111 protein-coding genes (2 of these 111 only partly in view) are annotated in these 111846 nt (G+C 70.4%); 60 read left to right on the top strand and 51 right to left on the bottom strand.

Translation table 11 applies throughout. From position 1 onward, the window contains the following. The 3 genes from ACQGNW_RS10520 to ACQGNW_RS10510 all read right to left on the bottom strand — a co-directional run. Positions 1-82, bottom strand: the beginning of a protein-coding gene (locus tag ACQGNW_RS10520) for a histidine kinase dimerization/phospho-acceptor domain-containing protein (RefSeq protein ID WP_426663108.1). 899 nt of this gene lie to the left of the window's left edge; only the first 82 of its 981 coding nucleotides appear in the window; its start codon is at positions 80-82; its stop codon lies beyond the left edge, outside the window. A gap of 13 nt (positions 83-95) precedes the next feature. Then, positions 96-827 (bottom strand): response regulator transcription factor, encoded by a 732-nt coding sequence (locus ACQGNW_RS10515; RefSeq protein WP_426663107.1) that lies wholly within the window; start codon positions 825-827, stop codon positions 96-98. An 88-nt stretch (positions 828-915) separates the two neighbouring features. Then, a complete protein-coding gene (locus ACQGNW_RS10510) occupies positions 916-1533 on the bottom strand; it encodes an arylesterase (RefSeq protein ID WP_426663106.1) in 618 nt (205 codons plus the stop codon). Here ACQGNW_RS10510 and ACQGNW_RS10505 point away from each other — a divergent pair. From ACQGNW_RS10505 to ACQGNW_RS10485, 5 genes are all read left to right on the top strand, one after another. Next, complete coding sequence (locus tag ACQGNW_RS10505; protein WP_426663105.1) at positions 1532-2233, top strand: ABC transporter ATP-binding protein; 702 nt, start codon at positions 1532-1534, stop codon at positions 2231-2233. The genes ACQGNW_RS10510 and ACQGNW_RS10505 overlap by 2 nt on opposite strands. Positions 2234-2522: 289 nt before the next feature. Further along, on the top strand, positions 2523-5006 hold the full coding sequence (locus ACQGNW_RS10500) for an ABC transporter permease (RefSeq protein ID WP_426663104.1): 2484 nt from the start codon (positions 2523-2525) through the stop codon (positions 5004-5006). A 46-nt stretch (positions 5007-5052) separates the two neighbouring features. Then, positions 5053-5682 (top strand): glutathione S-transferase family protein, encoded by a 630-nt coding sequence (locus ACQGNW_RS10495; RefSeq protein ID WP_426663103.1) that lies wholly within the window; start codon positions 5053-5055, stop codon positions 5680-5682. Between the two features lie 51 nt (positions 5683-5733). Next, the gene (locus ACQGNW_RS10490) at positions 5734-5934 is read left to right on the top strand and encodes a glycine zipper domain-containing protein (protein ID WP_426663102.1); all 201 of its coding nucleotides are present in this window, start codon (positions 5734-5736) and stop codon (positions 5932-5934) included. Next, on the top strand, positions 5931-7061 hold the full coding sequence (locus ACQGNW_RS10485; RefSeq protein ID WP_426663101.1) for an SLC13 family permease: 1131 nt from the start codon (positions 5931-5933) through the stop codon (positions 7059-7061). Before ACQGNW_RS10490 ends, ACQGNW_RS10485 begins: the two co-directional genes overlap by 4 nt. Before the next feature lie 805 nt (positions 7062-7866). Here the strand turns inward: ACQGNW_RS10485 and ACQGNW_RS10480 are convergent. The 6 genes from ACQGNW_RS10480 to ACQGNW_RS10455 form a co-directional block, all read right to left on the bottom strand. After that, positions 7867-8646: a DUF4097 family beta strand repeat-containing protein gene (locus ACQGNW_RS10480; protein ID WP_426663100.1), complete on the bottom strand. Its 780-nt coding sequence runs from the start codon at positions 8644-8646 to the stop codon at positions 7867-7869. Between the two features lie 198 nt (positions 8647-8844). Continuing rightward, the gene (gene mazG, locus ACQGNW_RS10475) at positions 8845-9645 is read right to left on the bottom strand and encodes a nucleoside triphosphate pyrophosphohydrolase (protein ID WP_426663099.1); all 801 of its coding nucleotides are present in this window, start codon (positions 9643-9645) and stop codon (positions 8845-8847) included. Next, a complete protein-coding gene (cysQ, locus tag ACQGNW_RS10470) occupies positions 9642-10463 on the bottom strand; it encodes a 3'(2'),5'-bisphosphate nucleotidase CysQ (protein WP_426663098.1) in 822 nt (273 codons plus the stop codon). The genes mazG and cysQ overlap by 4 nt, the downstream gene beginning before the upstream one ends. Continuing rightward, a complete protein-coding gene (nudE, locus tag ACQGNW_RS10465) occupies positions 10460-11014 on the bottom strand; it encodes an ADP compounds hydrolase NudE (RefSeq protein WP_426663097.1) in 555 nt (184 codons plus the stop codon). The genes cysQ and nudE overlap by 4 nt, the downstream gene beginning before the upstream one ends. Before the next feature lie 18 nt (positions 11015-11032). Continuing rightward, the gene (locus ACQGNW_RS10460; RefSeq protein ID WP_426663096.1) at positions 11033-11809 is read right to left on the bottom strand and encodes an inositol monophosphatase family protein; all 777 of its coding nucleotides are present in this window, start codon (positions 11807-11809) and stop codon (positions 11033-11035) included. Further along, complete coding sequence (locus tag ACQGNW_RS10455) at positions 11806-12597, bottom strand: type II secretion system protein N (protein ID WP_426663095.1); 792 nt, start codon at positions 12595-12597, stop codon at positions 11806-11808. Before ACQGNW_RS10455 ends, ACQGNW_RS10460 begins: the two co-directional genes overlap by 4 nt. Before the next feature lie 65 nt (positions 12598-12662). Between ACQGNW_RS10455 and ACQGNW_RS10450 the strand changes: the two genes are divergently transcribed. Beyond that, a complete protein-coding gene (locus ACQGNW_RS10450; protein ID WP_426663094.1) occupies positions 12663-14027 on the top strand; it encodes an adenosylmethionine--8-amino-7-oxononanoate transaminase in 1365 nt (454 codons plus the stop codon). 13 nt (positions 14028-14040) lie between these two features. Here the strand turns inward: ACQGNW_RS10450 and ACQGNW_RS10445 are convergent, their stop codons facing one another. Then, complete coding sequence (locus tag ACQGNW_RS10445; RefSeq protein WP_426663093.1) at positions 14041-14355, bottom strand: hypothetical protein; 315 nt, start codon at positions 14353-14355, stop codon at positions 14041-14043. Between the two features lie 139 nt (positions 14356-14494). Here ACQGNW_RS10445 and ACQGNW_RS10440 point away from each other — a divergent pair, with 139 nt between their 5' ends. Next, a complete protein-coding gene (locus ACQGNW_RS10440; RefSeq protein ID WP_426663092.1) occupies positions 14495-15229 on the top strand; it encodes a 16S rRNA (uracil(1498)-N(3))-methyltransferase in 735 nt (244 codons plus the stop codon). Between the two features lie 174 nt (positions 15230-15403). On the opposite strand, the gene ACQGNW_RS10435 is transcribed toward ACQGNW_RS10440, so the two are convergent. From ACQGNW_RS10435 to ACQGNW_RS10405, 7 genes are all read right to left on the bottom strand, one after another. After that, a complete protein-coding gene (locus ACQGNW_RS10435) occupies positions 15404-15901 on the bottom strand; it encodes a chemotaxis protein CheW (protein WP_426663091.1) in 498 nt (165 codons plus the stop codon). Then, positions 15898-17454, bottom strand: coding sequence for a chemotaxis protein CheB (locus tag ACQGNW_RS10430; RefSeq protein WP_426663090.1), 1557 nt, complete (start codon positions 17452-17454; stop codon positions 15898-15900). Before ACQGNW_RS10430 ends, ACQGNW_RS10435 begins: the two co-directional genes overlap by 4 nt. After that, positions 17447-23374, bottom strand: coding sequence for an Hpt domain-containing protein (locus ACQGNW_RS10425; RefSeq protein WP_426663089.1), 5928 nt, complete (start codon positions 23372-23374; stop codon positions 17447-17449). The genes ACQGNW_RS10430 and ACQGNW_RS10425 overlap by 8 nt, the downstream gene beginning before the upstream one ends. Positions 23375-23465: 91 nt before the next feature. Then, positions 23466-25496, bottom strand: a complete 2031-nt coding sequence (locus ACQGNW_RS10420; RefSeq protein ID WP_426663088.1) for a methyl-accepting chemotaxis protein — start codon at positions 25494-25496, stop codon at positions 23466-23468. 128 nt (positions 25497-25624) lie between these two features. Further along, complete coding sequence (locus ACQGNW_RS10415) at positions 25625-26170, bottom strand: chemotaxis protein CheW (protein ID WP_426663085.1); 546 nt, start codon at positions 26168-26170, stop codon at positions 25625-25627. Beyond that, positions 26167-26538 (bottom strand): response regulator, encoded by a 372-nt coding sequence (locus ACQGNW_RS10410; RefSeq protein WP_426663084.1) that lies wholly within the window; start codon positions 26536-26538, stop codon positions 26167-26169. Before ACQGNW_RS10410 ends, ACQGNW_RS10415 begins: the two co-directional genes overlap by 4 nt. A 25-nt stretch (positions 26539-26563) precedes the next feature. Beyond that, positions 26564-26974, bottom strand: coding sequence for a response regulator (locus ACQGNW_RS10405; RefSeq protein ID WP_367855777.1), 411 nt, complete (start codon positions 26972-26974; stop codon positions 26564-26566). A 343-nt stretch (positions 26975-27317) separates the two neighbouring features. Here ACQGNW_RS10405 and gshB point away from each other — a divergent pair, with 343 nt between their 5' ends. From gshB to ACQGNW_RS10375, 6 genes are all read left to right on the top strand, one after another. After that, positions 27318-28295 (top strand): glutathione synthase, encoded by a 978-nt coding sequence (gshB, locus tag ACQGNW_RS10400; protein WP_426663083.1) that lies wholly within the window; start codon positions 27318-27320, stop codon positions 28293-28295. After that, positions 28292-29152, top strand: a complete 861-nt coding sequence (locus ACQGNW_RS10395; protein ID WP_426663082.1) for an energy transducer TonB — start codon at positions 28292-28294, stop codon at positions 29150-29152. The genes gshB and ACQGNW_RS10395 overlap by 4 nt, the downstream gene beginning before the upstream one ends. A gap of 25 nt (positions 29153-29177) precedes the next feature. Beyond that, positions 29178-29747 (top strand): YqgE/AlgH family protein, encoded by a 570-nt coding sequence (locus ACQGNW_RS10390; protein WP_426663081.1) that lies wholly within the window; start codon positions 29178-29180, stop codon positions 29745-29747. Further along, positions 29744-30202, top strand: coding sequence for a Holliday junction resolvase RuvX (ruvX, locus tag ACQGNW_RS10385; RefSeq protein ID WP_426663080.1), 459 nt, complete (start codon positions 29744-29746; stop codon positions 30200-30202). The genes ACQGNW_RS10390 and ruvX overlap by 4 nt, the downstream gene beginning before the upstream one ends. Next, complete coding sequence (locus tag ACQGNW_RS10380; protein WP_426663079.1) at positions 30199-31125, top strand: aspartate carbamoyltransferase catalytic subunit; 927 nt, start codon at positions 30199-30201, stop codon at positions 31123-31125. Before ruvX ends, ACQGNW_RS10380 begins: the two co-directional genes overlap by 4 nt. 109 nt (positions 31126-31234) lie before the next feature. Continuing rightward, positions 31235-33031 carry a hypothetical protein gene (locus ACQGNW_RS10375; RefSeq protein ID WP_426663078.1) on the top strand — a complete coding sequence of 599 codons (1797 nt, stop codon included), beginning with the start codon at positions 31235-31237 and terminating at the stop codon, positions 33029-33031. Positions 33032-33130: 99 nt separating this feature from the next. Here the strand turns inward: ACQGNW_RS10375 and ACQGNW_RS10370 are convergent, their stop codons facing one another. Beyond that, a complete protein-coding gene (locus tag ACQGNW_RS10370) occupies positions 33131-34297 on the bottom strand; it encodes a PilT/PilU family type 4a pilus ATPase (protein ID WP_426663077.1) in 1167 nt (388 codons plus the stop codon). Positions 34298-34427: 130 nt separating this feature from the next. Continuing rightward, a complete protein-coding gene (locus ACQGNW_RS10365) occupies positions 34428-35465 on the bottom strand; it encodes a type IV pilus twitching motility protein PilT (protein WP_426663076.1) in 1038 nt (345 codons plus the stop codon). Positions 35466-35783: 318 nt separating this feature from the next. On the opposite strand from ACQGNW_RS10365, the gene proC reads away from it, so the two are divergent. Both proC and ACQGNW_RS10355 read left to right on the top strand, forming a co-directional pair. Further along, positions 35784-36611 carry a pyrroline-5-carboxylate reductase gene (gene proC, locus ACQGNW_RS10360; protein WP_426663075.1) on the top strand — a complete coding sequence of 276 codons (828 nt, stop codon included), beginning with the start codon at positions 35784-35786 and terminating at the stop codon, positions 36609-36611. After that, the gene (locus ACQGNW_RS10355; protein ID WP_426663074.1) at positions 36608-37183 is read left to right on the top strand and encodes a YggT family protein; all 576 of its coding nucleotides are present in this window, start codon (positions 36608-36610) and stop codon (positions 37181-37183) included. The genes proC and ACQGNW_RS10355 overlap by 4 nt, the downstream gene beginning before the upstream one ends. A 1450-nt stretch (positions 37184-38633) precedes the next feature. Here ACQGNW_RS10355 and ACQGNW_RS10350 read toward each other — a convergent pair. After that, positions 38634-39074 (bottom strand): secondary thiamine-phosphate synthase enzyme YjbQ, encoded by a 441-nt coding sequence (locus tag ACQGNW_RS10350; RefSeq protein ID WP_426663073.1) that lies wholly within the window; start codon positions 39072-39074, stop codon positions 38634-38636. 282 nt (positions 39075-39356) lie between these two features. Further along, on the bottom strand, positions 39357-39944 hold the full coding sequence (gene pdxH, locus ACQGNW_RS10345; protein ID WP_426663072.1) for a pyridoxamine 5'-phosphate oxidase: 588 nt from the start codon (positions 39942-39944) through the stop codon (positions 39357-39359). Positions 39945-40080: 136 nt separating this feature from the next. Between pdxH and ACQGNW_RS10340 the strand changes: the two genes are divergently transcribed. After that, the gene (locus tag ACQGNW_RS10340) at positions 40081-40920 is read left to right on the top strand and encodes a kinase (RefSeq protein WP_426663071.1); all 840 of its coding nucleotides are present in this window, start codon (positions 40081-40083) and stop codon (positions 40918-40920) included. 19 nt (positions 40921-40939) lie between these two features. Here the strand turns inward: ACQGNW_RS10340 and ACQGNW_RS10335 are convergent, their stop codons facing one another. Next, on the bottom strand, positions 40940-41287 hold the full coding sequence (locus ACQGNW_RS10335) for a YbjQ family protein (protein ID WP_426663070.1): 348 nt from the start codon (positions 41285-41287) through the stop codon (positions 40940-40942). A gap of 188 nt (positions 41288-41475) precedes the next feature. Beyond that, the gene (locus ACQGNW_RS10330; protein ID WP_426663069.1) at positions 41476-42309 is read right to left on the bottom strand and encodes an NAD-dependent epimerase/dehydratase family protein; all 834 of its coding nucleotides are present in this window, start codon (positions 42307-42309) and stop codon (positions 41476-41478) included. A 23-nt stretch (positions 42310-42332) separates the two neighbouring features. Here ACQGNW_RS10330 and ACQGNW_RS10325 point away from each other — a divergent pair, with 23 nt between their 5' ends. The 5 genes from ACQGNW_RS10325 (at position 42333) to ACQGNW_RS10305 (ending at position 46188) form a co-directional block, all read left to right on the top strand. After that, positions 42333-42893, top strand: a complete 561-nt coding sequence (locus ACQGNW_RS10325) for a shikimate kinase (protein WP_426663068.1) — start codon at positions 42333-42335, stop codon at positions 42891-42893. Continuing rightward, the gene (aroB, locus tag ACQGNW_RS10320) at positions 42890-43990 is read left to right on the top strand and encodes a 3-dehydroquinate synthase (RefSeq protein WP_426663067.1); all 1101 of its coding nucleotides are present in this window, start codon (positions 42890-42892) and stop codon (positions 43988-43990) included. Before ACQGNW_RS10325 ends, aroB begins: the two co-directional genes overlap by 4 nt. 123 nt (positions 43991-44113) lie before the next feature. After that, positions 44114-44374, top strand: coding sequence for a WGR domain-containing protein (locus ACQGNW_RS10315; RefSeq protein ID WP_426663066.1), 261 nt, complete (start codon positions 44114-44116; stop codon positions 44372-44374). 1 nt (position 44375) lies between these two features. Further along, positions 44376-45452: a uroporphyrinogen decarboxylase gene (hemE, locus tag ACQGNW_RS10310; protein WP_426663065.1), complete on the top strand. Its 1077-nt coding sequence runs from the start codon at positions 44376-44378 to the stop codon at positions 45450-45452. Positions 45453-45492: 40 nt separating this feature from the next. Then, positions 45493-46188 (top strand): hypothetical protein, encoded by a 696-nt coding sequence (locus tag ACQGNW_RS10305; RefSeq protein ID WP_426663064.1) that lies wholly within the window; start codon positions 45493-45495, stop codon positions 46186-46188. Positions 46189-46348: 160 nt separating this feature from the next. On the opposite strand, the gene ACQGNW_RS10300 is transcribed toward ACQGNW_RS10305, so the two are convergent. From ACQGNW_RS10300 to ACQGNW_RS10285, 4 genes are all read right to left on the bottom strand, one after another. Beyond that, positions 46349-46588, bottom strand: coding sequence for a hypothetical protein (locus ACQGNW_RS10300; RefSeq protein WP_426663063.1), 240 nt, complete (start codon positions 46586-46588; stop codon positions 46349-46351). A gap of 215 nt (positions 46589-46803) precedes the next feature. After that, positions 46804-47178 (bottom strand): hypothetical protein, encoded by a 375-nt coding sequence (locus ACQGNW_RS10295; RefSeq protein ID WP_426663062.1) that lies wholly within the window; start codon positions 47176-47178, stop codon positions 46804-46806. A 172-nt stretch (positions 47179-47350) separates the two neighbouring features. After that, positions 47351-48556 carry an acyltransferase family protein gene (locus ACQGNW_RS10290; protein WP_426663061.1) on the bottom strand — a complete coding sequence of 402 codons (1206 nt, stop codon included), beginning with the start codon at positions 48554-48556 and terminating at the stop codon, positions 47351-47353. 99 nt (positions 48557-48655) lie between these two features. Next, positions 48656-49552 (bottom strand): LysR family transcriptional regulator, encoded by an 897-nt coding sequence (locus tag ACQGNW_RS10285; RefSeq protein WP_426663060.1) that lies wholly within the window; start codon positions 49550-49552, stop codon positions 48656-48658. 111 nt (positions 49553-49663) lie between these two features. Here ACQGNW_RS10285 and ACQGNW_RS10280 point away from each other — a divergent pair, with 111 nt between their 5' ends. Both ACQGNW_RS10280 and ACQGNW_RS10275 read left to right on the top strand, forming a co-directional pair. Continuing rightward, complete coding sequence (locus tag ACQGNW_RS10280) at positions 49664-50125, top strand: YybH family protein (protein ID WP_426663059.1); 462 nt, start codon at positions 49664-49666, stop codon at positions 50123-50125. After that, positions 50122-51378 carry an MFS transporter gene (locus ACQGNW_RS10275; RefSeq protein ID WP_426663058.1) on the top strand — a complete coding sequence of 419 codons (1257 nt, stop codon included), beginning with the start codon at positions 50122-50124 and terminating at the stop codon, positions 51376-51378. The genes ACQGNW_RS10280 and ACQGNW_RS10275 overlap by 4 nt, the downstream gene beginning before the upstream one ends. On the opposite strand, the gene def is transcribed toward ACQGNW_RS10275, so the two are convergent. Then, positions 51320-51856, bottom strand: a complete 537-nt coding sequence (def, locus tag ACQGNW_RS10270) for a peptide deformylase (protein ID WP_426663057.1) — start codon at positions 51854-51856, stop codon at positions 51320-51322. The genes ACQGNW_RS10275 and def overlap by 59 nt on opposite strands. A gap of 183 nt (positions 51857-52039) precedes the next feature. On the opposite strand from def, the gene ACQGNW_RS10265 reads away from it, so the two are divergent. The 3 genes from ACQGNW_RS10265 (at position 52040) to ACQGNW_RS10255 (ending at position 55000) form a co-directional block, all read left to right on the top strand. Next, positions 52040-54115, top strand: a complete 2076-nt coding sequence (locus ACQGNW_RS10265) for a carbon starvation CstA family protein (protein WP_426663056.1) — start codon at positions 52040-52042, stop codon at positions 54113-54115. Between the two features lie 3 nt (positions 54116-54118). After that, positions 54119-54319, top strand: coding sequence for a YbdD/YjiX family protein (locus tag ACQGNW_RS10260; protein ID WP_426663055.1), 201 nt, complete (start codon positions 54119-54121; stop codon positions 54317-54319). A gap of 144 nt (positions 54320-54463) precedes the next feature. Then, positions 54464-55000: a DUF2127 domain-containing protein gene (locus tag ACQGNW_RS10255; RefSeq protein ID WP_426663054.1), complete on the top strand. Its 537-nt coding sequence runs from the start codon at positions 54464-54466 to the stop codon at positions 54998-55000. Between the two features lie 908 nt (positions 55001-55908). Here ACQGNW_RS10255 and ACQGNW_RS10250 read toward each other — a convergent pair. From ACQGNW_RS10250 to xerD, 6 genes are all read right to left on the bottom strand, one after another. After that, positions 55909-56805, bottom strand: a complete 897-nt coding sequence (locus tag ACQGNW_RS10250; RefSeq protein ID WP_426663053.1) for a DMT family transporter — start codon at positions 56803-56805, stop codon at positions 55909-55911. A 64-nt stretch (positions 56806-56869) separates the two neighbouring features. Further along, on the bottom strand, positions 56870-57766 hold the full coding sequence (locus tag ACQGNW_RS10245) for a glycosyltransferase family 2 protein (RefSeq protein WP_426663052.1): 897 nt from the start codon (positions 57764-57766) through the stop codon (positions 56870-56872). Between the two features lie 71 nt (positions 57767-57837). Beyond that, a complete protein-coding gene (locus tag ACQGNW_RS10240; RefSeq protein WP_426663051.1) occupies positions 57838-58617 on the bottom strand; it encodes a hypothetical protein in 780 nt (259 codons plus the stop codon). Beyond that, positions 58575-62447, bottom strand: a complete 3873-nt coding sequence (purL, locus tag ACQGNW_RS10235) for a phosphoribosylformylglycinamidine synthase (RefSeq protein WP_426663049.1) — start codon at positions 62445-62447, stop codon at positions 58575-58577. Before purL ends, ACQGNW_RS10240 begins: the two co-directional genes overlap by 43 nt. Positions 62448-62563: 116 nt before the next feature. After that, the gene (locus tag ACQGNW_RS10230) at positions 62564-63358 is read right to left on the bottom strand and encodes a DsbC family protein (protein ID WP_426663645.1); all 795 of its coding nucleotides are present in this window, start codon (positions 63356-63358) and stop codon (positions 62564-62566) included. A gap of 82 nt (positions 63359-63440) precedes the next feature. Next, complete coding sequence (gene xerD, locus ACQGNW_RS10225) at positions 63441-64355, bottom strand: site-specific tyrosine recombinase XerD (protein WP_426663048.1); 915 nt, start codon at positions 64353-64355, stop codon at positions 63441-63443. A gap of 200 nt (positions 64356-64555) precedes the next feature. Between xerD and ACQGNW_RS10220 the strand changes: the two genes are divergently transcribed. The 3 genes from ACQGNW_RS10220 (at position 64556) to ACQGNW_RS10210 (ending at position 67361) form a co-directional block, all read left to right on the top strand. After that, a complete protein-coding gene (locus ACQGNW_RS10220; protein ID WP_426663047.1) occupies positions 64556-65047 on the top strand; it encodes an RDD family protein in 492 nt (163 codons plus the stop codon). Positions 65048-65228: 181 nt separating this feature from the next. Continuing rightward, the gene (locus tag ACQGNW_RS10215) at positions 65229-66008 is read left to right on the top strand and encodes a hypothetical protein (protein ID WP_426663046.1); all 780 of its coding nucleotides are present in this window, start codon (positions 65229-65231) and stop codon (positions 66006-66008) included. A 99-nt stretch (positions 66009-66107) separates the two neighbouring features. Continuing rightward, positions 66108-67361, top strand: a complete 1254-nt coding sequence (locus ACQGNW_RS10210; RefSeq protein WP_426663045.1) for a polyhydroxyalkanoate depolymerase — start codon at positions 66108-66110, stop codon at positions 67359-67361. A gap of 678 nt (positions 67362-68039) precedes the next feature. Here ACQGNW_RS10210 and ACQGNW_RS10205 read toward each other — a convergent pair. Further along, on the bottom strand, positions 68040-68372 hold the full coding sequence (locus ACQGNW_RS10205) for an MGMT family protein (RefSeq protein ID WP_426663044.1): 333 nt from the start codon (positions 68370-68372) through the stop codon (positions 68040-68042). A gap of 80 nt (positions 68373-68452) precedes the next feature. Between ACQGNW_RS10205 and ACQGNW_RS10200 the strand changes: the two genes are divergently transcribed. Then, a complete protein-coding gene (locus ACQGNW_RS10200; protein WP_426663043.1) occupies positions 68453-68857 on the top strand; it encodes a hypothetical protein in 405 nt (134 codons plus the stop codon). 25 nt (positions 68858-68882) lie between these two features. On the opposite strand, the gene ACQGNW_RS10195 is transcribed toward ACQGNW_RS10200, so the two are convergent. Together ACQGNW_RS10195 and ACQGNW_RS10190 are read right to left on the bottom strand one after the other, a co-directional pair. Next, entirely contained in the window at positions 68883-70007 is a 1125-nt protein-coding gene (locus tag ACQGNW_RS10195; protein WP_426663042.1) for an inorganic phosphate transporter, read from the bottom strand. Positions 70008-70017: 10 nt separating this feature from the next. Beyond that, a complete protein-coding gene (locus ACQGNW_RS10190; protein ID WP_426663041.1) occupies positions 70018-70647 on the bottom strand; it encodes a DUF47 domain-containing protein in 630 nt (209 codons plus the stop codon). 240 nt (positions 70648-70887) lie between these two features. Here ACQGNW_RS10190 and ACQGNW_RS10185 point away from each other — a divergent pair, with 240 nt between their 5' ends. Further along, entirely contained in the window at positions 70888-72225 is a 1338-nt protein-coding gene (locus ACQGNW_RS10185; RefSeq protein ID WP_426663040.1) for a hemolysin family protein, read from the top strand. Positions 72226-72328: 103 nt separating this feature from the next. On the opposite strand, the gene ACQGNW_RS10180 is transcribed toward ACQGNW_RS10185, so the two are convergent. Next, positions 72329-73138: an RNA methyltransferase gene (locus ACQGNW_RS10180; RefSeq protein ID WP_426663039.1), complete on the bottom strand. Its 810-nt coding sequence runs from the start codon at positions 73136-73138 to the stop codon at positions 72329-72331. A 110-nt stretch (positions 73139-73248) separates the two neighbouring features. Here ACQGNW_RS10180 and ACQGNW_RS10175 point away from each other — a divergent pair, with 110 nt between their 5' ends. Beyond that, entirely contained in the window at positions 73249-74052 is an 804-nt protein-coding gene (locus ACQGNW_RS10175; RefSeq protein WP_426663038.1) for an inositol monophosphatase family protein, read from the top strand. Between the two features lie 86 nt (positions 74053-74138). Here ACQGNW_RS10175 and ACQGNW_RS10170 read toward each other — a convergent pair whose 3' ends face one another. From ACQGNW_RS10170 to ACQGNW_RS10155, 4 genes are all read right to left on the bottom strand, one after another. Then, a complete protein-coding gene (locus ACQGNW_RS10170) occupies positions 74139-74627 on the bottom strand; it encodes a CYTH domain-containing protein (protein WP_426663037.1) in 489 nt (162 codons plus the stop codon). A gap of 46 nt (positions 74628-74673) precedes the next feature. Beyond that, on the bottom strand, positions 74674-75381 hold the full coding sequence (gene hda, locus ACQGNW_RS10165) for a DnaA regulatory inactivator Hda (protein WP_426663036.1): 708 nt from the start codon (positions 75379-75381) through the stop codon (positions 74674-74676). Continuing rightward, a complete protein-coding gene (locus ACQGNW_RS10160; RefSeq protein ID WP_426663035.1) occupies positions 75378-76568 on the bottom strand; it encodes an AI-2E family transporter in 1191 nt (396 codons plus the stop codon). The genes hda and ACQGNW_RS10160 overlap by 4 nt, the downstream gene beginning before the upstream one ends. A gap of 85 nt (positions 76569-76653) precedes the next feature. Beyond that, positions 76654-77649: a DUF2066 domain-containing protein gene (locus tag ACQGNW_RS10155; RefSeq protein ID WP_426663034.1), complete on the bottom strand. Its 996-nt coding sequence runs from the start codon at positions 77647-77649 to the stop codon at positions 76654-76656. A 160-nt stretch (positions 77650-77809) separates the two neighbouring features. On the opposite strand from ACQGNW_RS10155, the gene purM reads away from it, so the two are divergent. From purM to ACQGNW_RS10140, 3 genes are read left to right on the top strand one after another with little or no spacing between them, the layout of a single operon-like run. Then, positions 77810-78844 (top strand): phosphoribosylformylglycinamidine cyclo-ligase, encoded by a 1035-nt coding sequence (purM, locus tag ACQGNW_RS10150; RefSeq protein WP_426663033.1) that lies wholly within the window; start codon positions 77810-77812, stop codon positions 78842-78844. A gap of 7 nt (positions 78845-78851) precedes the next feature. Beyond that, the gene (purN, locus tag ACQGNW_RS10145) at positions 78852-79514 is read left to right on the top strand and encodes a phosphoribosylglycinamide formyltransferase (protein WP_426663032.1); all 663 of its coding nucleotides are present in this window, start codon (positions 78852-78854) and stop codon (positions 79512-79514) included. Between the two features lie 37 nt (positions 79515-79551). Beyond that, complete coding sequence (locus ACQGNW_RS10140; RefSeq protein WP_426663031.1) at positions 79552-80256, top strand: DUF3108 domain-containing protein; 705 nt, start codon at positions 79552-79554, stop codon at positions 80254-80256. A gap of 18 nt (positions 80257-80274) precedes the next feature. Here the strand turns inward: ACQGNW_RS10140 and ACQGNW_RS10135 are convergent, their stop codons facing one another. The 3 genes from ACQGNW_RS10135 to ACQGNW_RS10125 form a co-directional block, all read right to left on the bottom strand. Further along, positions 80275-80613 (bottom strand): hypothetical protein, encoded by a 339-nt coding sequence (locus ACQGNW_RS10135; protein WP_426663030.1) that lies wholly within the window; start codon positions 80611-80613, stop codon positions 80275-80277. 46 nt (positions 80614-80659) lie between these two features. Next, positions 80660-81919: a UDP-N-acetylglucosamine 1-carboxyvinyltransferase gene (gene murA / locus ACQGNW_RS10130; RefSeq protein WP_426663029.1), complete on the bottom strand. Its 1260-nt coding sequence runs from the start codon at positions 81917-81919 to the stop codon at positions 80660-80662. A 75-nt stretch (positions 81920-81994) separates the two neighbouring features. Beyond that, positions 81995-82237, bottom strand: a complete 243-nt coding sequence (locus tag ACQGNW_RS10125; RefSeq protein WP_426663028.1) for a BolA family protein — start codon at positions 82235-82237, stop codon at positions 81995-81997. Positions 82238-82392: 155 nt separating this feature from the next. Here ACQGNW_RS10125 and ACQGNW_RS10120 point away from each other — a divergent pair, with 155 nt between their 5' ends. The 12 genes from ACQGNW_RS10120 to ptsP all read left to right on the top strand — a co-directional run bounded on the left by ACQGNW_RS10120 (position 82393) and on the right by ptsP (position 92494). After that, complete coding sequence (locus ACQGNW_RS10120) at positions 82393-83403, top strand: KpsF/GutQ family sugar-phosphate isomerase (protein ID WP_426663027.1); 1011 nt, start codon at positions 82393-82395, stop codon at positions 83401-83403. Between the two features lie 80 nt (positions 83404-83483). After that, the gene (locus ACQGNW_RS10115) at positions 83484-84032 is read left to right on the top strand and encodes a KdsC family phosphatase (protein ID WP_426663026.1); all 549 of its coding nucleotides are present in this window, start codon (positions 83484-83486) and stop codon (positions 84030-84032) included. Further along, positions 84029-84637 (top strand): LPS export ABC transporter periplasmic protein LptC, encoded by a 609-nt coding sequence (lptC, locus tag ACQGNW_RS10110; protein WP_426663025.1) that lies wholly within the window; start codon positions 84029-84031, stop codon positions 84635-84637. Before ACQGNW_RS10115 ends, lptC begins: the two co-directional genes overlap by 4 nt. Beyond that, positions 84597-85187 carry a lipopolysaccharide transport periplasmic protein LptA gene (gene lptA / locus ACQGNW_RS10105; protein WP_426663024.1) on the top strand — a complete coding sequence of 197 codons (591 nt, stop codon included), beginning with the start codon at positions 84597-84599 and terminating at the stop codon, positions 85185-85187. The genes lptC and lptA overlap by 41 nt, the downstream gene beginning before the upstream one ends. Before the next feature lie 2 nt (positions 85188-85189). Further along, positions 85190-85909, top strand: a complete 720-nt coding sequence (lptB, locus tag ACQGNW_RS10100) for an LPS export ABC transporter ATP-binding protein (RefSeq protein WP_426663023.1) — start codon at positions 85190-85192, stop codon at positions 85907-85909. A gap of 82 nt (positions 85910-85991) precedes the next feature. Next, positions 85992-87461, top strand: a complete 1470-nt coding sequence (locus tag ACQGNW_RS10095; protein ID WP_426663022.1) for an RNA polymerase factor sigma-54 — start codon at positions 85992-85994, stop codon at positions 87459-87461. 133 nt (positions 87462-87594) lie between these two features. Beyond that, complete coding sequence (gene hpf, locus ACQGNW_RS10090; RefSeq protein WP_426663021.1) at positions 87595-87918, top strand: ribosome hibernation-promoting factor, HPF/YfiA family; 324 nt, start codon at positions 87595-87597, stop codon at positions 87916-87918. A gap of 134 nt (positions 87919-88052) precedes the next feature. Then, entirely contained in the window at positions 88053-89003 is a 951-nt protein-coding gene (gene hprK / locus ACQGNW_RS10085; protein ID WP_426663020.1) for an HPr(Ser) kinase/phosphatase, read from the top strand. Between the two features lie 4 nt (positions 89004-89007). Continuing rightward, positions 89008-89910, top strand: a complete 903-nt coding sequence (rapZ, locus tag ACQGNW_RS10080; RefSeq protein WP_426663019.1) for an RNase adapter RapZ — start codon at positions 89008-89010, stop codon at positions 89908-89910. A gap of 39 nt (positions 89911-89949) precedes the next feature. After that, the gene (locus tag ACQGNW_RS10075) at positions 89950-90342 is read left to right on the top strand and encodes a PTS sugar transporter subunit IIA (RefSeq protein ID WP_426663018.1); all 393 of its coding nucleotides are present in this window, start codon (positions 89950-89952) and stop codon (positions 90340-90342) included. A gap of 8 nt (positions 90343-90350) precedes the next feature. After that, positions 90351-90620 (top strand): HPr family phosphocarrier protein, encoded by a 270-nt coding sequence (locus tag ACQGNW_RS10070; RefSeq protein WP_426663017.1) that lies wholly within the window; start codon positions 90351-90353, stop codon positions 90618-90620. Between the two features lie 143 nt (positions 90621-90763). Beyond that, positions 90764-92494, top strand: coding sequence for a phosphoenolpyruvate--protein phosphotransferase (ptsP, locus tag ACQGNW_RS10065; protein ID WP_426663016.1), 1731 nt, complete (start codon positions 90764-90766; stop codon positions 92492-92494). Between the two features lie 49 nt (positions 92495-92543). Here the strand turns inward: ptsP and ACQGNW_RS10060 are convergent, their stop codons facing one another. Continuing rightward, on the bottom strand, positions 92544-93251 hold the full coding sequence (locus ACQGNW_RS10060; protein WP_426663015.1) for an AraC family transcriptional regulator: 708 nt from the start codon (positions 93249-93251) through the stop codon (positions 92544-92546). A gap of 132 nt (positions 93252-93383) precedes the next feature. Here ACQGNW_RS10060 and ACQGNW_RS10055 point away from each other — a divergent pair, with 132 nt between their 5' ends. The 10 genes from ACQGNW_RS10055 to ACQGNW_RS10010 all read left to right on the top strand — a co-directional run bounded on the left by ACQGNW_RS10055 (position 93384) and on the right by ACQGNW_RS10010 (position 104495). After that, positions 93384-94325: a proline racemase family protein gene (locus tag ACQGNW_RS10055; RefSeq protein WP_426663014.1), complete on the top strand. Its 942-nt coding sequence runs from the start codon at positions 93384-93386 to the stop codon at positions 94323-94325. Then, entirely contained in the window at positions 94322-95434 is a 1113-nt protein-coding gene (locus tag ACQGNW_RS10050) for an NAD(P)/FAD-dependent oxidoreductase (RefSeq protein WP_426663013.1), read from the top strand. The genes ACQGNW_RS10055 and ACQGNW_RS10050 overlap by 4 nt, the downstream gene beginning before the upstream one ends. Next, positions 95431-95676, top strand: coding sequence for a 2Fe-2S iron-sulfur cluster-binding protein (locus ACQGNW_RS10045; protein WP_426663012.1), 246 nt, complete (start codon positions 95431-95433; stop codon positions 95674-95676). Before ACQGNW_RS10050 ends, ACQGNW_RS10045 begins: the two co-directional genes overlap by 4 nt. Next, positions 95669-96943 (top strand): FAD-dependent oxidoreductase, encoded by a 1275-nt coding sequence (locus ACQGNW_RS10040; RefSeq protein WP_426663011.1) that lies wholly within the window; start codon positions 95669-95671, stop codon positions 96941-96943. The genes ACQGNW_RS10045 and ACQGNW_RS10040 overlap by 8 nt, the downstream gene beginning before the upstream one ends. Positions 96944-96957: 14 nt before the next feature. Next, entirely contained in the window at positions 96958-97863 is a 906-nt protein-coding gene (locus ACQGNW_RS10035; protein ID WP_426663010.1) for a dihydrodipicolinate synthase family protein, read from the top strand. A 1-nt stretch (position 97864) separates the two neighbouring features. Further along, the gene (locus ACQGNW_RS10030; protein ID WP_426663009.1) at positions 97865-99463 is read left to right on the top strand and encodes an aldehyde dehydrogenase family protein; all 1599 of its coding nucleotides are present in this window, start codon (positions 97865-97867) and stop codon (positions 99461-99463) included. Further along, a complete protein-coding gene (locus tag ACQGNW_RS10025) occupies positions 99460-100668 on the top strand; it encodes a M24 family metallopeptidase (protein ID WP_426663008.1) in 1209 nt (402 codons plus the stop codon). Before ACQGNW_RS10030 ends, ACQGNW_RS10025 begins: the two co-directional genes overlap by 4 nt. 55 nt (positions 100669-100723) lie before the next feature. Beyond that, on the top strand, positions 100724-102499 hold the full coding sequence (locus ACQGNW_RS10020) for a DUF885 domain-containing protein (RefSeq protein WP_426663007.1): 1776 nt from the start codon (positions 100724-100726) through the stop codon (positions 102497-102499). Positions 102500-102579: 80 nt separating this feature from the next. Next, positions 102580-104148: an APC family permease gene (locus tag ACQGNW_RS10015; RefSeq protein WP_426663006.1), complete on the top strand. Its 1569-nt coding sequence runs from the start codon at positions 102580-102582 to the stop codon at positions 104146-104148. A gap of 107 nt (positions 104149-104255) precedes the next feature. After that, positions 104256-104495 (top strand): hypothetical protein, encoded by a 240-nt coding sequence (locus ACQGNW_RS10010; protein WP_426663005.1) that lies wholly within the window; start codon positions 104256-104258, stop codon positions 104493-104495. A 12-nt stretch (positions 104496-104507) separates the two neighbouring features. On the opposite strand, the gene ACQGNW_RS10005 is transcribed toward ACQGNW_RS10010, so the two are convergent. Further along, positions 104508-105395 carry a LysR family transcriptional regulator gene (locus ACQGNW_RS10005; RefSeq protein WP_426663004.1) on the bottom strand — a complete coding sequence of 296 codons (888 nt, stop codon included), beginning with the start codon at positions 105393-105395 and terminating at the stop codon, positions 104508-104510. A gap of 92 nt (positions 105396-105487) precedes the next feature. Between ACQGNW_RS10005 and ACQGNW_RS10000 the strand changes: the two genes are divergently transcribed. From ACQGNW_RS10000 to ACQGNW_RS09990, 3 genes are all read left to right on the top strand, one after another. After that, positions 105488-106513, top strand: a complete 1026-nt coding sequence (locus ACQGNW_RS10000) for a YeiH family protein (RefSeq protein ID WP_426663003.1) — start codon at positions 105488-105490, stop codon at positions 106511-106513. A 236-nt stretch (positions 106514-106749) separates the two neighbouring features. After that, a complete protein-coding gene (locus tag ACQGNW_RS09995; RefSeq protein ID WP_426663002.1) occupies positions 106750-107505 on the top strand; it encodes a helix-turn-helix domain-containing protein in 756 nt (251 codons plus the stop codon). A gap of 155 nt (positions 107506-107660) precedes the next feature. Next, on the top strand, positions 107661-108734 hold the full coding sequence (locus ACQGNW_RS09990; RefSeq protein WP_426663001.1) for an alpha/beta hydrolase family protein: 1074 nt from the start codon (positions 107661-107663) through the stop codon (positions 108732-108734). 67 nt (positions 108735-108801) lie between these two features. Here ACQGNW_RS09990 and tsaB read toward each other — a convergent pair whose 3' ends face one another. From tsaB to ACQGNW_RS09970, 4 genes are all read right to left on the bottom strand, one after another. Then, positions 108802-109500, bottom strand: a complete 699-nt coding sequence (gene tsaB / locus ACQGNW_RS09985; protein ID WP_426663000.1) for a tRNA (adenosine(37)-N6)-threonylcarbamoyltransferase complex dimerization subunit type 1 TsaB — start codon at positions 109498-109500, stop codon at positions 108802-108804. 111 nt (positions 109501-109611) lie between these two features. Then, positions 109612-110751, bottom strand: coding sequence for an FMN-dependent L-lactate dehydrogenase LldD (gene lldD / locus ACQGNW_RS09980; RefSeq protein ID WP_426662999.1), 1140 nt, complete (start codon positions 110749-110751; stop codon positions 109612-109614). 45 nt (positions 110752-110796) lie between these two features. Beyond that, positions 110797-111564 carry an ABC transporter substrate-binding protein gene (locus ACQGNW_RS09975; RefSeq protein ID WP_426662998.1) on the bottom strand — a complete coding sequence of 256 codons (768 nt, stop codon included), beginning with the start codon at positions 111562-111564 and terminating at the stop codon, positions 110797-110799. Positions 111565-111589: 25 nt separating this feature from the next. Then, positions 111590-111846 carry the 3' portion of a nuclear transport factor 2 family protein gene (locus tag ACQGNW_RS09970; RefSeq protein ID WP_426662997.1) on the bottom strand. Its footprint extends 142 nt past the window's final position, so the window shows 257 of its 399 coding nt (coding positions 143-399); the start codon falls outside the window, past its right edge; its stop codon occupies positions 111590-111592.

The following is a 111846-nucleotide window of genomic DNA, read 5'->3' as shown; positions in this document are numbered from 1 at the left end:
GCAGCGCAAACACCCAGGCGATGCGGCGCCGGAAGGCGCCGGCGCGGAAGATCACCGCGCCCTGCACTTCTTTCGCTTTCATCAACGTCCGCGCATCACGCCATGTGGGCGGCCGAGGCCACTTCCGCGTCGAGGTCCGCGAGCCGGTAGCCGGCCGAATGGATGGTGTGTAGCAGAGGCCGCGGGAAGGGTTTGTCAATGACGCGCCGCAGGTTGTACAGGTGCGAGCGCAGCGTGTCGGAGTCGGGCAGCATGTCGCCCCAGATCTCTCGTTCGATGTCGCGCCGGCTCACCACGCGCGGAGATTCGCGCATCAGGATCGCCAGCAGCTTCAGGCCGATCGGCGACACGGTGAGCTCCTGCCCCGCACGGGTCAGCCGCAGCGTGGCGGTGTCCAGCGTCATGTCGCCCACGTTGAGCACCTCGGCGGAGACCTGGCGGCGGTCGCGACGGATCAACGCGCGCAGCCGCGCCTCCAGCTCGCGCACCTCGAACGGCTTCACCAGGTAGTCGTCGGCGCCGGCCTCCAGGCCGGTCAGCTTGTCCTCCAGCGTGTCGCGCGCGGTGAGCATCAGCACCGGGGTGGCCTTCTTCGCCTCGCGGCGCAGCTTGCGGCAGACCTCGAGGCCGTCCAGGCCGGGCAGCATCAGGTCCAGCACGATCACGTCGTAGCTGCTGGTCACCGCGAGATGCAGCCCGCTGGCGCCGTCGGCGGCGTAGTCCACGGAATAGCCGCGGCGTTCGAGGAACTCGCCCACCGTCTCGGCGATCTGGCGGTTGTCCTCCACCAGCAGAATCAGGCCGGCCTGCTCGTCGTGTCCGCTCATGTCGCTTCTCCCGAATGGCTTCACAAATGTGAAGAGCTAACCGGGCACGGGGTGATGGCGGCGTGAAAACCGCAGGAAGACGTTCAGCTCACGGCTGCAGCAGGGGCTGCAGCACGCGCCACACGTTCTCCAGCACCCTCGGCTCGCCGGCGGCCAGCGGATGCAGCCCGTCGGCCTGCATCAAGGCGGGATCGAGCGCCACGCCGTCGAGCAGGAACGGCAGCAGGGCCACGTGCTTCTGTTTCGCCAGGCCGGCATAGACCGCGCGCAGGCCGTCGCGGTACTGCGGGCCGTAGTTCACCGGCAGCTCGATGCCGAGCAGCAGCACTTTCGCGTGGGTCGCCTGGGCCGCGGAGATCATCGCCGCAAGGTTGTCCCGCAACCGGGTCAGCGGCAGGCCCTGCAGGCCGTCGTTCGCCCCCAGCTCGATCACCACGACGCCGGGCCGGTAGGTTGCCAGCAACGCCGGCAGGCGGTTGCGCCCGGAGAGCGAGGTCTCGCCGCTGACGCTGGCATTGACCACGGTCCACGGCGGCGCCATCTTGCCCAGACGGACTTCCAGCAGATGCACCCAGCCCTGCTCCGTCGCAATGTTGTGCGCGGCGGACAGCGAATCGCCCAGCACCAGCACGGTCCGCGCAGGCATGGCCTGCGCCGTGACGGCAGCGCCGGCCAGCCACAGCAGCAAACACAGGAAACGACGCATGAGCGACACGCCCCACCTTGTCCTGGAAGCGCACGATGTTAGCAAGTCCGTGGATGGCCCCGAGGGGCGGCTGCAGATTCTCGACCGTGTGAGTCTCGCCGTCGGCGCGGGCGAGAGCTTCGCCATCGTCGGCGCCTCCGGTTCGGGCAAGACCACCCTGCTCGGCCTGCTCGCCGGACTGGACACGCCTAGCGCGGGCAGCATCCGCCTCGATGGCCATGCGCTGGAAACCCTGGGCGAGGAAGCCCGCGCCGACCTGCGCCGACGCCTGGTGGGCTTCGTGTTCCAGTCCTTCCACCTGTTGCCCGCACTCAGCGCCGAGGAAAACGTGATGCTGCCGCTGGAGCTGGAAGGGGACGCTCAGGCCCGTGCCAGGGCACGCGCGGCGCTGGAGGCGGTGGGTCTCGCGGCGCGGCGCCGGCATTATCCGGCGCAGCTCTCCGGCGGCGAGCAGCAGCGCGTGGCGATCGCCCGCGCCTTCGTGCACGGTCCGCGTCTGCTGTTCGCCGACGAACCCACCGGCAACCTCGACCAGCGCACCGGGCATCACGTCGCCGACCTCTTGTTCGCACTCAATCGCGACCACCGCACCACCCTGGTGCTGGTGACCCACGACGCGCAGCTCGCCGCGCGCTGCCAGCGGCGCATCGAGCTGGAGGAGGGGCGCGTGGTGGCGCCGGTTGCGGCGGTGGGCGCATGAGCGCGCGCATTTCTCCCATCGCCCGCTTGCGGGCGCGCGGGAAAGCGCCATGGATGGCGCCGGCTTTGAGGGGCGAGGAGAAGGGTTGGGGGAGAGGGGCTTTTGCTTCTGCGCTGTTGCAAGCAACACAGCAGTTTCGTGCGCCTGCCTCGGCACGAAACCGCTCTGAAACTTGCCGAAGCCCAAAAGCCAAAGCGCCCCTCACCCCAACCCTCTCCCCCAACGCTGTCGGGGGAGAAGGAGACAGCGCGCGCCAGCACGTCGCGCGCACGCCGACCGGAGCACAGCCATGAAGCTGCTGCGCCTCGCCCTGCGCAACCTGCGCCGCGAGTGGCGCCTGCCCGAGCTGCGCACGCTGGCCGGCTCCCTGCTGCTGGCGGTGCTGGCACTGGGCGTGGTGGCGACACTGGCCTCGCGGGTGGAACGCGGCATCCTCGCCAGTGCGGCGGAGCTGATCGGCGGCGACGTCGGCGTGTCGGCGCCGCAGGCCGTGCCGGACGCCTTTGCCGAACAGGCGCGCCGCGACGGCCTCGCCATCAGCCATGCCGCCGGCTTCCCCAGCGTGGCGTTCGCCAACGGCCGCAGCCAACTGCTCGACGTGCAGGCCACCGACGGCGCGTATCCGCTGCGCGGCAAGCTGGTGCTGGCCGATGCCGACGGGCGGCAACGCAGCGGCCACGGCCCGGCCGCCGGTACGGTGTACCTCGACCACCGCGCGCTGGTGGCGCTTGCGCTCAAGGTAGGCGACACGCTGCAACTGGGCGGCAGGCCGTTGCGCGTCGGCGCGCAACTGGTGCAGCAGCCCGACGGCGGCGCGCTGGTGGCACTGGCACCGCGCGCGCTGATGAGCCTGCAAGACGCCGAACAGGCCGGCCTGCTGGGCACGGGTAGCCGCGCGCATCACCGCCTGCTCCTCGCCGGCGCACCGCAGGCCGTCATCCGCTGGCGCGCCTGGGCGCAACGGCAACGCCTGCCGCAGGGCACGGAATTGATCACGCCGGAACAAACCCAGGAGCGCATGCGCACGGCCTTCGACCGCGCCGGCGCCTTCCTGCACCTCACCGCCCTGCTCGCCGCGCTGCTGGCCGGCGTGGCGATCGCGCTCTCCGCGCAGCGCTATGCGCGGCGCAAGACGCCCGAGGTGGCTCTGCTGCGCGCGCTGGGCACGCCGCGCCGGCGCGTGCTCGGCCTGCTGCTGCTCATGCTCGCCGCGCTGGCCCTGCCGGTGGCGCTGGCCGGCGTGCTGCTCACGTTGGGCGCGGCGCAACTGGCCTGGCAGTTCGCCAGCACGCTGTTCGGCGGCATTCCCACCGAACTGCCGCTGCTGCCCTCGCTCGGCGCCGCGGCGATGGGCCTGGCGGTGCTGGCCGGCTTCGCGCTGCCGCCACTGCTGCGGCTGGCCGAAGTGCCACCCGCGGCGGTGTTCCGCCAGAGCCTGGCGCGCCGGGTGCGCCGCTTCTACGCCTTGTACCTCGTGCCGGCGCTGGTGGCGCTGGCGTTGATCCGCAGCCAGAGCGGCTCGCTGAAACTCGCGCTCATCCTCGCCGCCAGCCTCGCCGGCGTGGCACTGGTGGCTGCGCTCGCCGCCGCGCTGCTGCTGTGGGCGGCGCGACGGGTGGCGCCGGGCGCGCATCCCGCCCTGCGCCTCGGCCTCGCCGCGCTGGCGCGACGGCGGGGCTTGAGCGTGGTGCAGGCCACCGCGCTGAGCCTGGGTCTCACGGCACTCTTGCTGTTGTCGGTGGTGGCACCGGCGCTGCTCGACGGCTGGCGCAGGGAGCTGCCCGCCGACACCCCGAACTGGTTCGCGCTGAACCTGCAGGACGACCAGCGCGCAGGCTTTGCGCAGGCGCTGGCGCGCATCGGCGCCGACCGGCTCAACATGATGCCGCTGGCGGTGGGCAAGCTCACCGCGATCAACGGCCGGCCCGTCGACAGCCAGCGCTTCGCCGACCCGCGCGCGAAGGACTGGGCCGACCGCCAGCTGCGGCTGTCCTGGGCCGCCACGCTGCCGCCCGCGAATCAGGTGATCGCCGGCCGCTGGTTCGTGGCACGACCGGTGCAGGCCGAGGTGTCGGTGGACCGCATGTGGCGCGACATGTTCGCGCTGAAGCTCGGTGACACGATGACCTTCGACGTGGGCGAGGGGCGCATCGACGCAAAGGTGGCGAGCTTCCGCCAAGTGGACTGGAGCTCGTTCCGGGTGAACTTCTTCCTGCTGCTCGATCCCGCGCACGCCGACGCGCTGCCGCACACCTGGCTGGCCAGCTTCCACCTGCCGCGCGGCCATGCGCAGGCGATGGCGCAGCTGTCGCGCGATTACTCCAACCTCAGCCTGGTGGACGTGGACGACCTGCTGGACCGCATCCGCCAGATCGTCGATCGCGTGGGCGGCGCGGTGCGCTGGATCCTCGGCTTCAGCCTGCTCGCCGGCGCGCTGGTACTGGCCGCCTCGCTGGCCGCCAGCGCCGCCGAGCGCCGCCACGAGGCGGCCCTGCTGCGTACGCTGGGCGCCCGCCGCGCGCAGCTGCGCGTGGCCGCCGCCTGCGAGTTCGCCCTGCTCGGCCTGATCGCCGGACTCACCGCCGCTTCGGGCGCCGCCGGCGCGGGCCTGTGGCTGGGCCGCACCGTGTTCCACATCGACGGTTTCTTGCCGCCGTCCTGGCCGCTGGCCCTGGGCGCGCTGGGCTGCGCCATCGTGGTAATGCTGCTCGGCCTCACGGGCACGCGCAAGGTGACGCACACCTCGCCGATGCGGCTGTTGCGGGAGGGGTGAGCGAACCGTCACCATCGGCGGAATCACTCGGCGGCCCGGAGGCCTCGTGTACATCCTCTACTACTCGCCCGGCACGGCCAGCATGGTCGTGCACCTTGCGCTGCTGGAAACCGGCGCACCGTACGAGCTGCGGCTGGTCGATTTCGACAAGGACGCGCAGCACGACACGGAATACCTCAAGCTCAACCCGCGCGGCGTGGTGCCCACCCTGGTGATCGACGGACGGCCGCGCGCCGAGTCGGCGGCGCTGCTGCAGATGCTGGCCGAGCGGCACCCGGAGGCGAAGCTGATTCCGCCCGCCGGCACGCCCGAGCGCGAGGCCTGGCTGCAGTGGACGGTGTATCTCAGCAACACGCTGATGTCGTCGTACCGCTTCTGGTTCTATCCCGCCGAGCTCGGCGGGGCGGAGCACACGCCGGAAGTCCGCGCCGCACTGCAGGCGAAGATCGCCGCGGTGTGGGACCTGCTCGACGCCCAGCTCGCGTCGCAGGGGCCGTACCTGCTGGGCAGCGACTTCTCCGGCGCCGACCTGCTGCTGACGATGCTGATGCGCTGGTCGCGCAACATGCCGCGCCCCGCCACTGGATGGCCTGCGCTGAAGCGGCTGGCCGACCTGGTGCGCGCACGGCCGAGCTGGAAAAAGCTGTACGAGCTGGAAGGCCTGAGCGAATGGTGATGCGCGCCACCCGCCGTCATCCCGGATAATCCGCACTCCCGAGGGTGCACCATGACCGACCGGAATCCACCCGGCAAACCCGACCCCGAACGCCAGCGCAGGCTGGGCATCGGCATCGCCATCGGCGTGGCCCTCGGCGCCGGGCTTGGCCTCGCCATGCGCAACCTCGCGGTGGGCATTGGCGCGGGCATCGCCATCGGTGTCGCGATCGGCGTCGGCAGCGGCAAGAACGACAAGCGGGACCGCAAGTGACGCCAGTCGCCGCCGCCAACGACTGGCGGGCCAAGCTGAAATCCGAGTGGCTGTTGCTGCTGTTCGCCGCGCTCGCGCTGGCGCTGGCCCTGCTCGACCCGCAGCCGGCGGCCAGCTACCGGCGCTGGCTGCAGGTTCCTACACTGGCCGGCCTGCTGGGGCTGATGGTGGCAATCCAGGGCATCCGCGACAGCGGCGCGGTGCAGCGCACGGCGGGTGCGCTGGTGGCGCACGTGCACACGCTGCGCGGCCTGGGTCTGCTGCTGGTGACCAGCACCGCCTTGCTGGCGATGGTGCTGACCAACGACGTGAGCCTGTTCCTGATCGTGCCGCTGACGCTGGCGATCGGCGCCATTTCCAACCTGCCGGTGGCGCGCATGGCCGTGCTGGAGGCACTGGCGGTGAACGCGGGCAGTACGCTGAGCCCGATCGGCAACCCGCAGAACCTCTTGCTGTGGCAGCACGCGCACCTGCCGTTCCTGCGCTTCGTGCTGGCGATGCTGCCGGCGGCGGCGGTGATGTTCGCGCTGGTGGCCGGACTCACGCTGGCATGGCTGCCGCGGGGCCGGGTGGCCCTGCAGGCCGCGCAGGTGGACGGCCACGCGGTGGCCGCGCCGCTGGCCGCGGGCTCGGTGGCGGCACTGGCGACGATGGTGCTCGCGATGGAATACGGCCATGCCGTGCCCGGCGCCCTGTTCCTGGTGCTGGCGTTCGCGCTGATGGCGCGGCGCAGCCTGGCGCGCATCGACTGGATGCTGCTCGCCACCTTCGCCGCGATCTTCCTCGGACTCGGGCATTTCGCCGAACTGCCGCAGGTGGCGCAAGGCCTCGACCGCCTTGCGCTCGGCCGGCCGCTGACGTTGTACGCCAGCGGCATCGTGGCCTCGCAGATCATCAGCAACGTGCCGGCCACGGTGCTGTTGCTGGGCCGCGCACACGACGCCACTGCGCTGGCGGTGGCGGTGAACGTGGGCGGCTTCGGATTGGCGATCGGCTCGCTGGCGAACCTGATCGCCCTGCGCCTGGCGCGGCAGCCGCATGGCCTGCGGATGTTCCATCGCGTGTCGGTGCCGTTCCTGCTGGTGTGCGCGCCGCTGGTGTATCTGGTCTGGCGGTGGCTGGGGTAGGCCTGCCGTTCCGCTGGCGCCTGTCACTTGGTGTGCGTTTGCCGATTGCGCTTCCGTTTTGCGATGGTGCAAACGTGGCAGGGCGGATTCGTGGAGTGCCGCTAGGGACGCGAGAGTTTCGGGTGCCCGTCGCAAGGAACAAGGCGGTTTCGGTCGCCTGCCGGCGCCCGAGTCCCTTCTCTTTGCTGGCCCACGCCCCCGCAGGAGCTGCGGCGAACGGCGAAGCCGGCCCGAAGGGCGGAGGGCGGGATGCCCGGAGTCAAGAGAAGTAACCAAGAGAAATGGCCTGGTTCAATCCGTCGGAACTACAAGCCCGACATGTCGAGGGGGTTGGAACCACTCCCGCCTACGCGATTGACGTGGCGGCCACGCCGCGCCGTATCTGGAAACTGAGGGAACAAGGCCTCGCGGCGCGGTGCGCCGCTTTGGCTTTGGCTGTTGCTTCTGCGCGCTGGGAGCGCGCTGCTACTCCGGGGCCCCTGGGTGGCGGTGAGGCGGGGACAATCAGGCCGCGCAGCGGGCGAGCCCACGGATGGGCTCGCCTTTTCGCGCGGGCAGGAGCCCGCTCGAAAAGCCCGGCACCGCCTCACGCACTCGCAGGGCAGGATGCCCGGAGAGCGCTGCCCCGCGGTGCCCTTTTCTCTTGGCTACTTCTCTTTTTGGCACGCAAAAGAGAAGTAGCTCGGGCGCCGGCAGGCGCTCGAAACCGCCTTGTTCCTTGCGGCAAACAGACGAAACCGCTTTGCCCCTTGCGGCAGACAGAACAACCCATGCCCCCGGCAAAAGAGGGAAAAGCGGAGCGCGGTCAGTCGTCGTCCCGCGGCACGCTGACCTTGCCCTTCACGCCGCTGTGATCGACGTCGCCGCTGCCCTTGGCACCGAGGCTGAGGTCGCCGCCCACGTCGTGCACGCCGAGGTCGCCCGAGCCCAGCGTGTCCACGTGCACGCTGCCGCCCACGTTGCGCAGCGTCACGTCACCGGAACCGATGCTGCCAACCTTCGCGTCGCCCTTCACGCCATGCGCCTTGAAGTCGCCCGAACCCACCGAGCCGACCTGCAGGCTGCCGACGTCGCTGGCGTCGACATCGCCCGAACCCACGCTGGTGCTGAAGGCGCCGGCGACGTTGCTGACATGCAGGTCGCCCGAGCCCACCATGCTGCGCAGCTGCTGCAGGCCGGCCACGGTGGCGTCGCCGGAACCCACGCGCACCGTCACCGGCAATTCCGGCGGCAGCTGCACGTTCGCTTCCAGGTTCGTGTAGGAACTGCCGAACAGGTGGATCGAGAACGAATGATGGCGGTCGCCGCCCAGCTCGACGATGAGCTGGTCGCCATCGCGGTGCTGGGTGATCTGCAGGTCTTCCAGCATCGCCGCGTCCGAGGCGCAGGCGCGGCCGTTCAGCACCAGCTGTTTCGTGCCGGGCGCGCCGTTCACGTGCAGGTCGTAGCTGTTGACGTCGATCTGCACGCCGCGCACGCCGGCGAGATCGAGCTGCAGGTTGCGCGGCGCCTCGTGTTTGCACTGGCCGGCGGCGAAGGCGGACAGCGGGGCGAGCAGCAGCAGGGCAAGTGCAGTACGGCGCATGGCGGATCTCCTCGGGTGGGTGTCGACGGGTTCTGATGCAGGCCGCCGGCGAAAGGTTGCAAGACCGTCGTCCATCAAGGGTGCGGCCAGGGATGGCTGCCCGCTTGATCTCCGCGACCGGGGATCGATCGCAAGCATCCATCGAGGCCAGGGGTAGCCGCCCGTTCGACCTTCGCGATCAGGAACGATCGCAAGGGCTCAATCCTGCTTGGCGCGCTGCCACAGGCGCTCCTGCGCGGGCAGGTCGTGGTCGGCAAGCGTGCCGCCGGCATCGGCGGCCAGTTGCTCCATGCGGCGGAAGCGTCGCTCGAACTTTGCGTTGGCGTGCCGCAGCGCACGCGAGAAATCCACGCCCGCGTGGCGGGCGAGGTTCGCCACCACGAACAGCACGTCGCCGATCTCGTCCTCCAGTCGTGCCGGGTCGGCACCCGCCTCGAATTCGGCGCGCACCTCGTCGATCTCCTCGGCCAGCTTGTCCAGCACCGGGCGGTAGTCCGGCCAGTCGAAGCCGACGGCGGCGGCGCGCTGCTGCAGCTTCGTTGCGCGCTTCCACTCCGGCAGGCCACGCGAAATGCCGGCCAGCGCGCTGGCATCATGCGCCTCGCCCTTCGCGAGGCGCTCGGCGGCCTTCAGCTCTTCCCACGCCTGCTTCTGCGCGTCCAGGTCCGCGTAGCATGCCCCGCCGAACACGTGCGGATGGCGGCGGATCATCTTGGCGCTGATCGCATGCGCCACGTCGGCGAAATCGAAGCGCCCCTGCTCGGCCGCCATCTGCGCATGGAACACCACCTGCAGCAGCAGGTCGCCCAGCTCCTCGCGCAGGTCGTCGAAGTCGCCGCGGTCGATCGCGTCGGCCACCTCGTAGGCTTCCTCGATGGTGTACGGCGCGATGCTGGCGAAGTCCTGCTGCACGTCCCATGGGCAACCCTGCGCGGGATCGCGCAGGCGCGCCATGATCGCCAGCAGGTCGTCGAGGCTGTGGCGTGCGGTTTCGCTCACGGCAGGCCGGCGTCGCGCAGCTTGGCGGGCCAGTCGAGGCCGGCGTCGCCCACCGCGATGAACTCGGGATTGAGCAGCGACTCGCCACGGTCGTAGCGCAATGGCTGGCCGGAGAGATCCAGCACGGCGCCGCCGGCCTCCTCCAGCACGCACTGCGCGGCGGCGGTATCCCACTCGCTGGTGGGGCCGCGGCGCAGGTAGACGTCCGCGCCACCGCGCGCGAGCAGGCAGAACTTCAGCGAGGAGCCCAGCGGCTGCAGGCTGTAGTCCTCGCCGATCAGGCGGCGCAGGGTCTCTTCCTGCGCGCCACCGTGCGAGCGGCTACCGGCCACGATGGCCGGCTGCGCCAGCGCGCGCGTGCCGATGCGCTCCCAGTCGCCGCCCTCTTCCACCTGCCACCACGCACCGGTGCCGCGTGCCGCGACGTAGAGATCGCCGGTCACCGGCGCCAGCACCACGCCCAGCACCGGCTGGTGCCGCTCGATCAGCGCGATGTTGACGGTGAACTCGCCGTTGCGCTTCACGAACTCGCGGGTGCCGTCGAGCGGATCGACCAGCCAGTGCCGCGTCCACGCCCGGCGCTGTTCCCACGGCTGCTGGCTGGCTTCCTCCGACACCAGTGGCAGCGCCGGCTCGATCCGCGCCAGGCCCTCGGCGATCACATGCTGCGCGGCCACGTCGGCGGCGGTGAGCGGCGAGCGGTCGTCCTTCAGCTCGACATCGAAGTCCTGGCGGTACACCTCGAGGATCGCCTCGCCCGCGCGGCGCGCCAGCGCACCGATCTCAAGCAGCAGCGGATGGTCCGGGGCGGCGCTCACGGCAAGGGCATCCTTCCGGCGAGGTATTCGCGCACCATGAACAGCGCGGCAATCGAGCGGCCCTCGGTGACGTCGTCTCGCGCCACCAGGGTGTGCAGGTCGGCAAGCTTCCAGGGCACCACTTCCAGCGGCTCGGGCTCGTCGCCGGGCAGGCGCTCGGGATAGAGCTCCTGCGCCAGCACCACGTGCGCGATGTGCGACATGTAGGACGGCGACAGCGACAGCTGGTGCAGCGGCGTGAGCCGGCGCGCGCCGTAGCCCACCTCCTCCTTCAGCTCGCGGTCGGCACCTTCCTCGACGGTTTCGCCGGGGTCGAGCCGGCCCTTGGGCAGGCCCAGTTCGTAGCGATCCAGGCCCACGCCGTATTCGCGCACCAGCAACACCGTCTCCGCGTCCAGCATCGGTACGATGATCACCGCGCCGAGCCCGCCGGGCCGCATGCGCTCAAAGGTGCGGCGCGCGCCGTTGGAGAATTCCAGGTCGACCTGTTCGAGACGCAGGAAACGGCTGCGCTCGATCTCGCGCGTGGCGTGGATGATGGGCTTGGGCATCGTGCGATTGTAACCGCGTCAAACCGCCAACCGGCGCAGCGCCTGCCGGTGGATCGCCACGGTGCCGGCCAGCACGCTGGTGGTTTCGAGCGTGGGCGGCTGTCCGGCGAGGTCGGTGAACGTGCCGCCGGCCTCGCGCACGATCGCCGCCAGCGCGGCCACGTCGAGTATGTTCACGTCCGACTCGATCACCAGGTCGAGCGAACCGCGGGCGAGCAGGTGGTAGTGGCAGAAGTCGCCGTAGCCGCGGATGCGGTTGCTGTCGCGGATCAGCGCGCCCAGCGCGGCCCAGCGCGCATCGCCGGTGAGCGTCTTCACGTTGCCGATGGAGAGCGATGCCTGCTTCATGTCGAAGGTGTCGGCCACGCGCACGCGCTCGCCCTCGAACCAGGCGCCGCCGCCGGCGCTGGCCCACATCGTCTCGCCGTAGACCGGTGCGCTGGACACGCCCAGCACCAGTTCGCCGCGATCCATCAGCGCGATCTGGGTGGAGAAGAAGGGCGTGCGCCGCACGAAGCTCTTGGTGCCGTCGAGCGGATCGACCAGCCACAGCAGGCCGTCGCGCGCACCGTCGAGGCCGTATTCCTCGCCGTAGATGGCGGCCTCCGGCAGCGCGGCGCGCAGCAGCTTGCGGATCGCCTGCTCGGCTTCGCGGTCGGCGATGGTCACCGGGGTGGCGTCGCCCTTGATCTCCACGTCCACGCCGCGCTTCCAGTAGTGCAGGATCACCTCGGCGGCGGCGGCGGCGGCTTCGCGGGCGGCGGCGAGGGCCAGCGCGGCGGTTTCGGCTTTCATCGTGCGGCTTTTCCCATGATGGATGCAGCGGCCAGTCCGCCGCTGCGTTCGAGGTGAATCGTGCCGCCGGCATCGGGCTGGCCCAGCGTGGCAAGCCAGCGCCGCAGGGCGGAATCGCCCTGCCGCGGCTGCAGCTCGCCCTGCAGGCGCCAGCCCAGCGGGCTCAACTGCAGCGCACCGCTGGTGCGCAGCGGGCCTTGTCCGTCGTCCTGCCATTGTGCATGGATCACGCCCCCCTGCGCAGTGACTTGCCCATGCAGGCCGCCCAGCGCCACGTCGCCGCCTTTCGTCCGCATCGCGGCCTGCCGCCATTGCAGTTCGGCCCGCATCCGCAGCGGCCAGCCACCCTGCAGCAGCGCATGGTCGGCACGCAGGACTAGCTCTCCCCGCGGTTGCCCCAGCGGCAGGCGCAGGCGCGGATCGGCCAGCGCGGACAGCTCCGCACGGGCCTGCAGGCCGCTCCATTCCATCCGGCCCGCGGGCAGTTTCCGGACCTGCCCGCTGAACGCGAATTGCGGTCCGGCGAAATCGACGCGCAGCTCCGCCCGCCCGAGCAGGATGCGATGCGACAGTTGCCATTGCAGGCGGCCGAGATCATGGCCGTCGGTCGACAGCACCCGTCCCGCGCGGCCGTCCCACAGCGTGCCGCCCACCTGCTGCAGGCGCAGGCCGTGCAGCGAAGGCTGCAACAGCGGCAAGGCCCAGCGCGCGGGCAGCCACCACAGCAGGAGCGCGGCCGCCAGCGCCACCGCTGCCACGGCCGCCAGGATTTTCCTCGGGGTTTTCAAGCAGGGATTCCGCATCTCCGATGGGCGCACTTGAGCGCGCGCCGGCGCAAGTCGATCATAACCGGATGACGAACCCTGCTGACCGCAACTCGGTGCTCGCCGCGCGCGACCTGAAGCACATCTGGCACCCCTGCACCCAGATGCACGACCACGAGACCGTTCCCCTGCTGCCGATCGTGCGCGGCGAGGGTGCGTGGCTGATCGACGCCGAGGGCCACCGCTACCTCGACGGTATCAGCTCGTGGTGGACGAACCTGTTCGGCCATGCCAACCCGCGCATCGCCGCCGCGTTGGCGGAACAGGCACGGACACTCGAACACGTGATCTTCGCCGGCTTCACCCATCCGCCCGCGATCGAGCTGGCCGAGCAGCTGGTGCGCATCACCCCACCCGGCCTGGACAAGGTGTTCTTCGCCGACAACGGCTCGGCGGCGATCGAGGTCGCGCTGAAGATGAGCTTCCACTACTGGCTGAACCAGGGCCGCGGCGACAAGACCCGCTTCATTGCGCTCAGCGGCAGCTACCACGGCGAGACGCTGGGCGCGCTGTCGGTGAGCGACGTGGCGCTCTACCGCAGGACCTATGCGCCGCTGCTGCTCACGCCGATCCTGGCGCCTTCGCCCGATGCCTACGAAGGCGAGCCGGGCGAAACGCCGGCACAGGTGGCCGCGCGGCGGCTGGAGGAATTGCGGGCGTTGCTGGAGTGCCACGCGTACGAGACCTGCGCGGTGATCGTGGAGCCGCTGGTGCAGTGCGCAGGCGGCATGCGCATGTACCACCCTGACTATCTCGCAGGGCTGCGGCGGCTGTGCGACGAGTACGCCGTGCACTTCATCGCCGACGAGATCGCGGTGGGCTTCGGCCGCACCGGCACGCTGTTCGCCTGCGAGCAGGCCAACGTGTCGCCGGATTTCATGTGCCTCTCCAAAGGCCTCACCGGCGGCACGCTGCCACTGTCGGTGGTGCTCACCACGAACAGCGTGTACGAGGCGTTCTACGCCGAATACGACGCCGGCAAGGCCTTCCTGCATTCGCACAGCTACACCGGCAACCCGCTGGCCTGCAGCGCGGCGCTGGCCACGCTGGCGATCTTCCGCGACGAGCCGGTGCTGGAGCGCAACCGCGCGCAGGCCGCCCACCTCGCCCGCCGGCTGGCACCGCTCGCCGACCATCCGCATGTGGCCGAGGTGCGCCAGACCGGCATGATCGCCGCGGTGGAACTCGTCGCCGACAAGGCCAGCCGCCGTCCCTTTCCCGCCAACGAGCGGCGCGGCCTGCGCGTTTACCTGCACGGCCTGCGGCACGAGGCGCTGCTGCGCCCGCTGGGCAACGTGGTCTACTTCATGCCGCCCTACGTGACCAGCGAGACGGAACTCGATCATCTGGTCGACGTGGCGACGGCCGGCATCGAGCGCGCCGTGGCGGACTGAGCCGCGGCGGCGTTCAGTGGACCGCCGGGTCCAGCATGCGCAGCGCCCCGGCGATGTCTTGCTGGCCGGTGCTGCGCAACTCCCTGGCGCTGTAGCTGCGCCCGAACGCGCCTTGCAGGCACTGCCCCTTCTTCGCCGGAATCAGGCTGCCGGTGTCGCGGATGCAGTTGCGGTCACCCGGCTTGATCACCTGATGCTGCCGGGCCGCCGGCCGGGCCGTGGCCTTCTGCATGGCGTCCGGCGCGGGTTGCGCCGTCTGCGCCGCCACGAGCGTGCCGATACCGAGACCGAACACTGCCGCCAGTGAAAGCATGGTCGTCTTGAGCATGGCGATTACCTCCTGCTGCTCCGTGACTCCAGCATCCTGCGCTCGGCCCGTACCGCAGGCAACCGGTGCCGGCCAGCGCCCCGGCATTCAGCTTGCGAGAGGGCTCGATTATGCTTGCGTTTTGCACCGAAGCCGCCCCATGCGCACCATCCGCATCCATGTCGACCTGCCGCTGACCGCCGGTGCCGAACTGGTGCTGCCGGCGCAGGCCGGCGAGCATGTGGCGCGCGTGCTGCGCCTCGCGACGGGCGACCCGCTGACCCTGTTCAACGGCGACGGCGCCGACTACGCCGCCACCATCCTGGCCGTAGGCAAGCGCGAGGTGCGTGTGCGGGTGCTGGATCGGCAGCCAGTGTCCCGCGAATCCCCGCTGCGGCTGACCCTCGCGCAGGGCGTGGCGCGTGGCGAGAAGATGGACCTGATCGTGCAGAAGGCCACCGAACTGGGCGTGGCACGCATCGTACCCCTGCTCACCGAGCGCTCCGAAGTGAAGCTCGACCCCGTTCGCGCGGAGAAGCGCCTGGCGCACTGGCGTGCGGTGGCGGCCAGCGCCTGCGAGCAGTGCGGCCGCGCCTGCCTGCCCGATATTCTTCCTGCCCTGCCGCTTCCGGCATGGTTGGCGTCACTCGCCGACGACGGCGCGTTGCGGCTGGCCCTGCTGCCCGAGGCAGACACTTCCGCGCGCGCGCTGCAGCCGCGCGAGGCCGGCGCCATGCTGGTGGTGGGGCCGGAAGGCGGCCTCGGCGAGCGCGATGTCGCCGCGCTGCTCGAAGCCGGCTTCGCCGGCCTGCGGCTGGGACCGCGCATCCTGCGCACCGAAACCGCCGGACTGGCGGCACTCGCTGCGCTGCAGGCGCTGCACGGGGATTTCTGACTGGCGGAAAATAAGGCTACTTGCGCACCCTTGGCCAGAGCAAGGCTGCGACAGAGACGAAAGCCACCGCCGCACCGTAAAAAGCCAGTTTGCCGCCAAATATCGCAGCAGCAACGAACGTCGTACCGCCCAGCGCGAACAACCCTCTTGCGAGCTTGGCCAGATAGCACTCCGTCACGCCACTCCGTGCAGCTCGGCCTCCCCGTCCAGACCCAGCAGGCGGACCAGTTCCGCCTCGATGCCCTCGAGGTCGGGAATCACCGCCACGTCGTCGCGCACCAGCACCTGGGCGCGCACGCCGGGCGGCAGCTCGTTGCCGTCGTGGGTGGGAATGATCAGCTCGGCGTTCAGCGTGGTCAGGCGCGGGAAGCCCTGCGTGAGCACGGCGACGAACGGGAGTCGCGGATGGCCGCCCAGCGCCTTCAGCACGGCCACGCGCACGGTCAGCTCGGCGTCGCCCTCGCCCGCACCGGCGAGCCTGGCGAACGACACCAGCGGCACGCGCCAGCCGCGCCAGGTGATGCGGCCAACCAGCCAGTCGGGCGCGCCTTCCACCGCCTCGTGAGCGGGCTGGGTGATCACTTCGGCCACGGTGGCGTTGGGCAGCAGCATGCGCAGGCTGCCGGCCGGCACCAGCACGCAGCGGATTTCGCGGGGCAACACGTCGCTCATGGATAGACCTCGATCAGGTGCGCCGCCAGTTCGTGCAGCGTTCCGGAATAGCTCACCAGCCGTTCGGCGAAGATGGCACTGACCATGTCGGCGAAGTGCTCGCCGCTGGACGCCTCCACCCAGACCTGGCCGCCGCGGTCGTGGATCGCCTGCGCGCCGGCCACCGCGTCGGTGGAGTGGCCGGCGAACACGATGCCCAGCGCGTCGCGCCCGAACACGTTCGCCGCCATGGTGAAGCTGGCATCTATCGACGGCTCCTGCGCGTCGTCGAGGCTGCGCAGCTCGACGCTGCCGTCGCGGCGCAGCTGCACCTGGCTGTCGGTCGGCGTCAGCAGCACTTCGCCGCCGCGGGCGCGACTGCCGTGCGCCGCCAGCCGCACCGGCAGGCTGGAACGGGTCGCCAGCCGCTGCAGCACGGCTGCGGCGGGCTGCCCGCCGAAGTGCTGGGTCAGCAGGATCGTGTGGCGCGCCGTGCCAGGCAGCGTCGCCAGGAAGTCGCACACCGCATCGAGGCCGTCGACGGCGGCGCCGAGCAGCACCACGCGGCTGGGCACGCTGCCGAGATCGTCGAGCAGCATTTCGGCCGGCTCCCAGGCCTGCGGCGCCACGGCTTCTTCCATCGACACCAGCTCCAGGCTCATCGTCGGCTGGAATTCCGGCGCCGCCGGCTCGACGTCCGGGGCGAGGAAATCGGCGGCGCTCAGCTTCTGGATGCCGAATTCGGCGGCGTCGGGAAGTGTCGCATCGGCTTGCGTGGCAGCTTCGTCGTCGACCAGCGCCCAGCTTTCGGGAGCTGCCGGCGCCCTTGGCGCCGCCACCGCCTCGACCGGCGTCGCGGCCGGTTCCTCATCCAGCGGCAGCGCGTAGCCGAAATCGCCGTCGTGCAGGGGCAGTTCCTCGCGCTGCGCGGGCGACGGCGTGTCCTGTTCCGGCAGCGGCTCGTCGGCCGCCAGCAATGCGGCCAGCTCCGCCTCCAGGTCGTCCGAGGCGGCGCGGCTCTGCGCCACCTGTTCGCCATCATGATCGTGGATCGCGGCCAGTTCCGCTTCGTCACGGCCGGCCGGCTCCGGCATGGCCGGTTCGTGGATCGCCGGTTCGGGCGGGAACACCGCCACGGGCTCGGGTACCGCTGCCACGGCCGGCTCGGCGCTGGCCGCGGCCACTGCCGCCGGCACCGCCTCCACCGTCAGCGCGTCCGCCGGGCGCGGCGGGTCCACGTCGCCGCTGGCCAGCACCTTGACCGCGAGGTGGCGGGCCCAGCGCGCGCGGTCCCAGCCGCTCAGCGCACGGCTGGCGCGGGCATCGTTGAACACCAGGCGCGGACGCTCGCCGTCGATCATCTCGACCAGGCGATCGAAGGCCGCGTCATCCTCCTCGTCCAGGTTCACCACCAGCACATCGGGATCGAGCTGCCGCTGCAGGCCGGCATCGAAGCCCGCGACGTTGCCCTCATGCACGATCCGCGCACCGTGTTCCTGCAACACCTGGCGCAGGTGGCCTCCCAGCTCGGCATCGTCGAACAGCAGCGCCACCGAAGGCCGCGCCTCAGCCATGGTGCGGCTCCTGCGCCAGCAGTGCCACCGCGTGCTGCTCCAGCACTTCGCCGATCTGGGTGAGTAGCTCGGCCTCCTGATACGGCTTGCCGAGGTAGCGGTCCACGCCGATGTCGAACGCGCGCTGGCGGTGCTTTTCGCCGGTACGCGAGGTGATCATGATGATCGGTACCTCGCGCAGGCGCGGATCCGCCTTCATGTGGGTGGCCAGTTCGTAGCCGTCCATGCGCGGCATCTCGATGTCCAGCAGCATCAGGTCGGGCACGCGCTCGTGCAGTTTCTCCAGCGCGTCGACGCCGTCCTTCGCGGTGCTGACCTCGTACTCGTGGCGCTCCAGCACGCGGCCGGTGACCTTGCGCATGGTGATCGAATCGTCCACCACCATCACCAGCGGCCGCGCGCGCTGTTCCTCGACCAGCGGCAGCTCGACCGCGCTGAGGCCTTCGGCCAGGCGTTGCTCGCGCCGCACGACACCGTGGCGGACCAGCGGCGCCAGGTCGAGAATCACCAGCACCGAGCCGTCGCCCATGATGGTGGCGCCCAGCACGCCGGGCACCGAACTCACCTGCGGGCCGACCGACTTCACCACGATCTCGCGCGAGCCCAGCACCGCGTCGATGCGGATCGCCGCGCGCAGGTCGCCGGCGCGGGTGAGCAGCAGCGGCGGCTGTTCGCCCTCCGGCACCGCGCCGGGCGGCAGGCCGAGCAGTTCGGCCAGATCGTGGATGCCGTACTGCTCGCCGCCGTGGGCGAACACCGGCTCGTGCTCGGCCAGCTTGGCTGCCAGCTCGTCGGGGCTGATTCGCGCCACGCCCTGCACCGAGGTCATCGGGATCGCGAACGTGCTCTCGCCGATGCGCACCAGGATCGCCTGGGTCACGGCGAGGGTGAACGGCAGGCGCAGCACGAAGGTGGTGCCCTGCCCCGGTTGCGACTCGATCGCCAGCGAACCGCCCAGCTGCTTGATCTCGTTCGCCACCACGTCCATGCCCACGCCGCGGCCGGCCAGCTGGGTGACCGTGCTGGCGGTGGAGAAGCCCGGCTGGGTGATCAGCGCGAGCACCTGGTCGTCGCTCAGGCGCGCGTCGGCGCGGATCAGGCCGCGCTCCACGCCGCGCTTGCGCACCGCCTCGCGGTCGAGGCCACGGCCGTCGTCGCTGACCCGCACCACCACCTCGGTGGCCTCGCGCGCCACGCGGATGCGCACCATGCCCTCGGCCGGCTTGCCCGCCTTGCGGCGCTCCTGCGGCGATTCGATGCCGTGCGCCACCGCGTTGCGCAGCATGTGCTCGAACGGCGCCTTGATGCGGTCGAGCAGATTGCGGTCCATTTCGCCGTGGGCGCCCTCCACGTGGAGCTGGGCCTGCTTGCCCTCCTCCTGCGCCGCCTGGCGCAGGGTGCGGCGCAGGTTCGGCACCATGGTGTCGAACGGCAGCATGCGCGTGCGCAGCAGGCCTTCCTGCAGCTCGGTGCTGACGCGCGACTGCTGCACCAGCAGGTTCTCGGCCTGGCGGGTCAGCTCGTCCAGCATGCCCTGGATCGACACCAGGTCCGATACCGACTCGGCCAGCGCGCGCGAGTACTGCTGCAGCTGCGAGAAACGGTCGAGTTCCAGCGGGTCGAACACGGTGGAGCTGCCGGCCTCGCGATGCTCGCGCTGGAAGCGCGCGATGATCTGCGCCTCGGTCTCGATTTCCAGCATGCGCAGCTGGCTGCGCAGGCGCTGCACGGTTTGGTCCAGCTCGACCAGGTTGAAGCGGTAGCCGGACACCTGCTGCTCCAGGCGCGAGCGATAGATCGCCACTTCGCCGGCGTGGTTCACCAGGTTGTCGAGCAGTTCGGCGCGGACGCGGATCTGCTCCTGCGCCGAGGGCGCCTCGGCCCCCTGTTCCGTCGGCAGCAGGTCGGGCAACGGCATCGCGGCGGGCTGCGCCGCCGGCGCCGCACGGGCGGCCGGCTCCGCGTCGTCGACAAACCGGTGCTCGCCGGCCAGCGCCAGCAGCTGATCGATCGCGGATTGCGGATAGGCCGGCGCCTGTCCCTGCGACACCTGCTGCACCATGGTGTGCAGCTGGTCGAAACTGGTTTCCAGCACGCCGATCAGCGGGATCGCCTGGGCGGCATCGGCCACCGGCTTCTCCAGCAGCGTCTCGATCGCGTGGGCCAGGTCGCCCACCGACATCAGGCCGGCGATGCGCGCGCCGCCCTTGAGCGTGTGCAAGTCGCGCTGCAGCTCGGGCAGGTGGCCGCTCGCGGTCGGCTCGGCGTGCCACTGCGCCAGCACGCCGTCGGCGTGGTCGAGGATCTCGCGCGCCTCCTCCACGAAGACCTCGAGCAGGTCGGCGTCGATCGGCAGGGCGGCGGCCGTCGCCTCGGCAGCGGGCGCGGCATGTGCGGTTTCGGCGGCAGACTGGCGGGCCGCCTCGGCCTCGCGTTCCGCGGCCTGCCTGGCCTGCTCCGCTGCCGCGGCTTCCGCGGCGCGCTGTTCGGCCGCCGCCTTTTCCGCCGCTGCGCGCATCTGCGCTTCGGCGGCCTCGCGGGCGGCGCGTTCCTGCGCCAGCCTCGCCTGTTCGGCGCGCTCCTGGTCGAGGCGTTCCTGCTCTGCCTTCGCCTGCGCCGCCTGCTCGGCTTCGGCGCGTTCCTCCGCTTCCCGTTCGGCGGCTTCGCGGGCACGCTGCTCGGCTTCGACGCGTTCTGCCTCGGCGCGTTCCGCCTCGGCATGCCCGGCTTCGGCGGGCGCCTTCGGCTCGAAGGCGCCCAGCGCAGCCATCAGCTCGCTGGCATAGTCGTCGTGGCCGCCGTCCTCCGGCAGCACGCCCGGCAAGGCATGTTCGCCGGCGCCAGCCGCTTCGTGAGCATCCGCGCCGTCGGCGCGGGCCGGTGGTTCGACCGGCGACGGCGCGGCCTCGGCATGCGGCTCGGCGCCGACATGCGCCACCTGCGACTCCGGATAGCGGTCGCGCAGCTCGGCCAGCTGGGTGGTGAGCAGATCGACATTCGGCAACTGCGGCACCGCCACGTCGAACTGGGCCATCACGTGGTCGACCACGTCGGCCGAGCGGTCGAGCAGACGCACGCCTTCCACCGGCAACGCCTGTCCGGCGGCGCGCACGCGCTTGAGCAGGTTTTCCAGCGGCGACAGCAGCTGGGTGAGCAGCGGAATCTCGACCATCGCGATCGCGCCATGCAGCGTGTGCACGGCGCGCAGCAGGTCCTCGCCCACCGACAGTTCGCCGCTGCTGCGCTGGATCGCGGTGCGGATCGTCTGCAGGTACTGGGCGACCTCGCTGCGCAGGATCTCCAGCAGCACCGGGTCGACCGACGGCAACGGCGAGATGGCCAGCGACACCGGCGGCTCGGCCGGCGCCGGGGCGGCAACGCTGCCAGCATCGGTAATCCCGGCAGCCGGGACCGCGGTGGCCGCACCGTCGAGCCGGGGCACGCGGCGGCGCACGGTGCGGCGTACGGTTTGCATCGCGACCGGCGCGTGGTCCTCGACCCGCGCGGCGGCATCGCCGGCGGCGATCCGGGCGGCGGTCTGCATGATCGCCTCGACCGGCGCGTGCGGCGCGCCCTCGCCCTTCAGCGAGGCCAGCAGCTGCGGCAGCGCGTCGATGGCGTGGCGCACCAGCGCCTGCACGCCCGCGTGCGGCTCGATGGTGTGGTCGAGCACACGGTTGAGCATGTCCTCCACCTTCCAGGCGAACTCGCCAAGTGCGGCGATGCCCACCAGGCGGCCCGAGCCCTTCAGGGTGTGGAACGAACGGCGAATCGGCGTCAGCAGTTCCAGCTGCGACGGCTCGGCCAGCCAGCTGCCCTCGGCGCCGCGCAGGTTGTCGATCTCCTCCTGCATCTCCTCCAGGAAGATCTCGCGGATGTCGTCGTCGATGCCCTCGGCCTGGTGGTCGAAGCGGAACGCGCCGGCCAGCACATCGTGCACCGGCACCTGTTCCTCGATCTCCTCCTCGACCTCGATCCAGTCGGCGTCGTCGCCGGCCGCATCGGCGGCCAGCGGCGGCGCGGTGGGTTCGGTCTGCGCGTAGCGCAGACCGTCGACGTCGTGCGCCGGCGTCTCGCGCGGCGCTTCCGGAGCCACGAACAGGTGGCTGGCGTCGCTGCCGGGATACAGGCTCACCGGCTCGGACAGGGTCTCGTCGCCGCGCGCCGGCGCGTCCTGCGTCGGCGCATCGGCCACCGGCATCGGCCGTTCGGCGGGCAGCGGCCAGTAGCCGAGCTGGCCGAGGCTGTGCTCGGCCACGTCGATGATGTGCGCCAGGCCGCCGCGATGCTCGCGCGCCGCTTCCAGGTAGTACTCCAGCGCAGCCAGCGCATCGGCCAGGTGGTCCATCTGCGCGCTGCTGGGCACGCGGCGGTCGACCAGCAGTTCGTTGCGGATGAAACGGCCGATGCCTTCGGCCAGTTCGGCCGGCCGTTCGGCCGACAGCATGCGCGCGGCACCGGCGACTTCGCCCATCTGGGCCGGCGCATCGGCCAGCCCGTTGTGCTCCCAGCCGGATTCGACGAAGGCGACGATGGCCTCCTTCACCTTCTCGGTGTTGTGGATCGCCTCCTGCATCACCGTGCTGAGGATGCCTTGCGCCTCGCTGCGCGGCAGGCCGGGCGCCACCGCGGCATCATGCGGCTCGTCGCCCGCACCGAGGCTCTCGATGTGGTCGTCCAGCGACGCTTCCACGTACAGCAGCGCGCCGGCCACGTCGAGCAGGATGTCCTCGTCGACGGCACGCAGCTTGTTGACGATCTCGTCGAGCACACGCCGCTGCTCCTCCACCACCCGGCGCGGTACGGACAGCGCCAGCATGCCGAGGGTGTCGCCCACGCGGCCCAGCAGCTCGCACTGCGGCGCCAGCGAGGCCGGATCGGCGTCGGGCTGCCGCTGGAACAGGTCGAGCGCCTCCTTGACGCGCAGCAGGTCGTCCTTCAGCGCGCGCGCCACCGAGTCGAGCAGGGCGCGGTTGTGCCCGGCCATCGAGCCGCGGGCGTGCTCCAGTTCATCGGCATCGGGCAGCAGGTTGTCCAGCGCATAGGTGCGGCGCAGCAGCTCCATGTGCGGGCTGTGCTGGCGCGACTGCGCCACGATGTAGAGCAGACGGTTGCACAGTTCGTCGGCGTCGCCGCCGCGCAGGCTGTCCTCGCCCTGCTCGATCAGCTGGCGGATGTGGCGGTCCGCCTTGCCGATCAGCTGGCGCAGCTCGGCGGCATGCGCGCCGAGCATGCCGCGCTCGAGTCCTTCCACCACGCCGGCAGTGATCCACCACAGGCGCCGGCCGTGCACGTGGAAGCAGCGGGCGGCGATTGCCAGCAGCGCCTTGCGCATGCCGGCCAGCGGCTGCGATTGCGACTGACCGCGGAACCAGGCGAGCATGTGCTGCTGGAACTGCAGGCGCAGCTCGACCAGCTCGCCGCGGCGCGCCTCGGCCTGCGCCTCGCTCATCGCGGCAGGCGCCTGGGTGGGCAGGAAGGCGTCGAGGTTGGGATGGAACAGCGCCGCCTCGGTCAGCGCCTCCTTGCCGCAGCTGGCGCGCAGGTCGTTCAGCAGCGGCAGCAGCACCACCGGCACGTCGCGATGGCCGCCGGCAAGGCGCTCGAGGTAGTCGGGCAGCTGCATCAGGCCGCGCATCAGCACGGCATAGGCTTCCTCGCGCTGCGCGACATGATCCTCCAGCAGCGCGATGGCGAGCGCTTCCATCTCGGTCGCGACCATCGCCGGGCCGGGCAGCTCGACCATCCGCAGCGTGCCCTGCACCTGGTGCAGGCTGCCGGCGCAGGCGCGCATCGCGGCGCCGTTGGCCGGGTTGTCCACGTAGGACTCCAGCGATTCGCGGGCATCCGCCAGCGTCTGCTCCAGCTCGGGACGAACCCACTGCAGGGTGGTGAAATCAATGTTGTCTTGAAGTCTCATGCGCTTCTCTCAGCGATTGCGCGACGCACCGCCACGCCACCATCGAGACTGCCCCCTGTCATGTGGATCGCCATCAGCCCGTAGGTCACCGTCAGCCCGGCAGCTTGAAGTGCGCCACCGAACGCCGCAGGTCGCTGGCCAGTTGCGCCAGGGTACCGATCGAGTCGGCAGTGCGGCTGGCGCCCTGCGAAGTCTGCGAGGTGATCTCCCGGATCGCGTTCATGGATTGCGAGATGTCGGTGGCCGCCGCCGACTGCTGGCGCGCCGCGCTGGAGATGTTCTGAATCAGCGCGGACAGGTCATGCGACACGCGCTCGATGTCGCCCAGCGCGCTGCCGGCGTCCTCCGCCTTGCGGGCACCGGCCACCACCTCGGCGGTGGTCTGCTCCATCGAGTTCACCGCCTCGTTGGTATCGGACTGAATGGTCTGCACCAGCGTCTCGATGCGCTTGGTGGCGCTGGTGGAGCGCTCGGCCAGCCGCTGCACTTCGTCCGCCACCACCGCGAAACCGCGGCCCGCCTCGCCGGCCGAGGCCGCCTGGATCGCCGCGTTCAAGGCCAGGATGTTGGTCTGCTCGGCGATGTCGTTGATCAGTTCCACGATCGAGCCGATCTCCTGCGAGGATTCGCCCAGCCGCTTGATGCGCTTGGAGGTTTCCTGGATCTGGTCGCGGATCGAGTCCATGCCGGAGATCGTCTCGCGCACCACCTCGGCGCCGTGCGAGGCGATCTGCACCGAGCGTTCGGCCACGTCGGCCGACTCGGCCGAGTTCTTCGACACGTGGTCCATCGAGCTGGCGATCTGGTTGATCGCGCTGGTTGCGGTGCTGATCTGCTGCGCCTGCTGCTCGGCCGCGTCGGCCAGGTGGCGTGCGGTGGTCTGGGTTTCCTGCGCCGACGAGGAGACCTGCTCGGAGGTCTCGTTGATCGTGGTCACCAGGGTGCGCAGCTCGTCGATGGCGTAGTTCACCGAGTCGGCGATCGCGCCGGTGATCTCCTCGGTCACCGTGGTCTTCACCGTCAGGTCGCCTTCGGCCAGCGCGCCCATTTCGTCCAGCAGGCGCATGATCGCCTCCTGGTTGCGCTGGTTGAGCGAGGTGCTCTCGGCAAAACGGCGGCGCTGGTCGCGCACCAGGCTGACCACCAGCAGCAGGGCGAACGCCACCGCGCCGATCGCGGCCAGCAGGCCCCACCACACGTTCGGGAACAGGCGGCGCAACGGCAGCTTGCCGATCTGTTCGGCGAGGTCGTTCGCGCGCAGCAGCACCGACTGCGAGTCCAGCGAGGCCTTGTTGCCGGCCTGCTTCACCGCGGCGAGGTTGCCGGAGGCGGACACCAGCCTGGCCAGCGGATCGCCCAGCTTGTCCCAGCTGTCCTGCATGCCGGTGAGGATCTTGCGCGCATTCGCGTCGCCGATCGGCCGCACGCCGCTGCCCGGGTTGCCCTCGATCAGGCCCTTCAGCACGCTGCCGTACAGCTGGGCGTCGCGCTGCAGGCCGTCGGCGGCAGCCTGGGCGTTGTCGCCGCCCTGCAGCACTTCCTGCACGCGGCGGATGATGCGGTCGGCCGACAGCATCTGGCGCGAGGTGCCCAGCATCTGCTCGGCACTGCCGTTGCGCTGCTGCAGGATGTTGACCACCTGCTCCATGCTGGAATTGAGCAGCGGCATCTGCTGCGACACGGCGGCCGCGCGCTGGCCGGAGTCGAGCACCACGGCCTTGTTCGAGACGATCTTGCCGATGTCGCCGTCCAGCTGCTTCCACGCGTCGTCCAGCGCGCTGGCGGCGCGGCCGACCGGCGAGACGTTGTTGTCGGCGTAGGCGTGCATGCCGGTGGCCGGGTCGCCCTTGTTCAGCTTGCGCACCGCCGAATCGATCGCGTTGCGGGTGCTTTCCAGCTCCTTGAACGAATCGGCGTTGCCGTCGGACGATTCCAGCGCGAATTTCGCGGTCTGCTGCGACAGCACCTGGATCTGCGTGGTCAGCGCGACCGCCTGGCGGTCCTCGCCGTTCTTCACGTTGAGCTGCCAGAAATCCAGTGCCGCGAAACCGATCGCGACCAGCAACAGGACAATGAGTGCGGTGTTGCCACGCTCCTTGCCGACGCCCCCTGTAGTGCTCATGTTCACCTCGTCCGTCTACTTCACCGGATCCCTCCCGCCGACATGGACGGGAACGGACCCTGGACCTGCCACTCTGGAGTTTCCGGCCCCTGACGGCACCGGACCTGCTGCATGCGGGCGCCGTGGGGTCAGGCCGCGGCCTGGCGGAAATCGGGCGCCCGCACCAGCCGGCTCATGCTTAAAATCGCCATCTGCTGCTCTCCCTCGCCCACCCGCTGCTCGGCGAAGCGCGCCAGCCTCGGGTCGTCCTCCGGCTCGGCCGCGCGCCGCTGCTCCGCGTCCACTGTGCGCTGGCCGAACACCTCGTCGACCAGCAGCGCCACGCTGCCGCCGCCCTGGCGCACCACCAGCAGGCGCGCGCGGTCGGTCTGCGGCGTGCGTTCGTCGAACAGGAAGCGGCCAAAATCCACCACCGGCATCAGGTTGCCGCGCACGTTCGCCACGCCGAGCAGCCACGGCCGCGTGCCGGGCACCATGGTGAGCGGCGGCATCGCCAGCAGTTCGTTGATCTCGCCGATCTCGCTGACCAGCAGGCGCGGCCCCACGCGGTAGCCGATGCCGCGCCACAGGCCCGGCGCATCCATCCGCTCGCGGGTGTCGGAAGCGTGTGCCAGCGACAGCCGCTCGTAACGGGCAAGGATCTCGAACGGGGTGAGGCCGGACGGTGCGTTCATGCCGCGCTCGACAGCAACTGGTTGATGCAGGCGAGCAGCTCGCCCTCGTTGACCGGCTTGGTGATGAAGGCGCGCGCGCCCTGGCGCAGGCCCCACACGCGGTCGGTCTCCATCGCCTTCGTGGTGATCATCACGATCGGCACCTCGGCGGTGGCCGGGTCGCGGGTGAGCGTGCGGGTGGCCTGGAAGCCGTTCATGCCCGGCATGATGACGTCCATGATGACCAGTGCGGGCGGCGCGCTGCGCACCCGCTCGATGCCCTCCTCGGCGTTGCCTACCGAGGCGACCTGATGACCCGCCCGTTCGAGCAGCGTGGTGAGCACGCGCACGTCGGTCGGCGAGTCGTCGATGATGAGGATGTCGGCCACAGGTTCCCCCTGAAAGAATCTGCGGTCAGCGGCTGGGAACCGTGCTGACATGGTGGTGGATGGCGCCGAGCAGCTCGTCGCGCGTGAACGGCTTGGTGAGGTACTGCTCCGCGCCCACGACGCGACCGCGCGCCTTGTCGAACAGGCCGTCCTTCGAGCTCAGCATGATCACCGGCGTGGCACGGAACTGCGGATTGTTCTTGATCAGCGCGCAGGTCTGGTAGCCGTCCAGCCGCGGCATCATGATGTCGACGAAGATGATCGCGGGTTTCTGGTCGGCGATCTTGGCCAGGGCCTCGAAGCCGTCCACCGCGGTGAGCACGTCGCAGCCTTCCTTCTTCAGCAGGGTCTCTGCCGTGCGACGGATGGTCTTGGAGTCGTCGATCACCATGACCCGCAAGCCGGCCAGACCATTCGCGTTCGCGTTCAGATTCATTACTCCCCCCTGTCGCCCGACGTCGGACCCAGGACAACCACTTGGACAGGCAACAAGCATGCCGCCGGCACACATGACAAGACAACCTTGTATCGCGATCCGCGGTACCCGCTCTGCGGCGGGATGCGCAGGCTTTGTTGTTTACTGCCTGCCTGCCAGCACGTCAAGCAACATTCGCGTTGCAGGGCGCCCCAGCGGCGCGCAATGTGACCCTCATCGGCAGCGTTGAACCCTCCGCGGCATGCGCGCCCCGCACGCGCTTGTCGCAACCGGCGGCGTGGGCGAACATCGTCCTCCCGGTCGCCGGCGCATCGCGCCGCAAAACCTTTCGCGGAGAATCATGATGCCCCTTTCGGTCGCGGTGCTGATGGACCCCATCGGCGCGATCAAGCCGGCCAAGGACACCAGCCTGGCCATGTTGCTGGAGGCGCAGCGGCGCGGCTACGCCCTGCACTATCTGGAGCAGGGCGACCTGGCGCTGCGCGACGGCGAGCCGTGGGCGCGCCTGCGTCCGCTCGCGGTGCGCGACGACGCGCGCGACTGGTTCAGCCTGGGCGAGGCGAAATGGCGCGACCTGCGCGAGATGGACGTGGTGCTGATGCGCAAGGACCCCCCGGTCGACCAGCAGTTCGTCTACGACACCATGGTGCTGGAGGCGGCCCAGCGTGGCGGCGTGAACGTGGTGAACGACCCGCGGGCGCTGCGCGACTGCAACGAAAAGGTGTTCGCGCTGCACTTCCCCCAGTGCATGGCGCCCACCCTGGTGGCGCGCGATCCGGCGGAGTTGCGCCGCTTCGTGGCCGAACACGGCGAGGCGGTGCTGAAGCCGCTGGACGGCATGGGCGGACGGGGCATCTTCCATGTGAAGGCCGGCGACAAGAACCTGAACTCCATGCTGGAAACCCTGCTGGCCGGCGGCCCGCATGGTGAAGGCCGCCAGTTCACCGTGGCGCAGAAGTTCATCCCCGCGATCAGCGCGGGCGACAAGCGCATCCTGCTGATCGACGGCGAGCCGGTACCGTACGCGCTGGCGCGCATCCCGCAGGGCGACGAGTTCCGCGGCAACCTCGCCGCCGGCGGGCGTGGCGAGGGCGTGCCGCTCAGCGAGCGCGACCGCTGGATCGCCGCCGAGGTGGGGCCGGAGTTGCGCCGGCGCGGCCTGCGCTTCGTCGGCCTGGACGTGATCGGCGACTGGCTCACCGAGATCAACGTCACATCGCCGACCTGCGCGCGCGAGCTCGACGCGCAGTTCGGGCTTAATATCGCGGGCCTGCTGTTCGACGCCCTCGAGCAGCATCCTGCTGGAAGCCCCGCTCCGTGAGTTCCGCCGCCGCACGCCCCGCCGCCGACCCGATCGGCGCGACCCTGCTGTTTTCGCTGCTGTTGCACGGCGTGCTGCTGCTGGGCATCACCTTCCATTTCGCCAAATCCGAGCCCAGCCTGCCCACGCTGGACGTCACCCTGGTCAACGTGGCCAACCGCGAGGCGCCGGACCAGGCCGACTTCCTGGCCCAAGCGAACAACCGCGGCGGCGGGCAGAGCGACCATGCGGCGCGTCCGTCGCAGCCGTTCTCCGGCGCCCTGCCCAAGCCCGATCCCGGCACGGCGATGCAGAACGTCACCGCCGCCACGCCGCGGCCGCGCGAGGCCACGCCGCAACGCATGGTCACCACCACCGGGCAGAGCCGCTTCAGCGTGGCCAGCAACACCGCGCAGACCGCCGTGCCGCCGCAGGACACCCCCGACGCCCATGACCTGCGCCGCCAGCAGGAAATGGCGCAGCTCGCCGCCGAACTGCGCCACCAGACCGAGGCCTACGCCAAGCGCCCGCGCAAGAAGTACATCTCGGCCAATACCCGCGAATACGTCTACGCCGCCTACATGCGCGGCTGGTCCGACCGCGTGCAGCGGGTGGGCAACCTCAACTATCCGGAAGAGGCGCGCCGGCGCGAACTGCACGGCGACCTGCTGCTCACCGTAGGCATCAACCGCGACGGCAGCATCCACAGCATCGACGTGATCCGCAGCTCCGGCCAGCCGCTGCTGGACACCGCCGCCGAACGGATCGTGCGGCTGGCCGCGCCGTTCCCGCCGCTGCCGCCGGAGGCGAAGGCGGACGAGCTCTACATCACCCGTACCTGGCAGTTCCTGCCCGGTGGCGTGCTGAGGAGCAAGTAGGCACGCACGGGCTTACAATGGGCGCATGAGCCGCACCGAACCGCCAACCCTCACCGGCCACTTCCTGATCGCCATGCCGGGCCTGGCCGAGCCGCCGTTTTCGCGCGGCGTGGCGCTGCTGTGCCAGCACAGCGAGGAAGGCGCGGTGGGCCTCCTGGTGAACCAGCTGTCGCAGTACCGCTTCGGCGACGTGCTGGCGCAGATGAAGCTGGAGTGCGCCGACCCCGAGCTGGCCGACGCGCCGGTGTTGATCGGCGGCCCGGTGCAGCAGGAGCGCGGCTTCGTGCTGCATCGCGAACCCGGCCACTGGGAATCCAGCTACCGCATCAACGCCGGCTGGTCGGTGACCACCTCGCGCGACATCCTGGTGGCGATGGCCGCCGGCGAGGGGCCGCGCCAGGCGATCATGGCGCTGGGCTACGCGGGCTGGGATGCCGGCCAGCTGGAGCAGGAGCTCAAGGCCAATGCCTGGCTCACCGCCGAGGCCTGCGAACGGGTGGTGTTCGACACCCCGCTGGAGGAGCGCTGGAGCGCTGCCGCCGGCCTGGTCGGCGTCGACCCGCTGCAGCTCACCGGCTACGCGGGCCACGCATGAGCTGTGCGTTCGGCTTCGACGTCGGCAGCAAGCTGATCGGCGTGGCGGTGGGCAACGCGCTCACCGCCAGCGCCCGCGCGCTCGCCGTGCTCGCGGTGCGCGACGGCGAGCCGGACTGGCCCGCGCTCGACGCGCTGCGCGGCGAGTGGCTGCCGGACACCCTGGTCGTGGGCTTGCCGCTCACCCTCGAGGGCGGCGAGCAGCCGGCCTCGCGCCGCGCGCGCCGCTTCGCCGCGGCGCTGCAGCGGCGCTATGCCGTGCCGGTGGCGCTGGTCGACGAACGCCACAGCTCGCGGGAGGCCGCGCGGCGCTTCGCCACCGCCCGCGCCACGGGCCTGAAGCGCCGCCGCGACGCCGCCGCCATCGACGCCGAAGCCGCCGCGGTGATCCTCGAACGCTGGCTGGCCGCCCCCGTGCCACCTTCCACCCCTCCCACCGCCGCCGCCCCGCCATGACCCAACGCCTGCGCCACCTCACCACGCTGGAACACCTGCCGCGCGCCAGCATCGAGCGCCTGCTCGACCGCGCCATCGCGATGCGCGACGCCTGCGCGCACGGCACCCGCAAGCTGGACACGCTGGCCGGGCGAACCGTGCTCAACCTGTTCTTCGAGCCGTCCACGCGCACGCGCACCTCATTCGAGCTGGCCGCGCGCCGGCTGGGCGCCGACGTGATCAACTTCGACATCGGCTTCTCCTCCACCGCCAAGGGCGAGGCGCTGTACGACACCCTGCACACGCTGGAAGCGATGCACCTGGACGCGATCGTGGTGCGCCACAAGGTCTCCGGCACCCCGGACGAGCTGGTACGCCACGCGATGAGCGGCGTCTCGGTGATCAACGCCGGCGACGGCAACCGCGCCCACCCCACCCAGGGCCTGCTCGACGCGCTGACCATCCGCCAGCACCGGCCGGATTTCGAGAACCTGGTGGTGACGATCTGCGGCGACATCCGCCACTCGCGCGTGGCGCGGTCGGACGTGCACGCGCTCAGCGCGCTGGGCGTGGGGGAAATCCGCTTCTGCGGCCCCGGCGCGCTGCTGCCGGACGCCACCGAGTTCCCGCACTGCCGCTACACCGAGGATTTCGACAGCGCCATCGAGGGCGCCGACGTGGCGATCATGCTGCGCCTGCAGAAGGAGCGCATGGCCGCCACCGAGCTGCCCGACGAGGCCGCCTACTTCAACCGCTACGGCCTGGACAACCGCCGCCTCGCCCGCGCCGCCAAAGGCTGCCTGGTGATGCACCCGGGCCCGCTCAACCGCGGTATCGAGATCGCCGACGAGGTCGCCGACGGCGCGCAGTCGCGCATCCTCGAACAGGTGGCCAACGGCGTGTTCGTGCGCATGGCCGTGCTGGGCGAGTTGCTGGCGCGCTGAGTCCGCCCCGGCGCCGCCGCGGGCGGCCGCAGGGCCCGCCGTCGTGCAATGCAGCAAGCCGCAAAGCGGGCATAATTGCGCGCAGCGGCATCCACCACCGGGGAACACCATGCAATCGAGGACGCGCTTCATCGCGCTGGGACTGGCCTGCGTCGCACTGGCGGCCTGCTCGCACAAGGACAAGAACGCGCCGCTGGCCTTCGTGCCGGCGGACACGCCCTACGCGGTCGCCAACCTGGCCGTGCTGGACGACGGCACCCGCCGGGCGCTGCTCGCCCAGGCCGACCTGCAACTGCCGTCGCAACTCGCCCAGATGGAGGCCTTCGCCACGCGCGAACAGGCCACCGATCCGGATGCCGCGCGCCTGGTGCGCGCCTTCGCCGCCGAGTTCAAGGGCAAGACCATCGAGGGTTTCGCCCAGGCCAACGGCCTCGACCTCAAGGGCCGTTTCGCGCTCTACGGCGAAGGCATGGCGCCCGTGCTGCGCGTCGAATTGAGCGATCCCAAGGCTTTCGAGGGCTTCGTGGGCCGGCTGGAAGCCGCCTACGGCAAGAAGCTCGACACGGCGTCCATCGGCACGCAGGGCTACCGCCGGCAGGTGTTCGCCGGCGCCGGCACCGAACTGGTCCTCGCCGTGGTCGGCAAGCAGGTGGTGGCGGCGCTGCTCCCGGCCGGCGCCACCACGCCGCTGCTGCGCCAGACCCTGGGCCTGGACCGCCCGGCGAAGAGCCTGCAGGACGACGGCCGCCTCGCTGCGCTGGCCAAGGACAAGGGCTACGCGAAATGGCTGGTGGGCCAGCTCGACCTCACCCGCGCGCTGCCGCTGATGATCTCCGGCAGCGATCCGCTGATCGCCGCGATCGAAAAGGCGCATGCCGCCGCCGAATCGGCCAAGACCGGCGAACCGGTGGCGAACCTGCTGAAGAGCTCGCCCGCCTGCGGCCCCGAGGCCAGCCGCATCGCCGCGCGGGTGCCGTCGGTGAGTTTCGGCTACACCCGGCTGGACGCCAGGCACCAGGACGGCCGCCTCGACGTGGCGCTGGCCGACGACATCGCCAAGGCCTTCAGCAGCCTCGCGGTGGATCTGCCCGGGCTCGGCAACGGCGGCAACATGGCGCCGTTCGACCTCAGCATCGCGCTGCCGGTGACCGACCTTCGCAAGTTCTGGTCGGCACAGGTCGACGCGGTGGCGGCCAAGCCGTTCACCTGTCCGATGCTGGCCGACCTCAACGACAGCTTTGCCAAGCTGGGCGAGGCACTGCCGAAGACGGCGATCCCCCCGTTCGGCAACCTGCTCGGCCTGCGCATCGCGCTGGACACGCTGGGCGTCGACAAGACCAGTAGCCTGCCGAACTTCACCGGCCGCGTCGTGCTGGGCAGCGGCGACCCGAGCGGCCTGCTCGCCACCGGCCAGATGATGGTGCCCGCGCTGGCCAAGCTGAAGCCCGCCGCCACCGGCGCGCCGGTGGCGCTGCCCCCGGACATGGTCGCCATGCTCGGCGCCCCGGTGTGGCTGGCGACCGGCGACAAGGCGCTGGCACTGGGCATCGGCGCCGGCGAGGACGGCAAGCTCGCCGCCACGTTGCGCGATCCGGCGGGCGGCCCCGGCCAGGTGCTGCGCATGCACCTCTCCGGCACGATGTACCTGGACTGGCTGAAGTACATGGAGATGAAGTCCGACAGTCTTGCCGCCGCCGCCGCCGAGATGAGCAAGAGCGACGAGCCCACGATCGGCGGCAACACCACGCCCGCCGACGAGGCCGCCCAGGCCGCGGCGGACGCCGCCCGCTCCAAGGCGCAGTTCGCCGCGATGGAGGCGCAGGCGCAGCGCGTGGACAGCATCGACGCCGAGATGCACGTGGACGGCAACGGCTTCGTGGTCACCAGCCGTACCACGCTGAAATGACCTGTCGCGTCGCGGCGGCGCGATAGCGCCCGACGCCGCGACGCCGGACGAAGAAGGCGCCCTCGCAGGCGCCTTCTTCGTTTCCGGCCGGCGCCTGGCTCAGCGCTGCAGCAGGCCGCCGCCGAAGTTGTCGCCGCCGCGCGGCTGCTCCACTTCCACGCCCTCCAGTCCCTGCGACAGCGTGTGCGCGTCGCCGCCCTGGGCCAGCTTGATGCGCAGGCGCACCTCGTTCGCGCTGTCGGCGTGGCGCAGCGCGTCCTCGTAGCTGATCTCGCCGGCGTGGTAAAGCTCGACCAGGCTCTGGTCGAACGTCTTCATGCCGAGCAGCGTGGACTCCTTCATCACTTCCTTCAGCTTGTGGATGTCTCCCTGGCGGATGTAGTCCTGCACCAGCGGCGTGCCCAGCAGGATCTCCACCGCCACGCGGCGCGCCTTGCCGTCCGGGGTGGGGATCAGCTGCTGCGCCACCACGCCCTTGAGGTTCAGCGACAGGTCCATGAACAGCTGCTGGCGGCGATCCTCCGGGAAGAAGTGCAGGATGCGATCCATCGCCTGGTTCGCGTTGTTCGCGTGCAGCGTGCACAGGCACAGATGGCCGGTTTCGGCGAAGTTGATCGCGTGCTCCATCGTCTCGCGCGTGCGCACCTCGCCGATCATGATCACGTCGGGCGCCTGGCGCAGGGTGTTCTTCAGCGCGTTGTCCCAGCTGTCGGTGTCGATGCCAAGCTCGCGCTGGGTGATGATGCAGCCCTCGTGCTTGTGCACGTATTCGATCGGGTCCTCGATCGTGATGATGTGGCCGGTCGAATTCTGGTTGCGGTAGCCGATCATCGAGGCCAGCGAGGTGGATTTGCCGGTGCCGGTGCCGCCCACGAAGATGATGATGCCGCGCTTGGTCATCGCCAGCTGCTTGATCACCGGCGGCAGGTTCAGTTCCTCGATGGTGGGGATCTTCGACTCGATCCGGCGCAGCACCATGCCCACGCAGTTGCGCTGGTAGAAGCACGACACGCGGAAGCGGCCCACGCCCTGCGCGGAAATCGCGAACTGGCACTCGTGGGTCTTCTCGAACTCCTCGCGCTGCGAGGGCGTCATCACGTTGAGCACCATGTCGCGCGACTGCTGGATGCTCAGCGGACTCTGCGTGATCGGCACGATGCGCCCCTGCACCTTCATCGACGGCGCCACGCCCGCGGTGATGAACAGGTCCGACGCCTGCTTGTGCACCATCAGCTTGAGGAAGGAGGTGAAGTCGAATTCGCTCATGGCTGCTGCCTGGGAATAAGGGGAAGGGAACGGGAAATGGTGGAAGGCCGAAGCTCGTTACCCGGGAACGTGGAAGACCAACCGGCAAGGCGGGCGGGGTTGCCTGTTCCCCGCGCCCGACTCCCCCGCGTCAGCGGAACAGGTCCTTGTTCTTGGCGTAACCGTACGCCTCCTGGCGCGACACCAGGCCGCGCTTCACCAGGTCCTGCAGGTTCTGGTCCAGCGTCTGCATGCCGTACTGCTGGCCGGTCTGGATGGCGGAATACATCTGCGCCACCTTGTCCTCGCGGATCAGGTTGCGGATCGCCGGGATGCCGACCATGATCTCGTGCGCCGCCAGGCGGCCGCCGCCGGACTTCTTCAGCAGCGACTGCGAGATCACCGCGCGCAGCGATTCGGACAGCATCGAGCGCACCATCGGCTTCTCGCCGGCGGGGAACACGTCGATGATGCGGTCGATGGTCTTGGCCGCCGAGCTGGTATGCACGGTGGCGAACACCAGGTGGCCGGTCTCCGCCGCGGTCAGCGCCAGGCGGATCGTCTCCAGGTCGCGCAACTCGCCGACCAGGATGTAGTCCGGGTCCTCGCGCAGCGCCGAGCGCAGCGCCTCGTTGAAGCCGTGCGTGTCGCGGTGGACCTCGCGCTGGTTGACCAGGCACTTCTGCGAGGTGTGCACGAACTCGATCGGGTCCTCGATCGTGAGCATGTGCCCGTATTCGTTCTTGTTGATGTGGTCGACCATCGCCGCCAGCGTGGTCGACTTGCCCGAGCCGGTGGGACCGGTCACCAGGATCAGGCCCTGCGGCTGCTCGATCAGCTCCTTGAACACGCGCGGGCAGCCGAGGTCCTCCAGCGTGAGCACCTCGGAGGGAATGGTGCGGAACACCGCGCCGGCGCCGCGGTTCTGGGTGAACGCGTTGACGCGGAAGCGCGCCAGGCCGGGGATCTCGAACGAGAAGTCCGTTTCCATGAACTCCTCGTAGTCGCGCCGCTGCTTGTCCGACATGATGTCGTACACCAGCGAATGCACCTGCTTGTGCTCCAGCGGCGGGATGTTGATGCGGCGCACGTCGCCGTCCACGCGGATCATCGGCGGCAGGCCGGCGGAAAGGTGCAAGTCCGAGGCCTTGTTCTTCACCGAGAAGGCAAGCAGTTCGGCGATGTCCATCAGGGGTTCCCCTCAACCGGTCGTCAGGATGCTGTGGCGATGGCTGCAGCGGAAAGGTGACGTGCGGTGCCGCGCGGCGACGCGCGCATGCGGCCCGGCCATCCGGCTCCCCTTGCAGCGGGTCGATACTACTCGCGGCACGGGCCGCGCGGCCAGCCTTCGCGGCGGTTTGCGCACCCGGTCACCAAAGGATGTCCGCGGCGCCCTCCGCACCGGCTTCAGCATGCCTTCCACAGGCGACCACCGGCACGCCGGCAACGCACGACGACGCCGGCTCCGGTAAGGTATGCGGCCGTCTCCCACTGTCCAAGGTTTCCCATGACACGCATCGCCTTCATCGGCGGCGGCAACATGGCCCGCAGCCTGATCGGCGGCCTGCTCGCCACCGGCCAGGCAGCCGCCGACATCCGCGTGGCCGAGCCTCTGGCCGAGGCGCGCGAGCGGCTGGGCCGCGACTTCGGCGTGGCCACCTTCGCCGAGAACCGGCTCGCCGTGGCCGACGCCGAGGTGATCGTACTGGCGGTGAAGCCGCAGATCATGCCCCAGGTGCATGCCGAGCTGCGCCTCGCCCTGCAGGGCCGGCGCCCGCTGCTGATCTCCATCATCGCCGGTGTGCGGCTGGACCAGCTCGAACGCTGGCTGGGCGCGCTGCCGATCGTGCGCTGCATGCCGAACACCCCGGCGCTGATCGGCGCCGGCGCCACCGGCCTGGTCGCGAACGGCCGGGTCAGCCCCGCGCAGAAGGCGCAGGCGCAGCACATCATGGACGCCGCCGGGCTCACCCGCTGGATCGACGACGAGGCGCTGATGGACACCGTCACCGCGCTCTCCGGCTCCGGCCCGGCCTACTTCTTCGCCCTGGTCGAAGCGCTGGAGGACGCCGCCGTTGCGCAGGGCCTGCCGCGCGACACCGCCCGCGCGCTGGCGGCGCAGACCTGCCTCGGCGCCGGCCGCATGCTCACCGAGAGCGGCGAGGACCCCGCCGAGCTGCGCCGCCGCGTCACCTCGCCCAACGGCACCACCCAGGCCGCACTGGAAAGCTTCGCTGCGGATGGCCTGTCCCGCATCGCCGCGCGCGCCGTCGCCGCCGCCACCCGCCGCGGCGCCGAACTCGCCGCGGCGCTGGACCGGGAGATCCAGTCGTGAGCTACCTTCTCAACGCCATCGCGCTGCTGGTCGAGCTGGCCTTCGACGCCGTCGCCACCCTGTTCCTGTTGCGCCTCGCCGCCGAAGCCTGCCGTGCCGATTTCCACAACCCGCTCAGCCAGTTCATCTACCGCACCACCAACCCGGTGCTGGCGCCGATCCGCCGCGTGCTGCCTAACTGGCGCCGCCTCAACCTCGCCGCGCTGCTGGTGGCCTGGCTGGCGATGCTGCTGAAGCGGTTGGCGCTGTTTGCCCTGATGGGGCTGGTGCCGCATGCTGCCGGCCTGGTAGTGCTGTCGCTGGCCGAACTGCTCGACTTCGCGCTGCTGTTCTACCTGGTGCTGGTGTTCGGCTGGTCGCTGCTCAGCATGTTCGTTCCCGACCAGCGCCAGCCGCTGCAGCGGCTGCTCGGTGTCATCGTCGACCCGCTGATGCGGCCGCTGCGCGGGCGGCTGGTCATCGGCATGATCGACTTCTCCCCTACCGTGGTGATCGTGGGATTGCTGCTCGCGCGGATCCTGGTGGCGGCGCCGCTGCTGGACTTCGGGATGCAGCTGGCGGTGGTGGGCTGACGCCCACGCTTTCTCTCCTCGCCCGCGCAGCGCTTTTCTCCCCTCGCCCGCTTGCGGGAGAGGGGTTGGGGGAGGGGGGGTTCTTGCTCTGCTCTCGCCAGTTTCAAAGCGGTTTCGAGCAAGCAACGAAGCAGTTTCGTGCGCCTGCCGGCGCCCAAGCTACTTCTCTTTTGCTTGTCCAAAAGAGAAGTAGCCAAGAGAAAACGACACCCCGCGGCGCCGCTTTCCGCCCATCCATGGACGGAAAGTCCGTGAGCCGTGGCCGGGCTTTTCGGCCGGGCTTCCTGCCCGGTCGAAAAAGCATCGCCCTCCATGGCGATGCCCGCTGCGCGGCCTGATCGCCCCGCCTCACCGCCGCCGAGGGGCCCCGGAAAAGCAGCGCGCATCCTGCGCGCACTGTTCGAAAAGCCGGATCAAAAGCGCGACTCGCTGCGCCATGCCACACCCCGGCGTGTCCGAAGCCGACATCTCGCGTGGCCCCCGAATCGCTAGCCCGAGACGTGTCCCCAAAAAGACTGATCCAACTCAGGCAGCAACTTGACGCCACCCGCGGCCACATCACAGCATGCCGCGCAACACCCCAATTCCAGGGCCTGAATCTAGCTCAGCCACAATGATTGCCTCAGCGCGGTTGGGAGCCTGGATAGACGCCATCGCCAGCGCCACGTCGCTTGCAATGGCGGCATGGCTGTATCGAGCCTCAAGGATCGCCGTGGACGAAACCGTGGCTCGCTATGGGCACAACGTCGACTCCGGTGTGTACGAGATCCTCGCAGCGAACCGGTACTTTCTTCCGGTCTTCGCAATACTCGGTTTCGCTGCGTCCGCCATGTTCTTGGGCTGGGCTTGGCGCTGGCTTATTCACTGGCTCGCATGGCTGCTCGTACTGACTCCAATCGTTTGGCTCATGGCATCCGAAATATTTCCAGTCATGGCCTAGCAACTCATTCCAGCGGGCGCTCGCCGGCGGCTCACTCCGCTAAATTCAGGCATCAATTCCATCATCGAAGCCCTGCGTGCAGTGCTCTCGCAGCCGCGCAGCGGCTGCGTCCGAGTGCGCGCTGGGAGCGCGCTGCTTTGCCCGGGGCCCCTATGGCGCGGCGGGTGGGTGGAGGGAAGTCCGCGGGACGGCCCGCATGGATGCGGGCCAGTTTTTCGCCGGCATACGGAGGTGCCGTCGAAAAACCCCGGAACCCGCCCGCGCACCCGGAGCCCATGGATGGGCGCAGGGCGCGCCATCGGGGTGTCGTTTCCTCTTGGTTACTTCTCCTTTGGACAAGCAAAGGAGAAGTAACTCGGGCCGAGGCAGCGGCTCGAAACCGCTTTGAAACTTGCGAGACGAGTAGGAAGAGCCCCTCTCCCTCAACCTCTCTCCCGCAGGCGGGCGAGGGGACAACAAGCACAACGCCGCAGCGCACGTCGAATCAACGACCGCGCCAGCGCCGCGCGCTCAATGCCCCAACACCGTCACCGTGACCCTCCGCTGGTGCGGGTCGCGGCGGTGCTCCCACAGGAACAGGCCCTGCCAGGTGCCGAGCTGCGGCTTGCCGCCGTGCACCGGCACCACGAGGCTCACGCCGGTGAGCACGGAGCGCACGTGTGCAGGCATGTCGTCGGGTCCTTCGGCGTCGTGCCCGAAGATCGCGTCGCCATCGGGCACGGCGCGGGCCAACCAGCGCTCGAGATCCTCGCGCACCGCGGGATCGGCGTTCTCGCTGAGCAGCAGCGAGCAGCTGGTGTGTGCGGTGAACACGTGGGCGATGCCGACGTGCACGCCGCTGGCGGCCACCACGTCGGCGACCTGGTCGGTGATCTCGGTGAAGCCGCGGCCGCGCGTATGCACCGTGAAGCCGTGTTGTCCGGCGTGGTCGGCGGGCACGGAACGGCTCATGGCGCGGATCTCCCTAGAGCCTGCCCAACGTCTCCGCATGCCCCGCGCCGGAAGCTGTTTGCGCGCAGGCCAAGGGAGAACGAGGGAGTGGACGTCCGTCCACGACCGGGTGATGACGCAGGCAGGCGGGCAAACAGACCCGGCCCTTCGGGTTGCCTTGCCGTGGCCGCCATGCGGCAGCGCGCGGCTTGACCTGCCAGCCGGGCAGGCGCCGCACCACGCGCCACCGCATGACGACCACAGCAAGGCAACGCGGGCTATGCGGAGGCATTGGGCAGGCTCTCACGGATACAGCAGGCGATGGGTCCAGGTCTGGCCGTGCCGGCTCCAGCGCACGCGCTCGTGCATGCGGAACTCGACGGCGTACCAGAACTCGACCATGTCCGGCTCGACCAGGTAGCCCCCCCAGTGCGGCGGGCGCGGCACCTCGCGGCCTTCGAACTCGCGCTCGTAGCGCGCCACGCGCTCGTCGAAGCTGTGCCGCTCGGGCAGGGTCTGCGACTGCAGCGAGGCCCACGCGCCGATCTGGCTGCCGCGCGGCCGGGTAGCGAAGTAGGCGTCGGATTCCTCCGCCTGCAGCTTGCGCGCCACACCCTCCACGCGCACCTGCACGCCCAGACGCAGCTGCTTCCAGTGGAAGCACAGCGCCACCTGCGGGTGCGCCGCCAGCTGGCTGCCCTTGTCGCTGTCGTAGTTGGTGTGGAAGCGCAGGCCGCGCTCGTCCACGCCCTTGAGCAGCACGATGCGCGAGGCCACGCGGCCGTCGGCATCGACGCTGGCCAGGTTCATCGCCGTAGGCTCGGGGTCGCCGGAGGCCTTCGCCTCCTCCAGCAATTGCCGGAAAGTCTGCAGAATCTCGGGGCTCAGCATGGCTTTGAAACTTTTCCCTTGAATCGTGGCGCACTCGCGCCATCATGACGCGGATGAAACCGGCCCATCTTAACCCAATCCCCCATCCCGCCCGCGTCCATGGCCGGCTGCGCCCGCCCGAAGCGGAAGGCTGCCGATGAGCACGCCCAAGCCGCATGCCGTCGCGCCGAACGCCTCGCTGGCGGGCCACCTGCTGGACCAGTACGCGGGGCGCATCGCCCGCTCGCGCCGCCCCTACATCATCGGCCTGTCCGGCCTGCAGGGCAGCGGCAAGAGCACGCTGGCGCGCGAGATGAAGGCGCAGGCCGAGGCGCGCGGCTGGCCCACCGAGGTGCTGTCGCTGGACGATTTCTACTACTCGCGCGCCGACCGCGAGCAGATGGCGCAGCAGATCCACCCGCTGCTGCGCACCCGCGGCGTGCCGGGCACGCACGAGATCGAGCTGCTGCTCTCGGTGCTGGCCGCGCTGCCGCAGGCGTCGGAAAAACTGCCGGTGTCCTGGCCACGCTTCGACAAGGGCCGCGACACGCGGATGCAGCCTTCGCGCTGGCCGCGCGTCACCCGCCCGCCGCGGCTGGTGATCGTGGAGGGCTGGGCGCTGGGCATCCGGCCGCAGTCGCAGGCTGCGCTGGACGAGCCGGTGAACCGGCTGGAACGCGAGGAGGACGCCGACGGCGGCTGGCGCCACTGGGTCAACAAGCAGCTGCGCGGCTACCAGCCGCTGTGGCGCAAGTTCGACGCGCTGATCGTGCTGCAGGCGCCGAACTGGGACGTGGTGCGCCGATGGCGCGGCGAAACCGAACAGGAACTGCTGGCGCGACGCGCTCCGCTGGCGATGGACGCCGCCACCATGGAGCGCTTCCTTCAACACTTCGAACGGCTCAGCCGCCACGCGCTGGCCACCCTGCCCGCGCTTGCCGACAGCTGCGTGGAGTACGACGACGAACGCCACATGACCGGGCTCACGCACGCGTGAGCCCGGCGGCGGCGCACCGTCAGGCCACCGGCTCCACCTGCACCGCGGTACCGTAGGACAGCACCTCGGTGACCCCCTCGGCCACGTCGTTGGCGTCATAGCGCATCGCGACCACCGCGTTCGCGCCCATCGCAGCGGCGTGCTGCAGCATCAGCTCGAACGCCTCCTCGCGCGCCTTCTCGCACAGCTCGGTGTAGATCGTGATGTTGCCGCCCACCAGGGTCTGCAGCGCAGCACCGAGGTTGCCCACCACGCTGCGCGAGCGCACCGTGATGCCACGCACGATGCCGAACGCGCGTACCACGCGATAGCCGTGCAGGTCGTTGCCGGTGGTGACCATGACGTGCGGGATCGGGAAACTGGCCATGCATGTTCTCCTCGGTGGAAAGGCGGACCGCCCAAGTATCTTGCAGATCGTCGAGGAAGTTGCCCTCCCGCATCTTCTCGGCTCAACGAACCCGCTGCACACCCGGACCCGCTTCCGCCGATTCAATGGCTTGCCCCATCGAATCGCGGGCAGTCCGTCCAGGGACTGCGCCATCAGGCCGATTCAGGTCAGTCTGACAGCAAGGCCGCACAGCCGTCGCGTGCATCGGGCCATTGCGGTACCCAGCCGCTCGCCCGCAGGCGCGCGTTGCGCAGCCGCTTGCTGCCCACGCCGGCGGGTGCCGGGCCTTCGGCGGGCAGTGGCGCGTCGACCAGCTGGGCGATGAAGTCGTACAACTCGTCCAGCGGCAACGGGGTGTCGTCCACGCCCACGTACAGCGGCAACGGGGCGGGCAGGCGCAAAAGATGCACGACCGCCGCCGCCGCGTCGTCGACGTGGATACGGTTGGCCCAATGCGGCGTCAAGCGCGGCACGCGTGCGGTGCCGGCGCGCAGGCGCTCAACCAGCTGCAGCCGCCCCGGCCCGTACAGGCCGGCGAGGCGCAGCACGGTCGACGGCACCGGCTGCGCGGCCAGCCATTGCTCGGCTTCCAGCAACAGCGCTCCGTTGAAGCCGAGCGGCGCGGGCGGCGTGTCTTCGTCCACCCAATCGCCGTCATGTTCGCCGTACACGGCGCTGGAGGACACCAGCAGCACCTGCTGCAGCGCACTGGCGTCCAGTGCCTCCAGCAGCTGGCGCAGGCCTTCCACGAACAGCGCGCGATACGCTGCCTTGTCCCTCGCGTCCGGCGCGGGCAGGTACGCCACCCGGGTGATGCCCGTCGGCAGGCTGCCCAGGCTGTGCGGCGCGGTGAGGTCGGCGCCCAGCCAGCGCAGGCCGGGCACGTCCTCCGGCGGTGGCCGCCGGCGCAGCGCCCACACCTCGTCGCCCTGCGCAAGCAGGCGCCCAGCCACCCTCAAGCCCAGATCGCCGCAACCGGCCAGCAAGATTCGTTCAGCCATCCAAACACCTGTAAAGTGACGGCATGAATCCGTCGCGCAACCTGTTCCTGATCGGTCCGACCGGCGCCGGCAAGACGTCGGTCGGCCGCCGCCTCGCCGCCCATTATGGCCTCTCGTTCGTCGATCTCGATCGCGAGATCGAACATCGCACCGGCACCGACGTGGCCACCGTGTTCGAGCTCGAGGGCGAGGCCGGCTTCCGCCAGCGCGAGAGCGCGCTGCTGGACGAGTTCAGCGCGGGCGATGGCGTGCTGCTGGCCACCGGCGCCGGCGCCGTGCTCGATCCGCGCAACCGCGCGCTGCTGGCGGCGCGTGGCTACGTGCTGTGGCTGCAGGCCGACCTCGAGCAGCAGTTGCAGCGGCTGGCGCGCGACACCCAGCGGCCGCTGCTGGCCGGCGCCGACCGCCGCGCGCGGCTGGAGGTGATGGCCGCGGCGCGCGAACCGCTGTACCGCGAGACTGCCGACCTCGCGCTGCCCGCCACCCACGGCATCACCGCCATCTGCACGCAGGCCATCGCACTGATCGACCGCCACTGGCAGCGCCTCCCCCTCCCCCTCCCCACGCCCTCGCCCGCTGCATGAACGCAAGCCAGCCCATCACCATCGACGTCACCCTCGGCGCACGCAGCTATCCGGTCTGGATCGGCCGCGGCCTGCTCGGCGACAGCCCCCGCTGGCGCGCCATGCTGCGCGGCCGCCACGCCCTGGTGGTGAGCAACACCACGGTGGCACCGCTCCATCTCGAACGTGTGACAAGAGGGCTGGAAGGCCTCGCATGGTCCAGCTTCCTGCTCGACGACGGCGAGGCGCACAAGAGCTTCGCCAACGTGGAGCGCGTGCTGGAAGCGCTGGCGAAACTCGGCGCCACCCGCGATGCCTGCGTGATCGCGCTGGGCGGCGGCGTGGTGGGCGACCTTGCCGGTTTCGCGGCGGCATGCTGGATGCGCGGCATCGACTTCATCCAGATGCCCACCACCCTGCTGGCGATGGTGGATTCGTCCGTCGGCGGCAAGACCGGCGTGAACCTGCCCGCCGGCAAGAATCTCGTTGGCGCCTTCCACCAGCCGCGCGCGGTGGTGGCCGACATCGACACGCTGGCCACCTTGCCCGGGCGCGAATACCGCGCCGGCCTCGCCGAGGTCGTCAAGGGTGCTGCCATCGGCGATGAACCGTTCTTCGCCTGGCTGGAAGGCCACGCCGACGCACTGGCCGCACGCGACGGCGACGCCGTGGTCGAGGCCATCGCGCGCAAGGTGCGCTACAAGGCGGGCGTGGTGGCGCGCGACGAAACCGAACAGGGCGAACGCGCCCTGCTCAACCTCGGCCACACCTTCGGTCACGCGCTGGAAACCGCCGGCCATTACGCCACCCTGCTGCACGGCGAGGGCGTGGCGGTCGGCATGCTGCTCGCGGCAAAACTCTCCGAGCGCCTGGGCATGGGCGCCGCCGCCGACACCGCGCGCCTGCAGCGCCTGCTGGAAAGGCTTGGTCTCCCCGTGGCGGTCCCACCCGGCATGGATGCGCAGCAACTGCTGGCGCTGATGCGACTGGACAAGAAGAACGCCGCCGGCAGCCTGCGGCTGATCCTGTGGCGCGGCATCGGCAAGGCCGAGATCGTGGGCGGGGTGGCCGAGGAAGACGTGCTGGCCGTGCTGCAGGACGCCATCGCCCGCCGATAGGAGTCACGCGGCACGTTCGCCGCGACGTTCGCGCGCAGGGCGCGCTCCTACAAAGCCGTGGCGGCACCTAATAAACTGTGCGCACCGGCGATAGGCCGGCTCACGCCCGACGCCACGCCTGCCATGCGCCTCTACCTGCAAAACCTGCCCGGCAGCGCCGAGCCGCCACGCTACGTCCAGATCGTGCTGGAACAGGATCTGCTCGGCGGCTGGACGCTGTACCGCGAGACGGGCCAGCAGGGCGGCAAGGCCACGCTGCGCCGCGAGCAATTCCTGGAGCGCGACGCGGCGATCAACGCGTTCGAGAAAGCACGCGACGCCCAGCTGAAGCGTGGCTACCGCGTGATGTTCGCGCAGGGCCTGGAAGGCCCCTATGGACGCTGAGATGAACGCACCGCTGAAGAACGACCGTTTCCTGCGCGCGCTGCGGCGCGAGAGCGTCGACACCACGCCGGTCTGGTTGATGCGCCAGGCCGGCCGCTACCTGCCCGAGTACCGCGCCACCCGCGAGCGCGCCGGCAGCTTCATGGACCTGGCGCAGCATCCCGAGTTCGCCTGCGAGGTGACGCTGCAGCCGCTGGACCGCTTCGCGCTCGACGCGGCGATCCTGTTCTCCGACATCCTCACCATCCCCGACGCGATGGGCCTGGGCCTGTCGTTCGCCCACGGCGAGGGTCCGCAGTTCGCGCGCCCCGTGCGCAGCGCCGCCGACATCGCGAAACTCGCCGTGCCCGACATGGACGGCGAGCTGCGCTACGTGACGGACGCGGTGCGGCTGATCCGCCGGGAACTGGCCGGTCGCGTGCCGCTGATCGGCTTCGCCGGCAGCCCGTGGACGCTGGCCTGCTACATGGTCGAAGGCAGCGGCTCGCGCGATTTCGCGCGGCTGAAGGCGCTGTGCTGGAACGAGCCGGCGCTGGCTCACCGGCTGCTCGACGTGCTGGCACGCAGCGTGGCCGCATACCTCGCGGCGCAGGCCGCGGCCGGCGCGCAGGCGCTGATGATCTTCGACACCTGGGGTGGCCTGCTCGGCCCGGCGCCATTCCGCGAATTCTCGCTGCGCTACATGGCGCAGATCGTGGCGGCGCTGAAAGCCGACCCGCACGCCCGCGAGCTGCCGGTGATCCTGTTCTCCAAGGGCGCCGGCGCGCATCTCGCGGGGATGGCCGAGTCCGGCTGCGCCGCGCTCGGCGTGGACTGGACGATCGACCTCGCCGACGCCCGCCGCGCGGTGGCCGGCAAGGTGGCGCTGCAGGGCAACCTCGACCCCGCGATCCTGCGCGCCAACCCCGCGGTGATCCGCCGCGAAGTCCGCGCGGTGATGGACAGCTACGGCAACCACCCCGGCCACGTGTTCAACCTCGGCCACGGCGTCACGCCGGAAACCGACCCCGAACACGTGCGCGTGCTGGTGGACGAGGTGCACACATACGGGCAGGTGTTGCGCGGCGCCCCGGCCTGATCACCGTGGCGGCCGGCGACAGGACATCATCGGAGCCTGCATGAAGATCACGACGGTCGCCTTGCTCGGCTGGTGCATCTGCGCAAGTTTCGCCGCCCCGGCGCAAACCGATCTCCCCGGCGTCAAGGTCACCGCGCCGCCGTTCTCGTCGCAGCACGGCGGTTACCTGATTTCCGGAGACTTCAGGGTCGACCCGCGCATGCCGTGGGTGGTGTTCCCCGCGCAGGCGCTGGTGAAGGGCGACATTCTCGACATCGAGCCGATGTCCCTGCAGGACGACGAATACCTGGTGCTGCAGGAGTGCGCGTCGGCCGATTGCCGCGAAGCCAGCATCGTGCGCTTCTGGAGCGCGGACAACATCGGCGGCAACGACGCGCGCTACAACCGCGTGCGGATCACGCATGAGAACAAGTACTTCATCTGGCTGAAGCGCCTGCCGGAAATCTCAGGCCAGAGCTGCGGCCAAGGCTGGCTCAAGTTCAGCAACGACACCACCCGGTGCGGCAGCCACTTCACCACCTTCCGGCAGATCAGCCCGCCACTGACCCTGATTCCGGAAGGCGACCTGGCAGCGTTCCACCGGCAGGCGCTGCAGAAGGCCATCGAGAGCGCCCCCGTCCGGGTCATGCGGCAAACGCACGATGGCTCCACCTACGTGGTGAGGTACGAGGGCGGCAGCGTCGCGCGCATCCAGCGCATGCACGCCACCCGCGGGTCCCCGCAGGACCGGCGATGACCGCCCGTCTGCCGGCGCCGACCCGCTGACGCAGCTGCCCGTGCCTGCGCAGGAGATACCTGAGTGCGAGCGCGGGTGCGGCGGCGACCGAGCGGAGCACGGCCATATCGCTTCTTTGGTACGGCGCGCCGAAAACCCGGGCAACCTGCGCTGACACCAGCTAGCCGCACGACCCGCAGCAGGTGCTGCCGCCGCTGATGTGCACGGGCTGCTCCAGCAGGCGCGCGCCGCAACCCAGACCCTGCAGCTTGTCCAGCACCTGCGCCGCAGCGGCACTGGTGAGCACCTCCAGCCGACCGTGCGCGGCGTCCAGCGTGACCGTGGCATGGGCATCGAGCGTGCGCATCGCGGCGGCGATGGTGGCCGCGTCGTTGTGGCAGGTGGAGAGTTCGAACTGCATCGGGGCACCTTGTGGAAGATGCCGGCACGCGCCGGCGCGCCATGATGCAGAGCACCGGCCCGCCCGCCCATGATCCAGGTCAACCGGCGCGACGACCCGGAACCTGCGGGCGACCGTGCATACCGTTGGGTTTTCCGCCGACGTTTCCGGCGCATGTCCGCGCGCGCCATCGCCAGTCGGCCGCAGCGGGGCCGGGAGGCCGAGGTCCACCGCGCTCAGCGCACGTGCACCCAGTGCACATGGATGTTGTTGGCGCGGTCCTCGGCGCGGAAGCCTTCGCGCCCGTCCATCACGATGCCCCAGCTCGAACGCATCGCGCCGGCCTGGATGCGGTCCACGCGCACGTGCTCCCCCTTGGGGATGGCGAAGCGCGTCTCGACCACCATCACGCCTTCGCGCTCGTAGACCAGGGTGGCGAGCCTCCCCACACCGGCGCCCCAGCCGACGTGCAGTTCGCACGCCACGGGCGTGTACACGCCGCGGTTGTCCAGGCTCCAGCCTTCGGTCCGGTTGAGCAGCAGTTGGAGCTCGGGGTTGTTCCAGTCCACGCTGTTGCCGGATGGCGGTTTGTCGTAACGGCTCATGTTCATGCTGGCTCTTTGGCCGGACACCGGCTTCGCCAGGTGTCCCGCGCCCGCAGGCTTGCGCGCGCTTTCATGGGTACCTGCAACGGTACCGGCACGGGGATGAAATTCATGCGACGCCATGGCGGGGGTATCGGCGGGACCACCCGGGGCTTGAGGCGGCGTGGACAGCAGGCGTTCAGTCGCGCCCGGTCTCCCAGGCCTCCGACGGCGCCCGGCGGTTCGCCCCGGCGGATGGCGCGACGCCGCAGCCGTGCCGCGTCCCGCCCGGCAGCATCGCCCGCAGCCGGCGCTCGCACGGCGTGGACAGCAGGCGCTCCACTGCCGTTCCGAGCAGCCAGCACAACCCCAGTGCCGGCAGGTACCACAGCCAGCCGAGTGCCGGGCCGCCGCCCAACGCACGGTACGCGCGCACCAGCGCGAACACCACGAACATGTGGGTGAGATAGATCTCGTAGCTGAGGCGCCCCCACGAGCGCAGCCAGCCGAAACCGCGCAGCGGCCGCATCGTGCCGCCGTCGGCGCGCCAGCGGCAGCACAGCAGCAGGCACAGCGCGGACAGCGTGAGCACCAGCATGTAGCCGTCGCGCAGCCAATGCCACAGCGCGCCGCCGTCCAGCAGCACCGCGCCCAGGCCCAGCGCTCCCAGCCAGCCCAGCATCGCGACCGTGCGTCCCGGTGGGCGGCAGGCATTGGCCAGCAGCGCGCCCAGCACGCCGGTGGCGATCGCCGCCATGCCCGGCAGGTAGGCTTTCTCCAGCCAGATCTCGTTGCCGTGCAGCGCCGCGCGCGCCCACGGCAGCGACAGCGCCAGCAGCACCAGCGGCGGCACCAGCAACGCGCGCCGGCGCAGCAGCAGGCAGGCCAGCGGGAAGCCGAGGTAGAACGCCTCCTCGATCGACAGCGACCACAGTACGTCCCACGAGCCCGGCAGGTAGCCGGTCTGTCCCTCGTACCAGTTCAGGTGCAGGCCAAGCGCGGCAAGCAGGGCGCGCGGAAGCGACTGGCCGGCGCGATGGATCACGTAGTCCCGCGCGCCGAGCAGGTGCAACGCGCCCAGCACCGCGAGCAATGCCAGCAGGCACGGCACGATGCGCGCGAAGCGCCGCGCGTAGAACGCGCGCGCGTCGATCGCCGCGAGGCTGCCCCAGCGCCGCAGCGCATTGCCGGCGATCAGGAAGCCGGAGATCACGAAGAACACGTACACGGCCTCGTAGCCGTTCCAGTTCAGGCCGCGCAGCAGCCAAGCCGGCAGCACGCCGGCCAGCGCCGTCTTGCCGAGCGGGATGCGCAGACCGAGGTGGTTGAACACCACCAGCACGATCGCCAGGCCGCGCAGCAGGTCGATGCCGGGGTTGCGCGCGCCCGCATCGCCCGTCGCCATGGATGCAACCGTCTCGCGCATGCAGCCCGCCCCGTCGTGTCGAGTCGCGATGGTGACGGCCGGGCTTGTGGCAGGCAAGCGCGACGGCCGGGCCGTGCGTCAACCCGGCGGCTCGGCCGTCCAGCGCGCCGCCGCGAAATCGATGAAGGCGCGCGTGCGCGCAGGCAGCTGCTTGCCCGGCGGCCACACGACGTGCAGCGGCAGGCCCGGCAGTTGCCAGTCGTCCAGCACGGTTTCCAGCCGTCCCTGGTCGAGCAGCGCCCGCACCTGCCACAACGCCGCGGTGGCGATGCCGAGGCCTGCCACGGCTGCCGCGTTGCAGGCGGCGGCGTTGTCCGTGCGAAAGCGTCCAAGCACGTCCACCGTCTGCCGGCGACTGCCGCGGCGGTACTCCAGGCGCTGCCTGGCACCGTCGCAACGACGCACGATGAAATGGTGCCGACGCAGTTCCGCCGGCGTGCGCGGCCTGCCGTGCCGCGCGAAATAACCCGGCGCGCCGACGGTGAGCATGCGCAGCGTGGCCAGCTGGCGCGCATGCAGCCGGCTGGGCGCCAGCTCACCCAGCCGCACGGCCACGTCGAGCTTCTCGCGCTGCAGGTCGACGTGCTGGTCCGCCACCAGCAGTTCCACCGCCACGTCGGGATAGCGCTCCATGAAGGCAGCCACCAGCGGCACCAGGTAGGGCGCACTGAACTGGGTGGAGCCGCCGATGCGCAGCGTGCCGTCGATGCGCGCACCGTGTTCGGCCAGTTCGGAGCGGGCGAAGTCGATGTCGGCCAGCGCGACCTTGATCCGCGCATGGAAGGCCAGCCCCGCCGCGGTGGGCTGCGCGCGACGCGTGGTGCGCTGGATCAGCTCCACACCAAGCTCCTGCTCCAGCGACTGCAGCGAACGGCTCACCGCCTGCAGCGAACGGTGCAGATGTCGCCCCGCCGCGGTGAGGTTGCCCTGCTCCACGATCGCGACGAAGACGCGGTAGTCGTCCAGGCTGGCCACGGCGTTCTCCCGTAAATCGTGATAGTCCATCCATGATAATGGCTATTCTCCCGAACCGGACCGGGACGAAGAATGGCGGTCGTCACTCCCCACCCAAGCCGGAGAAGCCCCATGTCCACACCCTTCCCCACCGCCATCGACGGCGACGAAGCCGGCCTCGACCCCGCCTCGCCGCTGGCCGCGCTGAGCGCTTTCTACCGCGCCTTCAACACGCGCGACATCGAGGCGATGGCGCGCAACTGGCACGACGACGACGACGCCTCGATGAGCAACCCGCTGGGCGGCATCGCGCGCGGCTGGCCGGCGATCCGCGCGGTGTACCGGCGCATCTTCGAAGGCCCGGCGCGGGTGCACGTGGCATTCCACGATTACACGCTGCATGTCGCCGGCGACCTGTTCTACGCCGTGGGCCGCGAGCGCGGCTCACTGGAACGCGAGGGCCTGCGGCTGGAGCCGGCCATCCGCACCAGCCGGCTGTTCCGCCGCATCGACGGCGCCTGGCGGCAGGTGCATCACCACGGCTCGTTCGACGACCCGGCCCTGCTCGCCGCCTACCAGGAGGCCGTGCGATGAGTGCGATGGACGCTGCCGCCGCGCCGGTTGCGCGGGCACCGGTGCTGCTGTTTGCGCTGGCGACCGCGGTGATCGTGCAGGGGCTCTACGTGGCGCAGCCGCTGGTGGGCGCCATCGCCGCTTCGCTGGGGTTGGCGCCTGCCATGATCAGCCTGGTGTCCACGCTGGCGATGCTCGGCTACGCGTTGGGCCTGTTCCTGCTGGTGCCGCTCTCCGACCTGGTGGAAAGCCGCCGCCTGGTGCTGCTCACGCTTTCGGCCAATGCGCTGGCGCTGCTGGTGGCTGCGCTGCCGATCCCCGCCACCGCCTTCCTCGCCGCCAGCCTGCTGGCCGGCCTCACCGCCGCGGTGATCCAGATGCTCATCCCCATGGCGGCGGCGATGACGGCGGAAGCGCAGCGCGGCCGCGTGATCGGCAACATCACCAGCGGGCTGATGCTCGGCATCATGCTGGCGCGCCCATTGGCCAGCGTGATCGGCGGATGGGGGGGCTGGCGCACCAGCTACCTGGCGCTGGCTGCGGCCATCGCGGCGCTGACGCTGATGCTGGGCCGCTCGATGCCGCGCCTGCCGCCGCTGCAGCGCGCGAGCTATCCGGCGCTGCTGGCCTCGATGGTGCGGCTGTGGCGCGAGGAGGCACTGCTGCGCCGGCGCGCCATTCCGGCGGCGCTCTGCTTCGGCGCGTTCAGCGCGTTCTGGGCGCTGGTGGCGTTGCGGCTGGCGGCGGCGCCGTTCCACCTTGGTGCCGACGGTATCGCGCTGTTCGCGCTGGCCGGCGTGAGCGGCGCGGTGAGCGCACCGCTGGCCGGACGGCTGGGCGATGCCGGCAGGACGCGCGGCGCAAAGCGCGTGTTCCACGTCTGTGTCGTGCTGGCCGCGGCGCTGGCATGGCTGGGCGGCGAGACGCACGACGCGCCGTGGGGGCTGGGACTGCTGGTGGCGGCCGCGATCCTGCTGGACGCCGGCACCATCGGCGATCTGACCCTCGGGCGCCGCGAGGTGAACCTGATCCGCCCGGAAGCGCGCGGCCGCATCAACGGCGTCTACACCGGCGTGTTCTTCCTCGGCGGCGCGGCCGGCTCGGCCGTGGCTGGCCTGGCCTGGGCCCGTGCCGGCTGGCCGGGCGCCTGCCTGGTGGTACTGGGTTTCGCGCTGGCGGCGCTGGCCTACGGGATGCGCGACGGCGAAGCTGCTGCTATTCGTCCGCCACGTCCATGTCCGGAAACAGCACCCCGGTGTAGCCGAACTTGCTGAAGTCGGTGATGCGCGACGGGTAGAGCCGGCCGATCAGGTGGTCGCATTCGTGCTGCACCACGCGGGCATGGAAGCCCTCGGCGCGGCGATCGATCGCGCCCCCCTTGGGATCGATGCCCTGGTAGCGGATCAGGCTGTAGCGGTTCACCGCGCCACGCAGGCCGGGCACGGAGAGGCAGCCCTCCCAGCCCTCCTCCATGTCCTGCGACAGCGGGGTGATGACGGGGTTGAGCAGGATGGTGCGCGGGACTTCGGGCGCATCGGGATAGCGCTCGGAATGCTCGAAGCCGAAGATCACCAGTTGCAGGTCCACGCCGATCTGCGGCGCGGCCAGGCCCACGCCGCCGGCCTCCTGCATGGTGTCGAACATGTCGGCGATCAGCGCGTCCAGCTCCGCGCTGCCGACCATCGCGTCGGGCACCGGCGGCGCCACGCGCAGCAGGCGCGGGTCGCCCATCTTCAGGATCTCGCGGATCATCGCTGCCTCACCCGGCTTGCCATGGTTCCCCGACTTTAGCCGAGCCTGCATGACGCTGGCGTGCCGATGCGTGAACGCGCCCGCGCGGCGCGGGCCCGACATACGACCAAAGGCTAAGACCGCCGGCATTGACCCCCACGGCGCCCGGCGAGACCCTTGCATGGACTTTCCGGGAGAGACTCCATGCACAGCGCAACCGTCAAACCCAGCCCGGCGGCGAAGATCCTCTGGGTCGCGATCGCCATCGTGGGCGCCTGGTGCCTCGGCGTGGTGGCCCTGCGCCGTGGCGAGCCGATCAACGCGATCTGGCTGGTCGCCGCGGCGATCGCGGTGTTCGTGATCGGCTACCGCTTCTACGGCAAGTTTGTCGAACAGTCGGTGCTGCGGCTGGACCCGACGCGCGCGCCGCCCTCGGTGCTGCGCAACGACGGCCTGGACTACGTGCCCACCGACAAGTGGGTGGTGTTCGGCCATCACTTCGCGGCGATCGCCGGTGCCGGCCCGCTGGTCGGCCCGGTGCTGGCGGCGCAGATGGGCTACCTGCCCGGCACCATGTGGATCCTGTTCGGCGTGGTGTTCGCCGGCGCGGTGCAGGACTTCATGATCCTCGGTCTCTCGCTGCGCCGCGACGGCCGCTCGCTGGGCCACATGCTGCGCGAGGAACTGGGCCCGGCGCCCGGCATCGTGGCGATGTTCGGCGTGCTGGTGCTGATGATGATCGTGCTCGCGGTGCTGGCGCTGGTGGTGGTGAAGGCGCTCACGCACAGTCCGTGGGGCACGTTCACCGTGGCGATGACGATCCCGATCGCGCTGCTGATGGGCGCCTACCTGCGCTGGTTCCGCCCGGGCCGCATCCTCGAGGTCTCGCTGATCGGCCTGGTGCTGTTGCTGCTGGCGATCTGGGCCGGCAAGTTCGTGGCCGATTCGGCCACGCTGGCGCCGGTGTTCGACCTCGACGCCAAGGCGCTGGCCTGGTGGCTGATCGGCTACGGCTTCTGCGCCTCGGTGCTGCCGGTGTGGCTGCTGCTGGCGCCGCGCGACTACCTCTCCACCTTCCTCAAGATCGGCACCATCGCGCTGCTGGCGCTGGCGATCTTCCTCGCCGCGCCGATGCTGCAGATGCCGGCGGTGACAAAGTTCATCGATGGCACCGGTCCGGTGTTCGCCGGCAACCTGTTCCCGTTCCTGTTCATCACCATCGCCTGCGGCGCGGTGTCGGGCTGGCACTCGATCATCGCCTCGGGCACCACGCCCAAGCTGCTGGCGAACGAGGGCCAGGCACGCATGGTCGGCTACGGCGGCATGCTGATGGAGGCCTTCGTGGCGATCATGGCGATGGTGGCGGCGGTCTCGCTGCACCCGGGCGTGTACTTCGCGATGAATGCGCCGGGCGCGATCATCGGCACCACGGTGGAGCACGCGGCGCAGACGATCAGCCAGTGGGGTTTCGTGGTGACGCCGGACGACCTGATCCGCACCGCGAAGGACGTGGGCGAGCAGAGCATCCTCAGCCGCGCGGGCGGCGCGCCCACGCTGGCAGTGGGCATGGCCCAGCTGCTGCACAACATCCTGCCCGGCCAGGGCATGATGGCGTTCTGGTACCACTACGCGATCCTGTTCGAGGCGCTGTTCATCCTCACCACGGTGGATGCCGGCACCCGCGTGGGCCGCTTCATGATCCAGGAGATCGCCGGCCTCATCCACAAGCCGCTGCAGGCCACCGAGTCGTGGACCGGCAACCTGCTCGCCACCGCGGTCTGCGTGGCACTGTGGGGCTATTTCCTGTACCAGGGTGCGGTCGATCCGCTCGGCGGCATCAACACGCTGTGGCCGCTGTTCGGCATCGCCAACCAGATGCTGGCCGCCATCGCGCTGATGCTGGCCACCGTGGTGGTGGTGAAACTGAAGCGGGAGCGCTACGTGTGGGTGCCCGGCGTCCCCGCGATCTGGCTGATCGTGTGCACACTCACCGCGGGCTGGGAGAAGCTCAGCGGCCCGATCAGCTTCACCGCGGCGGCCGACAAGTACGCCGCCGCGCTGGCGAACGGCCAGCTGCTGGCGCCGGCCAAGACCGCCGCAGCGATGCAGCAGATCGTGACCAACAACCGCGTGGACATGGCGATGACCGCCATCTTCATGGCGCTGGTGGTGGTGATGACGCTGTTCTGCCTGCGCGCCATGGTGAAGGCCTGGAGCATCAACCACCCCACCGCCAACGAGGAACCCTACGTGGCGCTGGGGGACGTGCCCGCGCACTGACCGATGGAACTCGTCGCGCGACTGCTGGCATTCCGGAAGCGGGCGGTGCAGACCGCCCGCCTCTGCTGCGGCGTGCCCGACTACGAGATCTACGTGAAGCACCTGCGCGAGCACCACCCCGAGCGCACCGTCCCCAGTTACGCGGAATTCTTCCGCGAGCGCCAGGAAGCCCGCTACAAGGGCGGCGGCGGGCGCTGCTGCTGAATCGCTTGCCCCACGCGGCCTTGCCGGCTCCGGCCGGCGGGGCCGCGCATTTTCCCCTGCCCCGCCATCTCCGCCCCATGCCTTTGCGCACTGGCCGTTCATGCGGCGGCCGCGACAATACGCGGATTGCCAGCCCAGCCGCCCATGTCCGAGATCGAAACCACCGTCGCCGTTGCTCCCCCCGCCCGTACCGCGGCCCCGCCGTCGCACCGCGCTGGCCTGCGCGTGATCGCCATCTACGAAGTCATCAAGACCGTCTGCCTGGTGCTGGTGGCCATCGCCGCGTTCCACCTCGACCGTCAGCAGAACTTCGAGCAGCTGGTGCACTGGCTGGAACACCTGCCACTCACCGGCAGCAACGAACTGCGCTGGCATCTGGTGGGTGCTCTGCAGGAATTCGGCCCCAGCCGCTTCGTGGCGGTGGGCCTGGTGGCGCTGGGCTATGCCGTGCTGTTCGGCATCGAAGGCGTGGGCCTGTTGATGGGCAAATACTGGGCCGAGTGGTTCACGGTGATCGCCACCGCGTCGCTGATCCCGATCGAGCTGTACGAGACCCTGCTCCGCTTCGGTTGGCTGAAACTGGCTGCCCTGGTCGGCAACGTGGCGATCGTGGTGTACCTGGTGCGCGTGGCGCTGCAGACGCGCGAGCTGCGCAGGGCGGCGCACGCCCGGTTCCACTGAGGGGGCGTCGCGATACGTTGCTCTCTCTCCCGGGGTTGGGCCAACGCCAGGTGCTTGCGATGGACTCCTGTCTCCGGTTCGGCGTGATCTGCCGTCTTCGCATTCGCCACGGCGGATTCGCGGACTGTCGCGGGCGGCTAAGCGGTTTCGGGGGCCTGGCGCAAGCGACAAGGCGGTTCCGAGCGCCTGCCGGCGCCCGAGTCCCTTCTCTTTGCTGGCCCACGCCGCCGCAGGAGCGGTGGCGAACGGCGAAGCCGGCCCGAAGGGCGGAGGGCAGGATGCCCGGAGTCAAGAGAAGGAACCAAGAGAAATGGCCTGGTTCAATCCGCCGGGAATACAAGCCCGACGTGTCGAGGGCTTGGGAGCCACTCCCGCCTATGCGATAGACGGAGCGGCCACGCCGCGACATATCTGGGAACCGAGGGGGGCAAAGCCTCGTGGCGCGTAGCGCCGCCTTGGCTTGGCTCTCGCTTTGCTCTGGTCTTGCTTCCGCTTCGCTCTGGCTGTTGCCGTTGCGGTTGCCGTTGCTTCTGCGCGCTGGGAGCGCGCTGCTGTTCGGGGCCCCTGGGCGGTGGTGAGGCGGGGACGAAGAGGCCGCGCAAGCGGGCGAGACCAGGGAGGGTCTCGCCTTTTCGCGCGGGCACGATGCCCGCTCGAAAAGCCCGGACTCGCCTCACGCACTCGCAGGGCAGGATGCCCAGAGAGCGCCAACCGGGGTGCCCTTTCTCTTTGGTTCCTTTCTCTTTTGGCAAGCAAAGAGAAAGGAACTCGACCACCGGCAGGTGGACGAAACCGCTCTGTCGCTGGCGCAACCAGCAACCAGCAACCAGCAAGAAAGCCGGATCAACCAGACCCATCGCAAGCCCCCGCCCACGGGAATGAAAAGGCACGGCCGCACAGGCCACCCCTCACACCTCGTGATGCCCCGCCTCCGCCGCCAGCGCCATCGATCGCCGCGGCGCCAGTTCCACCAGGTACATCGCCCCCAGCACCAGCGCGCCGCCCGCCAGCATCCGCCAGGTCAGCAGGTCGCTGCCGAAAGCCACCGCGAACGCGGCGGCGAACACCGGCTCGGTGGTCATCACGATCGCGGCGCGCGTGGCCGGCAGGTGCGACTGCGCCCAGGTCTGCATCAGCATGGCGCCGGCGCCAGCGATCAACGCCATGTACAGCACGGCCAGCCAGGCCGCGCGATCCGGCGGCGCCGCCGGCCCGCCGTGCGGCAACGTGGCGACGAGGCAGACCAGCGCGATGGCGACCATCTGCACCGCCGACAGGCCGAATGCCTCGCCGTGGCGCGACCACTGCCCCAGCAGCACGATGTGCAGCGCGTAGAGCGCCGCCGAGGCCAGCGTCAGCCAAACGCCCGCGTCGACCGACACGCCATTGAGCGAGAGCAGCGCGAGGCCGGCCGTGGACAGGCCTACCGCGATCCACGCCACGCCGGGCATGCGCTGGCGCAGCAGCAGCGTCGCCAGGATCGGCGTGAACACCACGTACATGCCGGTGGCGAAGCCGCTGACGCTGGGCGCGATCAGCTGCAGGCCGCGCGTCTGCAGCAGCTGCCCGGCGCCGTAGACCGCGCCCAGCGCGAGGCCACGCGCGATGCCCGAGCGTCCCAGCCGCCACACATGGCGCGGAAACAGCGCCAGCATCGCCAGCGCGGCGACGGCGAAGCGCACGGCGAGGAAGTCCGCCACCGGCATGCGCGCCACCACGTCCTTGATCATGAAGAACGTCGAGCCCCACACGGCGGTCATCGCCAGCAGGCCGAGGGTGGGCAGGATCGTGGTGCGTGACGTCATGAGCAGAAGTGGGCGGAGAGGAGTGCGAGCGGAGCGCGGCACGCCGGCGCAGCGTTGGCGTGCTTCATTTTCTCGCTTCTCTCTGCCCGCTCCTCGCCAGCCGCAGCAACTGGCCGGGAATCTGCGCGAGGAAATGCGCCCAGATGCCCAGCCACACCGTGGCCGCCACCAGCGGCCGGCGTGCCTCCGGATCGAACTTGCGGAACCAGCGCCACATGCCGCGGTGCTTGTGACGGCTGACGAACACCGGGCGGTGCCGGCTGGAGCCGCCCTTGCCGTGCAGCACGCGCACGTCGCCGGCCAGCAGCACGCGCCAGCCGGCGTCGCGCACGCGGCGGCACAGGTCCAGGTCTTCGCAATGCAGGAAATAGCCTTCGTCGAAGCCGCCCAGCCGCTCGAACAGATTGCGCGGCAGCAGCATCAGCGCGCCGGACACCGCTTCGGCCTCGACCAGGTGATCGGGCACCTCGCCGCCGACTTCGACACGCTCGCCGCTTCCACCGAACAGGCTGGCCAGCGCGCGGCGCAGCAGCGGGTCGCGCCGGTAGGAGGCGGGATCGGGCACGCCCTGCGCGTCGCAGACCACGGCGCCGAGCAGGCCGACCTGCCGTTCGGTGTCGAATACGGCGAGCAGGCGGTCGAGGCTGGCTTGGTCCAGCAGGCAGTCGGGGTTGAGCACCAGCAGCAGTTGCCCGGTTGCCTCGGCCGCCGCGCGGTTCGCCGCGGGACCGAAGCCGAGGTTGCGGTGGTTCTGGATCAGACGGAAGCGCGACTCGTGCTCGTGGGCGCGCGCGAGCGCCTGCGGCACGCCGTCGGCCGAGGCGTTGTCGATCAGCAGCAGCTCCAGCGGGGTAGTGCAGGCGAGCACGGCACGCACGCAGTCGCGCAGGCCCGGGCCGCTGTCGGAGGACACCACGATCACGCTGAGCGGCAGCGGGGAGGAAGCAGGAGACGGATTCACGGTGCAAGTATGCGGCAGCTGACGCGGGGCGTGTGCATCGGATCGCGTCGAAATGGTCGCAAGGCGGCGACTCAAGCCTCTTCGTCGTCTCCCAGCACGTGGGCGATGGCCTGCGGCGTGTGTTCCTCGTCGCGACTCAGCCATGGCTGGCCGGCGTGCCAGCCGGCCAGTTGCCAGCCGCGCAGGCGATGGCTGCGATCGTGCCGGCGGTCCAGCAGCAGCAACCCGCGTTTCCCGGTGAGCGGCAGCACCAGCCAGCGCCCGTCGGCAACGAAATCGCAACGGGGTTCCACGCCTTGCAGCCGGCTGCCGTCGGCCAGCGATACGGCCTCGCCACGCCAGCGCAGTTCGCCGCCCAGCGGATCGACCACGCCGTTCTCCAGCGGGCGCCACTGCGGTGCCTGCAACTCGATGATCGCGGCGGCCGGCCCGACCGGCGCCATCGCCAGTTCGGGCCATTCACCCGCGGCCGCCGACGAAGGTTCGCGCGGCCGGCCGCGGTCCAGCCAGTTCTCCAGCAGCATCAGCAGCGAGAAGCCGGCCAGCGCGGCCAGCAGCGCCACCAGCCAGGCCAGCGCATCGGCACCGAAGCCGCGCAATATCGCCAGCAGCAGGCCCGGCAGCCCCCAGCGCAGGCCGCGCCGCAACGCCGGAGCCTGCCCTTGCAGCGGTCCGATCCGCCACAGCAGCGCCAGTGCACATGCCGCGAGCAGCGGCAGATCCAGCCACCACGGCAGCCCGGCCAGCAGCAGCAACCAGACCAGTGCCGGCAGCCAGCCCGGCCACCGGCGCCGCGGCGCAGGCTCGCTCAGCCGCACCACGCCCTTGCGTTGCGGAACATGCGCAGCCACGGCGAATCCTCGCCCCAGGCCTCCGGCGCCCAGCTCATCTGCGCGCTGCGGAACACGCGTTCCGGGTGCGGCATCAGGATGGTCACGCGGCCGTCGGCGGCGGTGAAGCCGGCAAGGCCGCCGGGCGAGCCGTTCGGGTTGAGCGGGAAATGCTCGGTGGGCTTGCCGCGGTTGTCCACGAAGCGCAGCGCCGCCTGCGCCTTGGACGGGCTGCAGCTGTTCGGGAAATGCACACGGCCTTCACCGTGCGCCACCGCCACCGGGATGCGCGAGCCGGTCATGCCCTTGAAGAACAGGCTGGGCGAATCGAGCACCTCCAGCGTGGCCACGCGTGCCTCGTACTGCTCGGACGCGTTGCGCAGGAACTTCGGCCAGTGCTGCGCACCGGGGATGATGTCCTTGAGCTGGCTCATCATCTGGCAGCCGTTGCACACGCCCAGCGCGAACTTCGAGGGATCCGCGAAGAATGCCGCGAATTCGGCGCGCAGGTAGTCGTTGTACAGGATCGAGGTGGCCCAGCCGCGGCCGGCGCCCAGCACGTCTCCGTAGGAGAAGCCGCCGCAGGCGGCGAAGCCGCGGAAGTCGGCCAGCCGCACCCGGCCGCTGGCGAGGTCGGACATGTGCACGTCCACCGCCTCGAAGCCGGCACGCGCGAACGCGGCGGCCATCTCCACCTGGCCGTTGACGCCCTGCTCGCGCAGGATCGCCACGCGCGGCTTGGTCCCGCCGACGATCGCCGCATGCACCAGCGGCGCGGCGATGTCCTCGGCGGGGTCGAAGGTGAGCTTCGGACTCAGGCCCGGATCGGCATCGTCGAGGCGCCATTCCAGCTCGGCGTCGGCGCTGGCCGGGTTGTCGCGCTGCTGCTGCATCGCGTGGCTGGTCTCATTCCAGGCGCGGTACAGCGTGCTCCAGTTCCACTTGAACACCGCCTCGCCGCCCGCGTACAACTTGATGCCCAGCTTCTCCTTGGGCCGGCCGATGCGGTAGCTCATGCCGGCGAGGTCGTGCTTCACCAGCAACGCCTCGAAGGCCTCGCGATTCGCTGCCGCCACCTGCAGCACCGCGCCCAGTTCTTCGTTGAACAGCGCGCGCAGCGTGGCCTCGGCCCAGCCGTCGAGATGGATCTCCAGGCCGCAGTGGCCGGCGAAGGCCATCTCCAGCAGGGTGACGATGACGCCGCCGTCGGAGCGGTCGTGGTAGGCCAGCAGCAAGCCGCCGCGGTTCGCCTCCTGCACCAGCTCGAACAGCGCCTTGAGGCGCCGCGCGTCGTCGAGGTCCGGCGGCACGCCGCCGCCGCGGTTGAACACCTGGGTGAGCGCGGAGGCGCCGAGACGGTCGCGCCCTGCGCCGAGGTCGACCAGCCACAGGTCGGTGTCGCCGCGGTCCAGCCGGAGCTGCGGCGTGAGCGTGCGGCGCACGTCGTCCACGCGGGCGAAGCCGGTGACCACCAGCGACACCGGCGCCACCGTGCGCTGCGGCATGTCGCCGTCGTTCCAGACCGTCTGCATGGACAGCGAGTCCTTGCCGACCGGGATGGAGATGTCGAGTTGCGGGCACAGTTCCATGCCCACGGCCTTCACCGCGTCGAACAGCGCGGCGTCCTCACCGGGATGGTTCACCGCGGCCATCCAGTTCGCGGAAAGCCGGATCAGTCCGAGGTGTTCGATCGGCGCGGCGGCGAGGTTGGTGATCGCCTCGCCTACCGCCAGCCGGGCGGCGTCGGCACTGCTGAGCAGCGCGACCGGGGCGCGCTCGGCCATCGCCATCGCCTCGCCACGGTAGCCGTCGAAGTCGGCCATCGTCACCGCGCAGTCGGCCACCGGCACCTGCCACGGCCCCACCATCGGGTCGCGATGGCTGAGACCGCCCACGGTGCGGTCGCCGATGGTGATCAGGAAGCTCTTGCTGCCCACGGTGGGCAGGCGCAGCACGCGCAGCAGCGCCTCGTTCATGCCGATGCCGGTGAGGTCGGGCACCAGGTCCACGCGCGGCTTGATGCGCTTCGCATCGCGATGCATGCGCGGCGGCTTGCCGAACAGCACGTCCATCGGCAGGTCGATCACCACGAGATCGCGGCGCGGATCGGTGACACGCAGCACGCGCTCGGCGGTGGCGGTGCCCACCACGGCATAGGGGCAGCGTTCGCGCACGCAGTAGGCCTCGAACTCCGCCAGGTTTTCCGCCGCGATGGCGAGCACGTAGCGTTCCTGCGACTCGTTGCTCCACACCTGCATCGGCGACAGCGAGGGATCGTCGCAAGGCACCTTCGACAGGTCGATCTCGCCGCCCACGTCGGCATCGTTGAGGATTTCCGGGATCGCGTTGGAGAGGCCGCCGGCGCCCACGTCGTGGATGCTGACGACGGGATTGGCCTCGCCGCGGGCCCAGCAGGCGTCGATCACCTGCTGGCAGCGGCGCTCCATCTCGGCGTTGTCGCGCTGCACCGAGGCGAAATCCAGCTCGGCGCTGGAGGCACCCGAGGCCACCGACGAGGCGGCGCCGCCGCCCAGGCCGATCAGCATCGCCGGGCCGCCCAGCACCACCACCGCGTGGCCGGGCTGCACCGCGCGCTTCTGCACGTGGCCGCGGCGGATGTTGGCGAGGCCACCGGCCAGCATGATCGGCTTGTCGTAGCCGCGGCGCAGGCCGGCCTCGCCGGTCTCGTGCTCGTAGCTGCGGAAATAGCCGCCCAGGCATGGCCGGCCGAATTCGTTGTTGAACGCGGCGGCGCCGAGCGGGCCGTCGCGCATGATCTCGAACGCGCTGGCCATGCGCGGCGGCAGCGGGCGCTGCACTTCCCACGGCTGCAGATGGCCGGGAATGCGCAGGTCGGACACCGAGAAGCCGGTGAGCCCCGCCTTCGGCTTGGCGCCGCGGCCGGTGGCGCCCTCGTCGCGGATCTCGCCGCCGGCGCCGGTGGCCGCACCGGGCCAGGGCGCGATCGCGGTGGGGTGGTTGTGCGTCTCCACCTTGATCGCGTAGTCGATCTGTTCCTCGTGGCTGCGCCACACGCCGTTTTCGTCGGCGAAGAAGCGCTTGCCGGTGCTGCCCTCGATCACCGCGGCGTTGTCCTTGTAGGCGGACAGCGTGTGGGCGGGCGAATGCTGGTGGGTGTTCTTGATCATCGCGAACAGGCTCTTGTCCTGTTCCGCGCCGTCCACCGTCCAGCTCGCGTTGAACACCTTGTGGCGGCAGTGCTCGGAGTTCGCCTGGGCGAACATGAAAAGCTCGGCATCGGTGGGATCGCGGCCCAGCTCGGCATAGCGCGCGGCGAGGTAGTCGATCTCGTCGTCGGCCAGCGCGAGACCCAGCTCGGCGTTGGCCCTGGCGAGCGCGGCGCGGGCGTCGCCACCCAGCGCGACGTGCACCAGGTCGCCCGGCCGCCCGGCGAGGAACAGGCCCTGTGCCTCGTCCAGCGAACCCAGCACCGATTGCGTCATCGCGTCGTGCAGCAGCGCCAGCACCGCCGCGTGCTCCGGCGTGCCGGCATCGGGCATGCCGGCGAGCTGCCAGGCCGTGCCGCGCTCCACCCGGCGCACCTCGAAACCGGCGCCGTGCAGGATGTCGGTGGCCTTGCTCGACCACGGCGAGATCGTGCCCAGCCGCGGCACCACCCACAGCGTGGCCGGCGCCGGCACGGTGTCCTTCGCCTCCAGCACCTCCAGCAGGCGCTGACGCAACGCGCCTTCCGGCGCGGTGGCGGCATCGAGGAAATACACGAACCAGGCGGCCTGCACGCGGATGCCGCGATGCAGGGCGTCAAGGCGGGCGTTGAGGCGTTCGAGGCGGAAGGCCGAAAGGGCGTTCTGCCCGTCGAGTGCGATCATGCGGGGAACGGCGCCATGCTGTGGGAACGCCCATTCTAGCCGATGCACCCGGTCGATGCTGCAGCACGGCATGACGGCGGCCGCAGGCTCTTGCGGCGGCGCCACGCCCAGCCTGTTCAGCCTTCCTTCTGCAGCTCGCGCAGCAGCTGCGCCGGGGTGAGGTAACCGCCGATCTGGCGTCCGCTGGAGGTGAAGATCGCCGGGGTGCCGTTGACGCCCAGCTTCTGGCCCAGCTCGTACTCGTAGCGCACCGGGTTGGCGCAGCTGGCCGGCTTCGGCGCAATGCCGTTCTTCGCGGCGGTGAAGGCGGCCTTGCGGTCGGCGGCGCACCACACCGAGGCCATCTCCCTGTACACCGGCGTGGCCTGGCCGTGCCGGTCGGTCACGCCCTCGCGCGGCCAGGCCAGGTAGTCCACTGCGATGCCTTCCTTGTTGAACTCGGCCATGTGCTCGTGCAGCACCTTGCAATACGGACAGGAGACGTCGGTGAACACGGTGACGCGGTACTTCGGGTTCGGCGGCGCGAACTCGATGCGCGCGGAAGCCGGCACCTTGGCCAGCTCGGTCTTGCGGTAGGCCGCCCAGGCGACGTCGTTGAGGCTCTTCTTCGCCCCCAGGTCGACCAGGTCGCCGTTCAGCAGATATTTGCCGTCGGTGCTCACGTAGACCAGCTGGCCCGAGGCGATCACCTGGTAGAAGCCCGGCAGCGGCGCGCGGTTCACCACATCCACTTCCACGTCGGGCGCCAGCTTCGCCAGCGACTGCCGCACCAGAGTCAAGGCGGCGGCATCAACTCCGTTGCCGAGCACCGGGGCGGAGGCCGGCGCGCCGGCGACCGGGGCGGCGTGGTCGGCCGCGCATGCGGTCAGGACGAACCCGCTGACGCACAGGGCCAGCACCAGCTTCTTCAACATCGCGCACCTCGATGGCCTTGGGGAATCGGCCTTCCGCGGATTTTCGCACAGTCGCCCGCGGCGGTTATGAACCGGCATCTCAACCGCGCGGGTGGTGCTGCGCGTGCAGGCGCTTCAGGCCCTCCTTCGCCACCAGGGTGTAGATCTGGGTGGTGCTGAGCGCGCTGTGGCCCAGCAGCATCTGCAGCGCGCGCAGGTCGGCGCCGTGGTTGAGCAGGTGGGTGGCGAAGGAGTGCCTGAGCACGTGCGGCGAGATGCGCCTGGCCTGGATGCCGGCCTTGAGCGCGTGGCGCTTCACCAGCGTCCAGAACATCTGCCGCGTCATGCCCTCGCCGCGCTTGCTGAGGAACAGCGCCGCGGGCTGGCGGCCCTTCGCCAGCACGGGGCGCGCCGTGCCGAGGTAGCTTTCGATCCAGCCCAGCGCCACCTCGCCCACCGGCACCAGCCGGTCCTTGCCGCCCTTGCCGGTGACGCGCAGCACGCCCTGGCGCGGGTTGAGCGCGGCGAGCGGCAGCTCCACCAGCTCGGACACGCGCAGCCCCGAGGCGTACATCAGCTCCAGCATCGTGCGGTCGCGCAGGCCCAGCGTGCTGTCGGTATCCGGTGCGTTCAGCAGCGCCTCGATCTCGCGCTCGGCCAGCGCCTTCGGCAGGCTGCGCGGCATGCGCGGGCGCTCGATCAGCAGCGTAGGGTCCTCGAAGCCCGGCGTTTCGCGGGCGCGGAACGCGTAGTAGCGGCGGAACGCCGACTGCCGCCGCGCCATCGAGCGCACCGCCACCGGCTGCGCGCCGTGATAGGCGGAAATCTCCTCGCGCCGCGCGTCGCACAGCGAGCGACCGCGGCCGGCCAGCCAGCGCGCCAGCGCCTCGAGATCGCGGCGATAGGCCTCCAGCGTGCGCTCGGCGAGGCCGTCCTCCGACCACACGCGTTCGATGAATGCCTCGATGCTTGCGGCATCCGCTTCGGCGATACTGGGAGAATCTTCCTTCTTCATGCGCACGATGCCGGAGCCTGGATGACAGAAACATTCGAGGCGAAAAGCTCGCCATGCGAGGGCAGATTTTCGACGATTTGCGGGCCCATGGTGATTCTATGGGCCAAAGAGCGGCGGAAATATGCACCGCGCGACGGGCTTTGCAGCCCGGATGGCTTCTGTCACCCAAGCTCCCAGCATCGCGCGCCGCGAGCGCAAGCATGAGCAACGCACTCTGCCCGTTGTGGCGCCGCCTGGTCGCGCTGGTCTACGACCTGTTGATCGTGCTGGCGATCGTGATGGTGGTGGGGCTGCTGTGCCAGCTCGCCACCGGCGGCCGGCTGATCGAGACCGGCGCGCACACGGCGATCCCGTTCTGGTACCAGCTGCTGCAGGGCATGGTGGTGGCCGCCTATTTCGTCGCCTCGTGGCGACGCGGCGGACAGACCGTGGGCATGCGACCGTGGCGCATCCGGGTGAGCCGCGACGACGGCGGCACGATCAGCCTGCAGCAGGCGGTGATCCGTGTCGCCGTCGCCGCCGCGCCCCTGCTGCTGTTGGCGCTGGCGCCGGCGATCGGCCTGCGCGCGACGCTGTGGACGGTGCTGGGCGCATGGGCGCTGTGGTTTGCCGTGGCGCTGTTCGATCCGCGCCGCCGCACCCTGCACGACCTCGCCGCGGATACCGAGGTGCGGCAGATGGGCGGCCAGTGATACCTTGGGATGCGCCGGGATGCATCGAAGCATCCCCTGATCGCCCGGCACGGGCGGGCATGTCCCCGGAGTCAACGCCATGGACACGATCCGGTTTTCAACCACGCCGAGCGCGCACGCCGCGCCGCCCGGGAAGGCGGCCCCCGGGGAGCGGCGGCACGCCGCACGCCTGCAACATCTGATGCCGCTGGCCGCACTGTGGCTCGCGGCAACCGCCCATGCCGACACCGCAACGCCGCCTCCCCCGTCGACGCTGGGCGCACATACCCTGCTGGTGCAGTCCGAGGGCAGGGGCACGGACCCGGCCGTCACCGCTCCGGTCGACACCCAGGCCAGCGGCAGCACCTTGCTGGTGCTGGTCGGCGGCTATGCGGGCAACGCGACCACGCCCACCGATACATACGGCAACCAATGGCAGCCGCTGGGCGACGCCGTCGACTACCGCGGCTACGACGGCAAGTTTTCGGCCAGGGCGTTCGTGGCAACGCAGGCCAGCGGCGGCAAGGATCACCGGGTGCGCATCGCCAAGCCAGGCTACGCGGAAGGCGAGATCACCGTGCCCTTCATCGAGATCGAGCATGCGGGCGTGCTGCAGGCGGTGGCGCAGAACTACCCCGCCCCCGGCCTCGTCGACAAGCTCGGCCGCGACTGGCACCGGGCGACCGGCTGGGGGGCCGGCGGCGGCACCACGCTGACCAGCGGCAAGGTCACCACCACCGGACCCGCGACCCTGGTGGCGGTCTGGTGGGGCGACTCGCGGGCGCTCCGCATGACGGCCGTGCCCGACCACGGCTTCAAGGTGATCGACCAGCGGCTGGACCTGCCGCCGAACAGCGCCGTGCAGTGCGCGGTGGCGGTGAAGCAGGTGGATGGCCCCGGCACCTGGGACGTCAGCTGGACCGGCACGCCGGCGCAGGGCGCGATCCTGTGGCTGTTCGCCATCGGGGCGTCCCCGCGATAGCAGCCCGGCGAACGGAACCGGGCGATCGATGTGGCGATGCAGCATCATGCGGCAAGCCGCGCTACCATGGCGAACTTTTAGCCAGCCGTTCCGCCAGCCATGCTCTATCAGATCCACGAGTGGCAACGCGCCTTCCTCGGCCCGCTCAGCCATTTCGCCGACGCCAGCGCGCAGATGCTCAGCGACCCGGGCAACCCGTTCGCGCAATGGCCTGGCACGCAGCGGCTGGCCGCCGGCTACGAGCTGGTCCACCGCCTCGGCAAGGACTACGAGAAGCCCGCATTCGGCATCCACCAGGTCGAGGCGCACGGCCACGAGATCGCGGTGATCGAGCGCGTGGCGCTGGACACGCCGTTCTGCCAGCTGAAGCGCTTCAAGCGTTTCAGCGACGACCCAGCCACCGTCGAGGCGATGAAGAACGACCCGGTGGTGCTGGTGGTGGCGCCGCTGTCCGGCCACCACGCCACGCTGCTGCGCGACACCGTGCGCACGCTGTTGCGCGAGCACAAGGTCTACATCACTGACTGGGCGGACGCGCGCATGGTGCCGGCCGCGGCCGGCCCCTTCGGCCTTGACGACTACGTGGCGCTGATCGAGCGCTTCATCCGCCACATCGGCGCCGAGTCGCTGCACGTGATCTCGGTGTGCCAGCCCACCGTGCCGGTGCTGGCGGCGGTGTCGCTGATGGCCGCACGCGGCGAGGCCACGCCGTGCAGCCTGACCATGATGGGCGGCCCGATCGACCCGCGGCGCAGCCCCACCAGCGTCAACAACCTCGCCACCACCCAGCCGCTGGCCTGGTTCAAGGGCAACGTGATCCACACCGTGCCGCCGAACTACCCCGGCCGCGGCCGCGAGGTGTATCCGGGCTTCCTGCAACACGCGGGGTTCATCGCGATGAACCCCGGCCGCCACCTGCAATCGCACTGGGACTTCTACCAGAACCTGCTGCGCGGCGACCTGGAGGATGCCGAGTCGCACCGCCGCTTCTACGACGAATACAACGCCGTGCTCGACATGCCGGCCGAGTTCTATCTCGACACCATCGCCACGGTGTTCCAGCAGTTCCTGCTGCCGCGCGGGCTGTGGGACGTGCATGGCGAACGGGTGAACCCTGCCGCGATCGCCAAGAGCGCCCTGCTCACCGTGGAAGGCGAGCTGGACGACATCTCCGGCCTCGGCCAGACCCAGGCCGCCCACGACCTGTGCAGCAGCATCCCGGCGAAACACCGCGCGCACCGGGTGATCGAGGGCGCCGGCCACTACGGCATCTTCAGCGGGCGGCGCTGGCGCGAGGTCGTCTATCCGCAGGTGCGGGAATTCATCCGGCGGTTTGATCGCGCGGAGGGGTGATTGGCGCTGGTGCGTCTGATGGTGCTGACGCAAGGAACAGAGCGGTTTCGGTCGCCTGCCGGCGCCCGAGCCACCTTTCTTTGCTGGCCCACGCTGCCGCAGGAGCGGCGGCGAACGGCGAAGCCGGCCCGAAGGGCGGAGGACAGGATGCCCGGAGTCAAGCAAGGTGGCCCAAAGAAATGGCCTGGTTCAATCCGCCGACATTACAAGCCAGAAATGTCGATGGCTCTGGATCAACTCCCGCCTACGCGATACACGATGCGGCCACATCGCACCGTATCTGGGAACTGAGGGCACAAAGCCTCGCAGCGTTGCGCGCCGCCTTGGCTTGGCTTTGCCTTTGCCGTTGCTTCTGCGCGCCGGGAGCGCGCTGCTCTTTTCGGGGCCCCTGGGCGGCGGTGAGGCGGGGACGAAGAGGCCGCGCAGCGGGCGAATCCATGGATGGATTCGCCTTTTCGCGCGGGCAGGAGCCCGCTCGAAAAGCCCGGCCTCGCCTCACGCACTCGCAGGGCAGGATGCCCGGAGAGCGCCGCCCCGGGGTGCCCTTTCTCTTTGGTTCCTTTCTCTTTGGGCACGCAAAGAGAAAGGAACTCGGCCACCGGCAGGTGGACGAAACCGCTCTGTCCCTAACGGCAGGTGGACGAAACCGCTTTGTCGCTGGCGCAGGGACAGTCCCCTTTACATACCCCACAACGCGCGGTCGAGATTCGCATCCAGCCCGAACGCGGAGAGCGCCACGCGCCCGTTCTTCACCTCCACGCCCTCGGCGCGCAGCCGCCGCACCTGTTCGCGGAAGCCGCGGCTACCCCTGGGCAGGGCGATCTCGCCGGAGGAACGCAACACGCGGAACCAGGGCAGCTCCATGCCATCCGGCACCTCGCCCAGCAGCCTGCCGACCAGCCGTGCCCTGCCGGGCAGGCCCGCACGGGCGGCGATGGCACCGTAGCTGGCCACGCGGCCGGGCGGAATCGCAGCGATGGCGGCGTAGACGCGGGCGTGGCTGTCTTGCATGGCGATAACAGGGCCTTGACCAAGGCAACGTGCGGACGTGTCAGAGTAGCAGGGCCATCGGCCAGCCACGGGGGCGTCCCATGCACCACTTCGAAGCCGTGCGTTCCCACGTGGGCAGCCTGCACGGGCTGCGCCAGAACGATCCCTACCTGATCAGTTTCGACCTCAGCCTGCCGCATGGCCGCCACCAGGGCATCTACCTGGCCGAGCTGGAGGCGGAATCCGGCCGCCGCTACCTGCGCATCTCCACCCCGATCGGCCCGCTCGCGGGCACCGACCCGCAGCGCTGCCTGCGCTTCAACTGGGCGCAACGCTGCGGCTTCCTTGCCGTGGCCGACCTGGATGGCGCCCCCTACCTGCACCTGTGCGAGAACCGCCCCTACGAGCTGCTCGACGAGAACGAGCTGCAGCGCGTGATCGTCGAACTGGGCAGCCTCGGCGACCAGCTCGAACAACTCGTCGTCAGCGGCAGCGACGCGTTCTAGCGCAGGCTCCACCCGCCCCGGGGGCTCAACCCCACAGGCGAGCGATGGCGATGAAACCCCAGGCGATCAGCGCGGTGATCGGCAGGGTGAGGATCCACGCCCACACCATGCGCTCCACCACCGACCACTTGATCGCGTTGAAGCGCTTGGCCGAGCCCACGCCCATGATCGCCGCGGACACCACGTGGGTGGTGGACACCGGCAGGCCGAACGCCGAGGCGGTGAGGATCACGATCGCCGAGCTGCCTTCGGCGGCGAAGCCGTTGATCGGGTGCAGCTTCACCATCTTGTGGCCCAGCGTCTTGATGATGCGCCAGCCGCCGCCGGCAGTGCCGCCGGCCATGGTCAGCGCGCATACCACCGCTACCCATGCCGGCACCGCGAAACCGCCGTGGGCGGAACCGCTGACGCGCAGGAAATGCAGCCACACCGGCAGGTGGTCGAACTGCCCCGCCGCGGTGGCGCTGGCCAGTGCCAGCGCGATGAGGCCCATGCTCTTCTGCGCGTCGTTCATGCCGTGCGCGACGCCCATCGCGCTCGCCGAGGCGATCTGCGCCTTGCTGAAGAAGCTGTTGACGAACGGCGTGCGGCCCAGCAGGCGCAACCAGTTCTGCCGGCGCGAGAACCACGCCAGGAGCGCGTACAGGCCGCCCATCAGCAGGAAACCGATAAGCAGGCCCACGATCGGCGAGGCCACCATCGGCACCACCACCTTGGGAATCACGCCCTTGCCCGTCCACCAGTGCGCGCCGCCCTGCGCCCATACCACCGCGTCGAAACGGCCGCCCGCCTCGGCGATCGCCGCGCCCACCAGGGCGCCCACCAGCGCATGGCTGGAACTGGACGGCAGGCCCAGCCACCAGGTGATGAGGTTCCACACGATGGCGGCCAGCAGTGCGCAGATCAGCAGCTGCGGCCCGGCCTCGACCACGCCGGTGTTGACGATGCCGGCGGCGATCGTGGCTGCCACGGCCGTGCCCCACAGCGCGCCGATCAGGTTGGTCACCGCCGCCAGCAGCACCGCCTGGCCCGGGGTGAGTACCTTGGTCGACACCACCGTGGCGATCGAGTTGGCGGTGTCGTGGAATCCGTTGATGTAGGTGAAGACGAGCGCGATCAGCACCACCGCCACGACCAGTCCGAGGCTCATGCGGCGAACCTCAGGAATGCTTCAGCACGATCGAGTAGACGATGTTGCCCACGTCGCGGCACTTGTCGATGGCCTTCTCGATCAGCTCGAACAGGTCCTTCGCCAGCATCGCCTTCATCGCGTCGTTGCCCTCGACGTAGAGCGTGCGGTATGGCGCCAGCAGCATGCGGTCGCCTTCCGACTCCAGCGTCTGCAGGCGGTCCTGCAGTTTCTTCACCGGGTCGATGCGCAGGCCGCGGCGCAGCTCGCCGATCATCTCGGCCACCACCTCGGTGGAACGCTCCAGCACCAGCGCACGCTGGCCGAAGTCCACGCCGTGCAGGCGCGTTGCCACGATGTCGTAGCGCTCGGCGAACTTCTCCACCGACTTGGGGATCTTGTACAGCGCCGAATTCAGCGCCTCGATGTCCTCGCGGTCCAGCGCCGTGACGAAGGTGTTGACCAGCTCCTCGCTGATCTGCGCGGCCAGCGCTTTTTCGCGCGCCCGGGTGGCGGTGAACGCGGCCATCACCGGCGCGTGGTCGGCCTGGGTGACCAGGGCATGCAGCGCCTTGGCGCTGTCGTGCGCAGCCTCGGCGCTCTGCTCCAGCAAGCCGTAGAACTTGTCGCCTTTGCCGAAGATCGTCTGCAGTGAAAACATGCGGGTCGTGCCTGGGAGTCGAAGGGCGCAATGTTACAGGACAGTTACACCGCATCGCAGCGGCAAGGATGCCGCCGCTTCCACGGCAGGCCCCGGCCGCCCCACCGCGCAACCGCCGCGGATGCGCAGATCCCGCCAGCACGATCAGGTACTTGCGTGCCGGTGGCGGCGTCCACATGGTGCGCCACGCGGCGCTGTCGCTACACTCCGGCACATGCGTCCTTCCCCGCGATCCCCGCGATGCTGACCGAAATCGCGCTCGTCCTCGTGCTCGCCCTGTGCAACGGCTTCTTCGCGCTGTCCGAGATGGCCCTGGTCGCCTCGCGCAAGAGCCGCCTCAAGCAGATGGCACGCGACAGCCAGCGCGCCGCGGTGGCACTGCGGCATGCCGAGAAGCCGGAATACTTCCTGTCCACCATCCAGGTCGGCATCACCCTGATGATGCTGGTCACCGGCGCGGTGGCCGGCGATGCGCTGGGCACGCACATCGCCGACCTGCTGCACAACGACCGCGCCGCATGGCTGGCGCCCTATGCCCGCATCATCGGCGTGGCGCTGGGCTTCGTGCTGATCTCCTTCATCCAGATCGTGGTCGGCGAGCTGGTGCCCAAGCGCCTCGCGCTGTCCGCGCCGGAGAAGCTCTCCAGCGCCGTGGCGATCCCCATGCTGGTGCTGTCGCGCGCCACCGCGCCGTTCGTATGGCTGCTCAACACCGCCAGCGGCCTGCTGCTGCGCCTCATGGGCGTGCGCAGCCACGGCCATGCCGCCGCCACCGAGGAGGAGATCCGCCTGCTGGTGGCCGAAAGCGCGGAACAGGGTGTGCTGGACGCGGACGAGCATGCCATGGTCAACCGCGTGCTGCGCCTCGGCGACCGCAGCGTGGACAGCGTGATGACGCCGCGCGTGCGCATCGCCTGGCTGGACATGGCCGCGTCGCGCGAGGAAAACGTGGCCGTGATGCGGCAGACGCCGTACTCACGCTACCCGGTCTACCGCGGCGACGAGAGCGAGGTGGTGGGCGTGGTGGAGGTGAAGCGCCTGCTGCAGGCCTTCGCCGAGGGCAGCCCGCAACTGTTCGATCATCTCGCCAAGCCGCTGTACGTGCCCGCGACGGCGCGCGCGCTCGACCTGCTGGAGGAATTCCGCGACGCGGAGACGCCGCTGGCCCTGGTGGTGGATGAATACGGCGACATCGAGGGCCTGGTCACCGTCAACGACCTGCTCGCCGCCGTGGTCGGCGCCAGCCAGCTCGGCCATGGCCACGGTCACGGCGATGCCGACGCCAGCGCCCCCATCGTGCAGCGCGCCGACGGCAGCTGGCTGGTGGACGGCAGCCTCGCCAACGACGACCTGCGCGAACTGCTGCACGTCGACCGTCTGCCCGGCGAGGAGGAACACGACTTCCGCACCGCCGCCGGCATGGTGGTGGCCGCGCTCGGGCATATCCCGCAGACCGGCGAGGTATTCGCCTGGCAGGGCATCCGCTTCGAGGTGGCGGACCTGGACGGCGCGCGCATCGACAAGCTGCTGGTCAGCCGCGTGCCGCAGCAGGAAAGCGTCGACGAGGCGGAGGGGTAGCGGCGGCGCGTAAAGCCAGAGCAAAAGCGTGGCTTGATGTCAGGAAAGGGCTTCCTGCCCTTTCCTGGCTCGCCCGCTCCAGCCCAGGCCGGAACGGGCTCCGTCAATCAGGCTCTGCCTGATTGACGTGCGATCCCTCCGTGGATCGCGGCGATGCCGGCGCGGATCGCGCCAGCATCGCCATACGCTGCGCATCGGCGAGTATCCCGTGCAGCACGCGCAACTCGCGCTGGTCGGGCTGCGCGCGCTGGAACAGCTTGCGCAGCCGCAGCATGATCGTGGTCGGCTCGCGACCCTTGTGGAAGTCGATGTCGTCCAGCGTCTCGGCGAGGTGCGCGTAGAAGCGTTCCATCTGCGCCGCGTCGGCAGGCGGTTCGTCGTGCTCGGGCGGCGGCTCGGGCAGCGCATCGCCCAGCATCGCCAGGCGCAGCTCGTAGGCCATCACCTGCACCGCCTGCGCGAGGTTCAGCGAACTGAAGTCGTCCACGCTGGGAATGCGCACCATCGCATGGCAGGTCGCCAGTTCCTCGTTCTCCAGGCCGGTGCGCTCGTTGCCGAACAGCAACGCCACCTGTTCGCCGCGCGCGGCCGCCGCCAGCGCCTGCGCGGCACCCTCGCGCGGCGACAGCTCCGGCAGGTTCACCCCGCGCCGCCGCGCCGACAGGCCCAGCGCGAAGCTCGCCCCGGACAGCCCCTCGACCAGCGTCCCGTGCACGCCCGCCTCAGCCAGCACCTGTACCGCATTCGCCGCCAAGGCGTCCGCCTCTCGATCGGGAAAGCGCTGCGGCGCCACCAGTTCCAGCCGCGTGAAGCCCATCGTGCGGATCGCCCGCGCCGCGCCGCCGATATTGCCGGGATGCGAGGTCCGCACCAGCACGAAGCGGAAAAGCGGGGCGAGTTCGAGGGGATTCATGGGCAAAACCGTCGACGGGCGGACCGCCTAGCATACGGCAAGCCCCGCAGCGCACGAGCCGGCTCTGCTAGAATCGCCGGCCGCAACCCGTTCTTTCGAAAGCCGAAGCCATGACCCGACCCGCCATCACCATCGCGGTGCGCGCTGCGCGCGCCGCCGGCAACGTGATCCTGCGCTACATGAACCGCATCGACGGCCTCACCGTCGTCGAGAAGCAGCGCATGGACTTCGCCTCCGAGGTCGACAAGCTGGCCGAGGCCGAGATCGTCAAGGAACTGCGCCGCGCCTATCCCGACCACGCCATCGTCGGCGAAGAGGGCAGCGCCATCGGCAGGGGCCCGCTCACCTGGGTGATCGACCCGCTGGACGGCACCCACAACTACCTGCGCGGCATCCCGCACTTTTCCGTCTCCATCGCCATGCTCGACAAGGGCGTGCCGGTCTACGGCGTGGTGTTCGATCCGTTGCGCAATGAACTGTTCACCGCCAGCAAGGGCGATGGCGCCTACCTCAACGATCGCCGCATCCGCGTCAGCAAGCGCGAGAACCTGGGCGGCGCGATGATCGCCACCGGCTTTCCCTACCGCCAGCGCGCCCATCTCGACGCGCAGCTCGCGATGACCCGCGCCCTGCTCGGCCAGGCCGAAGACATCCGCCGCTCCGGCTCCGCCGCGCTGGACCTCGCCTACACCGCCGCCGGTCGCTACGACGGCTACTTCGAAATCGGCCTCAAGCCCTGGGACCTGGCTGCCGGCGTGCTGCTCGTGCACGAGGCGGGCGGCCGCTACGGCGACTTCGCCGGCCGCGACGGCATCCCCGAGAGCGGCAACATCATCGCCGGCAACCTCAACGTGGCGAAGGCGATGACCGATGCGATCGGCGCGCACGCCACGCCGGAGCTGCTGAAGGCCTGAGCGGATCCGCGCGTCATCGGCGGAACCCGGCCGGCCGCTCCTGCCGACAGATCGTCCTCGTCCGGTCCGGCGCCACGCCGTGCACCCTAGCGCGCCGGCGTCCCACGCGACAGCGCGAGCGCGGCGCCCGAGTACGCCGGATCACGCGTGACCTCGGCGCGCGCAAAAGCCGGCGGCCGATAGCGGAGCGCCTCGGCCGCCGTTGCGAACTCGATCTCGAAGATCGCCAGCGAGGGCACTCCGCCATAGATGTCCAAGGCACCCCCTGCAATGGCGTACCGGCGCTTGTGCACGCGCTGTCCCGGCAACCCGGAAAGCGTCCGATATTCCGCCGCGGTCAGGTACAGGTTGGCGATCGCCTCCGAGGGCCCGTCGCCGCCATACTTCTTGCAGAACTTGAAGGCGACCGTGCCCGCCGCGTCTTCCATCCGGCGGAGGCGCAAGCGCGTGTCGGCGACGTAGAGGTCGTCGATCGCGCGGTACGGCAGCCCGTCAAGCGAACCCGCAGCGGACAGATCGACCAGCCAGCGCCGCTCGATCTCGGCGTGCGCGTATTTCGGCATGCTGCCGTTCATCGGCGGGCGAGGCATCGACAACGGGCGGCGGCCGCGACGGAGCGGCTCATGGCGCGGATGCCCCGGTCTCCCGCAACAAGCCCCGCAAAAACGGAATCGTCACCCGCCGCTGCGCCGCCAGCGAGGCCTGGTCGAGCCTGTCGAGCAGGTCAAGCAGCGCGCCGAGGTCGCGGGTGTGGCGGGCGAACAGCCAGTCCAGCACGCCTTCGTCGAGCTCGATGCCGCGCAGGCCGGCCTGCGCCTTGAGCACGTCGCGGCGCTCGGCGTCGTCCAGCGGCTTCAGCGCGAACTGGGTGCAGGCGCCGAGGCGCGAGCGCAGGTCGGGCAGGCCGAGGCCGAGTTGCGGGGGCGTGGCCTCGGCGGCGAACAGCAGCGCAGCGCCTTCGGCCCTGGCGCGGTTGTAGAGGTCGAACAGCGCGTGTTCCGCCTCGCGTTCGCCGGCGACGGCGCCGAGATCGTCCAGCGCCAGCAGCGCACCGCCGGCCACCCCGCGGATTGCGGCGGCACGGTCCGCGAGCGTCGCCAGCGGCAGGTACTGCACGCTGCGGCCGGCTTCGCCGGCAGCCTGGCAGGCGGCCATCAGCAAGTGGCTCTTGCCGCTGCCCGGGGGACCGTGCAGGTACAGCCACGGTGCGCCGGGCGTGCGCGCCAGCGCCTCCACGGCGGCCAGCGCGGCGGCGTTGGCGCCGGCGTGGAAATGTTCGAAGCGCTGGCGGCGCGGCCAGCGCAGGGCGAGCGGCAGTTGCGGGATCATGGCTTCGCGGGCGGCTCGTGCGGCGGCGTTTCGATCGTTGTCGTGGTCTCCACCGTGCCGGTGGCGGTGCCCACCGCGACGTCCACTTCAGCGACCGCCTCGCGGATGGCGGGATCGGCCTCACCCTCTTCGGTGTACAACTCGCTGTGCCGGTAGCGCTCCATCAGGTAGCGCAGCAGCACCATCACCACCGAGGCGGCCGGCAGCGCCAGCAGCACGCCGAGAAAGCCGAACAGCTCGCCACCGGCCAGCACCGCGAAGATCACCGCCACCGGATGCAGGCCGATCTTTTCGCCGACCAGCTTGGGGACCAGCACATAGCCTTCCAGCAACTGGCCCACCACGAACACGCCGCAGACGATCAGCACGTGGCTCCAGTCGCCGTACTGCACCAGCGCGGCGATGATCGAGGCACCGAAGCCGGTGATGAAGCCGAGATAGGGCACGAAACTGAGCAGGCCCGCGATCATGCCGATCAGCGCACCCACCGACAGCCCTGCCACCAGCGACAGGCCGGCGCCGTAGTAGACGCCCAGCGCCAGCATCACCAACAACTGGCCGCGCACGAAGGCGCCGAGTACCAGGTCCGACTCGCGCGCGAGGTGGGCGACGGTGGGCTGGATCGAGCGCGGCAGCAGGCGGTCGATCGCCGCCACCAGCCGGTCCCAGTCGCGCAGCAGGTAGAACGCCACCACCGGGATCAGCACCAGGTTGGTGAGCCACAGCACCAGGCCCAGGCCCGAGCGCGACACCTTGCCCAGCACCTGGCCGGCGATGCCGCCCACCGAGCCGAGGTGCTCCTTGATCGTGGCGATCAGGCGGTCGCTATCGAACGTGCGCGGGTCGAGATGCAGCTTGGCCTGCAGCCATGGCCACGCGGTGTGCTCGGCCCAGTCCACGTAGCGCGGCACGTTCTGGACCAGGTTCTCGATCTGGTGCGAGATCAGCGGGATCAACAGCAGCAGCGCACCGCCCAGCACCAGCGCCAGCACCAGGAACACGATGCTCACCGCCAGCGTGCGGCCCAGGCCGAGGCGTTCCAGCCGGTCGGCCAGCGGATCACCGAGGTAGGCCAGCATCGCGGCCACCACGAACGGCATCAGCATCGGCGACAGCCGCCACAGCAGGAAGCCGATCACCGCGAGGATCGCCAGCAGCTGCCAGCGGCGATGGTTCTCCTGGATCACGCGCCCACTCCCTTGGTCGGGAACCGGCTCTTTCGGAGAGTCCGCACATGGATGTGCGGGGTTTTGCGCGGGATTCGCATATGCCTCAATGCAGCCAGCGCAGGCTGGCATCCGTGCCCGGATGCGCGGTGTCGCGGATCAGCCGCCCGCTGGCGGCGAGGTTCGCGGCCAGCGCGTCGGCCGGCATCGCCGACTTCACCTCGAACAGCATGCCGTCGTTCTCCGCGCCCAGCGTGGCGACACTGCGCACCGAGGGATCGGCGCGCAGCACGTTGAGCACGGCGGCGTAGTCCATGGCGCTGTCCAGTCCGCTCACCCACAGCTTCTCGTCGCTGACCGCGGCACCGATCACGTTGAGCTGCCTGCCGATGCGGTCGACCATGCCGTTGCCGGCGTCGGCCAGCAGCGCGTCCTCGGTGGCGGCCTTGTCGGTCCAGCGCTGTGCGCTGCCGCCGGAAACCAGGGTCCAGTCGGCGCTGCCGTCGTGCAGGCTGCCCAGCAGCACCAGGCCGGTGTGGTACTGCTGGTTGATCGCCGCCAGCGTGGCGGGATCGGCAGCGTCCACCTTGGCGGGATCGGGCGCGTTCGCGGGGTCGGCGTAGGCCACCCCGTAGCCGCGCGCGGCGGCCGCGCCGGCGAGGCTCGCCAGCGCCGCCTTGTCCAGCAGCTGGCCGTCGCTGCCGCGCACCATCAGCAGCACCGGCGGCTTGGCTCCCACGCTGCCCACCACGCCCAGCGTGGACACCAGGTGGCGCACCGCGCCAGGCTCGAAGTCCACGGCCAGGCTCATGCCGGTGGCGGCACGCGCGTACTGGAAGTGGCGCACCAGCGCGGCGGCGTTCTTCAGCGCGTCGTCGTAGCCGGCCTTGCTGCGCAGGTCCTGCCCGCCGGCCACCCGCGCCAGCACCTGGCTGAGCGCGGCGGCGAAGGCGTCGCTGCGCTGGCTGTCGCTGGTGTCGGCCACCGGAACCGTCACCGAGTACGGCGAGGCGCCCTGCGCATGCAGCGGCGGCCACACGGCAAGGCCCAGCAGCAGGACAACGGAGAGCAGGCGGAGCAGACGCATCGGGAGCAGGCGCATCGGCGGGACACTTCGCGGGGAATACCGCGGAAGTCTGCCCAATCGGCCTCCCGGCGTCCATGCCGCGGGCCACGGAACCGGCCTGCCACCGCACCCGGCCGGCCACCGGCGGTGCCTCGCATGCGCTAGAATCGTGCGTTTCCCATCGCCGGTTCCCGCCATGTCCGACGCCCTCACCTACCGCGCCGCCGGGGTCGATATCGACGCCGGCAATGCCCTGGTCGAACGCATCAAGCCGCTGGTCAAGCGCACCAGCCGTCCCGAGGTGATGGGCGGGCTGGGCGGCTTCGGCGGCCTGTTCAACCTGGGCGGCAAGTACCGGGAGCCGGTGCTGGTCTCCGGCACCGACGGCGTGGGCACCAAGCTCAAGCTGGCGCAGACGCTGGGCCGCCACGACACTATCGGCATCGACCTGGTGGGCATGTGCGTGAACGACGTGCTGGTGCAGGGCGCCGAGCCGCTGTTCTTTCTCGACTACTTCGCCACCGGCAAGCTGGACGTGGACACCGCCGCGGCGGTGGTCGGCGGCATCGCCCGGGGCTGCGAACTGGCCGGTTGCGCGCTGATCGGCGGCGAGACCGCCGAGATGCCCGACATGTATCCGCCCGGCGAGTACGACCTCGCCGGTTTCACCGTGGGTGCGGTGGAGAAGTCGCAGCTGCTCTCCGGCGACAGCATCGTGGCCGGCGACGTGGTGCTGGGCGTGGCGTCCAGCGGCCCGCACTCGAACGGCTACTCGCTGATCCGCAGGATCCTCGAACGCGCCGGCAGCCCGCTGGATCTCGACGTGGGTGGCGCGAAGCTGGCCGACGCGCTGATGGCCCCCACCACGATCTACGTGAAGCCGATGCTGGAACTGCTCGCCGCGCAGGGTACGGCCATCCACGGCATGGCCCACATCACCGGCGGCGGCCTCAAGGAAAACATCATCCGCGTGGTTCCCGACGGCCTCGGCCTCGCGCTGGATGCCGCCACGCTCGCGCTGCCCCCGGTATTCGACTGGCTGCAGCGCGAGGGCAAGGTGGCACGCGAGGAGATGTGGCGCACCTTCAACTGCGGCGTGGGCTTCACCGTGATCCTGCCGCAGCACGCGGCGGCGGCGGCCGCGGCCCTGCTGGCGAAGCATGGCCTCGCCAGCCGCCCGATCGGGGAGGTGGTGAAGGCCGCGGGCGACGAGCGCGTCCACATCGGTTGAACTGCCTGTGACGCCAGCCCCGCTGAAAGTCGCCGTGCTCGCCTCCGGCCGCGGCAGCAACCTCGCCGCGCTGATCGCCGCACGCGACGCCGGCACGCTGCCGGTGGAGTTCGTGCTGGTGGGCAGCGACAAGGCCTCCGCCGGCGCGCTGCGGCTGGCCGAGGACGCCGGCATCCCCACGCTGGCGCTGAACCCGAAGGGGTATCCCGACCGCCCGGCATTCGACCGCGAGCTGTTCGCGCGCATCGCCGCCAGCGGCGCCGAGCTGCTGGTGCTGGCCGGCTTCATGCGCGTGATCGACGGCGCAGCGCTGGCGCCGTGGGCGGGGCGCATCGTCAACATCCATCCCTCGCTGCTGCCGAAGTACCGCGGGCTGCACACGCATCGCCGCGCACTGGAAGCCGGCGACACCGAACACGGCGCCAGCGTGCACTTCGTCACCGCAGAGCTGGACGGCGGTCCGCTGATCGCCCAGGCGCGCATCGTCGTCCGGCCCGGCGACGACGAGAACAGCCTCGCCGCGCGCCTGCTGCCGCTGGAGCACCGTCTGCTGCCGGCGGCGGTGGCGCTGCTCGCCGCGCGCCGCCTTGCGCTGGGAGATGCCGGCGTGCTGCTGGACGGCCGGCCGCTGCGCGCACCGCTGCAACTGGGCGAACACGGCCTGCAGTGACGCCCGGTTCAGTTGGCCGCGGGCAGACTCGGGCGCCATGAGCACACGCATCCTCCTCGCCGCCGCACTCGCCCTGTCGCCGCTTGCCGGCATCGCCGCCACGGCCTCCGCACCCAGGCCCTTCACCGCGCGTTACCAGGTTTCCCAGGATGGCCAGCCGATGGGCGAGGCCACCGTGACCCTCCGCCCCGGCCCCGACGGCAGCTGGATCCTGCGCAAGGACACGAAAGGCACCGCCGGCCTTGCCGCGCTGCTCGGCGCCAGCACCCGGGAGACCTCGCGCTTCCGCTGGCAGGGCACCGTGCCGGAAGCGCTCAGCTACGACTACCGCCTCGTCACCGCCGGCAGGGACAAGCAGCGCCACCTGCAGGTGGACTGGCCGAAACGGCAGGTGAGCGTGCAGGACGGCAAGCACGCCTCCGGCTATCCGGCCCAGCCCGGCATGGTCGAGCGCAACACCTTGCCGCTGGCGGTCGGGCTCGCGCTCGACGCGGGCAGGCAGCGGCTCAGCCTGCCGGTGGGCGTGCGCCAGACGGTGGAGACCGAAACCTTCAGGGTCGCCGGCACCGAGACCGTCAAGGTACCGGCCGGCAGTTTCAGGGCCGAACGCATCGAGCGCAGCGACGACGCCAGGGGCTTCAGCGCGTGGTACGTCCCCGGCCGCTACCCGCTGCCGGTGAAGCTGGCCCAGCGCGATGGCGGCAATCTCGTGCTGGAACTGGTGACCTACTCGCAGCCGTGAGCGGCCGGCGAACAGGCATCAGGCCGCGCCCAGTTTCCGTTCCCGCGCCACCTGCCTGACGAGGTTCGCCCGCAGCCAGCGACGGGCTCGCGGCTGCTCAAGCACGGCATCCAGCACCCAGGAGGCCAATGCAACCGCACAGCCGATGGCGGCCCAATGGACCGGGCCGCTGCCGTAGCCGAACCGGTTGGCGGCTGCGCCCGCGGCGAAAATGGCACCGGCAAACACGCCCAGCCTGATCGCCAGGTCGCGACCGCTGCGGCTCTCCGCAACCGCCTCCCGCCACCATTTGCGCCGGTCTTCCGGCGCCAGACCGCGCAGCTCGGGGATGCTCCCCACCCGCCAGCAGTACGCCATGCCCCGCCCTCCGTTGCGCAACGGAAAACAGTCTGCGGCGCGGCACTCAGTTGGGCAAGCGGCGGATGCGCGCGCCGAGAACGCCCAGCTTTTCCTCGATGTTCTCGTAGCCGCGGTCGATGTGGTAGACGCGGTCCACCGTGGTGTCGCCCTGCGCCACCAGGCCAGCCAGCACCAGGCAGGCCGAGGCGCGCAGGTCGGTGGCCATGATCGGCGCACCGCTCATGTGCTCGACGCCCTTGATCACCGCGGTGTTGCCCTCGAGCTGGATGTCGGCGCCGAGGCGCTGCAGCTCGTGGGCGTGCATGAAGCGATTCTCGAACACCGTCTCGGTGATCACGCCGGTACCCTCGGCCACGCAGTTGAGCGCGGTGAACTGGGCCTGCATGTCGGTGGGGAACGCGGGGTACGGCGCGGTGGTGATGTTGACCGCCTTCGGTCGCCGCCCGCCCATGTCCAGCTCGATCCAGTCCTCGCCGCTGGAGATCTGTGCACCGGCCTCCTCCAGCTTGGCCAGCACCGCGTCCAGCGTACTGGCGCGGGCGCCGCGGGCGCGCACCTTGCCGCCGGTCATCGCCGCGCCGACCAGGAAGGTGCCGGTCTCGATGCGGTCGGGCAGCACCTTGTAGTCGGTGCCGTGCAGGCGCTCCACGCCGTGGATCACCAGGGTGGAGGTGCCCACGCCCTCGATCTTCGCGCCCATCGAGATCAGGCAATGCGCCAGGTCCACCACCTCAGGCTCCTGCGCGGCGTTCTCGATCACCGTGGTGCCTTCGGCCAGCGTGGCCGCCATCATGATGTTCTCGGTGCCGGTGACGGTGACCATGTCCATCACCACACGCGTACCCTTGAGCCGCCTGGCGCGCGCCTTGATGTAGCCGTTCTCCACGCTGATCTCGGCACCCAGCGCCTGCAGGCCGCGGATATGCTGGTCGACCGGGCGCGAGCCGATCGCGCAGCCGCCGGGCAGCGACACCTCGGCCTGGCCGAAGCGTGCCACCAGCGGGCCCAGCACCAGGATCGAGGCGCGCATGGTGCGCACCAGATCGTACGGCGCGATGCAGGTGCTGGTGGTGCGCGGGTCGACGTGGATCTTCATGCGGTCGTCGAGCACCAGTTGCACGCCCATCTGGCCCAGCAGCTCGATGAAGGTGGTGACGTCGTGCAGGTGCGGCACGTTGCCGATGCTCACCGGCGCGTCGGCCAGCAGGCAGGCGGCGAGGATCGGCAGCACGGCGTTCTTCGCGCCGGAAATGCCCACCTCGCCCTGGAGCGGCACGCCGCCGTTGATCAGGATCTTGGCCATGGATGTTCCTAGACTTGTGCGCCCCGCCATTGGGCGCAAGAAAAAACCGGCATGGATGCCGGAAGTGTCATCGCGTCACCCCGGGCGCGCCGCGGCTTCCTCGGGGGTCAGCGTCTTGAGCGCCAGCGCGTGGATCGCGCCCCCCATCAGCTCGCCCAGCGTGGCGTACACCAGCCGGTGCCGCGCCAGCGGCAGCTTGCCGGCGAACGCGGCGCTGACCACGGTGGCCTCGAAATGCACGCCGTCCTCGCCGCTGACCTCCACCCGCGCGCCTGGCAGGCCGGTCTCGATCAGGGTCTGGATGCGTGCTGGGTCCATCGGGCTTCCACGGGCTGGGGCGGCGACGCGGCCGGTAGCGGCCATCGCGTCGACGTGTGACGTTAAAATGCGAATATGCCATGGTAATGGAAATCCCCTGTCGCAGAAACGACAGTGCCCCGCCACGGGCATTCCCGCGCCCCGACCGAGCCGACATGAACCCACGCCCCGCCCCGCACGCCGCCATCGAACCGCAGCCCGACGCCATCGTGCGCAGCGCCCGTGCCGTGATCGCCACCGAGGCGGCCGCGATCGCCGGGCTGGAGCCGCGCATCGACGGCGATTTCGTGGAGGCCTGCCGGCTGATCCTGGCCTGCCGCGGCCGCGTGGTGGTCACCGGCATGGGCAAGTCCGGCCACGTGGCGCGCAAGATCGCCGCCACCCTCGCCTCCACCGGCACCCCGGCGTTCTTCGTGCACCCGGGCGAGGCCAGCCACGGCGACCTCGGCATGATCCAGCCCGACGACGTGGTGCTGGCGCTCTCGTACTCCGGCGAAACCGACGAGGTGCTGTTCATCCTGCCAATGATCAAGCGCCAGGGCATCCCGCTGATCGCTATCACCGGCAAGCCCGCCTCCTCGCTGGCCAGCCAGGCCAACGTACACATCGACGGCAGCATCAGCAACGAAGCCTGTCCGCTGGGCCTGGCCCCCACCACCAGCACCACCGCCGCGCTGGTGCTCGGCGACGCGCTGGCGATCGCGCTGCTGGAGGCGCGCGGCTTCACCTCCGACGACTTCGCGCGTTCGCACCCGGCCGGCAGCCTCGGCCGCCGCCTGCTGCTCAGGATCAGCGACGTGATGCACTCGGGCGACGACGTGCCGCGCGTGCCGCCCGAGGCCAGCCTCACCGCCGCGCTGGTGGAGATGACCCGCAAGCACCTGGGCATGACCGCGGTGGTGGACGCCGAGGGCCGCCTGCTCGGCGTATTCACCGACGGCGACCTGCGCCGCGCGCTCGACGACGAGGACGTGAACCTGCGCGGCGCCACCGTGGCCGAGCTGATGACCCGCGGCCCCAAGACCATCGGCCCCGACCGGCTGGCCGCCGAGGCCGCCCAGCTGATGGAAAAGCACCAGATCCACGCCCTGCTGGTCGTCGACGACGGGCGCCGGGTGGTCGGCGCGCTGAACATTCATGATCTGCTCCGGGCGCGTGTCGTCTGATTTGCCTGCCGATTCGCTTCGGCGAATCGGCAAATCAAACACGCACGCTCTTGACTCTTGCCCAGCCCGAACGCCGAACCGTGTCCACCGACTATCTCGCCAACATCCCCGTCGACATCCTGACCCGCGCCGCGAAAATCCGCGTGGCCGCCTTCGACGTGGACGGCACGCTCACCGACGGCCGCCTCTGGTATGGAGAGGACGGCCGCGAGACCAAGGTGTTCCACGTGCATGACGGGCTGGGCCTGAAGCGGCTGCAGGCGAACGGCGTGCAGGTGGCGCTGATCACCGCGCGCATCAGCCACCCGGTGGCGCTGCGCGCCGAGGAGCTGGAGATCGCCCACGTCTACCAGGGCCAGGGCGACAAGCGCGCCTGCCTCGAGGCCCTGCTGGAAGCACTGAACCTCGCGCCCGCGCAGGCCGCCTTCGTCGGCGACGACCTGCCCGACCTGCCGCCGATGCGCCTCGCCGGCCTCGCCGTGGCGGTGGCGAACGCCCACCCCTGGGTGGCCGAGGCCGCGCACTGGCAGACCCGTCTGCCCGGCGGGATGGGCGCGGCGCGCGAGGCCTGCGACCTGATCCTGCATGCGCAGGGCAAGAGCGCCGCCGAGCGGGAGCGCTGGCGGTGATCGGCCGTCTGCGCCGCTGGCTGCGCGACCGCAAGCTGGCCAGCGCGACCGTGGTGGTCGCACTGGGTGCGGGTTTCGCCCAGCTGCTGCTGTGGTGGATGGGGCCGGCGCCGAAGCCGAACGACTTCGTGGGCCCGCCGCGCTCGGGCTACACCCTCACCAATTTCAGGTTGTGGTCCTACAACCCGGAAGGGCAGCTCGCGTTCCGGATGCAGGCGCCGCACCTGGAACGCCGCGAGGGCGACGACTCGCTGTACATCAATTCGCCCGTGTTCGACCTGTCCTCCAGGAAGCCCGGCGTGCCGGACTGGCACGGCCAGTCGCTATACGGCTGGGTGGACAAGAGCGGCACCCTGATCAAGCTGCAGGGCCCGGTGACGATGCACCGCCCCGCCTGGGCGGACACCGCCGCCACGGACCTGGTCACCTCCGACGTCACCGTGTGGCCGAAGGAAAACCGCATGGTGACCGCCGCCCCGGCGCAGATGACGCAGGGCGCCAGTAGAATGGACGGCGTCGGCATGCGTGCCAGCCTCAACGACAATCACCTGGAGTTGCTCGACAATGTCCACGCCACGTTCCCGCCGCGCAGGCGCAAGTCGTAAGTCCGCCGCCGGCCTGCTCGCCGTGGCCGCGCTGGCGCTGCTGCCCGCGCTGGCGCTGGCGAAGAAGTCCGACCGCCAGCAGCCGATGAATGTCGAGCACGCGGATTCGTTCGACGGTACCTATGCACCCAACAGCACGGTCAAGCTGCGCGGCCATGTGACGATCACCCAGGGCACCATGAAGATCACCGGCGACCTGGCCACGGTGCATTTCGACGCCGACCAGAACGTCGACCACGTGCAGGTCACCGGCGCGCCCGCGCACATCCAGGAACTGGACGACAGCGGCAACCTGATGACCGGCGACGCCGCCCAGCTCGACTACGACAACGTCAACGGCATCGCCATGCTCACCGGCAAGGCGGTGGTCAAGCAGCAGGGCCGCGGCGAGGCGCACGGCGACAAGCTCACCTACAACACCCAGACCAGCGAGATGACCGGCAGCAGCAGCGGCGACAACGCCGTGCACATGACCTTCCTGCCCAAGCCGAAGAAGGAGCAGCCGGCGCCCGCCGCTCCCGCACCCAGCGCGTCGGCGGGCGGCAGGTAAGCATGCTTTCTGCCGAAGGTCTGCAGAAGAGCTTCAAGTCGCGGCAGGTGGTGCGCGACTTCGGCTTCTCCATCCGCGAGGGCGAGGTGGTCGGCCTGCTCGGTCCCAACGGCGCCGGCAAGACCACCTGCTTCTACATGGTGGTGGGCCTGATCGAGGCCGACGGCGGCACGATCAAGCTGGACAAGCAGGACATCACCGGCCTGCCGATGCACCTTCGCGCGCGCCTCGGCATCGGCTACCTGCCGCAGGAAGCCTCGGTGTTCCGCCGGCTCAGCGTGGCGGACAACATCATGGCCGTGCTGGAGCTGCGCGAAGGCCTCACGCCCCAGCAACGCGACAGCGAGCTGGAAAGCCTGCTGGACGAGCTGAAGATCGCCCACATCGCCGGCCAGAAGGGCATCAGCCTGTCCGGCGGCGAGCGCCGCCGCGTGGAGATCGCCCGCGCGCTGGCCGCGAACCCGCGCTACATGCTGCTCGACGAGCCGTTCGCCGGCGTCGACCCGATCTCGGTGGGCGAGATCCAGCGCATCGTGCGCCACCTCAAGGAACGCGGGATCGGCGTGCTGATCACCGACCACAACGTGCGCGAAACCCTGGGCATCTGCGACCGCGCCTACATCCTCAACGAGGGCGAAGTGCTGTCGCGCGGCACGCCCGCGCACATCCTCGCCGACGAGAAGGTGCGCGAGGTCTACCTGGGCCGCGAATTCCGGCTGTGACGCAGTCTTCACGGCGGCGCGCGGCTATGGCCGCCCCCGCCGGCTGCGGGTAGGATGGGGTCATCCCAAGCAACTGGCCGGCATGAAACCCGCACTGCAATTCCGCCTCCATCAGCAGCTCACCCTGACGCCCCAGCTGCAACTGGCGATCCGCCTGCTGCAACTGTCGCAACTGGAGCTGGAGGCCGAGTTGCGGCAGCTCGCCGAAGGCAATCCGCTGCTGGAATTCGCCGACGAGAGCGAGGACGAGGCCACCACCGACGAGGCCGCGCCCGACGCCGAGTACGTGCAGGTGCCCGGCCCCGCCGAAACCCCTTCCACCGAACGTGGCGTCGATGGCGACGATGGCGCCGACTGGAGCGATGACGGCGGCGGCAGCGCGGAGACCCCGATCGACTTCTCCAACGGCGGCGGCAACAGCGGCGCCGCGCGCGGCGACGAGGATTTCGAGCCGCAGAACGCCGCCCCCGAAACCCTGCAGCAGCACCTGCTGTGGCAGCTCAATCTCGCCGGCTTCAACCCGCGCCAGACCGCGATCGCCACCGTGATGATCGATGCGCTGAACGCCGACGGCTACCTCGCCGACGGCATCGAGGCGGTGCGCGCGGCACTGCCGGAGAACCTCGCCGCCGATCTCGACGAGATCGAGGCGGTACGCCGCCGCCTGCAGGGTTTCGACCCGCTGGGCGTGGCCAGCCTGGACCTGCGCGACTGCCTGCGCAGCCAGCTGCAGCAGTTCGATGCCGACACCCCGCAGCGCGGGCTGGCGCTCGCCATCGTCGACGGCGAGCTGGAGCTGCTCGCGCGCAACGACATCGCGAAGCTGGCGCGCAAGCTGCGCGCCAGCGAGGACGAGGTGGCCGCCGCCGCCGCGCTGATCCGCAGCCTCGATCCGCGCCCCGGCGCGGCGCTGGACACCACCCCGGTGGAATACGTGGCGCCGGACGTCTACGCCGTGCGCGAGGCGGGTCGCTGGCAGGTGCGCCTGAATCCGGACGCGCAGCCGCGGCTGGGCCTGAACCAGCACTACTGCAACCTGATCGCCCGCGCCCGCGGCGAGGACGCCAGCTGGATGAAGGGCCAGCTGCAGGAGGCGCGCTGGCTGCTCAAGAGCCTGGAGTCGCGTGCCGAAACGCTGCTGAAGGTGGCCGGGGCGATCGTGCGGCGGCAGAGCGCGTTCCTCGACTACGGCCCCGAGGCGATGCATCCACTGGTGCTGCGCGAGGTGGCCGAGGAGGTCGGCATGCACGAATCCACCATCTCGCGCGTCACCACGCGCAAGTACCTGCACACGCCGCGCGGCACCTTCGAGCTGAAATACTTCTTCTCCAGCGGCGTTTCCACCGAGGACGGCGGCAGCGCCTCGGCCACCGCGATCCAGGCCATGCTGCGCAAGCTGATCGAGGCGGAGGACCCGCGCAAGCCGCTGTCCGACCAGGCGCTGGCGGAGGAACTGAAGGGCAAGGGCATCCAGGTGGCCCGGCGCACCGTGGCCAAGTACCGCGAGGGGCTGCGCATCCCCAGTTCCAGCGAACGCCAGAGGATCGGCTGAACGGGGAACTTGCCTGCCGCGAAAACGCTCCCATGTCTGAAAGCGAAGGATGATCGACGACACGTTCCGGCTTCGTCCGTAGCGCGTCCATCCCGCCGCGAAACGCGGCAAGCACCACCAGAGGAGGCGTACCATGCAATTCCAGCTCAGCGGCCAGCAGATCGAAGTCACCCCCGCGCTGCGCGCACACGTCGAATCCAAGCTCGACCGCCTCCATCGCCTCGATGACAAGCTGATCAGCCTCGCCGTGGTGCTTTCCGTGGACAAGCTGCGGCACCGCGCGGACGCCACGCTCGGCGTCACCGGCGCCACCCTGCACGCCGAGGCGGCCGAGGCCGACATGTACGCCTCCATCGACATGCTGTTCGACAAGCTGGTCAACCAGCTGCGTCGTCACCGCGAAAAGATCGTCGACAAGCATCAGCGCGCGGTGCGCGAGGAGCGCCAGTACGGCTGATGCACTCCCCCGCAGGCCGCCCGGCACCGGGCGGCCTGCCCTCCCTCCGGAACACTCACACGGCCCAAGCTGGCACAATGGCCCAGCCCCGCCGCGCTCCCGACCGGCGACGCGCGACGCAAAGGACCGAAGGCTTGGACCGGCTCACCGCACGACAACTCTACGACGGCGTCAACGAACGCATGGTGCTGCGCTGGCTGGCCGGCATGCGCGGCGAATCCCGCGTGCTGGAGCCCGGCGCTGCACAGGCGCGCCGCCCCTCGTTGATCGGCTACCTCAACGTCATCTACCCGAACAAGATCCAGATCATCGGCTCGGAGGAGCTGAACTTCCTCGACGGCCTGGATTCGCGCCAGCGCTGGGAGGCGATCCACAAGATCGCCGCCAGCAAGCCGGTGGCGCTGATCGTCACCAGGGACCAGCCGGTGCCGCCGGACCTGCGCGAGGTGGCGGAGGAAACCGATACCCCGCTGTGGGTCAGCGCCAAGCGCGGCCACGAACTGCTGACCTTCCTGCAATACCACCTGGCGCGCCAGTTGGCGGCAAAGACCACCCTGCACGGCGTGTTCCTGGAAGTGTTCTCGATCGGCGTGCTGATCACCGGCGAGGCCGGTTCCGGCAAGAGCGAGCTGGCGCTGGAACTGATCAGCCGCGGCCACCGGCTGGTGGCCGACGATGCCACCGAGTTCACCCTGATCGCGCCCGACGTGATCGACGGCAGCTGCCCCGAGCTGTTGCAGGACCTGCTGGAGGTACGGGGACTGGGCGTGCTCAACGTGCGCGAGATGTTCGGCCAGATGTCGGTGAAACCGTCCAAGTACCTGCGCCTGGTGATCCACCTGAAACCGCTGCGCGAGGGCGAGGACATCGATGCGCTGACCCGCCTCACCGGCGACATCGGCCACCGCGAGGTGTTCGACGTCAAGGTGCCGATGATCACCATCCCGGTGGCGCCCGGCCGCAACATCGCCGTGCTGGTCGAGGCGGCGGTGCGCAGCCACGCGCTGAAGAGCAAGGGCATCGATCCCGCACAGACCTTCATCGACCGCCAGGCGCACCAGCTGCGCCGACTGCCGCCATGGTGACGCCGTGAACGAAGACCATTCGCCGCCGACCACTCCCTACACCGACCCGCACGAGACCCACCTGGTCGTGCTCACCGGCATGTCCGGCGGCGGCAAGACGGTGGCGCTGCGCGCGCTGGAGGACCTGGAGTTCTACTGCGTCGACAACCTGCCGCCGTCGCTGCTGCCGCAACTGGTGGACGCGGCGGGCCGCGGTGCCGGCCGGCACCGGCGCATCGCGGTGGGCGTGGACGTGCGCAACCGCGGCGCCGACTTCGAACAGCTGCCGACGATCCTCTCGGGACTCGCCGCGAGCGGCGTGCAGCTGCACCTGATCTTCCTCGACTGCCGCAACGAGGTGCTGCTCAAGCGCTACTCGGAAACCCGCCGCCGCCACCCGCTGGCCACGCATGGCATGTCGCTGGCCGACGCGATCGGCAAGGAGCGCCGCCTGTTGCGTCCGCTGATGGCGATCGCCGAGAAGGTGATCGACTCCAGCGAACTAAACGTGCACCAGCTGCGCCGCCTCGTTGCCACCGGCTACGCGCAGGCCACCGAGGGCATGACCCTGATGTTCCAGTCCTTCGCGTTCAAGCGCGGATTGCCGCTGGACTCGGATTTCGTGTTCGACGCGCGCTGCCTGCCCAACCCGCACTGGCAGCCGGAACTGCGCCCGCTCTCCGGCAAGGACGCCCCGGTGCGCGCCTACCTGGAGGGCGAGCCGCTGGTGGCCCAGTACCTCGCCGACACCACGCGCTGGCTGGACGCCTGGCTGCCCCGCTTCGAGCAGGACGACCGCAGCTACGTCACCATCGCGATCGGCTGCACCGGCGGCCGGCACCGCTCGGTGTACCTGGTCGAGCAGCTCGCCGCGCACTACCGCGCAGCGCGCGAGGGCGTGCTCACGTTCCACCGCGAGCTGGACTGAAGCCATGGCCGTCGCATGCATGCAGGCAGGTCCGCGGCCATGAGCGTGGGCGTGCTGCTGATGACCCACGAGGCGGTCGGCCAGGCGCTGATCTCCGCCGCGCACCACGTGATGCCGAAGCTGCCGCTGCAGGTGGACGCGGTGGAAGTGCCGCCGCAGGCCGACCCCGACGTGATGCGCGCGCTCACCGCCCGCCACGCGCGTGCGCTCGACCAGGGCGAGGGCGTGCTGGTGCTGGCCGACCTCTACGGCGCCACGCCGTGCAACATCGGCCTTTCGCTCAGTTCGCTGGGCGTGCGCCTGCGCTGCGTCTCCGGCCTCAACCTGCCGATGCTGCTGCGCGTGCTCAACTACGCGGAAAAACCACTGGACGAACTGGCCGAGATCGCGGCAAGCGGCGGCCGCGGGGGAATCTTCATCGACCATGCCTGATGCCGAACATGCTTGAACAAGAAATCGTCGTCTCCAACAAGCTCGGCCTGCACGCCCGCGCCTCGGCCAAGCTGGTGCAACTCGTGCAGGGCTTCAAATCCACCGTCTGGCTGGTCAGCAAGGGACGCGAGATCAACGCGCAGAGCATCATGGGCGTGATGATGCTGGCCGCCGGCATCGGCACCCCGCTGACGGTGCGCGCCGAGGGTCCGGACGAGCAGGCGGCGCTGGAGGCGGTGGTGGCGCTGTTCGACCGCAAGTTCGACGAGGGAGCCTGAGATCGCATGGGAGTCGGGAACAGGGAACCGGAAACGGCGAACGCCGGTGGCACGGCGTCGGCGGCGCGCGCCGCGCGCCCGCACGCGGCATCCCTGGCCGTGGCCCGCGACCGGATTGCCGGGCCCGTGCGGGGGAGCGTCCGATGAGGCATGTCCTGCCCGGCACCCAGGCTTCGCGGGGCATGGCACTGGGCCGCGCACGGCTGGTGCAGCCCAGCCGCTACGCGGTGGATACCCGTCCGCTGGCGGAAGAGGAAATCGGGCCGGAGCTCGAACGCCTGCACAGCGCGCTGGACACCGCGCGACAGGAACTGCACGAGCTGCGCGGCAAGCTGCACGGCGCGCTGGCACGCGAGGTCAACGAATTCATCGACGCGCACAGCCTGCTGCTGGACGACGCCGAGCTGCTGCGCGGCCTCGACGACCTGGTGAGGATCGGCCATTACCGCGCCGGTGCCGCGCTGAAGAAGCAGCGCGACAAGCTGGCCGCGGTGTTCGAGGCGATGGACGACCCGTACTTGCGCAGCCGCAAGGAGGACATCGACCAGGTGATCGCCCGCGTGGTCTCCGCGCTGCAGCGCCAGACCACCGCCGAGGAGCGCAAACTGGCCGCGCGCGTGGGCGAGATCCTGGTCGCCGACACCATCGCGCCCGCCGACATGGCCCAGCTCGCCGGCAATGGCCTGCTGGGCGTGGTCGCCAGCTCCGGCAGCGCGTACTCGCACAGCGCGATCCTCGCGCGCAGCCTCGGCCTGCCGATGCTGGTGGGCGCGCGCGACGCGCTGTCGCTGCTGCACGATGACGACCTGATCCTGCTCGACGCCGAGCGTGGCGAGGCGATCGTGCACCCCACCGCACAGGACCTCGCCCGCTACCGCGCCTGGCAGCGCGAGGCCGCCGCCGAAGGGCGCCGCCTCGCCACGCTGGCGAACGCGCCCACGCGCACCCGCGACGGCGTGGCGATCCGCCTGCTGGCCAACGCGGAGACCGCCGCCGACGTGGCATTGGCGCGCACCCGCGGCGCCGACGGCGTGGGCCTGTACCGCACCGAATTCCTGTTCCTGCGCCACAAGGGCCTGCCCTCGGAGGACGAGCAGTTCATCGCCTACCGCGACCTGGTGCTGGGCATGGGCGGCCTGCCGGTGACCATCCGTACGCTCGACCTCGGTGCCGACAAGGCCGACGCCGCGGGCCTGGTGCTGCGCGGCGAGGACAACCCCGCGTTGGGCGTGCGCGGCGTGCGCCTGTCGCTGCGCTATCCCGCCGTGTTCACCACCCAGATCCGCGCGATCCTGCGCGCCGCCTGCTACGGCCCGGTGCGCGTGCTGGTGCCGATGGTGACCCAGCCGGACGAGCTGATCGCGGTGCGCACGCTGTTCAAGCTCGCGCGGCAGGACCTCAAGCGCGACAGCATCGACCTGCCCGAGAAGTTGCCGCTGGGCGCGATGATCGAGGTGCCCGCGGCGGCGATCAACGTGCGCGCCCTGCTCGAACACGCCGACTTCCTCGCCATCGGCACCAACGATCTCGCCCAGTACGTGCTCGCCGCCGACCGCGGCAACGACGCGCTGGACAACATCTACACCCCGCTGCAGCCGGCCCTGCTGCGCCTGCTCTCGCACGTGATCGGCGCGGGCCGCCGGGCGGGCAAGTCGGTGAGCCTGTGCGGCGAGATCGGCGGCGATGTCAACTTCACCGCGATGCTGCTCGCGCTCGGCCTCAACGAATTCAGCATGCATCCCAGCCAGCTGCTGCTGGTGCGCGACCGCCTCGCCACGCTCGACCATGCCACGCTGCGCGGCCACGCCACCCGCCTGCTGCGCGCCTTCACCCACGAGCAGGTCGCCGCGCTGCTGGCGCAACTGGGCGAGTAGCGGCGATACGCCGGCTTGCGGTCGGCACGACCACCCCGAACCACTCCGTTCACGACGCCGCGGTCATGTTCCGGTAGTCGCGCGGCGACATGCCCACCGTGGCCTTGAACTGGCGCGCGAACGAACTCTGGTCGGCGAAGCCGCAGGCCAGGCCGATCGCCGCCACGCTGTCGTCGCCCTGCAGCATGCGCATCGCCGCCTCGATGCGCAGCTTGGTCAGCACCTGCTGCGGCGTGAGCTGGAACACCCGCCGGAAATGCCGCTCCAGCTGCGCCACCGAGAGCTCGGCCAGTCCCGCCAGCGTCGCCACGCGGATGCTCTGCGCATAGTGCTCCTGCATGTAGGCGAGCACGCGGCGCAGCCGCAGGTAGGTCGGATGGCGGCCGTCCGGCTGCCCCAGGTCGCGCGAGATGCCGACCACGCCGCGGACGTCGCCGTCCTGCTGCAGCGGGCGCTTGCAGGTCAGGCACCAGCCCGGCGCACGGTTCGCGAAGATGTGCACCTCAAGCTGGTTCTCGATGACCTCGCCGTCCAGCACGCGCCGGTCCTGCGACGCATACGAGCCGCCCATGGTGGCCGGGAACAGCTCGGTCACGCTGCGGCCGATCACGTCCTCGCGGCGCTTGAGGCCAAGCCGGCGCACCAGGGTGAGGTTCGCATGCGTGTAGCGGCCGGCGGTGTCCTTCACGAAGAACACCACGTCGGGCAGCGCGTCGAACAGCGCCTCCAGCTCGTTCGCCGAGATTTTCACTTCCATCGCGCAACTCCGGCAGGTGCCTGGGAGGACGGCACGGCCGGCCTCGGCACGGAGGCGGAGTATGCAGATTTCCGCATCGGCGGACCACAAGAGTCCCTAGACGTCCTTTCGCGGCGGGGCCAGCATAAGCGCATGACTACGATAGACGTGATCGACTCGCATACCGGCGGCGAGCCCACCCGTGTCGTCATCGGCGGGTTCCCGGACCTGGGCAACGGCTCGTTGATGGAACAGCGCGAGCGTTTCCGCCGCGACTACGACCGCTGGCGCAGCGCCATCGCCTGCGAACCGCGCGGCTCCAGCACCGTGGTCGGCGCCCTGCTGGTGCCGCCGCAGAGCGTGGACGCCTGTACCGGGGTGATCTTCTTCAACAACGTCGGCTACCTCGGCATGTGCGGCCACGGCACCATCGGCGTGGTGCGCACGCTGCAGCACCTGGGCCGCATCGGCCCTGGCAGGCACCACATCGACACGCCGGTGGGCACCGTGGGCGCGGAGCTGCACGAAGACGGCCGCGTCACCATCGACAACGTGGAAAGCTATCGCCACGCCGCGGGCGTCGGCGTCGACGTGCCGGAATACGGCCGCGTCACCGGCGACATCGCCTGGGGCGGCAACTGGTTCTTCATCACCCACGACACGCCACTGCCGCTGGAGATCCGGCACCAGCGCGCGCTCACCACCTACACCGAGGCGATACGCCACGCGCTGGAAGCGGACGGCATCACCGGCGCGGAAGGCGGCGAGATCGACCACATCGAGGTCAACACCGGCTCGCCGATGGCCGGCATGGATGGCCGGAACTTCGTGCTGTGCCCCGGCCTCGCCTACGACCGCTCGCCCTGCGGCACCGGCACCAGCGCCAAGCTGGCCTGCCTGGCCGCCGACGGCAAGCTGGCGCCGGGCGAGACCTGGAAACAGGAGAGCATCCTCGGCAGCGTGTTCGAAGGCCGCTACACACACGGCGAGCGCGGGGTGCGCCCGCAGATCACCGGCACCGCCTTCGTGGTGGCGCGCAGCACGCTGCTGTTCGACGAAGCGGACGCCTTCGCCTGGGGCAGTGGCGCGGAATGAATGGCACCGCCGCCACCTTCGACCTGATCGTCGTCGGTGCCGGCATCGTCGGCGCCAGCTGCGCCGATGCCGCCAGCGCGGAAGGCATGCGCGTGGCCATCGTGGAGCCGGGTCCGGTCGGCGGCGGCGCCACGGCGGCGGCCATGGGCCACCTCGTCGCGATGGACGACGATCCCGCCGAACTCGCGCTGGCCCACTACTCGCTGGGCCTGTGGGAAGCGTTCGCCGATCTCGAGGAAGCCGAATTCAGCCGCTGCGGCACCTTGTGGGTGGCGCGCAACGACGACGAACTCGGCGCCGCCGGCCAGCGCATCGCGCGCCTGCGCGCCGTCGGCATCGAGGCCCGGCTGCTCGATGCCGCGGCACTGTACGAACGGGAACCCGCGCTGGCGCCGGGGCTGGCGGGCGGCATGCTGGTGTCCCGCGAGGCGGTGGTGTATCCGCCGCGCGTCGCCAGCCACCTGGTGCAGCGCGCGCAGTCGCGCGGCGCCCGGCTCCACGCGGGCCGCCGGGTGCACTCCCTGCAGCGAGGTGGTGCGCTGCTCGACGACGGCACGCACCTGTGCGGCCCGGTGCTGGTGGCCACCGGCTGCGCGCTGCCCGCCCTGCTGCCGATGCTGCCGATGCGCGCGCGCAAGGGGCACCTCGTGATCACCGACCGCTATCCCGGCCTCATCCGCCACCAGTTGCTGGAACTCGGCTATGCCGACAGTGCCCACGGCGATGCCGACAGCAGCGTGGCGTTCAACGTGCAGCCGCGGCCGACCGGGCAGATCCTGATCGGCTCCTCGCGCGAATTCCACGCGAACGACGCCGCCGTCTCGCCGTCGATGGTGCAGCGCATGCTGGAACGCAGCTTCGCCTTCGTGCCCAGCCTGCGCGGACTGCAGGCACTGCGCATCTGGACCGGCTTCCGTCCGACCACGCCGGATGGACGTCCATATCTCGGCGTCGTGCCAGGCGCCGTCGACCAGTGGGTCGCAGCCGGCCATGAAGGCCTGGGCGTCACCACCGCGCTGGGCAGCGCGAAACTGATGATCGACCTGATCCAGGGCCGCCGGCCCGCCATCGATCCCGCGCCCTATGCGCCGCAGCGGATGGCCGCATGAGCGGGCTGGTGCGGCTGGTCGTGAACGGCCGTCCGGTGGAGGTGCCCGCCGGCGCCAGCGTCGCCGCGGCGGTGGCGCACGTCACCCCGCATCTCCGCCGCTCGGTGGACGATGCGCCACGCGCGCCGCTGTGCGGCATGGGCGTGTGTTTCGAGTGCCGCGTGCGGGTGGACGGCGTAGCCCACGTGCGCGCGTGCATGACGCCGGCCGGCGAAGGCATGCAGGTGGTCACCGATGCGTGAGCATTACGACGTCCTCGTGGCGGGCGCGGGCCCCGCCGGCCTTGCGGCGGCGCGGGCCGCCGCATCGCGCGGCGCGCGCGTGGGCCTGCTCGATGCGCAGCCGCGTGCAGGGGGGCAGGTCTGGCGGCACGACGTGCGCCTGCCGGCGCCGCGCGCGGCACGCCACGCCATCGACACACTGCGGCGCGTCGAATTGCTGGCGCGCCACAGCGTGGTCGCCGCGGAATCGGCGGCACTGCGCGTGGAAACGCCGCAGGACTCCCGGCTGCTGTCGTACGGCGCGCTGGTGCTGGCCACCGGCGCACGCGAACTGCTGCTGCCCTTCCCTGGCTGGACGCTGCCCGGCGTGACCGGCGCCGGCGGCCTGCAGGCCCTCGCCAAGCAGGGCTGGCCCGTCGCCGGCAAGCGCGTCGTGGTCGCCGGCAGCGGGCCGTTGCTGCTGGCCGCCGCGGATACCTTGCGCAAGCATGGCGCGCAGGTGCTTGGCATCTGCGAGCAGGCCTCCGCCAATGCGGTCCGCTCCTTCGCCTGGCAACTGCGCCGGTGGCCCGCCCGCACCTGGCAGGCCGCCGGCTTGCGCCTGCGCCTTGCCGGCGTGCCGTATCGCTTCGGTTCCTTCGTGCGCGAGGCGATCGGCGACGGCACCGTGCGCGGCGTGGCGATCGAAGCGCCCGGCGGCGTGCAGCGCGTCGAGTGCGACCTGCTCGCCGTGGGCTACGGGCTGGTGCCCAATACCGAACTGGCGTCGCTGCTCGGTTGCGCCCTCGACGACGCGGACACCCACCCGCGCGTGCAGGTCGACGCCCTGCTGCGCACCAGCGTGGCCGACATTTACGCCGCCGGCGAAGCCTGCGGCATCGGCGGCCTGGCGGTGGCGCGCATCGAAGGCGCGATGGCCGGCCACATGGCGGTCGGCGACATCGCGTCCGCCAACGCCTTGCTGCCGCGGCGCGACCGCGCGCGGCGCTTCGGTGCGCTGCTGGCCCGGCACTTCGCGCTCGATCCGCGCCTGCGCACGCTGGCCGACGACCACACGCTGGTCTGCCGTTGCGAAGACGTCCGCCTGGGCGCCCTCGCCGGCTTCGGCGACGCCCGCACCGCCAAGCTCGCCACGCGTTGCGGCATGGGCGCCTGCCAGGGCCGCATCTGCGGCACCGCGCTGGCCGAACTGGGCCGCTTTCCCCGCGACGGCGAGCGCCCGCCCGTTTTCCCCGCCCGCCTGGCCACGCTGGCCGGGCTTGCCGCCCTTCCTTCTGACGACGCATGACGAGGTAGCTGACCATGAGCAACGCATCCATCTGGCACGGCGTGATTCCCGCCATCACCACGCCCTTCACCGCCGATGGCCAGGTCGATCACGACTTCCTCGCCACACACGCACGCATGCTGATCGACAGCGGCTGCAAGGGCATCGTGCCGCTGGGCTCGCTGGGCGAGGCGGCCACGCTGACGTTCGACGAAAAGCTGGCGATCATCCGCGCCCTGGTGAAGGCGCTCGACGGGCGCGCGCCGGTGATCCCCGGCATCGCCGCGCTGTCCACCGACGAGGCCGTGCGCCTCGCCCGCGAGGCCAGGGCGCTGGGTGCGTCCGGCCTGATGGTGCTGCCGCCCTACGTGTACTCGACCGACTGGCGCGAGATGGGCGCGCACCTGCGCGCGGTGATCGCGGCGACCGACCTGCCCTGCATGCTCTACAACAACCCGATCGCCTACAAGACCGACTTCTCGCCCGAGCAGATCGCCGAGCTCGCGCACGCGTTCCCGAACGTGCAGGCGGTGAAGGAATCCTCCGGCGACGTGCGCCGCTTCGCTGCGCTGCGGGCGCTGCTGGGCGACCGCCTGGAACTGCTGGTAGGCATGGACGATGCGATCGTCGAAGGCGTGGCGATGGGCGCGCGCGGCTGGATCGCCGGCCTGGTCAACGCCTACCCGAAGGAATCGGTGAGGCTGTTCGAGCTGGCGCGCGACGGCGGCGCCGATGCGGCGGCCGAACTGTATGCCTGGTTCCTCCCGCTGCTGCGCCTGGATACCGTGCCGAAGTTCGTGCAGCTGATCAAGCTGGTGCAGGAAAAGGTCGGCCAGGGCAGCGAGCGCGTGCGCGCGCCGCGGCTGGCGCTGCATGGCGCTGAACGCGAGGCCGCCCTGCGCGTGATCGACCACGCCATCGCCCACGCGCCGGTGCTCTGAGATGGCCGCGCAGCCCCTGCTGATCGCGGGCAACTGGCGGCCAGCCAGCGAACTGTCCGCCACCTTCCGCGCCGAGGACCCGGCCACCGGCGGCGCCATCGGCGCGGAGTTCCCGGTCAACGGCGCGGCCGACGTCGAGGCCGCCGTCGCCGCCGCCGCCGCGGTGGCGGATGAACTGGCGCGGATGCCGCCGGAACGGATCGCCGCCTTCCTCGACGCCTACGCCGACGGCATCGAGCGCGACGCGGAAACGCTGGTCGCGCTGGCCCACGCGGAGACCGCGCTGCCCGCGGAAACCCGGCTGGCCAAGGTGGAACTGCCGCGCACCAGCGGCCAGCTGCGCCAGGCCGCGCGCGCCGTGCGCGGCTTCAGCTGGACGCAACCGGTGATCGACACGGCGGCGGGCCTGCGCAGCCATCGCGCGCCGCTGCACAAACCGGTGCTGGTGTTCGGGCCGAACAACTTCCCGCTCGCCTTCAACGCGATCGCCGGCAGCGATTTCGCCTCGGCGATCGCGGCGCGCAATCCGGTGATCGCGAAGGCGCATCCCTCGCACCCGGCCACCAGCGAGCGGCTGGCGCAGCTGGCCCATGCCGCGCTGCGCGAAGCCGGCCTGCCCGCGGCGGCGGTGCAGATGCTCTACCAGTTCGATCCGGCGCTGGGCCTGAAACTGGCCGGCGATCCGCGCCTGGGCGCGATCGGCTTCACCGGCAGCCGTGCCGGCGGCCTGGCGCTGAAGGCCGCCGCCGACGCGGCCGGCGTGCCGGCCTACCTGGAACTGTCCAGCGTCAACCCGGTGTTCCTGCTGCCCGGCGCACTGGCCGAGCGCGGCGCCGCGCTGGCCCAGGAATTCTTCAGCTCCTGCACCATGGGCAGCGGCCAGTTCTGCACCAATCCCGGCGTGGTGGTGGTGCCGCGCGGCGGCGACGGCGATGCCTTCGTCGCCGCCGCCGTGGCGCATTTCGGCAACGCCGCCGCAGGCGTGCTGTTCTCGCGCGGCGTGCTGGAGCACCTGCAGCGCAACGTGGAGATCCTGCGCGGGGCCGGTGCCGAACTGCTGGTCGGCGGCGCCGCGACCGGGCCGGGCTACCGCTATCGGCCGACCCTGCTGCAGGTGGACGCCGCGCAGTTCCTGCGCGCGCCACAGGCCCTGCAGACCGAGGCGTTCGGCCCGGTCGGCCTGCTGGTGCGCGCCGACGATGTCGCGCAGATGGCCGCGCTGGCGGCCGCGTTCGAAGGCAACCTCACCGGCACGCTGTACAGCGCCACCGACGGCAGCGACGCGGCGGCCTGGGTGCAGGTCGCCGATGCCCTGCGCCCGCGCGTGGGCCGACTGGTCGGCAACCGCATGCCCACCGGCGTGGCGGTGAGCCCGGCGATGAACCACGGCGGCCCCTGGCCCAGCACCGGCCATCCCGGCTTCACCGCGGTCGGCATGCCGGCGGCGATCCAGCGCTTCACCGCGCTGCACTGCTACGACCACGTGCCGAACGAGCAGTTGCCGCCGGAGTTGCGCGACCGCAACCCGGGCGGCGTGGCGCGGCAGATCGACGGCCACTGGTGCGTCGACGACGTCGATGTCCGGACGCCGGCCGCATGACGCCGGCCCGGCAGATCGGCGGCCTCGACCCCGCCCAGGCGCAGGCGATGCTGGCGCCGTGGCCGACACCGGCCGCGGCGATCGCCACCGCCGAGTACGAACAGCGGCTGGAACGCGCCCGCGCGTTGCTGCGCGAACAGCGCATCGATGCGCTGCTGATCACCGCAGGCGCCTCGCTGCGCTATTTCAGCGGGATCGGCTGGGGCGCCAGCGAGCGGCTGCTCGGCCTGCTGCTGACAGCGCACGGCGAACCGCTGGTGATCTGCCCCGCGTTCGAGGCCGGCTCGCTGGCGCACGTCCTGCGCATCCCGGCCAGCCTGCGCTACTGGGAGGAACACGAGGACCCGCAGGCGCTGGTCGCCGACGCGCTGCGCGAGCGCGGCGCCGGCAGCCTCGCGCTCGACCCGGCCGCGCCAAGCGTCGTGGCCGAACGCCTGCGCGCGGCGCTGGGCGGCAAGCCCGTGGTCGACGCCAGCGCCATCATCGACGGTTGCCGCATGTGCAAGTCGCCAGCCGAACTCGCGCTGATGCGACAGGCCACCGCGATGACACTGCAGGTGCACCGCCTCGCCGCGGGACTGGTCCGCGAAGGCATCGGCAGCGTCGAGCTGACCCGCTTCATCGATGGCGCGCACCGCGCGCTGGGCGCCGACAACGGCTCCACCTTCTGCATCGTGCAGTTCGGCCACGCCACCGCGTACCCGCACGGCATCCCGGGCGAGCAGTGGCTGGCCGAGAACGACCTGGTGCTGATCGACACCGGCTGCAGCGTGCAGGGCTACCAGTCCGACATCACCCGCACCTACATCTTCGGCCAGCCGACGACCGAGCAGGCGCGCATCTGGGCGCTGGAACAGGCGGCGCAGCGCGCGGCGTTCGAAGCGGTACGTCCCGGCGTGACGTGCGCGGCGGTGGATGCCGCCGCGCGCGCCGTGGTGGAACGCGCCGGACTCGGCCCCGACTACCGTTTGCCCGGCATCCCGCACCGTACCGGGCACGGCTGCGGGCTGAGCATCCACGAGACGCCCTACCTGGTGCGCGGCAACGCCACCGGATTGCAGCCGGGCATGTGCTGCAGCGACGAACCGATGATCGTGCTGCCCGGCTGCTTCGGCGTGCGCCTGGAGGACCACTTCCACGTCACCGACGACGGCGCCGCCTGGTTCACGCTGCCATCGCCCGCCATCGACCAGCCATTTGCCTGACTGCCCCGGCGCCATGCCGACGACGCATGCGCCACAGCCACCGGAAACCCCGCTCATGAGCAAGCTGTTCGCCAGCCTGGGATGCGCCGTCTGCCTGGCCGCCACGACGATGCAGGCGCATGCCGACGACGCTGCCGGCCGCTTCCGTGCGATCTACACGCGGGAGTGGGCGTGGCGCCAGGACCAGTTCCGCGGCCTGGACGACGAGGACAGCCAGGGCGCACCTTCCGACCACCTGCCCAGGGTCGACGCCGCAGCCCAGGCGACGCGCGAACGCTACTGGACCGACGTGCTGGCGAAACTCGACGCCATCAAGCCGGCCGAACTGCGCGGCGAGGACGCGGTCGACTACGCGGTCTACCGCAACCAGATCGAAACCCTGCTGGCCGACCAGCATTTCCGCACCTGGGAAATGCCGTTCAACAGCGACTCGGGCTTCTGGAGCGACCTGGGCTTCACCGCCCGCGCCAGCCACGCCACGCTGCAGGAATACCGGGACTACATCGGCAAGCTGCGCGACATCCCGCGCTACTTCAGCGAGGAGACCGACAACATGCGGCTGGGCCTGGCGCGCGGTTTCAGCCAGCCGAAAATCGTCCTGCAAGGCCGCACGCAGTCGATCAGCGGAGTGATCGACGCGCCCGGCGAGAACAATCTCTTCTACACCCCGTTCCGGCGCATGCCAGCGGTCATCCCCGCTGCCGAGCAGGCCGCGCTGCGCGCCGAAGCGCTGGCGGCGATCAGGAACGCGGTGGTCCCCGCCTACGCGAAGCTGCTTCGCTTCATGCAGGACGAATACATCCCCAGGGCACGCGCCGGCATCGCCGCCGAGGACCTGCCCGACGGCAAGGCCTTCCACCAGGCGCAGATCCGCGAATACACCACGCTGGACATGAGCGCCGATGCCATCCACCAGCTCGGCCTCGCGCAGATGGCGGTCATCCACCAGCAGATGCTGGACACCATCAGGCAGGCGGGCTTCAAGGGCAGCCTCGCCGACTTCCTGCATTTCCTGCGTACCGATCCCCGCTTCTATGCGAAGACGCCGGACGAGCTGCTCAAGGACGCGGCGTGGATCGCCAAGGAAGTGGACGGCAAGATCGGCGACTACATCGGCCGACTGCCCCGCCGCCGCTTCGCGATCGAACCGGTGCCGCCCGACCTGGCGCCGATCTACACCGGCGGCCGCGGCGGCCCCGGCATCTACCTGGTCAACACCTACAAGCTGCCCTCGCGCCCGCTGTATTCGTTGCCCGCGTTGACCCTGCACGAGTCCTCGCCCGGCCACGCCTTGCAGATGCCGCTGGCGGCGGAGACGCGGGGCCTGCCGGACTTCCGCCGCTATGCATACATCTCCGCCTACGGCGAAGGCTGGGCGTTGTATTGCGAATACCTCGGCCAGGAAATGGGCATCTACCACACGCCTTACGAGCAGTTCGGCTACCTGAGCTACCAGGCCTGGCGGGCGGCACGGCTGGTGGTGGACACCGGCATCCATCACCTGCACTGGACCCGCCAGCAGGCGCAGGACTACCTGCGCGCCAACACCGCGCTGGCCGACCACGAGATCGAGACCGAGGTGGACCGCTACATCGCCTGGCCGGCGCAGGCGCTGTCCTATTACCTGGGAGAGATGGCCATCCGCGAGGATCGCGCGCGCGCCGAGAAGGTGCTGGGCGCGAAGTTCGACATCCGTGCCTTCCACGACGCGGTGCTGTCCACCGGCTCGGTGCCGCTGCCGGTATTGAACGCGCGTATCGACCGCTTCATCGCCGACGGCGGCAAGTCGCCCTACGCCGACGACAATCGTTGCGGATGCAAGTCGCCATGACCAAAGCGGCACTGGCGGATCTCCGCCAGCGCCGCGCGGAAAGCCCGAGCCATCCTTCCCAAGCCGCCGGATCACGCCGCATGCCATCGACGGGAAAATTCCATCGCCAGCTCAGCCTCACCGACCTGACCTTCATCGGACTCGGCGCGATCTTCGGTTCCGGCTGGCTGTTCTCGGCCAGCCACGTCTCGGCGATCGCCGGACCGGCCGGCATGCTGTCCTGGCTGATCGGCGGCGCCGCCGTGCTGCTGCTCGGCATCGTCTATTGCGAGCTGGGCGCCGCCCTGCCCCGCGCCGGCGGCGTGGTGCGCTACCCGGAGTATTCGCACGGACTGCTGCTGGGTTCGCTGATGGGTTTCATCACGCTGATCGCATTCTCCAGCCTGATCGCGATCGAGACCGTGGCCTGCCGCCAATATGCGGCGGCCTGGTTCCCCGCGCTGAACCGCGACGCGGCGGGCAACCCCACCGTGCTGGGCTGGCTGGTGCAACTGGCGCTGCTGACGCTGTTCTTCGCGCTCAACTACTTCAGCGTGAAGACCTTCGCCAAGGCCAACAACCTCATCAGCATCTTCAAGTTCGTCGTGCCGCTGCTGGTGGTCGTCGTGCTGCTGGCGCACTTCCAGCCGCGGAACATGAGCGTGCACGGCTTTGCCCCGAACGGATTCGGCGGCGTGGAAGGTGCGGTTTCCGCCGGCGGCATCATCTTCGCGTACCTGGGACTGACGCCGATCATCTCGGTCGCCAGCGAGGTGCGCAGCCCGCAGCGCACGATCCCGGTCGCGCTGATCCTCTCGGTGCTGCTGTCCACCGTGATCTACCTGCTGCTGCAGGCGGCCTTCCTGGGCAGCATTCCCACCCGCATGCTGGCGCAGGGCTGGGGCGGCACAGGCACGATGTTCTCGCTGCCGTACCACGACATCGCGCTGACCCTGGGCATCGGCTGGCTGGCCGCGCTGGTGGTCTGCGACGCGGTGATCTCGCCCAGCGGCACGGGCAACATCTACATGAACGCCACGCCCAGGGTGATCTACGGCTGGGCGCGCAGCGGCTCGTTCTTCAAGGTGTTCGCCCGCATCGACGGCAAGTCCGGCATTCCGCGCCCTGCGCTGTGGCTGAGCTTCGCGCTGTCGGTCTTCTGGACCTTGCCGTTCCCCTCGTGGCAGGCGCTGATCAGCGTGGTCTCGGCCGCGCTGGTGCTGAGCTACGCCGTGGCACCGGTCACTGTTGCGGCGCTGCGCCGCAACGCACCGGAGCTGCCGCGGCCCTTCCTGGTGCGCGGCTTCGGCGTGATCGGGCCGGCCTCGTTCGTGATCGCCACGCTGATCGTGTACTGGTCGAGCTGGCAGACGGTGTCGTGGCTGCTGGGGCTGCAGATCGTGCTGTTCGCGATCTACGTGCTGTGCCGGCTGCCATCCCCCGGCGGCCGCGCCAGGCTGCGCCAGGAGGTGCACTCATCGTGGTGGCTGGTCGCCTACTACGCGTTGCTCATCGCACTGTCCTGGCTGGGCACCTTCGGCGGCCGCGGCATCATCGCCCATCCCTGGGATACCGCGGCCGTGGCCCTGGCCGGCCTGGTCATCTACTACTGGGGCGCGCGCACCGGCGTGCCCGCGCACCTGCTCGACCTGGGCAGCGACGACGACTGACGCGGCAGGGCCTGTCTCCCGCTGCGTCCGCGCCATTCATCACCTGCCACCAACGATCCAGCGCGTTAGCAAGCCGCATTCGCCGCACTGGCCTTGGCCTCGGGGGCATGCGCGCATTGCGCCCTCGCCTGCCGGCAGCTGCGGCGCCTGCGCCGTTCTCCACCTCGTGCGCATCCACCCGTGGCTGCGCGGTACGCGCGACACGACCTCGCTGCAACGCGCATGGCAGCTTCCTGTTCATCGGGAAGGGCGGCAAGGTGATCGGCATGGGTGGCTTGCCGAACGACACCGCCATGCCGCCGCCGGCAGTGCAGCAGGCCGGCAGGCTGATCGCCGGCCGCAGGTGATCCCCGCGCCGCTCAGCGGCCGAGGCCGGCCTGGGCAATGAAGGCGTCCAGCAGCGCGCCACGGTATTTCTGCCGATGGATCAGCATGGAGAGCTTGCGGCGCAGGTCGAGGAACGGCGTCTTCAGCGCCTTCAGCCGGCCGGTGGCGAGTGCATCGGTGACCGCCACCTGCGGCAGGCAGGCGATGCCGAGCCCGGCGATCACCGCCTGCTTGATCGCCTCGATCTGGTCCAGCTCCAGCACGGTCTCGCCGGGCGGCAGCTGCGACAGCACGCGTTCGCTGATGGTACGGGTGGCCGAGCCGGGCTCGCGCATCACCCAGCGCGCACCGGCGAAGTCGGCGGGCCTGAGCACACGCTTGCGCGCCAGCGGATGATCCGGTGGCGCGCATACCACCAGCAGGTCGTCGCGCCAGGGCCGCACCTCCAGTTGCGGATGCGTCACCGGCCCTTCCACGCAACCGAGGTCGAGGCTGTGCTCCAGCATCGCCGCGGCAATCGCATCGGTGTTCGCCACGCGCAGGCGGATCGCCACCTGCGGATGCGCGCGCACGAATTCGCCCAGCAGCTCGCCCACGCGGTAGTTGCCCACCGTGTTGCTGGCACCGATGCGCAGCTCGCCGGAGAGCGCATCGCCGTCCTCGCGACCGCGGCGGCCGAATTCGGCGTGCCGCTCCAGCAGCTCCTGCGCCAGCGGCAGCAACTCGCGGCCGCGCGGGTTGAGGCGCAGCCGGCCGCGCTCACGGGCGAACAACGGCGCGTCGAGCTGGCGCTCCAGTTCGGCCAGCGCCATGCTGGCTGCCGGCTGCGTCATGTACAGCCGCTCGGCTGCGGCGCGCACGCTGCCCAGCAGCGCGATCTGCACGAACACCTCGAGCTGGCGCGGGCTGATGTTGTTCATCACTGGATCTTATACGAACAATCAGATATTCCAAGTTTTTCTGATTGATGGCGGCGAGGACAATGGCGCGCATCCCCCCAGCGCACCGCCCCATGAACACACCGCTCGCCACCGCCCTTGCCCGCCCCACCCTGCGCAGCCGCGCCCCCGGCCTGCTGCTGGCCGTCGCCATCGCGCTCGCCGCCTGGTGGCTGGGCCGACGGCTGCCGCTGATCGGCGGGCCGGTGATCGGTATCCTGCTCGGCATCGCGGTGCGCAACCTGTTCTCGCCCGACGCCCGCTTCACGCCGGGTATCGTGTTCGGCGGCAAGCAGGTACTGCAGTGGTCGATCATCGCGCTGGGCTTCGGCCTCAGCCTCACCCAGGTGGCGAAGACCGGCCTCGAATCGCTGTCGGTGACCCTGGTGACGCTGACGGTGGCCTTCCTCAGCGCGTGGGCGCTGGGCCGCTGGCTGGGCGTGCACGACAAGCTGAAGATCCTGATCGGCGTGGGCACAGCGATCTGCGGCGGCTCGGCGATCGCCGCGGTGACGCCGATCATCAAGCCGGACGAGCACGACACCGCGTTCGCGATCTCCACCATCTTCCTGTTCAACGTGGTGGCGGTGCTGCTGTTCCCGCTGCTCGGCCACCTGCTGCACCTCAGCGACCTCGGCTTCGGCCTGTGGGCCGGCACCGCGATCAACGACACCTCCTCGGTGGTGGCGGCCGGCTACAGCTACAGCAGCGCCGCGGGCGACTACGCCACCATCGTCAAGCTCACCCGCGCCACGCTGATCATCCCGATCTGCCTGATCCTGGCCTTCGCGGTGGCCGCGCGCGAGCGGAAGAACGGCGCCGCCGACTTCAGCCTGCGCCGCATCTTCCCGTGGTTCATCCTGTGGTTCCTGGTGGCCTCGGCGCTGCGCACCGCCGGCCTGGTTCCCGCCGCCATCCTGCCCGCGCTGCACGACGCCGCGGAATTCCTCATCATCGTGGCGCTCACCGCGATCGGCCTCTCCGCCAACCTGCGCAGGATGATCGCCAGCGGCGCGCGGCCGATCCTGCTGGGGCTGGGCGTGTGGGCGGCGGTGTCCGTGAGCAGCCTGGCGGTGCAGTTGCTGATCGGGCGGCTCTGAGCGCCGGCGGCGCCCGCAGCCGCCCCGCCGGGAAATCCGCGCACCGCACGCCGACGGCAGCCTCGCCCCTGACGCCGGGCTGCCGTCGGCAGGCAAGACCGGCCGGGGCCGGCGGCGCCGTTCGCCACCGTTGGGATGCCGTGCCACTGGCGCTATGCTCAGGCTCCTCCGACTCGCCCGGCGTTACCTCATTGATACTGTTTGACCAGGCAGGTGCGGGAAAGCGAACCGCGCGGATGCTGGCGGCGCCGCGGCCGCTGCAGCCCTTCGTCGAGCACATCTGGACGCAGGGGGACATTTCCGCCTCGCTCGACCAGGCCTGGCGCATTCCGCCGGACGCCAACCCGTACCTGATCTTCACGGCCTGGGCAGCGGCGGCAGGCGGCCCCCGTACCCGCTGCATGCTGGTCGGTCCGTACGCGGGCTTTCTGGACATTCCGGTGCATGGCCGCGTATTCACCTGCGGCGTCCGGCTCAGGCCGGGCGTGCTTCCCCTGCTGACCGGGCTGCCGGCAGGTGACATGACCGGCCGCGCGGTGCCCGTCGCCGAGATCTTCGGCGCCCGTGGCCGGCAGCTGCTGGAACAACTGGGCGAACCCTCCTCGTGGGACGGGGCGCCGCTGCGGCTGGCGGCCTTCCTCGCCCGCGAGTTCGCGAAACACCAGCACTTCCGGCCGCTCCCGGTGCGGCGCGCCGACAGCGTCCGCGACCTGGCGGAAATCACGGGACTGGCGACCAGGACACTGCATCACCGGGTCACCCAGGACATCGGACTGGCGCCCAAGCTCTGGCTTCGCATCGAACGCCTGCATCGCGCCATCGCCAGCGCCTCGGGCCGCGTCCGGCCATGGAGCGACGTCGCGGCCCATTGCGGCTACGCGGACCAGGCGCACCTGGTGCGCGAATTTTCCGAGCTTCTGGGCGAACCGCCGACCGTGTGGAGCCGGCGCAACCCCTTCCTGCCCGCGGCCGAAGCGGTCTCCGCCAAGTGACCGCGGCGCCGCCGCGGCGCGACCGTCTTGCCAATTTGTTCAATACGGCCGGGCTCCGGTGGACCATAGTGCCGTGGTGGGGATTGCCGCCGCGGGATCGATCGCGATCCGGGCCGCTCCCCGGCCGTCATCCGTCTTCCACCAGAGGCCTTGCCATGGGCATGCATCACCGTCGCTTGCGAATCTCCTGCTGGCTCGTGCTGTGGCTGGGCTGCGCCTTTGGCGCCGCGGCGCAGACCCCGGCGGGCGTCGGCTTCGCGGCGATCACCATCCACGATCCGGTCAGCGGCGGCGCGATGCCCGGCTACGTGTTCTACCCCAGTGCGCGGGCGAGCGGCGCGACCCGCATCGGCCCCTATCTGCTGCACGCAACGCGCGATGCACGCCCGCTTGCGGGCGCGAAGCCGCTGGTGGTGATCTCGCACGGACACGGCGGCTCCGACCTCGGCCACCACGACCTCGCGGTGTATCTGGCCGGCCACGGCTTCGTGGTTGAGACGCTGGAACATCCCGGGGACAACTATCACGACACCGGCGGCACCGGGACGGCGCAGGTGCTGGTGGGCCGCCCCATCCAGGTCAAGGCTGCGATCAGCCGCCTGCTGGGCGATCCGCGCTGGGCCGCATTGATCGATCCCGGCCGGATCGGCGTGGCCGGCTTCTCCGCCGGCGGCTACACCGCCTTGCTGAGCGTCGGTGCGATACCGCGCTTCGACCGCTTCGTTTCGTATTGCCAGGCTCACCCCGGCGACATCGGGTCCTGTGGCACGCCGACATTCATCGCCGGCCTGCTGCACCGGTCCGGCCAGCCCAGCGTGCGGGCCTACATGGACGCGATGCAGAAGGAACTCGGTCGCTGGGGCACGACTGCCGACCCGCGCATCAAGGCGGCGTTCGCGATGGCCCCGCTGGGCCTGGTCTTCGGCCCTTCCGGGCTGGCGCATGTCGACCGCCCGGTGTTCCTGTACTACGGCCAGCACGACCAGGTGCTCTCACCCCGCTACAACGCGTTGCACGTCGCGCCGCTGATCAGGACGCTGGCCGGGATCAAGAGGGTTCCCGCAGCGGGCCATTACGTCTTCCTGTCGCCCTGCTCGCCGCAGCTGGCGAAGGAAGCGCCGGAGCTTTGCGTCGATCCGCCCGGCGTGGACCGTGTCGCGGTCCACCGGCAAGTGGATGCCGACGCACTGGCGTTCTTCCGCAAGACGCTGGGCGCACCAGCGCGCTGAGATCGTTCCGCTTCGGCTGCACCGCGGCTTGCAGGCGTCCGTGCGGATCGCCACGGCCGCTGACGGCTCAGGCCTTGCCCTGCTCCACCAGCGTCAGCGCCACCTTGTCGCGCAGGTAGACCGGCAACGCGAGTTCCGGCGGCTGCGCACGGCCCGCCTTGAATTCGCGCGCGGCAAGTTCGGCCACGTGCACGGCTTGCGGATAACGGTTGCCATCGGCGAAACGCGGCACTTGCCCCAGGCGCTCGCGCAACACCGCTTCGTAGGTGGCCCAGCCGCTGCCGACGACCTGCCACGCCGCCGCCTCCGGCAGCAGCAGCGCGTCGGCGGTGCAGACGCGTTCGCGATCCAGCGCGACCAGGCCGCCTGCACCGTCGCGTCGATAGGAGGCGGCGTAGATCTCGCCCATGCGCGCGTCGATCACGGCAAGGATGGCGGTGTCGTCTTTGCCGTCGTCCGGCGCTTCCAGCGCCAATGCGGCGAGCGAGGAGACGGTGACCACCGGAAGATCCAGCGCCAACGCCATGCCCTGCGCCAGCGACACCGCGAGACGCACGCCGGTGAATGCGCCGGGGCCGCGGCCCACGGCGATCACGTCCAGCGCGTGGCGGCCAAGGCCCGCTTCGGCCAGCAGCTCGTCGGCCATCGGCAGCACGCGCTCGGCGTGGCGGCGCGGCGCGAGTTCGCTGCGGGCGATCACCTCGTCGCCATGGATCAGGGCGACGGAGCAGGCTTCGGTGGCGGTTTCGATGGCAAGCAGGTTCATGGCGACGCCATGATACCGGCTGCTGGCGTGCGCGACGGGCGCTGCCGAAGGCGGCAACGGCCAGTCCGGGGCCACCGCGGAGGCATTGCGGAGGAAACAGCGGTCCGGACGCTAGGCAACGCCGACCAGGCTGTCCCGCGTGATTTCCGCGATCGATCTCGCGCCGGTCAGCGTCATCGCCACGCGCATCTCGGCGGCGATGAGGTCGAGCAGGTGCGCCACGCCGCGTTCGCCGGCCGCGGCCAGCGCATAGACGAAGGGTCGGCCCAGCAGCACGCCGTCGGCGCCCAGCGCCAGCATGCGCACCACGTCGAGGCCGGAGCGCACGCCGGAATCCGCGAGGACGGCGAGCTTGCCCTTCACCGCATCGGCAATGGCGGGCAGCGCACGCGCGGAGGACGGCACGCCGTCGAGCTGGCGTCCGCCGTGGTTGGACACCACGATGCCGTCGGCACCGAAACGCACCGCCTCGCGCGCATCCTCAGGGTCGAGGATACCCTTGAGCACCATCGCGCCCTTCCAGGCGTCGCGGATCCACTGCAGGTCGCGCCAGCCGATCGCGGGATCGAAATTCTTGCCGAGCCAGCCGATGTAGTCCTTGAGCCCGATGCGGCGGCCGAGGTAGGCCGACACGTTGCCGAGGTCGTGCGGGCGGCCGCGCACACCCACCTGCCATGCCCAATGCGGATGCAGGCAGGCCTGCCACGCGCGGCGCAACGCGGCGTGCGGGCCGGACATGCCCGAATGCCTGTCGCGGTAGCGCGCACCCGGCACCGGCATGTCCACAGTGAACACCAGCGTGCGCACGCCGGCGGCCCAGGCGCGATCCAGCGCGTTCTTCATGAAGCCACGGTCCCTGAGCACGTAGAGCTGGAACCAGATCGGCCGCGACAGCTGGCCCTGCACTTCCTCGATGGGGCACACCGACACCGTGGACAGGGTGAGCGGCACACCCTTCGCCGCCGCCGCACGCGCCGCCTGCACCTCGCCGCGCCGTGCGTACATGCCGGTGAGCCCCACCGGCGCCAGCGCCAGCGGCAAGCTCAGCTTCTCGCCGAAGAGTTCGGTGGAGAGATCGACCTCGCCGACTTCCCTGAGCACGCGCTGGCGCAAGGCGAGGCCGCGCAGGTCCTCGACGTTGCGGCGCATGGTCTGCTCGTCGTAGGCACCGCCGTCGATGTAGTGGAACAGGAAGGGCGGCAGGCGACGTTGCGCAGCCGCGCGGTAATCCATCGTCGAGGAAATGGTCATCGCGGCACTTTGCTACGGGGTGATGCCCCGCGCAATGTCCGCAGCTCACCCCGACGCCGCGGCGATGGCCTGGCGCAGCTGCCGGTAACCCTCCACCAGGCGCGGGCCGGGGCGGCCGAGGAAAGCCTCGCTGATCGCGCGGATGCGCCCCGCCGTCACGGCGGGCACGTCGACCCAGCCTTCGCGGCGGCGTACCACGTCGGCGCGGTAGTTCTCCACCTTCACCCCGCACCAGCTCATCACCACCACGTCGGGCGCGGCTGCGGCCGCCGCGGCGTTTTCCAGCGGCACGCTCTTCGCGTCCACCCCGCCCCACGGATTGCGGCCGCCCGCGCGCACCACGAGGTCGTTGACCCAGGAGCGCTTCGCCGCGGCGATCACCGGCCTGGGCCACCACTCGACCAGCACCGCGGGGCGCGGCCCGCGCGGTTCGACGCACGGCATCGCGCCCTCCATCTGCGCCACCAGCGCTTCGCCGCGCCCGTCCACGCCGAGCGCGGCGGCGATGCGGCGGATGTCGCCGTACACGTCGGCCAGCGACTGCGGGTCGCATACCAGTGTCCGCAGCCCCGCCGCCTGCAGCGCTTCCACCACGCGCTCGTGGCCGGGCACGGTGAGCGAAGTGAGCACCAGCTCGGGCGCAAGCGCCAGCACCGCATCCACGTCGAGGTCGAGGTCGCGCCCCGTCTTCGGCAAGCCGGCGACGGCTTCGGGCGGATAGTCGGAATCCGCGTCCACGCCGACCAGCATCTGCGCGCAACCCAGCGCGCAGACGATCTCGGTGTTGGAACAGGTGTGGGAGAAGACGCGCATGACGGGTTTCCGGGTGCTGTTCCGCTCAGGCCTCCGCCACCAGGGTGCCCTGGTGGTACACGATCTTCCAGCCGTCCGGATCGCGCCGCCAGACCGTGGCGCGGCGCGTCACCCGCTCGCCCTGGCGCAGGGTGTAGGTGAGCAGGTAGACCGCGTCGGCGAGCCGGCGGCAATGGAATCCGCTGGTCTCCCACGGGTCCGGCTGCGGATTCCGCTGGCGCTCGTCCAGCACGTCGAGCACGTACTCGCGGCTGTAGCGGAGGCCGGACGCGCCCACTTCCC

The organism is Rhodanobacter aciditrophus (assembly GCF_050026795.1).
GTDB lineage: Bacteria > Pseudomonadota > Gammaproteobacteria > Xanthomonadales > Rhodanobacteraceae > Rhodanobacter_A.
This window is presented reverse-complemented; position numbering and strand designations above follow the sequence as displayed.

Bases quoted from the DNA above. Each gene is read 5' to 3' on its own strand.
- ACQGNW_RS10515 (WP_426663107.1), bottom strand. From the start codon at position 827: ATGAGCGGACACGACGAGCAGGCCGGCCTGATTCTGCTGGTGGAGGAC.
- ACQGNW_RS10505 (WP_426663105.1), top strand. From the start codon at position 1,532: ATGAGCGACACGCCCCACCTTGTCCTGGAAGCGCACGATGTTAGCAAG.
- ACQGNW_RS10510 (WP_426663106.1), bottom strand. From the start codon at position 1,533: ATGCGTCGTTTCCTGTGTTTGCTGCTGTGGCTGGCCGGCGCTGCCGTC.
- ACQGNW_RS10500 (WP_426663104.1), top strand. From the start codon at position 2,523: ATGAAGCTGCTGCGCCTCGCCCTGCGCAACCTGCGCCGCGAGTGGCGC.
- ACQGNW_RS10490 (WP_426663102.1), top strand. From the start codon at position 5,734: ATGACCGACCGGAATCCACCCGGCAAACCCGACCCCGAACGCCAGCGC.
- ACQGNW_RS10480 (WP_426663100.1), bottom strand. From the start codon at position 8,646: ATGCGCCGTACTGCACTTGCCCTGCTGCTGCTCGCCCCGCTGTCCGCC.
- nudE (WP_426663097.1), bottom strand. From the start codon at position 11,014: ATGCCCAAGCCCATCATCCACGCCACGCGCGAGATCGAGCGCAGCCGT.
- ACQGNW_RS10460 (WP_426663096.1), bottom strand. From the start codon at position 11,809: ATGAAAGCCGAAACCGCCGCGCTGGCCCTCGCCGCCGCCCGCGAAGCC.
- ACQGNW_RS10450 (WP_426663094.1), top strand. From the start codon at position 12,663: ATGACGAACCCTGCTGACCGCAACTCGGTGCTCGCCGCGCGCGACCTG.
- ACQGNW_RS10445 (WP_426663093.1), bottom strand. From the start codon at position 14,355: ATGCTCAAGACGACCATGCTTTCACTGGCGGCAGTGTTCGGTCTCGGT.
- ACQGNW_RS10440 (WP_426663092.1), top strand. From the start codon at position 14,495: ATGCGCACCATCCGCATCCATGTCGACCTGCCGCTGACCGCCGGTGCC.
- ACQGNW_RS10435 (WP_426663091.1), bottom strand. From the start codon at position 15,901: ATGAGCGACGTGTTGCCCCGCGAAATCCGCTGCGTGCTGGTGCCGGCC.
- ACQGNW_RS10430 (WP_426663090.1), bottom strand. From the start codon at position 17,454: ATGGCTGAGGCGCGGCCTTCGGTGGCGCTGCTGTTCGACGATGCCGAG.
- ACQGNW_RS10425 (WP_426663089.1), bottom strand. From the start codon at position 23,374: ATGAGACTTCAAGACAACATTGATTTCACCACCCTGCAGTGGGTTCGT.
- ACQGNW_RS10420 (WP_426663088.1), bottom strand. From the start codon at position 25,496: ATGAGCACTACAGGGGGCGTCGGCAAGGAGCGTGGCAACACCGCACTC.
- ACQGNW_RS10415 (WP_426663085.1), bottom strand. From the start codon at position 26,170: ATGAACGCACCGTCCGGCCTCACCCCGTTCGAGATCCTTGCCCGTTAC.
- ACQGNW_RS10405 (WP_367855777.1), bottom strand. From the start codon at position 26,974: ATGAATCTGAACGCGAACGCGAATGGTCTGGCCGGCTTGCGGGTCATG.
- gshB (WP_426663083.1), top strand. From the start codon at position 27,318: ATGCCCCTTTCGGTCGCGGTGCTGATGGACCCCATCGGCGCGATCAAG.
- ACQGNW_RS10390 (WP_426663081.1), top strand. From the start codon at position 29,178: ATGAGCCGCACCGAACCGCCAACCCTCACCGGCCACTTCCTGATCGCC.
- ruvX (WP_426663080.1), top strand. From the start codon at position 29,744: ATGAGCTGTGCGTTCGGCTTCGACGTCGGCAGCAAGCTGATCGGCGTG.
- ACQGNW_RS10380 (WP_426663079.1), top strand. From the start codon at position 30,199: ATGACCCAACGCCTGCGCCACCTCACCACGCTGGAACACCTGCCGCGC.
- ACQGNW_RS10375 (WP_426663078.1), top strand. From the start codon at position 31,235: ATGCAATCGAGGACGCGCTTCATCGCGCTGGGACTGGCCTGCGTCGCA.
- ACQGNW_RS10370 (WP_426663077.1), bottom strand. From the start codon at position 34,297: ATGAGCGAATTCGACTTCACCTCCTTCCTCAAGCTGATGGTGCACAAG.
- ACQGNW_RS10365 (WP_426663076.1), bottom strand. From the start codon at position 35,465: ATGGACATCGCCGAACTGCTTGCCTTCTCGGTGAAGAACAAGGCCTCG.
- proC (WP_426663075.1), top strand. From the start codon at position 35,784: ATGACACGCATCGCCTTCATCGGCGGCGGCAACATGGCCCGCAGCCTG.
- ACQGNW_RS10350 (WP_426663073.1), bottom strand. From the start codon at position 39,074: ATGAGCCGTTCCGTGCCCGCCGACCACGCCGGACAACACGGCTTCACG.
- pdxH (WP_426663072.1), bottom strand. From the start codon at position 39,944: ATGCTGAGCCCCGAGATTCTGCAGACTTTCCGGCAATTGCTGGAGGAG.
- ACQGNW_RS10340 (WP_426663071.1), top strand. From the start codon at position 40,081: ATGAGCACGCCCAAGCCGCATGCCGTCGCGCCGAACGCCTCGCTGGCG.
- ACQGNW_RS10335 (WP_426663070.1), bottom strand. From the start codon at position 41,287: ATGGCCAGTTTCCCGATCCCGCACGTCATGGTCACCACCGGCAACGAC.
- ACQGNW_RS10330 (WP_426663069.1), bottom strand. From the start codon at position 42,309: ATGGCTGAACGAATCTTGCTGGCCGGTTGCGGCGATCTGGGCTTGAGG.
- ACQGNW_RS10325 (WP_426663068.1), top strand. From the start codon at position 42,333: ATGAATCCGTCGCGCAACCTGTTCCTGATCGGTCCGACCGGCGCCGGC.
- aroB (WP_426663067.1), top strand. From the start codon at position 42,890: ATGAACGCAAGCCAGCCCATCACCATCGACGTCACCCTCGGCGCACGC.
- ACQGNW_RS10315 (WP_426663066.1), top strand. From the start codon at position 44,114: ATGCGCCTCTACCTGCAAAACCTGCCCGGCAGCGCCGAGCCGCCACGC.
- hemE (WP_426663065.1), top strand. From the start codon at position 44,376: ATGAACGCACCGCTGAAGAACGACCGTTTCCTGCGCGCGCTGCGGCGC.
- ACQGNW_RS10305 (WP_426663064.1), top strand. From the start codon at position 45,493: ATGAAGATCACGACGGTCGCCTTGCTCGGCTGGTGCATCTGCGCAAGT.
- ACQGNW_RS10300 (WP_426663063.1), bottom strand. From the start codon at position 46,588: ATGCAGTTCGAACTCTCCACCTGCCACAACGACGCGGCCACCATCGCC.
- ACQGNW_RS10295 (WP_426663062.1), bottom strand. From the start codon at position 47,178: ATGAACATGAGCCGTTACGACAAACCGCCATCCGGCAACAGCGTGGAC.
- ACQGNW_RS10290 (WP_426663061.1), bottom strand. From the start codon at position 48,556: ATGGCGACGGGCGATGCGGGCGCGCGCAACCCCGGCATCGACCTGCTG.
- ACQGNW_RS10280 (WP_426663059.1), top strand. From the start codon at position 49,664: ATGTCCACACCCTTCCCCACCGCCATCGACGGCGACGAAGCCGGCCTC.
- ACQGNW_RS10275 (WP_426663058.1), top strand. From the start codon at position 50,122: ATGAGTGCGATGGACGCTGCCGCCGCGCCGGTTGCGCGGGCACCGGTG.
- def (WP_426663057.1), bottom strand. From the start codon at position 51,856: ATGATCCGCGAGATCCTGAAGATGGGCGACCCGCGCCTGCTGCGCGTG.
- ACQGNW_RS10265 (WP_426663056.1), top strand. From the start codon at position 52,040: ATGCACAGCGCAACCGTCAAACCCAGCCCGGCGGCGAAGATCCTCTGG.
- ACQGNW_RS10260 (WP_426663055.1), top strand. From the start codon at position 54,119: ATGGAACTCGTCGCGCGACTGCTGGCATTCCGGAAGCGGGCGGTGCAG.
- ACQGNW_RS10255 (WP_426663054.1), top strand. From the start codon at position 54,464: ATGTCCGAGATCGAAACCACCGTCGCCGTTGCTCCCCCCGCCCGTACC.
- ACQGNW_RS10250 (WP_426663053.1), bottom strand. From the start codon at position 56,805: ATGACGTCACGCACCACGATCCTGCCCACCCTCGGCCTGCTGGCGATG.
- purL (WP_426663049.1), bottom strand. From the start codon at position 62,447: ATGATCGCACTCGACGGGCAGAACGCCCTTTCGGCCTTCCGCCTCGAA.
- xerD (WP_426663048.1), bottom strand. From the start codon at position 64,355: ATGAAGAAGGAAGATTCTCCCAGTATCGCCGAAGCGGATGCCGCAAGC.
- ACQGNW_RS10220 (WP_426663047.1), top strand. From the start codon at position 64,556: ATGAGCAACGCACTCTGCCCGTTGTGGCGCCGCCTGGTCGCGCTGGTC.
- ACQGNW_RS10215 (WP_426663046.1), top strand. From the start codon at position 65,229: ATGCCGCTGGCCGCACTGTGGCTCGCGGCAACCGCCCATGCCGACACC.
- ACQGNW_RS10210 (WP_426663045.1), top strand. From the start codon at position 66,108: ATGCTCTATCAGATCCACGAGTGGCAACGCGCCTTCCTCGGCCCGCTC.
- ACQGNW_RS10205 (WP_426663044.1), bottom strand. From the start codon at position 68,372: ATGCAAGACAGCCACGCCCGCGTCTACGCCGCCATCGCTGCGATTCCG.
- ACQGNW_RS10200 (WP_426663043.1), top strand. From the start codon at position 68,453: ATGCACCACTTCGAAGCCGTGCGTTCCCACGTGGGCAGCCTGCACGGG.
- ACQGNW_RS10195 (WP_426663042.1), bottom strand. From the start codon at position 70,007: ATGAGCCTCGGACTGGTCGTGGCGGTGGTGCTGATCGCGCTCGTCTTC.
- ACQGNW_RS10190 (WP_426663041.1), bottom strand. From the start codon at position 70,647: ATGTTTTCACTGCAGACGATCTTCGGCAAAGGCGACAAGTTCTACGGC.
- ACQGNW_RS10185 (WP_426663040.1), top strand. From the start codon at position 70,888: ATGCTGACCGAAATCGCGCTCGTCCTCGTGCTCGCCCTGTGCAACGGC.
- ACQGNW_RS10180 (WP_426663039.1), bottom strand. From the start codon at position 73,138: ATGAATCCCCTCGAACTCGCCCCGCTTTTCCGCTTCGTGCTGGTGCGG.
- ACQGNW_RS10175 (WP_426663038.1), top strand. From the start codon at position 73,249: ATGACCCGACCCGCCATCACCATCGCGGTGCGCGCTGCGCGCGCCGCC.
- ACQGNW_RS10170 (WP_426663037.1), bottom strand. From the start codon at position 74,627: ATGAACGGCAGCATGCCGAAATACGCGCACGCCGAGATCGAGCGGCGC.
- hda (WP_426663036.1), bottom strand. From the start codon at position 75,381: ATGATCCCGCAACTGCCGCTCGCCCTGCGCTGGCCGCGCCGCCAGCGC.
- ACQGNW_RS10155 (WP_426663034.1), bottom strand. From the start codon at position 77,649: ATGCGCCTGCTCCCGATGCGTCTGCTCCGCCTGCTCTCCGTTGTCCTG.
- purM (WP_426663033.1), top strand. From the start codon at position 77,810: ATGTCCGACGCCCTCACCTACCGCGCCGCCGGGGTCGATATCGACGCC.
- ACQGNW_RS10140 (WP_426663031.1), top strand. From the start codon at position 79,552: ATGAGCACACGCATCCTCCTCGCCGCCGCACTCGCCCTGTCGCCGCTT.
- ACQGNW_RS10135 (WP_426663030.1), bottom strand. From the start codon at position 80,613: ATGGCGTACTGCTGGCGGGTGGGGAGCATCCCCGAGCTGCGCGGTCTG.
- murA (WP_426663029.1), bottom strand. From the start codon at position 81,919: ATGGCCAAGATCCTGATCAACGGCGGCGTGCCGCTCCAGGGCGAGGTG.
- ACQGNW_RS10125 (WP_426663028.1), bottom strand. From the start codon at position 82,237: ATGGACCCAGCACGCATCCAGACCCTGATCGAGACCGGCCTGCCAGGC.
- ACQGNW_RS10120 (WP_426663027.1), top strand. From the start codon at position 82,393: ATGAACCCACGCCCCGCCCCGCACGCCGCCATCGAACCGCAGCCCGAC.
- lptA (WP_426663024.1), top strand. From the start codon at position 84,597: ATGTCCACGCCACGTTCCCGCCGCGCAGGCGCAAGTCGTAAGTCCGCC.
- lptB (WP_426663023.1), top strand. From the start codon at position 85,190: ATGCTTTCTGCCGAAGGTCTGCAGAAGAGCTTCAAGTCGCGGCAGGTG.
- ACQGNW_RS10095 (WP_426663022.1), top strand. From the start codon at position 85,992: ATGAAACCCGCACTGCAATTCCGCCTCCATCAGCAGCTCACCCTGACG.
- hpf (WP_426663021.1), top strand. From the start codon at position 87,595: ATGCAATTCCAGCTCAGCGGCCAGCAGATCGAAGTCACCCCCGCGCTG.
- ACQGNW_RS10075 (WP_426663018.1), top strand. From the start codon at position 89,950: ATGAGCGTGGGCGTGCTGCTGATGACCCACGAGGCGGTCGGCCAGGCG.
- ACQGNW_RS10070 (WP_426663017.1), top strand. From the start codon at position 90,351: ATGCTTGAACAAGAAATCGTCGTCTCCAACAAGCTCGGCCTGCACGCC.
- ptsP (WP_426663016.1), top strand. From the start codon at position 90,764: ATGAGGCATGTCCTGCCCGGCACCCAGGCTTCGCGGGGCATGGCACTG.
- ACQGNW_RS10060 (WP_426663015.1), bottom strand. From the start codon at position 93,251: ATGGAAGTGAAAATCTCGGCGAACGAGCTGGAGGCGCTGTTCGACGCG.
- ACQGNW_RS10055 (WP_426663014.1), top strand. From the start codon at position 93,384: ATGACTACGATAGACGTGATCGACTCGCATACCGGCGGCGAGCCCACC.
- ACQGNW_RS10050 (WP_426663013.1), top strand. From the start codon at position 94,322: ATGAATGGCACCGCCGCCACCTTCGACCTGATCGTCGTCGGTGCCGGC.
- ACQGNW_RS10045 (WP_426663012.1), top strand. From the start codon at position 95,431: ATGAGCGGGCTGGTGCGGCTGGTCGTGAACGGCCGTCCGGTGGAGGTG.
- ACQGNW_RS10040 (WP_426663011.1), top strand. From the start codon at position 95,669: ATGCGTGAGCATTACGACGTCCTCGTGGCGGGCGCGGGCCCCGCCGGC.
- ACQGNW_RS10035 (WP_426663010.1), top strand. From the start codon at position 96,958: ATGAGCAACGCATCCATCTGGCACGGCGTGATTCCCGCCATCACCACG.
- ACQGNW_RS10030 (WP_426663009.1), top strand. From the start codon at position 97,865: ATGGCCGCGCAGCCCCTGCTGATCGCGGGCAACTGGCGGCCAGCCAGC.
- ACQGNW_RS10025 (WP_426663008.1), top strand. From the start codon at position 99,460: ATGACGCCGGCCCGGCAGATCGGCGGCCTCGACCCCGCCCAGGCGCAG.
- ACQGNW_RS10020 (WP_426663007.1), top strand. From the start codon at position 100,724: ATGAGCAAGCTGTTCGCCAGCCTGGGATGCGCCGTCTGCCTGGCCGCC.
- ACQGNW_RS10015 (WP_426663006.1), top strand. From the start codon at position 102,580: ATGCCATCGACGGGAAAATTCCATCGCCAGCTCAGCCTCACCGACCTG.
- ACQGNW_RS10010 (WP_426663005.1), top strand. From the start codon at position 104,256: ATGCGCGCATTGCGCCCTCGCCTGCCGGCAGCTGCGGCGCCTGCGCCG.
- ACQGNW_RS10005 (WP_426663004.1), bottom strand. From the start codon at position 105,395: ATGAACAACATCAGCCCGCGCCAGCTCGAGGTGTTCGTGCAGATCGCG.
- ACQGNW_RS10000 (WP_426663003.1), top strand. From the start codon at position 105,488: ATGAACACACCGCTCGCCACCGCCCTTGCCCGCCCCACCCTGCGCAGC.
- ACQGNW_RS09995 (WP_426663002.1), top strand. From the start codon at position 106,750: ATGCTGGCGGCGCCGCGGCCGCTGCAGCCCTTCGTCGAGCACATCTGG.
- ACQGNW_RS09990 (WP_426663001.1), top strand. From the start codon at position 107,661: ATGGGCATGCATCACCGTCGCTTGCGAATCTCCTGCTGGCTCGTGCTG.
- tsaB (WP_426663000.1), bottom strand. From the start codon at position 109,500: ATGAACCTGCTTGCCATCGAAACCGCCACCGAAGCCTGCTCCGTCGCC.
- lldD (WP_426662999.1), bottom strand. From the start codon at position 110,751: ATGACCATTTCCTCGACGATGGATTACCGCGCGGCTGCGCAACGTCGC.
- ACQGNW_RS09975 (WP_426662998.1), bottom strand. From the start codon at position 111,564: ATGCGCGTCTTCTCCCACACCTGTTCCAACACCGAGATCGTCTGCGCG.